This is a genomic window from Halorubrum depositum (genome assembly GCF_007671725.1).
Taxonomy (GTDB): Archaea; Halobacteriota; Halobacteria; order Halobacteriales; family Haloferacaceae; genus Halorubrum; species Halorubrum depositum.
The window spans coordinates 1378216-1474589 of the sequence record NZ_VCNM01000001.1 but is presented as its reverse complement, the minus strand read 5'-3'; the positions used below and the strand labels follow the sequence as shown (position 1 = coordinate 1474589).

Here is a 96374-nt window from a genome sequence, read left to right as displayed (position 1 = left end):
ACTCGTGCGACTAGCATGGCTAAATCGAATCCCAATAGCAATGGCCTCCGGCAGGATCAACCGGAATGTATAACCTCTGAACCTGGTTCCCGGCTCAGAGGGGGTGTTGGCGGGTTTTGACTCGCGATGAGTCAAAACACCATTGCATGGTCTATATGGTGTCCGGGTCAGCCAGCGATCTGGATGACACCGAACTACCATGGCTCACATCAGATTTCCTCTTACGCCGGAGCGCAGGGGGCGAAATCCTCATCTTCGCGGACTTGATTGTACCCTTCGAAGGGTCATAAACCCATCGAAGCGGTCCAAGTCCAGCGAAACCGGGCCGGGTTGAACGGCCCGAGTTCGCGGATGCGTTCTTCGCATTAGTCACGATGCCCGGGTTGTATTTAACCCCGTCGAAGCAACACCGCCACGTCATGCGGTTTCATGCCGGGGAACTGTGAACGGACTCACAGCTACGCGGCGCTGGTAGCAAAAAAGGTCGAACGGCCCCGGCGGCTACTCCTCGTCGATGTACTCAATTCCCTTCTTCGAGACGTTGGCTTTCGTGATGTCGTCGAGGTCGTTGAGCCAGAAGTCGTCGTCCGCCTCGTCGACTTCGGGGGCGCTGTCCTTCCAGGCCCACCCCTCGTACTCGTGGACCTTTTTCGTCCCCTTCTCGCGGAGCCGAAGCGTGGTTCGGTCCGCCTCCTCCTCGGAGGGGGCCGGCTCGAGCGTTCGAGCCGCTTTGAGCGCGGCCTGACGGGGCATGTTTCCGGAGAACTCGCTCGGTTCCGATCCGTCTGCCTCTCGAAGGGCGAAGTTTCGCTTACCGTCTTCACGTACCATGGTTTATGCTCCATGCGAACCCAGCACACAGTGTGTAATAAATATATCGGGTAAATGAAAGCTGATCAGCAAAACGTTTATATAGTAACTCCGTCCCGGCTAGCGGTTTTGGCCGATCGGGATCGTCCGATTCAGAGCGGTCGGACGAGACGCACCGTGAACGGACCGGTCGCGACGGACCGATCGCGGTGCGTCTCGCGCGGGCGACCGCAGAGAGGGAATCACGAGCCGAAGCCGCCGAATCGGAGCCCGAACCGCTCGGAGTGCCCGAGGAGTGCGGATTCGGGTAAACAACACTTATGTGTCTGCTATGGCGAAGTGCGACCAGTACAACCGCGATGGTCCGTAAAAAGAAGCTCAGCCCCAGTGGCGCCAAGGACGACGAGGGGGAGTACCACAACGTCCACGTGAACCTCCACGAGGACGAGCTCGCCGTCGCCGGTATGGAGATCGGCGACGAGGTGTTCGTCAGGGTCCGAGACGGGAAGATAATCATCCAGAAGGCGGACTCCAACCCCGAGCAGCTCGAGCACGACTTCTGAACCGGATCTCTTCTTCGACCTGCCCCCGGGTCACCGACTCACCGCCGCGAGCGACCGCGACGCTGTGACGCGGCGTGCGAGACGCCGCCGACAGCTACCGTCGGTCGGCGGATTGATGCCCGCTCGCGACGAGTCCGAAACGATGGGCGCGTACGACCTGTTGAAGCCGGCGCTGTTCGGCCTGCCGGCGGAGACGGCACACGGCATGACGCACCGACTGTTGCGGACCGCACAGGGAACTCCGGTCGAGAGCGCGCTGCGCGGGCGGTACGTCGTCGACGACCCTCGGCTGCGGGTCGAGGCGTTCGGAAACGCGTTCCCGAACCCGGTCGGCGTGGCCGCCGGCTTCGACAAGAACGCGGAGGTGCCGCGCGCGCTCGCCGCGCTCGGGTTCGGCCACGTTGAGGTCGGCGGAGTGACGGCCGAGCGGCAGCCGGGGAACCCGCGACCGCGGCTGTTCCGTCTCCGCGAGGACGAGGCGTTGATCAACCGGATGGGGTTCAACAACGAGGGCGCGGACGCAGTCGGCGATCGGCTCGACCGCGAGCCCCTGCCCGACGTGCCCGTCGGGATCAACATCGGGAAGTCGAAGTCGACGCCGCTCGCCGACGCGCCGGACGACTACCTGTACACCTACGAGCGCGTCGCGGACGCGGGCGACTACTTCGTCGTCAACGTCTCGAGCCCGAACACGCCCGGGCTCCGGGAGCTGCAGAACCGCGACGCCCTCGAGGAGATACTCGGGGGGCTCGACGACGCGGGCGCGAGCCCCCTCCTCGTGAAGCTCTCGCCGGACCTCCCGGAGCCCGCGGTCGAGGACGCGCTCGGCGTCGTCGACGACCTCGACCTCGACGGCGTCATCGCGACCAACACCACGACCTCCCGCCCGGAGTCGCTGCGGAGCCACAACCGCGCCGAACGGGGCGGCCTCTCCGGGAAGCCGATCGAGGACCTCGCGACCGACCGGATCCGGTTCGTCGCCGAGCGCACCGACGTCCCGGTGATCGGCGTCGGCGGGATCTCGGACGCGGCGGGCGCCTACGAGAAGATACGCGCCGGCGCCTCGCTCGTCCAGCTGTACACGGGGCTCGTGTACGAGGGGCCGAGCCTCGCCCGCGAGATCAACGAGGGACTCCTCGAACTGCTCGACCGGGACGGGTTCGACTCCGTCGACGACGCGGTCGGCGCGGACCTGTAGAACGGAGCGGAGCGTTAGAACGGAGTGGAGCGTCGACGGTCCGCGGTCGGCCTACGCCTCGCTGACGATGACGACGACGTCGTCGGCCTCCAACAGCTCCCCGTCGCCCCGGTACTGCCGCTCCTCTTCGATCGAGAACTCGTCGCCGGTGAGCGTGACGCCGTCGACGTGAAGCTCGTCGCCGTCGATCTCGTACTCCTCCCGCGCGATCGCGGCCTCGATGTCGCCGACCCGGTTCCCGTACTTCGGGCCGACCGTCGCGTAGTCGAGGTCGATCCCGGTGATCACCGTCTCGACCGGCGCGTCGGCGTCGGGGTGGACCGCGAGGTCGGCGACGTGCATCACGCCCGTCACGTCGTCCTCGAAGCCGCGGACGTCCGCGTACACCTCGACGGCGTCGAGCTCGGCGTTCAGGGGGAGCTGGTTCTCGCTCTTGTACTTCCGGAGGGCGCCGACGACGGCCGTAGCGGCGGCGCCGGCCTCGTGGTCCGCCTCCAGCCCGAGCGGCTCGGGCCAGTCGGCGAGGTGTATCGAGTCGCGGGCGCCGTCGGCGACGGCGGCGTCGACCGCGTCGGGGTCGCTCGCCTCCTCGGCGTACATGTCGTGCCAGAGCTCCTCGGTCACGTGCGCGAGCAGGGGCGCGAACAGCTTCAGGAACCGCCGGTGCGCCGTCCGGAGCGTGTACGCCGCGGCGGCGTCCTCGCGCTGCTTGGCGATCTCCAGGTAGTCGTCGCAGAACGTGTTCCAGAAGAAGCTCCGGAGCTCGTCGCGGGCTTTCGAGAACGCCCGGTCCTCGAACAGGTCGGTGAGCCGCTCGACCCGGTCGTCGAGCTCGGCGAGCAGCCAGCGGTCGAGCTCGCGGAGCTCCCCGTCGGCCGGCGCGTCCGGGTACGGCTCCGGCGCCAGCGACTCCACGAGCTTGGAGGCGTTCCACAGCTTGCGGATCAGCTTCTCGCCCGCGCGGAGGTCCTTCTCCTTGAACGGGAAGTCGTCGCCGACGGCGGTGCCGGCGGCCCAGTAGCGCGTGGCGTCGACCGGGAACTCCGCCAGCACCTCCTCGGGCTCGACGACGTTGCCGACGGACTTCGACATCTTCTCGCGGTTCTCGTCGAGGACGTGCCCGTTGATCATGGTCTCCTCGAACGGGACCTCGCCGGTGTGCTCGTAGCACTTGACGAGCGTGTGGAACAGCCAGAAGCTGATGATGTCGTGGCCCTGCGGCCGGAGGTCGAACCGGTACAGCTCCGGGTGCTCCATCGTGAACTCTCCGGCCTCGTCGTCCCAGTCCCAGCCGGCGTTGATCAGCGGCGTCAGGCTGGAGGTGGCCCACGTGTCGAGCACGTCGTCCTCGGGCTCGAACGCGTCGTGCCCGCACGCGGGACACGCGTCGACGGGCGGGTCGTCGGAGAGGGGGTCGACGGGGAGGTCGGCCTTCTCGGCGACCACAGTTTCCCCGCAGTCCCCGCAGTACCACACCGGGAACGGGATGCCCGAGGAGCGCTGGCGGGAGATGAGCCAGTCCCACTGGAGCCCCTCGACCCAGTGCTCGTACCGGGTGAACATCTTCTCCGGGGACCACTCCATCTCCCGGCCGATCTCGAGGTACTCGTCGGTCTTGTCGAGCATCTCGATGTACCACTGCTCGGTGACGAGGAACTCGACGCTCGTCCCGCAGCGCTCGTGGACGTTGACCGTGTGGGTGATGTCGCGGCGGTCGAGGAGGGCGCCCTCGTCGTCGAGGTCCTCGACGATGGCCTCGGCCGCCTCCGAGGAGTGCATCCCTTCGTACCCCTCTGCGACGTCGGTCATGTGGCCGGACTCGTCGATGGCGACCCGGAGGTCCAGGTCGTGGACCTGGTACCACTCGATGTCGTTCTGATCGCCGAACGTACAGCACATCACGATGCCGGAGCCCGTCTCCATGTCGACGCGCTCGTCGGCGACGATCGGCACCTCGTGGCCGAACAGCGGGACCTCGGCAGACTCGCCGACGAGGCCCTGGTTCTCGTCGTCGTCGGGGTGGACGAAGACGGCGACGCAGGCCGGGAGGAGCTCGGGCCGCGTCGTCGAGATGACGAACTCGTCGGCGCCGTCATCCTCGGCGTCGCTCCCGACGACGGGGAACGCGATGTCGTTGAAGTGGCTGTCCTGCTCGTCGTCCTCGGTCTCGACCTGCGAGATGGCGGTCTCGCACTCGGGACACCAGATCGCGGGGGCCTTCTCGCGGTACTCCCGGCCCTGCTCGTACAGGTCGAGGAACGACAGCTGGGAGACGCGCTGGACGCGCGGCTCGATCGTCTGGTAGGTGTGGTCCCAGTCGACGGAGACGCCGAGCGACTGGACGTTCTCGGTGAACTGCTCCTCGTACTGCGCGCACACCTCCCGGCACTTCGCCTGGAACTCGCGGCGCTCGAACTCCTGGTGGCGGACGTCGAGCTCGTCCTCGGTGAGCCGCTCGGAGGCGATCCCGTTGTCGTCGTAGCCGAACGGGAAGAACGTCTCGCCGCCGTTCATCCGCTCGAAGCGCGCGACGAAGTCCTGGAGGGTGAACCCGTACAGGTGGCCCATGTGGAGGCTCCCCGACACCGTCGGCGGGGGCGTGTCGATGGAGAAGACGGTGTTCGGGTCGACCGGGTCGTCGTCGGGGTAGGCGTATGTCTCCTCGTCGACCCATCGCCGCTGCCACCGCGGCTCGACGGTGTCGGGGTCGTACTCACCACTGGGCATTTCACGCGCATCTTCCGGCGGTTCCCCCTTAACGGACTCGGTTGTGCGGGGCGGAACTCCGGGGCAGGACGCTCAGACCCGGTCGTCCGGGTCGTGCTCGGCCGCCATCCGCGACGCCTCCGCGGCGAACCGCTCGACCTCGTCGTCCGGGCTCTCGCCGAGCGCGCTCTCGTCGACGTCGCGGCCGGCGGTGATCCCGTCGCCCGTGACGAGTCGCTGCTCGGCTAGCTCCTTCGTGTGGACGCGCTCGCCGTCCTCCGTGGCGTACGTGAGCCGCACGAGCCCCTTCGAGTCGAACTGTCGGTCGACGAGCCAGACCGTGGTCATAGGCGGGGATCGGTCCCTGCGACGCTTAAAAAGGCCGGTCGGCGCGAGGCGAAGTCGAGGGTACGTCCCGCGCTCGACCGACCGAATGCTGTCGGCGCGTGCCTGCGAGGCCGCACTCGCGGCCGAGCAGCACGCGAGGGACGCGGCGACCGGAGCGAAGCGAGGGAGCCGCGAGGCCGGGGAGGCGTGAGGTGCGGTTGCCGTGCGGGGCGGAGCGGGACTCAAAGGGGTGACCGGGGCTTTGGAGGCGGTTCTCCGGTGGCCTGTCGTCGAACCCGAATCGACCGAAGTCTCACAACGCTCGTCGCCACGGCTTTGTACCGCCTCATCCAACCGAAACCCATGTACGTGAAGTTCGACCGCGACACCTGTGTCGGGATGTACCAGTGCGTCGCCGAGTGGGACGCCTTCGAGAAGAACCTGAACGACGGGAAGGCTGATTTAAAAGGGAGCGAAGAGGAGGAAGAGGACCTGTTCGTCGTCGACGTGCCCGACGGCGAGGAGTTCGACGCGAAGTTCGCGGCGCGGGTCTGCCCGGTCGACGCTATCGAGGTGTACGAGGACGACGGCGAGCAGGTGGTGTGAACGACCCCGGATCGCCGCTCGGTGAAAGCGGTTCCCGAGACGCTCCGCGAGCGGTTATAAGCGCTCGCGGAGCGTCTCGGCGATCGCCTCGCCGACCCCGTCGACGTCGGTGAGGTCGTCGACGGACGCGTCGCGGACGCTCTCGACCGATCCGAACCGCCGGAGGAGCCGACGGCGGGTCTCGGGGCCGACGCCGGGCACGTCGTCGAGGACGGTCCGCACCTCGTCGCGGACGGTCTGGTGGTAGGAGACGGCGAAGCGGTGCGCCTCGTCGCGCACCCGCTGGAGCAGGTGCAGCTCGGGGGCGTCGTCGTCCCACCGGCGGGTGCCGGTCGGGGTGACGACCAGCTCCTCGGCCTTCGCGAGCGCGACGACGGGCACGTCCCAGCCGGTCTCCGCGAGCGCGTCGCGGGCGGCGCCGAGCTGTCCCTCGCCGCCGTCGATGAGCAGGAGGTCGGGGTCGGGCCGGTCGTCGCGGCCCTCGACCGCGCGCTCGGCGCGCCACCGGATCAGCTCGCGCATGTTCGCGTAGTCGTCGTTGCGGTCGGTGAGCTTCTTCCGGCGGTAGTCGGCCGTCTCGGCGCTCCCGTCGACGAAGCAGACGTCGGAGCCGACCACCGCGGTCCCCTGCGCGTGGCTCACGTCGAACCCCTCGATCCGGGCCGGGCGGTCGATCCCGAGCCGGTCGCCCAGCGCGCCGGCGGGGTCGTCGCGGCCGCCGCGCTTGCGGGCGTTCTTGAGCGCGAGCTCGACGAGCTTCGCCTCGCGGCCCGCGCCGGGGACCCGCACCGCGACCCCCTCCCCTTCCAGCCAGTCGACCACGTCCGGGTCCGACGGGCGCTCCGCGAGGAGGACCGCGTCCGGGAACTCCCGCTCGGCGTAGTACTGCGTGAGGAACGCCGACAGCACCGCGGCGGGGGTGTTGGCGTCGGGGTTGGCGGGGGCGTCGCCGGGGGTCGCGTCGGTTTCCTCATCCCCCTCCCCCACCGCCGCCGCGTCCAACCGGTGGCGGCTCCGGTCGACCAGCTGGCCGCGCTCGCTGTGGAGCCGGGCGACGCGGGCGACGTCGCCCTCGACGGCGGCCGCGAGCACGTCGACGGTGCGGTCGTCGGACCGGTCGCTGACGGCCTCGCCGCCCTCGCCGTGGAACGCCTCGACCGCCTCGAGGCGGTCCCGGAGGTTGGCGGCGCGCTCGAACTCGGCGCCCTCGGCGGCGGTCTCCATCCGCCGGCGTAGAGGGTCGGCGAGGACGCCCGTCTCGCCCTCCAAGAAGCGGTGGACCGCGGCCACGTCCTCGGCGTAGCTCTCGGGGTCGATCTCGCCGGTGCAGGGGGCCGAGCAGATCCCCATCTCGTAGTCGAGGCAGGGTCGGTCGCGGTTCGCGTACTTGTGGTCCGAGCAGCCGCGGAGCCGGTACTCGTCGCGGATCGCCTTCACCACGGTCTCGACGCGGCCCTTGTCGGTGAACGGGCCGTACGCGACCGCGCCCTCCTCCGGGTCGCGGGTGACCTCGATCCGGGGGACCGGGTGGTCGGTCAGGGCGATCAGCGGGTACGACTTGTCGTCTTTCAACCGGACGTTGAACCGGGGCTGGAGCCGCTTGATGAGGTTCGCCTCCAGCAGGAGGGCCTGCGTCTCGGTGTCGGTGACCGCGAACTCGATCCGGTCGGCGCGCGCGACCATCCCCCGAATCCGCCCCGAGCGCGGGTCTGCGTACGACCGCACCCGGTCCCGGAGGTCGACCGCCTTGCCGACGTACAGCGTGGTCTCCCCCGCCCGGAACTGGTACACGCCGGGCTCGGTGGGGAGGTCTGCGGCCCGCTCGCGCACGGCGTCGGCGTCCATCGGTCCGAGGTAGCCGCCGGACGCGTTTGAACGCTGCGGGCGGGATCGCGGCGGCGGAAGGTGACGGGAGCGACCGAGTTGATTATCATATCTGAATACCAGGGGGAACGGTTTATAGAGGCGCTTGGGAGAGGGCGACGTAGATATGACGGGAGTCAGAGGGCTGCTCCGGCGCGTGTTCGGGCGGGACCGAGACTCGCGGTCGGTCCCGGACGGCGGAGTCGTCGTCGACGACCCCGCCGGCGACGAGCGGCCGATCGGGGCCGACGACGCCGGTCGGGGCGGCGCTGCCGGGAGCGAGGAGTACGACATCACCGACGAGCGGGGCGTCGACCGCGCCGAGACGCTGGCCAGGGCCGGCTTCGAGCAGGTGTTCGACGCGACGAGCGTGCCGACGTTCATCCTCGACGCCGACGGCAACGTCGCGGAGTGGAACGAGTCCATCGCCTCGCTCACCGGGAGCGAGCGAGAGGACGCGATCGGTCACGGCCACGTCTCGGAGCTGTTCTACCCCGACGGCCGCCGCGCCGACACGCTGGCCGACAAGGTGCTCGACGCGCCCGAGACCGCCGACGAGGCGTACGGCGTCGAGCGCCCCGACGCGGCCCGGAACCGCTACCGCGACACCAGCACGATGGTGGACCGCCACGGCGACGAGAAGCACATCGAGTTCACCGCGACGCCGCTGTACGACGGCGACGCGCTCGTCGGCGTCACCGAGGTCGTCATCGACCGCACGGAGAACGTCAACGAGCGCGACGCGACGAAGAAGCTGGTCTCTGAGATCCGCGAGACCGCCGAGGAGATCGGCGAGGGGAACCTCGACGCTCGCGCCGTCTGCCACGAGGAGTGCGAATCCCTCGACGAGGAGCTGCTGGCCGTCATCGGCGTCGTCAACGGAATGGCGGAGAACCTGCAGAACCTCTCCGAGAGCGTCCACGAGCAGGCGCGCCAGATCGACCGGACGGTTCAGGAGGCGAGCGGGGCCGCCGCCGACATCGCCGAGAACGTCGACGAGCAGAACGAGCTGTTGGAGGAGAGCGTCTCCGAGATGCAGTCCTTTTCGGCCGGCATGGAGGAAGTCGCCGCCACGGCCGACCAGGTCGACTCGGCGGCGGTCGCCGCCAGCGAGGCCGCCGACCAGGGGCTCGACGCCAGCGAGGACGCCCGCGAGGCGACCGAGGACGTCGTCGAGATCGGCGACGAGCTCGTCGAGAGCGTGGGCGCGCTCTCCGAGCGCATGGACGACATCGAGGAGGTCATCGAGGTCATCTCCGACGTCGCCGAGCAGACGAACCTGCTCGCCTTGAACGCCAACATCGAGGCCGCCCGAGCCGGCGAGGGCGGGGACGGCTTCGCGGTCGTCGCCGAGGAGGTGAAGAAGCTCGCCGACGAGACTCGCGGCTACACCGAGGAGATCACGGAGAGCCTCGCCGAGCTCCAGGCGCAGTCCGACGAGACGAGCACCGCCGTCGAGCGCTCGCACGACCGCATCGAGGACGCCGGGACCGAGATCGAGACGGTGCTCGACTCCCTCGAAGAGATCGCCGACGCGGTCGACGAGGCGGCCGCGGGCGTCGCCGAGGTGGCCCGGACGACGGACGACCAGGCCGCGACCGTCGAGGAGCTCACGTCGTCGCTGGAGGCGGTCCGCGAGCGCTCCGACCGCACCGAGGACGCGACCGACCGCATCGTCGAGGCGACTGACGACCAGGAGGTCGCCGTCGACGAGCTGATCGCCCGGGTCGAGCGGCTGGACGCCCGGCAGTAGGCGGAACGAACCCGAAGCGGTCCGGGGTCTATCGGCCGCCTCACGGCCCGCCAGTTCTCCCCGCCGCCGAACGTTTAACCTCGCCGAGGCCCTGCTTTTGGTATGTCCGTCACGCCGCCCGGACCCATCGGCGATCCCGTCTTCGGCAACGGCCGCCAGTACGCCGACGACCCGTTTTCGTTCATGCGCGCCTGCGCCGACAGCTACGGAGACGTCGTCCGGTTCGACCTGGGCCCCCGGGAGACGTACCTGCTGACGAACCCCGCCGACGTCGAGCGCGTCCTCGTCGCCGACGCCGAGCGCTACCGGAAGCCGCAGTTCGGCGACGACGCCATGGACACCCTGCTCGGGAACGGCCTCCTCATGAGCGAGGGCGAGGCGTGGCAGCGCCAGCGGAGGCTGGCGAATCCCTCCTTCCACAACCAACGAATCGGGGCGCTCGCGGGGACGATGGTCGACCACACCGAGTCGCAGCTCGCGGACTGGAGCGACGGCGACGTGGTCGACGTCCAGCTCGAAGTCGCCCGCCTCACCGTCAAGATCATCGTGTCGGCGATGTTCGGCGCCGACATCACCGACGAGGAGGTGAAGACGGTACAGGAGAAGCTGGAGCCGCTCGGCGCCCGGTTCGAGCCCGACCCCCGCCGCTTCCTGATCCCGAACTGGGTGCCGACCCGCGAGAACCGCGAGTTCGACGCCGCCATCGACACCCTCGAGTCCGTGATCGACGGGATCGTGGAGCGCCGGCGCGGGACCGAGCGCGACCCGTCCGTGGACCCCGCCGGCCCCGAGGGCGTCGCGGTGCGCGGCCCCGCCGGCGACGGCGACGGGGACCTCCCGATGGACCTCCTCTCCGTCCTCCTACGCGCCCGCGACCGCGGCGAGCAGACCGACGAGAACCTCCGCGACGAGCTGGTGACGATGTTACTGGCGGGCCACGACACGACGGCGCTCGCGCTGACGTACACGTTCTACCTGCTCTCGAACCACCCCGAGGCCCGCGAGCGGGTGGCCGCGGAGGCCGAAGCGGCGGTCGGTGGCGGTCGCGCATCGGACGACGCGACCGATGGCGGTCGCGCAGCGGACGACGCGACCGCCGCCGCCTCCGGCGGCGCCCCCACCGCCGCCGACGCCCGCGAGATGAAGTACACCGAGCGCGTGCTCAACGAGTCGATGCGACTGTATCCCCCCGTCTACACCCTGTTCCGCGAGCCGAAGCTCGACGTGAAGATCGGAGGGTACCGGATCCCGGAGGGGTCCGCGCTCATGCTGTCGCAGTGGGTAGTCCACCGGTCGCCGCGCTGGTACGACGACCCCGAGACGTTCGACCCGAGCCGGTGGAAACCGGAGCGTCGGAGCCAGCGTCCGCGATTCGCGTACTTCCCGTTCGGCGGCGGGCCGCGCCACTGCATCGGGAAGGCGTTCTCGCTGCTGGAGGCGAAGCTGATCCTGGCGAAGGTCTGCTCGCAGTACGACCTCGAGTACGAGGGTCCCGAGCTCTCGCTGCGCGGTTCGCTGACGATGCACCCGGACCATCCGGTACCGATGCGCATCCGCGAGCGGTAGGGATGACCGACGCCGGGACCCCGGCGTACTGCCGGCGCTGCGGCGAGCCCCTCTCGCGGGGCGTCATCGCGAGCCGGCAGCGCGCCTGTTGTCTCAACGCGACCCCCATCGCCGGTGTCTGCCCGACGCACGGCCCGGTCGGGCCGCACCACGCGGTCGACGAGCCGAGCGGGGGCGACGATGCCGGCAGCAGCGAGGGCGGCGGTAAGCAGTGACCGCTGACGGCGACGTGTTATTTATAAATCGATAGCGGTGGCGCGCGCCTCCGAGCGCCCGACGGGCGCGAGGTGCAGTCGCCGTGCGGGGCGGGGCTCAAAGGGGCAGCCGCGAGGGCGAAGCACGGCGCGGCAAGTACCGCAGCGAGGGAGCGAAAGCGACCGAGCGAGGAACGCAGCAAGCCGCGCGAGCCGTCGCGGCTGGGGCTTTGGGGGCCTTCCCCCGGAACCATCGTTCAGCAGCGTATCGCCGAGCGGGTGGGAATTCGAAACAGTTCACCGACGAGTCACGGGGGCCTATTTATAAATGGATAGTCGCGGCGACCTCGCGGAACTCGGGGTCGTACACCTCCATCGCGTGGACGCGCCACCGGATCGGCTCGATCTCCGCGCTCACGAGGTCGGCCACGACGCCCGGGTCGGGATTGCCGCCGCGCGCCAGGGTGACGTGCGGGACGAAGTCGTCGCCCTCGATCCCCTCGATCGCGCCGTAAGCGGCGCACAGACGGTGATGGAGCCGAACGAGAGCCTCGCTCTCGATCGCGAGGTACACCACCGGCCGCGAGCCGGACGCCGGCGCGTCGAAGACGTCGACGCCGGTCACGGCGACGTCGAACGGGTCGGTTCCCGACAGCAGCGGTCGGAGGTCCTCGCGGAGCGCCGCGAGCGCGTCAGGCTTGGAGAGGGTCGGATCGGCGCCGGAAGCGGCGTTCGGCGGGGCGGAGGGAGCGTCGCCCGCGACGCGATCCGGGACGTCCCCGACGCCGAGGCGCTTGCAGACGAGCGTGTGACGGTCGCGCACGCGGTCGAACCCCGAGAGTTTCGGGTGGAGATCGGCCGCGAGCTCGCCGAGCGCGGGCGGGAGCGGGACGTTCAGGCTGAACACGCCTCAGATCCGGTCGGTGAGCCGTAAGGCGATTAACACGACGATCGCGAGGACGATAAGCGTCGGAAGCGCGTCCAAGAGCGCGAACGTGACCTCCAGCACGGCGCCGAGGATCTCCAGGAGAAGCCACACGATAGCGAGCCCCAGAATCACCTTCAGCAGGTCGTCGACGTCGGCGCGGTCGTCGGAGGTTCGGTCCATGTCGGAGGCGACGGTCCCGACCGGCAAAAAGGCCACCGAGGGCGCGGCGCTCCGGGACGGCCCCCGCCGTGCGGGGTCCGTTGCGCGATCAGGTGCTTCAAAACCCCGCCGCGCCGAACGGAGCCCATGAGCCTGATCGCGTTCGACTTCGACGGTACGCTCTCCGACTCCGAGATGACGGTCCTGCTCGCCGAGCGCGCGGGCGTCGCCGACGAGGTGGCCGAGATCACCGAGCGGGCGATGAACGACGAGCTCAGCTACGCCGAGAGCCTCTACCGACGGGCGGAGCTGCTCGGCGGGCTCGACGACGAGGCGGTCGCGGCCGCGTTCGACGAGGTGACGCTCCGGCCGGGCGCGGGGGAGCTGATCGGGCGCCTGCAGGCGGACGGCCACCACGTCGCGGTGCTCACGGGCGGGTTCGAGCGCGGCGTCGAGCGCGCGCTCGCGAAGGCGGGGGTCGAGGCCGACACGATCGTCGCCAACCGCCTCCCGATGGCCGGCGGGAAGCTCACCGGGGACGCCGAGGGGCCGCTCATCGAGGGGACGAAGGACGACGCGCTGGCCGAGTTGGCCGACGACCTCGGCTTCGCGATGGCGGAGACGGTCGCGATCGGCGACGGCGCCAACGACCTCCCGATGCTGGAGGTCGCCGGGCTCGCGGTCGGGTTCGTGCCGAAGGACGCGGTGCGCCCGGTCTGCGACGCCGTCGTCGCCTCCATGTTCCGGCTCGGGAAGGTGCTGGAGGGGCACGGCGTGCTGTCGGCCGAGGCGTAGCTCCGACGGACGAGATCCCGCCGATGGCGGGGAGTCGATCGCGGGGTCGATCACACTGTTTGGAGTGGCCCTTAATAAGCGACGGAGCGAACGGAGAGGCATGAACGGCGCCGGTGGGGTGATAGGATGCTTCCGACGCTGACGTACCTCCAGTTCCATCTCGTCTTCAGCCTCCCCGTGGTCGCGGCGCTGTGGTACCTCGCGCCGCGGTACGACGTGGTTCGACGCCGCCGGGCGACGGCCGGTATCGCGATCCTCGTCGCCATCGCGTACGCGTACACGACGCCGTGGATCAGCTACATGATCCGGCGGGGCGCGTGGTCGTACGCCGACGGCGCGGTGCTCGTCCGGGCGCTGTCGATCCCGCTCGGCGAGTACCTCTTCTTCACGGTTCAGACGGTGGTCACCGCGTTCGCGCTCCACCTGATCGGGTTCGACCCGACGTTCCGCGACGGGGATTTCGACCGAGGGCCGCGGATCGCGGGCGTGGTCGCCGGCCTCGCGATGGCCGTCGCCGGGCTCTGGCTGGTGACGCTCGACCCCTCGTACCTCTACCTCGGCGGGCTGATCGCGTGGGTCGGCCCCGTCTTCGCGCTCCAGTGGGCGGTCGGCGGCGGGTACCTCGTCCGGACGCCGCGGACGTGGCTCGCGGCGACGCTGATTCCCGCGGCGTACTTCTGGGTCGCCGACCGGATCGCGATCGGGATGGGGACGTGGGGGCTCTCCACCGAGATGACGACCGGGATCGCCGTCCTCGGGCTCCCGATCGAGGAGATGCTCTTCTTCGCCTCCGCGGGAGTGATGACGGTGAACGGACTCGTGCTGTTCGAGTGGGTCCTCGACTGGAACGACCGGCGCGGCCGGCCGATCGAGTCGACGGTGGACGCGTTCGATCCGACGCCCGATCCGCCCGAACCGGACCCCGAGTCCCCCGACCCCGTCGATGACTGAGACCGCGGCCCGGTCGGCGGCGCGGCGCGAGACGACGGCGGTCGAGCGCGACGAGCGCGCCCGGTCGGCGGTCGACCGGTGGTTCGCGCGCTACCCCGCGCTGGCGCTCGCGGCGCTGCTCCCGGTCGGCGCCGTGACCCCCCTGTTTCCGGTGGAGGTCGGCGCCGCGGCGTTCGCGCTGGGGACGCTCGGCGTCGGGATGGCCCACGGTGCGGTCGACCACCTCGTCCCCCTGCGCGCGGCGACGGACGTCTCGCTCCGGCGGTCGATCGCGGTCGTCTCCGTCGTCTACGCGGTCCTCGGCGGTGCGGTGGTCGCGGCGTTCTTCCTCGCGCCGGTCGCGGCGTTCGTCGGGTTCATCCTCCTCACGTGGCTCCACTGGGGGCAGGGCGACGTGGCGGTGCTCGCCGCCGCCGGCGTCGACCACCTCCCTACCTCCGCGGAGCGCTGGCTGAGCCTCGTCGTCCGCGGCGGGCTCCCGATGGGCGTCCCGCTGCTCGCGCACCCGGGCGAGTACCGGCTGGTCGCCGAGTGGGTCGTCGGCCTGTTCGTCGTCGACGCGGCCGCCGCGACGGCCGCGGTCGACCCCGTCTTCGTCCCGGCGACGCGGCTGGCCGTCGGCGGGTTCATGATCGCGGCGACGGCGCTGTCGATCGGACTGGGGTACCGGCGGGTTCGCGCGGGCGCCTCGCGGTGCGACTGGCTCCGCGACGCCGGGGAGGTGGCGGCGCTGTGGGCGTGGTTCCTGCTCGCCGCGCCCGTGTTCGCGGTCGGGGTGTACTTCGCGCTCTGGCACGGGCTCCGCCACGTCGGCCGGCTGGTCCTCGTGGACGAGCGGGCGGCGGGGGCGGTCGGCGACGGCGACGTGATCGGCGCGCTCCGCCGGTTCGCGCGCGACGCCGCGCCGCTCACCCTCGGCGGGTTCCTCGTCGTCGCCGCGGTCGGGCTCTCGGTCCCCGCCGGGGTCGCCGCGCCAGGCGACCTGCTCGCCGTGTCGCTCGTCGCCATCGCGGCCATGACGCTCCCGCACGTCGCCGTCGTCGCGTGGCTCGACCGGAAACAGGGGATCTGGCGGCCGGGAGCGAACGCGTGAGGTGGGGAGAGCGGGAGCGGACGCGTGAGGAGGAAGGGGGAGGGCGGGATCGGAAACGCGCTCACTCGCCCCAACCCGGTGTACTGGGGGCGCCCGCGTCGTCCTCCAGTTCGCGGACCAGCCGGTCGCGGGGGACCGGTTCGAGAGCGACCGGGTCGCCGTCGTCCCCCGCGCGCTCGGTCCACTCGCGGATCGCGCGCCCCGCCCACGAGTCGGCGTCGCGGGCGCGGGCCCGCGCCTCGGCCATGCGGTCGCGGTCGACCGACAGCGACCCCGGCCGCGAGCCGACGGCGGCCCCGACGAACCGGGCGCGGTCGTCGGCGGTGAGCGAGTCGGTCCGGATCTGATCGACCACCCCGTCGAGGTCGTCGGGGTCGGGGTACGCGAAGACGGTCGACCCGAGCGCCTGGGGGCCGAACGCGGGCGCCGGGAGGTCGTCGGGGGGCTCGTCGTCGAGGAGGCGGTCGCCGCCGCCGGCGGCCTCGACGCGCTCGCACTCGGTCTCGGCGTCGAGTTCGAGGTTGTGCCCCGGGTACGTCGCGCAGGTCCGGGGGTACAGGTCCCCGCCGTGGATCCGGCACTGGAGCGTCGTCGGGTCGAGGAAGACGCAGGCGTCGAGCCAGCGGGGCTCGTCGGTCCCGATCGGCGCGACCGGCTTCGGCGGCTTCCGGAGGCCGATCATGAACACGGGGCGGTCGCGGGCGGCGGCGACGTCGACGCCGTCGATCGAGACGGTCGCGTCGCGCTCCGCGGGCTCGAACAGCCGGGGGACGAGCGCGTCGCCGAGCCCGTCGTCGAGGAAGGCGGCGACCTCGTCGCGGGTGAGCGGGGCGAGGTCGTAGACGTCGTCGAGCGGGGGGCGGTCGCCGGCGCGGTCGGAGCCGGCGGCGTCCGGCGCGAGCGGCCGCCAGTCGACGCAGCAGCCGGCGCAGCCCTCGCAGCGGAGTTCCATGTGGTATCAACTGTGTGAATGGTTCGCACGCTTAAAAGGGATCGGCGGTTCACGACTCTTCGTTTATAAACAGACGGCGGTGCGGTGGCGCGCGCCTCCGAGCGGCCGGAGGACGCGAGGAGCGCGCGAGGGAGTCGGACCGGCGCGGTTGCGCCGGTCCGACGAGGCTGGGGAGGCGTGAGGCGCTGTGCGGTTGCAGTCGGGTGGGGACTCAAAGGGGCAGCCGCGAGGACGAAGACGGGCGTTCACGAGAGCAGAGCTCTCGTGAGCCAATCAGAACGCGCAGCGTTCTGATGACGACGCAAGGACCGCAGGAGCGAACGTAGTGAGCGACAGCGAGGCGCTTCGCGCCTCTGGCAGCCGGCGGCGTTGCCGCCGGCGACGAGGACCGCAGCGAGCCCATCGAGTCCTCGCGGCTGGGGCTTTGGAGGCGTTCACCGCGTCACCGACGGTGATAGCTTATAAACAACCGACGAGGTCAAGGCGCGACGCCGACCGTCAACAGCGTCCCCCACGTCCGGTAGCGGTCCACCATCGCCTCGCGGGAGTCCCAGTCGTCGGTGGGGAACTCGGCCGCGTCCGGGATCTCGATCTCCCGGTCGGGCACGTTGTCCTGTTCGGCGACGTACAGCCCCGCCTCCCGGAACGCCTCGCGGTACTCCGCGCGGCTCCACAGGGTCATCTCGACCGAGATGTTGTCCTGCCACGCGTGGGTCGACTCGCTCTCGGCGAAGTAGTTGACGGCGCAGTAGAAGGTGCCGCCGGGCTTCAGCACGCGGCGGATCTCCCGGAGCGTGTTGCGCGGGTCGGCCGCGTAGTAGAACGCCTCCATCGAGAAGACGTGGTCGAGCGAGTCGTCGGCGAAGGGGAGCGCGTCGAAGTCGCCGACGAGGAACCCCACCGCGTCGTCATCGGTGTAGCTCCGGGCGTTGCGGGCCATCTCCGGCGCGCCGTCGAGCCCGTACCCGCGATCGATGCCGCGCTCGCGGAGCGCGCGGAGCGCGTAGCCGGAGCCGGTGCCTAAATCGAGGACGGCGTCGCCCGCCTCGACCGGCATCCGCGCGAGCACGTGTTTCGCGGTGTGCCAGTGTCTGTCCTCCATTCCGCGGTCCTTCCCCGACGTCGCCCACTGGTCGAACTCCTCGCGAACGCTCATAGCGGGACGACGGGCGGGCGGGTGAAAACCGGTTCGGAGGGACCGCGGACCCGTCCGCGCGCAGAGACACCCGACGCGGCGTTAAAAAGCGTCGCTGTTTTATCGGCTCCCGTCCCTTCGGGAAGTATGAAACGCCCACAGAGCCTCCGTCGACCGAAGTTCCGGATCGCGGACTCCGCACAGCAGGCGGTCGGCGGATTCCTCCTCGCGGGGCCGTTCGTCGTCACCGGGGAGGTGTGGGACTTGGCCGCGGGCATGAACGCGCTCCAGGGGTGGCTGACCGCCGGACTCGTCGCGCTGATCGGGTACGCCGCGCTCTACCGGGCCGACACCGGCCGCGATCCCGACGTCGAAAAGGATATCGCGGGGATTCCCGCTCGGTTCGTGTCGCTGATGATCGTCGCGTTCGGCTCCGTGGCCGTCCTCGCGGTACTGTTCGACGCGCCGGACACCTTCCTCATCCAGCGGGGCGTGACGGGGGTCGAGCTCTGGGTGACGACGGGGAAAGCCATCTCCGTCAGCGCGGTGTTCAGCGTCGTCGGCGCCGCCACCGCCGACAGCGTGTTCTGAGCCCGACGGCGGCAGCGGCGTCCGCACTCACCGCCGTCCGAACTCACACGACGACCGAGACGACGGCGAAGAGGATCAGCACGCCGGCGATGTCGCAGACGTTGGTGACGACCGGGATGGTCGTGTCGTCGGGGTTGAGCCCGATCCGGTAGGAGGCCTCCACGGCGGCGACGCTGGCGACGACGACGAGGACGGCGAGGAGCATCCCGGAGACGAGCGAGACGAGGAGCACCCGTCCGAGCCCGAGCGTGCCGCCGAGCGCGACCCCGATCGCCCACGCGGCGACGCCGACGATGCCGAAGACGGTCCCCGCCAGGGCGAACACGGCGCCGGCGTTCGCCCTGAGGTCGGGGTTCGACGGGTCCAGCTCGTACGTCCCGAGGTAGAGCTGCGTGGTGAGCCGCGAGCAGGTGATCGACGCGAGGTTCCCGGCCGTTCCGATTTGGACCGGGACCAGCACGAGCAGCGCCGGGTTGCTGACGAGCACCGCCTCGTACGTCTCGAGGACGGTCCCGGAGACGAGTTGGAGCACCGACAGCGCGGTGAGGAGCGGGATCATCGTCCGGACGATCCGGCGGATCGACCACTCGTCGGTCATCGTCGGGCCCCCGTCGGACGTGGGACCGTTTCCCCCGCCTGACGCCGAGCCGTTTCCCCCGCCTGACGCCGAGCCCTCTCCCGCGTCGGCGTTCGTCACAGCACGACCCCCACGACGTAGATCCCGACGAGGAGGAAGAACACCCCGAACACGTCGCCGAGCGTCGTCACGACGGGACCGATCACGTTGTCCGGGTCGAGCCCCCGGCGGTAGCCGACGAAGATGACGGCGATCAACACCGAGATCATGAGGGCCGCCGAGAGGAATCCTGCCACGACCATGATCCCGATCAGTTGGAGGAGGTTCCCCTCCGTCCCGAGGAGCGTCAGCCAGAGGTAGGTGACCACGGCGATGAAGACGGAGACGCTCATCCCGTTGACGAAGGAGGCGAGGATCGCGTTCCTGATCCGCCGATCGAGTCGAAATCGGGGCTCGATCAGCCCCTGATGGAGCCCGGTCGAGAGGCGAGCGCCCAGCGAGCCGTACACGCCGCCGCGCGTCGCGAGGAACGCCGGGAGTAGGAGGAGGAGGCCGGGAACCTCCGAGATACCGGCGCGCATCGTCTCGGACCCGAGGATGGTGCCGGCGAACAGCCCGGCGACGAGGCTGACGAGGATCACCGGCAGCGCCTGTCGGTAGACGTCGCGCGCGGTGTCGTGGCCGGCCATCGTGTGTGCGAACGCGAGGGGGACTCAAAAAACCGGTCGGCCGGCGATGGTCGCGCCGAGCGGCAGTCGACCGACGTGGCCCGCATCGTTAAGTCGGTCCGGCGGTTTCCGATCGCATGGACTACTCGCTCGCCATCGAGAACGGGCCGGAAACGATCCCGGGCGGTACGGGACTCCTGCTCGTCCACCCCAGCATCGGCGAGACCGACCGGATCGACACGGATTTCCTGAAGACCGACACCGACGCGTTCCTCGTCGTCTCCACGCGCACGACCGCGCGAGAGGTCGAACAGAAGCTCGAGTACTACGACGTCGACGAGACGAAGGCGACGATCCTCGACACCCTCTCGGTCGAGCGCGGCTACTCGCGACGCTCCAGCGACGACGTGTTCTACGTCTCCGCCCCCGACGACCTCGACGGCGTCGTCGACCGGGTCGAGCGGTTCCTCACGGAGAACGAGGGGAAGCGACGGGTGTCGGTCGACTCGCTCACCGAGATGGCGTACTACGCCGACGACGACGCCGTGTTCGAGGCGGCCGCGGACATCCTCGCGCTCCTCGACGAGCACGACGCGGTCGGGATCTTCCACCTCTCCGAGGAGGTCCACGAGGTCGCGACGCTCGACCGGTTCCGGGAGCTGTTCGAGGGCGTCATCGAACTCGACGGCGAGGGGAACGTCAGCTTCGACATATAAGAGCGAACGCGGATCGACTCGTGAAAGCGAACACGGATCAACTCGTGAAAGCGAACACGGATCAACTCGTGAAAGCGAACACGGATCAACTCGTGAAAGCGAACGCGGGTCAGCTCCCGTCGTCGACCATCGAGTCGAACGTCTTCTCCGCCCACTTCACCGCGTAGGGAGCGCCGCGGTCGCGGTAGGCGGCGGTGTCGAGCGCGGCGAACGGCGCGGGGAGGTCGAGCCCGTGACGCACCGCCGAGCAGGCGTACTCCGTGGCGCTCGCGAAGTCGGTCTCGCCGCGGGCGACTTCGCCCGAGAGGTCGCCGAGCCGGCCCTCCAGGCGGTCGCCGGCGTCGAGCCACGCGTCGAACAACCGGGGATGGCGGCCCTCCCACGACGCGAAGACGTCGCGGGTGTACAGCCCGACCCAGGCGTCGAACAGCGCGGCCGCGACCTGGAAGACGTCGCTCGGCCCGTGGCCCGTGGTCGAGGCGCCGGTGTCCGGGTCCGGCCGACGGACCGCGGCGTCGAGGTCGCGGTAGCGCTCGCCGAAGAACGGGAGGAAGCTGTCGGGAAGACAGTTCGGAGGGGCGTCGTCCGCGGGCGTATCCTCTGGGGACGCCTCGTCCGGAAGCGAACCGAAGGACGGCGAGACTCCGACTTGGACCAGCCGGTCGGCGATCAGGAACGCGAGGAAGTCGTCCGGCGTCCCCTCCGCCCGCTTCTTGACGAGCACGGTCTGCGGGTCGGTCTGGGTCGTCCGGACGACGGTGCCGTCGCCGGGTAACCCGACGGTGAACGTCGGGCCGGCGTACCGCTTGAGGAGTTCGGGCACCTCCTCGGGGAGCCACGCCGCCGGGAAGGAGGCGGGCGAGAGCCCGTCGACGAACAGCCCGAGGTCCTCGCCCGCCGCCGGCGGGAGCGTCTCGAAGTCGGCGTCGACGTCGAGGACGGGCGATCTGGGCGCGTGTTCCTCGCGGACCGCGTCGAGATCGTCGTCGAGCGGCCGAGACGAGAACATCAGGCGAGCACGTACGAGAGGATGATGAGTACCGACAAGGCCGCCGACGCGCCGATCGTCCCGAGCACGATCGTGGTGGATTTGCTCATGACGAATCCTGAGGTCTCCGGTCGTTTAAAACTATATTACTTCGGACAGACGGGGACCCCTCGGGTGGACGAGGAGGGTTTCGGATGGGCGAGGAGAGTTTCGGGTGGACGAGGAGGGTTTCGGGTGGGCGGGGAAGGGTTTCGAGTGAACGAGGAGGGTTTCGGGTGGGCGGGGAAGGGTTTCGAGTGAACGAGGAGGGTTTCGGGTGGGCGGGGAAGGGTTCGGATGGACTGGAGGCGTTTCCGACGGATCGCGGGGGAGCGATCGACAGCGGGTTTATACGGGTCCGTCCGGTAGCCGTGGTATGCGGATTCGTGACGCGCTCGAATCGGACGCCGAGGCGCTGGCAACGGTGACCGGTCGGCCCGAAGACGTCGCGAGAAACATGATCCACGACCGGTCGGTCCGGGTTGCGGTTGAGGGTGGCGATGACAGCGACGACGCCGAACGTGACGACGCCGAACGTGACGACGGGGAAGCGGCGGTGCTCGGCTTCGTCGCGTTCGACGTCCGCGGCGACACCGTCCACGTGACCGACTTCGACGGGAGCGGGTCGACGATCGAACGGCTGTTCGAGGAGCCGCGGCGGTTCGCGCGCCGCGAGGAGATGGGCGTCGAGGTCGTCGTCCCGAACGACGAGGCGATCAGCGAGGTCATCGAAGCGTCGGGGTTCGACGCCGCGGGGAGAGGCCCGCGGTTCGAGGGGCGACGGACCACCCGGTACCGGATCGAGTACGAGGAGTTGAACGGACGGAGAGACGAGTGAGCCGTCAGTCGAACCGCTGTTGAACGATCTCGAGCGCCTCCTCTCTGTCGTCCCAGTCGACGAACACCGCGACCGACGTCGCGCTCGTGATGAGGTCGATGATGTTGATCCCGTCCTCGGCCAGCGGTGCGATGATGTCCTGGATGACGCCCGGCTGGTTCGGGAGCTCGCCGCCGGTCACGCGGATGACGGCGATGGGGTCGGCGACGGTCACAGACGAGAGCGCCTCGTCGGAGACGACGGCCTCGTGGAGGAGCGCCTCGGCCGTCTCCGCGACGTCGACGTCGACGTAGAACGTGACCGAGTCCATGCCGGAGGCGACCGCGTCGATGTTGATCTCCTCCTTGCGGAGGGCGTTCGCGAGCTGCGAGAGGATGCCGGACCGGTTCCGGATCGCGCGCCCGGCGATGGTGAGACACGCGAGCGGCTCCTCGCGCATGTCGATCAGGCTCTCGAACTGCCCCTCGATGCGAGTGCCCCCCCTCAGCAGGTCGCCGTGTTGGTAGTGGACGACGCGGACCGCGAGGTCCTCGTCCTTGTACGAGAGCGCCGACGGCGCGACAACCTCCGCGCCGCGGAAGGAGAGGTTCCGCAGCTCGTCGACCGTGATCCGACCCACGTTCCGCGCCCCCTCGACGACGCGGGGGTCGCCGGTCATGACCCCTTCGACGTCGGTGACGATGACGACCTCGTCGGCGTCCATGTAGTTGCCGAGCATCACCGCGGTCGTGTCGGAGCCGCCGCGACCGAGCGTCGTGACGTTGCCGTCGTGGTCCTCCGCCAGGAAGCCGGTGATGATCGGGACGACGCCGTCGAGCCGCTCCGCGATGGCGTGCGCGCGCTTCTTCGTCTCCTCGACGTCGACCTCGCCGAGCTCGTTCGTGACCACCGGCCAGTCGGGGTGACCCGGTTCGAGGAAGAGGGCGTCGATGCCGCGGACCGAGAGGGCCGCCTTCAGCATCCTGACGCTGGTGCGCTCGCCCATCGAGACGATCTCGGCGCGGTCAGCGTCGTCCGTCTCGAACGTTATGTCTTCGAGGAGGTCGTCGGTGGTCGATCCCATCGCGCTCGCGACGACGGCGATCTCGTGGCCGGCCTCAACCGCGTTCGCGACGGAGTCGGCCGCGCGTTCGATGCGGTCCCCGCTACCGAGGCTCGTGCCACCGAACTTGGCGACTACGCGCATACGCACACCTCGTCGCGAGCGTTCAGGTCGTCGGCGCGAGCGTTCCGGTCGGGTTCGTCGGATCGGATCGAACGAGAGACGGCTCGAGATCGCGAAGTGAAAGCGTGATCAGCAGACATGGGCGCCCGTAACGGAGGAAGCCGCATAACTGTGTCCACTTCGACAAGGGTCGCCCGAATGTACAGTTCGACCGGAGCGACGGTTCGAAGGCTGACGGATCAGGGACACCGCTCGTCGGAAACCCGTCGCCGTCACTCGTCCTGAATGCCCCACGCGTCGGGCATCTCGATGACGTAGCGCCCGTCCTCCTGCAGCGAGATGATGTACTCCTGTCGGTCGTACAGCTCCATCAGGTTGAGCTCGTACTTGCCCGGGCTCACGATCCGGATGCTCTCGAACTGCTCGTTGAGCTCGTCTCGGAGTTCGTTGATGTCGGGACGAGGGCCGTCCGGGTCGGCGGACTCCCGAGCGTCCGCGTCGGATTCGGAGTCGACGGGGTGGCTCGCTCGGTCGAGCTCGTCCGGCGAGACGACGTCGGATCGCGCGCTCGCCTGCGCGACATCCTCTTCGCTGCGTTCGCGGACGTGTTCGGTTCCGGCCGTCGAATCGTCGACCGATTCGGTCGGTTCGTCCGGGTCAGCCGGTTCGTCCGGGTCGGTCGGGTCAGCGTCAGAGGTCGGTGAGTCAGCGTCGACACTGGAAGACGTGTCGGGAGCGGTCGAATCGATGTCGTCGCTTCGGGGAGGGCGATCGTCCGGTGTCGGAGAGGACCGCTCCGTCGGATCCGACGTCTGTCGTTCGGGCGGCGCCGACTGTTCGTCAGTTGTCGGGTCTTCGTCCGTCGTCAGTCCGTCGTCCGTCGTCGGTCCGTCGTCCGTCGTCGGTCCGTCGTCTGTCGTCGCGCCCGCGGGCTTGAACTGGAACTTGTTCCCACCGCAGTCCGGGCAGCCCGAGAGCATCTCCTTCGAGCCGTCGGGAAACGTCCGGCCGCAGGTGGTACACTGGTGAGGCATCTATTTACGGGAGACGAGCGTGCTGATGAGGTTCTCGTCTTTGTGCAGCGTCTCGATCCGGTTGGCGGGTCCGATGACGGTGAGCTTCTGCGCGGACTTCCGCCCCATCAGCTTGTCGAGAAAGCTCTGGTCAGACGTCTCCGCCTTCGGGTACGTCTCGATCTCGATCCCGGTGAAGTCGTCCGGGCTGATCTCGGTCATCGTCACCTCGATCAGCTTCGACTCCTCGTCGGGGGAGAGCCCCTCCTCTAAGATCACGATGTTCCCGTCGCGGACGCCGTCGAGGATGAGGCGGATCTTCTCCATGCCGGTGAGCCCCTCCATCCGGGCGCCGCTTATCATGTCGATCCGGACGCCGTCGTCGGGGTCGTCGGGCGACGCGTCGCCGTCGACGTTGGGGGTCGGTCCGGGCATCAGCCGAAGTACTCCGCGATCTTCGTGTACACTTCGTCCATGTTGTCGCCTTCGAGCGCCGAGAGCGGAATCGTCTCGTGTTGCGGGAAGGCGTTGGCGATCTGCTGGACGTCCGCTCCGGGAAGGTCCGTCTTGTTCGCGAGGATCAGCGCCGGGAGGTCCTGCGACTCGATGATCCCGATGAGCATCGTGTTCACCTGCGTGAACGGGTCCGTGGAGGAGTCGAGGACGTAGATGACGCCGTCGACGTCCTCGCGGAGCCAGTGCATCGCCTCCGCGACCCCTTCGGTCGCCTCGCGGGAGCGACGCACCGCGTCGTCCTTCTCCATGTCGTGGTCGAGGAACTCCTTGTAGTCGACCTTCGTCGTCACCCCCGGCGTGTCGACGATGTCGATCGTGACCTTCCGCCCGTTCCGCTCGATCTCGACGTTCTCCTTGCGCCGAGCTCGGCGGGTCTCGTGCGGGATGTGGCTCTCGGGTCCGACGGCGTCACCCGTCCAGTCGCGTGCGATCCGGTTTGCGAGGGTCGTCTTTCCGGCGTTCGGCGGTCCGTAGATCCCGATCCGCTTGGGTTCGTCGGCCGCGAACAGCCCGTCAGTGACCCGTGATATGCTGTCTTTGAGATTCGTGAGCAGTCCCATCCTGACCTCCAATCCTGGTTTCTCCCGAACGAGCCGTGTCGCGTGTTACCGCCCGATCCGGCCGCACCCGGCGTTCGTTCGGGGAATTAAGGTAGAATCCACGCCCCTCTCACTTAAGAACTGCGTCAGACGTTCCGATCGGCCGATATTGCACGCGTGCGGTTTCGAGCCGTTCGATATCTAGTTCGTTTCGAACACCGGAAACGAACTTCCCGAAGCCGACGCGAAGGACTGCAGGATGAAAAGTGGGGTGTAGGAAATCGATGAGAAAGTGGAGTGCAAGGAACCGACACGGAGTGCAGACGTCGATCGGTGACAGGGGCGTAGCGGTGAGCTCTCGGATATCGATCCCTCTCGGCGACCGTCTTCGGTTCTCGGACCCCCCACCCCTTCGTTTCGACTGGAAACGCCCGGTGGGGTGGGTCGGGTGTTGGTTGTGACCCGGGTATCTGACAGAGCCCATTTAATTGCTTACGTATACTCTCTACAAACAACCTAAAAACAACAACAAAAATATCGAGAGCTTTGTCGAGGGTACTGTTGTACGACTTCACAGATAAATCCATCTATATAATACACGGTCTCTCGAACACCCCCACCCACCCCAATCGGGTTCCACACGAAACAAAGGGGTGGGGGGGTCTGGCGAATCGACTACCGTACAACCGGGCGAACGCCGAACCGTCTCCGATTGAGATGCCGACGATCCGCCGACAGATCGACGCCTAACCGACGACTAGACACTCGAGGCCGTTCTCCCCGCCTCGGTTCGACAGTTTCGTTCGCCACCGTCGGTTCCGGTGCATCGAACGACGCGCCAGACCGAGTGGACGCGCCATCTCCCGATACGTTCTGTTTAACGACCCGTACCGCGTTCGATCTGCCGCGGGAGCTTCCGTTTCGACGGATCACCTTATTTCGACGGATCGCTACGTAGCACCGTTTCCGGCCGCCGTCGATTCCGTCTATCGGCGGATGCGTCTGTCAACTGTCCGATTCGACCGGTCCGACCCGTCCGAAACACGTCCGCCGATCCCGTCCCCCCAGCGGTGCGTTTCGAGTCCGGAGAGCAACACTTTTGTACCGCCTCTTCATCTGGTTCGACTGCATCAACTGGACATCGCTGAATACGAACTGTGCCGGATGTCAACGTTTCAGGTCGGAACGCGACGCACCTTGCCCTCTCATGGCGAATTTCCACCTGAAACAGAGGGGTTCACATGGACGAAGGAGAGAACACATCACAGGCGGGCGAATCGGGGAACAGCGGCGGGGAAATCGGTGACTCGTCCACGACGGACGGGGATATCGACGAACCTCCTTCGAGCCTGACTGACCGCGAACCTGACTCCGCCGCCGATGTATCCGATAAATCGCCGGAATCTGACGGTCAGATCGAAGAAACCGACCACCCGGTCGAGGAGGCCGACGGCCGAACCGAGAACTCAACAGAAACCGACGTCGCAACAGCAACTGACGTTGATACCGACACGGACGCTGATACCGACATTTCCGCCGACACCGACGTTCCCGCCGACACCGGGGTCTCCATCGACACCGATGTCGACGTCGGAAGCGGCGGCCGCGACCGTTCCTCTCCCGACGTCGACTTCGACGGGGTCGTCCTCGACGACGGCGACGACAACCAGGGGCTGTTCGACGACCTCCTCTCCGGGGAACCGATATTCGAGAACAAGGAGGTGCTCCGTCCGTCCTACACCCCTCACGAGCTCCCGCACCGGAACGACCAGATCAACCGGATGGCGACGATCCTCGTCTCGGCGCTCCGCGGCGAGACGCCCTCGAACATTCTCATCTACGGAAAGACGGGCACCGGGAAGACGGCGTCAGCGAAGTTCGTCTCCCAGGAGCTCGAGTCGACCTCGCAGAAGTACGACGTCCCCTGCGAGGTCGAGTACATCAACTGCGAGGTGACCGACACGCAGTACCGCGTCCTCGCCCAGCTCGCGAACACCTTCATCGAGAAGAACCAGCGGGTCATCGCCGACCGCCTCGACCGCTACCGAGAGCTCAGATCCGAAGCGAGTGACGACCCCGGGGCACTCACCGGAACCGAGTTCGCGACGCTCGACGACCTCGACTCGCGGATCGACGAGCTCGAGGCCGACGCAGATGAGATGGAGGAGGTCCCGATGACCGGGTGGCCGACCGATCGAGTGTACTCGACGTTCTTCGAGGCGGTCGACTACCACGAGCGCGTGGTCGTGATCATGCTCGACGAGATCGACAAGCTCGTCGAGAAGAGCGGCGACGACACCCTGTACAACCTCTCGCGGATGAACTCGGAGCTCGACCGGTCGCGGATATCCATCATGGGGATCTCCAACGACCTGAAGTTCACCGACTTCCTCGACCCCCGCGTCAAGTCCAGCCTCGGCGAGGAGGAGATCGTGTTCCCGCCGTACGACGCGAACCAGCTCCGGGACATCCTCCAGCACCGCGCGGACATCGCGTTCAAAGAGGAGGCGCTCACCGACGACGTGATCCCCCTCTGCGCGGCGTTCGCCGCCCAGGAGCACGGCGACGCCCGTCGCGCGCTGGACCTCCTCCGGACCGCGGGAGAGCTCGCGGAGCGCTCGCAAGCCGAGATCGTCGCCGAGAAACACGTCCGGCAGGCGCAGGACAAGATCGAACTCGACCGCGTCGTCGAGGTCGTCCGGACGCTCCCGACGCAGAGCAAGATCGTCCTCTTCGCCGTGATCCTCTTAGAGAAGAACGGCGTTCACAACATCAACACCGGCGAGGTGTTCAACATCTACAAGCGCCTGTGCGAGGAGATCGACGCGGACGTGCTCACGCAGCGCCGCGTGACCGACCTCATCAGCGAGCTCGACATGCTCGGGATCGTCAACGCGGTCGTCGTCTCCAAGGGCCGCTACGGCCGCACGAAGGAGATGGGCCTCTCGGTCCCCGTCGAGGAGACCGAGGCGGTGCTGCTGTCCGACTCCCGCCTCGGCGACATCGAGAACGCCCAGCCGTTCGTTCAGGCGCGGTTCGACAACTGACTCGGCTCGATCCCTTCGCGGCTCCCGCTCGATCTCTCTCGTCGAGCCTTTTCAGACGGATTTCGTCGACTCCGACCGGGTGATTTCAAGCGCTTTCGGCCGCTCTCACGCCGCCGCGCTCGCGATCGAACCTCCACCCGAAACGACGGGCTCTCCGACCGATCCGGATCCGCCCGTCGTCTGCCGCCGATCCGCCGACTCCGACTCCGCCGCCACGGTCGTCGCGACCACGTCGCTCAGCTCTGCCTGGCCGCTCGCGATCAGCCGCACGTATCCGAGATACGGGACGCGGACCCGCGCGACGCCTGTCAGCCACTCGGCCTTGACCGGCGCCGCGAGTCCGTTCGCCTGGTCGTACGCGCCGTTGTTGTCGCCGAGCGTGATGAACCCGTCGTGGGGGGCCGGACAGTGTCTGAGCTCGGCGCACCCCGAGGCGCTGTGGTAGTCGTCGTCGGCGCGGTCGTACCAGTTTTCCCCTTCCTCGACGTGAAACATCGCCCGGTGGATGATCGGCGAGGCCGTCCGTCCCGGCGGCCGGTATATCACCACCGACCCGTACGACCCGAACGTCCGGTAGTCGGCGGTCCGTCCGTCCTCGTACGTCACCACGCCGACGTCGTTGTCGGCCGCGTCGGGCGCGAGCCGCCCGGGCTCCGTGACGAAGACGAGGTCGCCGACCTCCATGTTGGGCTCCATGCTTCCGGACTCGACGGCGACCATCGGCGGCCACACGCCGCTGATCCCGAACAGAATCAACCCGATCACCAGCACGATAGCCACGCTGGAGAGCATCTCCCGCACCCACATCAGGGCCCCCTCCCTGTCGTGACGGAACCGATAGGCGAGACTCTCCGACTCCTCCGGGGGCGACTCGTCACCACCCGTCGCCGCCCGCGTTTCCTCGCCGCCAGTGCCCACCGAGAACTCGGATCGCTCGGATCGCTTGACCGACTCCGTGCCCTCGACGGGCTCGGTCGGAGCGGTCGGATCGACCCGATCGGCCCTCTCGATCGGAGCGGTCGACTCGCCCGGATCAGACGCTTCGGGCGGAGTGCCCGAACCGACCGCGCGGTCAGCATCGCCGGCGTCGGCCGGACCGCCAGATTCCGTCTCGTCGCGCACCTCTCGTTCCTCTTCGTCGTCGTCCGACGCCTCGGTTCGCTCGGCCGGATCGCCGTCGGTTTCCGGCCGATCCCCTTCGTCCATTACCTGCGGGTTGTCGGGTTTCGGTGATAAGCTTCCGGGTCGGCGCTTTCGCCGGTCTACGGGACGACCGACCGGATCTCCGGAACCGTTTTGAGTCGCACCCACCTCTCGACTGTCGTGCCGCTGGAGTCGAACGCCCGGATCGTCAAGGAGCTCGCCAGGCGGGGCTACAACGCGGAGCGAGAGGCGGTCACTCTCCTGGCGAGCGCGCCCGACTCCGCAACAGCCCTCGAATCGGCCGTCGACCGCGCGCCCGACGACGCCCTCCGGATCACCGCCGACCACGTCCGCGCGGCGGTCGGATCTGACGACGTCGCCTATTCCGAGATCACGACCGGCTCCGACGCTGACCCCGCCGCCGACTCCGGACCCCCGTCCGGCTCGAACCCCGACTCAGCCCTTGATACGCGGCGATCTCCAGTCGAAACGGAGGGGTCTGGGGATGACGTCCGCGCCGACTCGACCGACGGGCGCTCCGACCGAGACGCGGACCGCAGGGAGCTGGAGGTCGGAAACGACATGACGGGACGGAGCACCGGAACCGGCGAGTACGCCGACTTCGTCCGGACGTTCCGCGACCGCTACGAGCGCCTCTCGAAGGTGCTTCGAGGCCGCGTCAACCACCGTCCCGCGGAGGCGATCGCGGACATGCCCGGCGGCAGCGACGCCGCGATGATCGGGCTCGTCAACGACGTCCGCTCGACGAAGTCGGGCCACTGGCTCGTCGAACTGGAGGACACCACCGGCACGTTCCCCGCGCTGGTGATGAAAGACAAGGGGCTCGCCGACGTCGTCGACGAGATCCTGATGGACGAGTGCGTCGCCGTCGAGGGGACGCTCGCCGACGACTCCGGAATCTTATTCGCCGACTCGCTGCACTTCCCGGACGTCCCCCGAACCCACCGAACCGGCGCGGCCGACCGCCACGTCCAGGCCGCGCTGATCTCCGACGTCCACGTCGGCAGCGACGAGTTCATGGCCGACGCGTGGAGCCGCTTCACCGACTGGCTCCACACGCCCGAGGCGGAGCCGGTCGAGTACATCCTCCTCGCCGGCGACATGGTCGAGGGGGTCGGCGTCTACCCCGATCAGGACGAGGAGCTGGAGATCGTCGACATCTACGACCAGTACGAGGCGTTCTCGGAGCACCTCAAAGAGGTGCCGGCGGACACCGAGATCGTGATGATCCCCGGCAACCACGACGCGGTCCGGCTCGCCGAGCCGCAGCCCGGATTCAACGACGAGATCCGCTCCATCATGGACGTCCACGACGCGCAGATCGTCTCGAACCCGGCCACGGTCAGCGTCGAGGGCGTCGAGGTGCTGATGTACCACGGCGTCTCGCTCGACGAGGTGATCGCGGAGCTCCCCGAGGAGAAGGCGAGCTACGACGAGCCCCACAAGGCGATGTACCAGCTCCTCAAGAAGCGTCACGTCGCCCCGCAGTTCGGCGGTCACACCCGCGTCGCGCCGGAGGAGCGCGACTACCTCGTCATCGAGGACGTCCCGGACGTGTTCCACACCGGCCACGTCCACAAGCTCGGCTGGGGGAAGTACCACAACGTCCTCGCGGTCAACTCGGGCTGCTGGCAGGCTCAGACCGACTTCCAGAAATCCGTCAACATCGATCCCGACGCGGGCTACGCCCCCATCCTCGACCTCGACACGCTGGAGATGACGGTGCGGAAGTTCGCGTAGCCGTCGACGGTCACCCACCCGTTTCACCCCCGCCCACTCGGCCGACAGTTGAAGTCGGATACCGCCACCAATCCCGCCCGTGACGTGACCGTCGCCCGCGGCGCACTGGGCGGGAGCGCGACGCACCGCCGCGGAACCCCTCCGTTTCGACTCCGTCGCCTGTTCGCCATCTGGCGCTTCCGCGGCTACCGGTCGATCTCGACCCGACCGCTCGTCGCGCTGTTGAGCCGCTCGACCAGCTCGTCGACCTCGGCCACCGGAACGCGGAGCTCGAACCGCACGCGCTCGTCGTAGTCGGCGTCGAAATCGACGCCCGAAGACTCGATCACGCCTCGAACCGTGCCGGAGTCGTCGTACGCGGTCTCCACGACCAGCCGCCGGTGCGGCCGCTCCTCGACGACGCCGGCCTCGTCGACACCGTCCTTCACCGCCCGCGAGTAGGCGCGCGCGAGCCCCCCGACGCCGAGGTTCGTCCCGCCGTAGTAGCGGGTCACCACCGCGACGACGTTGCGGATCTCGCGCTGCTGGAGCACGTTGAGCGCCGGCTTCCCGGCCGACCCGGAGGGCTCGCCGTCGTCGGAGGAGTACTCCCGGAGCATGGGGTCGCTTCCGGGCGTCCGCTCGGACGCCGCGCCGGCCGGCACCCGGTACGCCGGCACGTTGTGGCTCGCGTCGTCGTACTCCTCTTCGACCCGCTCGATGAACGCCTCGGCCTCCGCGACCGTGTCGACCGGGGCGACGTGGCCGAGGAACTCCGAGCCGCGGACCTCGAACGTCGCCGTCGCGGGCTCCGCGACCGTCAGGTACGTGGTGTCCGTCACGAGTCGACACGCTCCTCGGTAGCGTCGTCGCTCTCGGCGGGACCGTCGCCGTCGTCGGTCGGGTTTTCCCGGCGATCGAGCACGACGCTCGTCGGCGGCGCGAGCCGGTAGAGCGCGAGGAACGCGGCGACGCCGACGAGCTCCGCCCCCTTCGCGACGATCGCCAGCGGGTCGCCCGCGAGCGCCGACGCGGCCGCGGCGCCGTGCCAGCCGACGTAGCCGAGGAGGAACGCCGCGAGAACGCCGGCGCCGAGCGCGTACAGCCGCCGGTACTCGGGCGCGCGTAGCGTCGCGACGGCGACGGCGACCGTGAACGCCCCCCCGAGGAGGAACACGTAGGGGCGCGGATCGCTCGGAGCGCCCAGCCGCGGCCACGCCCACAGGAGGTGGACGGCGGCGCTCAGCACCGCGGCCTGTACCGCGACCGCCCGAACGACCCGTTTCCTCGGGACGTCGCGGCCGCGGAACTCGCCGCTCGGCGAGTCGACGTCGGCGCCGTCGTTCGCCTCCGGTGCCGTCGACGCGCTCATCGGGTCACTCCCACGGGCGGTTCCCGGGCTCGTCCGGCCACAGCGGGTACCAGTACGACTCGTCGTCCTCTACGCCGAGCTCCCCGTCGAGGACGGACTGGAGCTTGAACTCGACCTGCTGGTTCCGGTCGCTCGTCCCCTTCGGCGAGAAGGGGTAGTACGCGCCGCGCCGGAACGAGTAGATCCAGTAGGCGTCGGTGTCTCCGCGCTCGAAGCCGAAGACGGCCGCGAGCAACCGGGAGCCGAACCCCTCCTCGATGAACTGGTCGGCCGCGAAGTGGACGCTCGTCACGAGGTCCTCCGGGTCGTCGTCCTCGAGCACGAACCACTGGTAGCCGTGGTCGTCCTCGTGGCGGTGGAACCCCGTGCCGGTCTCGATCTCGCCGGCCTCGAGGATGGCCTCGACGGTCTCGACGGCGTCGTCGAAGCGGGTGCTGTCCACCCCGGAAAAGCAGAGCGCGGCCTCCCCGCAGTGGTCGTAGCCGAGGTCGGCCTCCATCGTCATGTACGCGGTCGACATCCCGAAGAGGTCCTCGGGGTCGGCCTCGCGGGTCGCGTCCGTCTCGGCGCTCGTCCCGAGCACGGCGCGGATCGTGTCGAAGATGCCCATTTATGAGTGGAACCTAGGCGACGCGGGGTTTAGGAGGTTTCCGTCGGTGGCGACGATCCCCGGGCCTCACTCACCCTCGTTCTCCGCGACGTAGTCGAGATACGCGAGGACGCCCCGAACGTTCAGGCTCGCGTTGGCGCGGGCGCGCTCGGGGTTCCAGAACTCGACGTCTCGGCTCGCCGCCTCGAAGTGCTCGACGACCGCGTCGTCGTCGTCGAGCTCCTCGCGCTTCTCCCGGATCGCCTCCACCCACTCGACGTACGCCCGTTTTATCTCGCCGGCCAGCTCCGCCTCGTACTCGCGGGGGCCGAAGTGACCGAAACAGAGATAGTCGGGATCAAGTTCCTCGATCGTCCGGACGTCGGCGAGGCACTGGTCGAGGTCGAACTGCGGCGGCGGCGTCGTCGGCTCGATCCCGTCGACCGCGGGGACGTAGATCCCGGCCGCGTCGGCCGCGAAGACGACGTCGGCGTCGGGGTCGTGGTAGATCGCGTGGTGCGGGGCGTGTCCCGGCGCCTCGTGGACGACCAGCTCGCGGTCGCCGAGATCGATCCGGTCGCCCTCCGCGAGCCCCGAGATCCGATCTTCGGGGACCGGCTCGGGCTCGTCGTAGTACTCCCACTGCTCTTCCACCGCGGACTTCGTCCCGGCGACGAGCGCCCCCGGGTCGACGAGGTGTCGAACGCCCTTCTCCGGCACGACGACCTCCGCGTTCGGGTAGCGCTGCGCGAGGTGACCCGCTCCGCCCGCGTGGTCGAGGTGAGCGTGGGTCGGCAGGATCCACGCCAGCTCCTCGCGGTCGATCCCGACCTCGGCTATCGTCTCGTACAGCGCCTCGCGGTTCGCGCCGGTGCCGGTGTCGACCACGACCGGGCGCTCGGCGTCGTACACGTACACGGCCCCGTACTCGTCGGTGTCGAACATCCCGGTGTCGTGGACGTACAGGTCCGGCACTCCGCGAACCGGCTCGTACTCGCCTGCGTGCATGGCCGAACGAGCGGTGCGCGCCCTCTTTTAGGGATCGGTCTCGGCGACGGACGGGTTCGACGCGCTTGAACCCGGACGCGAGTCGCCGTGACCGGTGCTTATGGTCCTCCCGCCCCACCGATCGGTATGCGCGTGCTCGTCACCGGTGCCACCGGATTCGTCGGGACCCGACTCGTCCCGACGCTCCTCGACCGCGGCCACGAGGTCGTCGCCTTGGTCCGCGACGCCGACGACTACGCCGCGCCCGCGGGGGCCCGCGTCGTCGAGGGCGACCTCCTCGAGCCCGACACTCTCCCGCCGGCGTTCGAGGTCGACGGCGACCCGGTCGACACCGCCTACTACCTCGTTCACTCCATGGACGGCGGCCCCGGCTACGAGGAGCGCGACCGCGACTGCGCGACCAACTTCGTCGAGGCCGCGTCGGCCGCCGGCGTCGACCGCGTGATCTACCTCGGCGGCCTCGGCGAGGACCGCGAGGAGCTCTCCGAACACCTCCGATCCCGCCGCGAGGTCGAGCGGATCCTCGCGACGGGCGACCCGGACCTGACCACGCTGCGCGCGGCGATCATCATCGGCGCCGGGAGCGCGAGCTTCGACGTCATCCACGGCCTCGCGAGCCGGCTGCCGGTGATGACGACGCCGAAATGGGTCGACACGCTCTGTCAGCCGATCGCGATCGACGACGTCGTCGGCTACCTCACCGGCGTCCTCGAAGTCCCCGAGACCCGCGACGACACGTTCGAGATCGGCGGGCCCGACGTCTTGACCTACGCCGAGATCCTCCGCCGGACGCGCCGACAGCTCGGGCACAAGCTGTGGATCGTCCGGGTGCCGGTGTTGAGCCCGGAGCTGTCGGCGAAGTGGCTCCGACTGGTGACCGACGTGAACCCCTACCTCGCCCGCTCGCTGGTCGAGGGGCTCCGCAACACCGTGATCGTCGAGGACGACCGGATCCGCGACCTCGTTCCGATCGAACAGACGCCCTTCGAGGTCGCCGTCGCGAGGGCGATCGACCGGCCCCACCGCGGCGACCCGACCGACGAGGTCCCGGCGACCGACGTCGAGGTCGAACTGTGAGCCGGAACTACGGCGAGACGTGGGTGTACGAGAGCCTCGTCGGCGGGATCCCCGGTCTGGGGATCTCCCGCACGCTCGCGGTCGCGATCCAGTTCCTGCTGTTCCAGGTCGGCGTCCTCGCGCTCGGCTGGTACTACGGGCTGTGGGACGCCGTCCTCGCGGGGACGGTCGCCGTCCTCGTCGCGGCGATCGGCAGCGTCGAGATGCACCGGCTCGGCGCCGCGAACCGCCGCCTCTCGACGCCGCCCGAGCACAAGCGGCTGCTGTTCGGGTCGAGCATCGAGATCGTCCTCGGCGTGCTCGCGTTCATCGCGCTGCTCACGTACGTGATCGCGTGGGACGGGACGCTGATCGAGCGCCTGTTCGGTCTCGACCCCCCGGTTCCGGTGGTGTACCTCACCCTGCTGATCCTCTGGGACCTCACCTACCGGATCGGCACGTCGTGGTGGAGCGCGGTCGTCGCGCTCTGGCGGGCGGTGAACGTCGACCTCGCCCCGAGCGAGGCGTCCCGAGTCAGGCGCCTCGACGCGGAGAACGTCGGCTTCTCCGTCCTCCAGTTAGCGCTCGTCCCCTTCCTGCTCGAGGAGCCGATCCTGCTCGGGGCCGTCGTCGGCCACGTCCTCGCGGTCGCGATCGTCTGCTCGGTCGCGATCGCGTTGACCTGACCGACCGGTCTCGTCAGTCGTCGGGCTCGTTGACCGTCGGACTCGTTGAACGTCTCCCACCGGCCATCGGCGTCGCTGCTCGCCGGTCAACGGTCAGGAAGGAAGTCGACGGATCCGCAGAAACGCGGTCCGAATCGCCGTCTCACTCGCCCTGCAGCTCCTGGAACTTGTCGAGGAGTGCCTCCGCGGAGTCGCCGGAGTCGTAGGTGAGCGACCCGGAGTACTCCGGCCGCTCGGCGTCGAAGTCGGCGTCGACTTCGCTGGTCTTCTTTTCGCGACGCTCGTGTTCGGCCTCGTCGTAGGCACCCATTGACATGGTACACCATACCTTAGAAACAATCGTTCATATATGTGTCGGTGAACTATCCGTTCTTCGAAACGACTTCGACGGCGCGGCCGCGAGGCGTCGCCTCCGGGCCACCGGAACCGATTAGACCCGGCGTCCGGTAGCACCGTCGTGGCACAACCGCTCCGATTCAGGCGCGCTCCCGGCCGGTGGAGCGCCGACCGCGTCCGCTCGCAGCTCGAACGGCCGCTCGACGACAACCTCGGGGCCGCGGCGAGCGACCCGTGGTTCAGCCCCCCGCCGGGGTACGACGCGCGGCGGTTCGACATGGACGACGGCTCGTTCGCCCTGTTCTGCTGGACCGAGGACGACGCCGACCCGCCCGCGGGGGCGAGCGGCGGCCCGGTCGGATACTGGATCGGAAACACCGAGACGCCGAGCGAACTGTGGCGCACGGACAAGTACGGCTTCGACGAGGTCCCGTACCCGGTCTCGCGGTGGGTCCAGCGGGAACTGCTCGCGGCGCTACACGACGACGAGCCGTGGCTCGCGGCGTACCCGCACGTCTCGTGGTTCTTCCTCCCCGTCTTCTGCTCGAAGGACGGATCGGAGACGACCCGGGCGTTCTTCCGCGACCACGCGGCGGGGTTCCCGGAGGCGACGCGCGAGGAGGGGACCGGGTTCGTCGAGGAGACGCTCCGACCGGGGATCCTCGACGACTACCGCGAGACGATGGCGGGCAAGCTCGGCACGTCGGCGTCGCTGGACCTCGTGCGGATGAGCGCGACGATGGCGGAGTTCACCGCGGCGCGGATCCTCACCGACTCCGGCTACGACGTGACCCCGGAGATCGAGGTGACGACCGGGCACTCGCTCGACTTCCGCGCGACCGACCCGGACACCGGGCGCGCGTTTCTTGTCGAGGTGACCCGCCCGCAGCCCGCCTCGAACCGGTCCGCGAGCGGTCCCGTCGCGGCGGTCCGCGACACCGCGGAGACGAAGACGAGCGGCCAGCTGGAGGCGCACGGCGGCGGCGTCACCCTGCTCGTCGACTGCACCTCGTTCCCCGCGGACGACTGGGCCGCGGTCCGGGACGCCAAGCCGGACGTCCGGCACCGCCCGGCGGTCGTCCTCCGCGCGCGCCCGGACGGACGCGTCGAGGGATACCGAAAGGGGTCGGTGCCGGTCGACCTGTCGCCGGCTATCGACTGGATCTGAGTCGGATCGTCACGTGGGTGACGGTCGAAAAAGTCGAAAAAAGCGGTCGAACCGCGGTTCCGTTCAGAACGAGACCGGCGAGGGCCCGTCCTCGGCGTCGGTCGTCGGGTCGCGGTCCGAGTAGAACCGCCGACCGACTCCGCGGTGGCAGACGCCGGCGCGGAGGGTGGTGAACACGTCCTCCGCGTCGTCGAACGTCTGGTCCCCGAACCGCTCCAGCACGTCGCCGAGACGCTCGGAGCCCTCCGCGAGCTCTACGGTCGCGTTCCCGTGGGCCGCGATCAGTTCCTCCGAGGTCGTCGGATATTGGTGCCGTTCGAGTCGGTCGTCGACGCCGTTCAAGCGCATCAACAGACGGGAATCGCTGACGGTTCTTAATGATTGTCCATGTACAACCTTAATCGGAGATATCTAATTATATTTCCTTATATTGGTGTGCGTTCACGTGCAACTATCGTCGGCGCTTAGTACGGGGTCGCCGAACGGGACCCATGGACACGGACCGGCTCGTCGCCGACCTCCACGCGCACACCACCGTCTCGGACGGGACCATGACGGTCGCGGAGCTCGCGACGACCGCGGTCGACGCTGGGCTCGACTGGGTCGCCGTCACCGACCACGACCGCGTTCACCCCGACCTCGACGCCCCCGTCGTCGAGCGCGAGGGGGTCCGGCTCGTCCGGGGGATCGAGCTGCGCGTCGACGCCGGCTTCGAGCGGCTCGACCTGCTCGGGTACGCGGTCGAACGCACCGCGGCGCTCGACGACGAGATCGAGCGCCTCCAGGCCGACCGCCAGCAACGGGGCGCCGCGATCCTCGAGGCGGTCGAGGAGCGGCTCGGCGTCGACCTCGGCGTCGAGCCCCGCCCCGGTCTCGGGCGACCCCACATCGCTCGCGCGATCGAGGAATCGGGGGCGCCGTACGACTACGCGGGCGCCTTCGACGAGCTGATCGGGAACGACGGCCCCTGCTACGTCGCCCGCGACGTGACCGAGCTGGACCGGGGGGTCGAGCTCCTCCGAGACGCGTGCGCGTTCGTCGGGCTCGCGCACCCGTTCCGGTACGACGACGTCGACGCCGCGCTCGACGTCGCCCGCGAGCTGGACGCGGTGGAGCGATTCTACCCGTACGGCCGCCCGGTCGGCGACGCTCGCGTCGAGCGGGTCGCCGCCGAGAGCGACCTCCTCCTGACGGGCGGGAGCGACGCCCACGAGCGGACCCTCGCCGAGGCGGGGCTCACCGCCGAGGCGTTCGAGCCCGTCCGCGACCGGCTGCCGGACCCGACGGCGACCCAGTCGTGAGGAGCTCCGGATCCTCCCCGATCGACGAACAGGATTAAGCCCGACGCCGATAGAGTAGCGACCATGCGGTGTCACTACTGCGAGCGGGAGGCCACGTACGAGGCCGAGCAGAGCGGCGTGGTCGTCGGCCTCTGCGAGGAGCACTTCAAGCAACGCGTCGAGGAGCTCGCGGAGTCGGACGAGCTCGCGTCGCTCCGCGACCGGATCGACGTCGAGTCGTCGGAGTAGCGCCCCTCGCACACTCCGACCCGCCGCTTTTCGTCGACCTCGGCCGGCGCTCCCGTTCCTCCCGCGCCGGCTCGCCGCGGACGGATCATAAAAGACCGCCCGGAGCCAACGCTCCGGTATGCACCCCACCGACCGGCCGCGGCGGCTCCGGACCGACGGCGTCCGCCCCCTCGTCAGCGAGCACTCGCTGTCGGCGTCGGACCTCGTCGCGCCCGTCTTCGTCGACGCGACGACCGACGAGCGCGTCCCGATCGAGACGATGCCGGGCCACGAGCGCGTCCCGGTGAGCGAGGCCGTCGCCCGCGTCGAGGAGGTCCGCGAGACCGGCGTCGAGGCCGTGATCCTCTTCGGCGTCCCCGAGTCGAAGGACCCGGCTGGCACGCGCGCGTACGCCGAGGACGGCGTCGTCCAGCGCGCGATCCGCCGCATCGACGCCGAGACCGACGCCTACGTGATCGGCGACGTCTGCCTCTGCGAGTACACCGACCACGGTCACTGCGGCGTGATCGAGGAGTCGGCGGAGACGGACCCGACGCTGACGGTGAAGAACGACGAGACCCTCGATCTGCTCGCGGAGACCGCCGTCTCGCAGGCGGACGCGGGCGCGGACATGGTCGCGCCCTCCGCGATGACGGACGGGCAGGTGCGGGCGATCCGCGAGGCGCTCGACGCCGCCGGCCACGAGGAGGTGGCGCTCATGAGCTACGCCGCGAAGTACGAGTCGTCGTTCTACGGCCCGTTCCGCGACGCGGCCGACGGCGCCCCCGCCTTCGGCGACCGCCGCCACTACCAGATGGACCCCGCGAACCGCCGCGAGGCGCTCCGCGAGGCCCGGATCGACGCCGAGGAGGGCGCCGACGTGCTGATGGTGAAGCCCGGGCTTCCCTACCTCGACGTCGTCGCCGACCTCCGGCGGGAGTTCGACCGGCCGATCGCCGCGTACAACGTCTCCGGCGAGTACGCGATGTTACACGCGGCCGCGGAGAAGGGGTGGCTCGACCTGGAGGCGACCGCCGGCGAGTCGCTGCTGTCGCTCAAGCGCGCGGGCGCGGACCTGATACTCACGTACTTCGCCGAGGACCTCGCCGAGCGCTTATAACCGAACGCGACCGACGTCCGGCCGACCATGCGAGCGTTCTTCGCCGTCGACCTGCCCGACGAGCTCTCGGATCCCCTCGCCGACGCGCAGGCCGCGTTCGAGAGCGCCGAGGGCCTGCGGTTCGTCGACCCGGAGCAGGCGCACGTGACGCTGAAGTTCCTCGGCGAGATCGGCGAGGGAGACGCCGCCGAGACCGACGCGCCCGCCCTCGACGACGTGATCGCGGCCGGGGAGCGCGCGGTCGCGGACGCCGGCGTCGACCCCTTCGAGTGCGCGATCGAGGGGTTCGGCGTCTTCCCGAGCCTCGACTACGTCTCGGTCGTCTGGGCGGGAGTCGGCGCGGGGAGCACGGAGCTGACCGCGCTCCACGAGTCGCTGGAGGCCGAGACGACCGCGCTCGGCGTCGATCCTGAAGACCACGCATTCACCCCGCACGTCACGCTCGCTCGGATGGACGACGCCCGCGGGAAGGAACTGGTGCGGGAGGTCGTCCGCGATCGCGAGCCCGAGGTCGGCCGGTTCGAGGTCGACGACGTCCGGCTCGTGAAGTCGACGCTGACGGACGACGGGCCCGTCTACGAGTCCGTCGCGTCGCTCGAACTCTGACCGCCGTCGGTCTCGCCTTCGCTCCCCGCTCCCGGGTGCTCGACCCGGACCCGCGTCACCCGCGTCGGGGTCGCGCCGGTGACGGTGAGCGTCACGTCGCCGACGGCGACGCGATCGCCCTCGGCGGCGACGCGGCCCATCCGCTGGGTGATCAGCCCCGCGACCGTCTCCACGCTTCCGTCGACCGGGAGCTCCAGCCCGAGCGTCTCGTTGAGGTGCGCGACGGTGGTCCACCCGCGGACGACCGCGGCGTCGGGCGCCACCACGTCGACGTGGTCCGTCTCCCACCGGCCGACCAGCTCGCCGACGACCTCCTCCACCACGTCCTCTAACGTGACGATCCCGACGACCGCGCCGAACTCGTCGACGACGATCGCCATCCGCCGCCCGCTCGACCGCAGCTCGTCGAACAGCTCGTCGACGGGCTGGGTCTCCGGGACGAACGTCGGTTCGCGGAGGGCGCTCGCGAGGGGCTCGCCCCGCTCGTGGGCGCCGATGGCGTCGCGCACGTCGACGGTCCCGACCACGTCGTCGCGGTTCTCGCCGTAGACGGGCATCCGGGTGACGCCCTCGCGACCGGCGGTCGAGAGCACGTCGGCAGGGGTCGCGGTGTCCGGGAGCGCCACCATGTCGGTGCGCGGGACCATCACCGCGGAGACGCGCGTCGACTCCAGGTCGAGGACGCCGCGGATCATCGCGCTCTCCTCGGGGTCGATCGCGCCCGCGGCCTGCCCCGAGAGCACGAGCGTCTCGATCTCCTCGCGGGTGAGGTACGACTCGATGGCGGACTCGCCGCCCGTGAACCGGTTGACGACGCCGGAGAGCGCCTCGAAGACGTAGAGCACGGGTCGGATGATCCGCTGGATCGCGACGACCGGCCGGGAGACGCGGAGCGCGTGCTTCTCGGCGTTCGCCACCGCGTACGACTTCGGCGCGATCTCCCCGAAGACGATGACGAAGACGCTCGTGACGAGCGTCGAACCGGTCGCGGCCTGCCCACCGGAGAAGCCGAACCGGACGAAGACGGCGGTCGCGACCGAGGCGGCCGCGATGTTGGCGACGTTGTTGCTCACGAGGGCCGTGACGAGGAACCGGTGCGAGTCCTCCCGGAGCGCCGAGAGCGCCCGCGCGCCGGGCACGTCGGCGGCGAGAAGCGAGTCGATCCGGTGTGTCGGCACCGAGAAGACGGCCAGCTCCGAGCTGGAGAAGAAGGCGCTGATCCCCGTCAACACGAGGATGGCGGCGACGCCGACGAACGCGATCGTGATGTCCATGTGTGCCCGTGCGGCCGAATATAAAAGGCAGTACCGCCGCGGTCTCGCCCCGGTCCCGGATCGGACCGGTGCCCTCGACCGCGATCGGGTAAGCACGAACGAGGAGGTTCCACCGGAAACAGAGGGGTTAGATACGCACGATTGCGGATCATACCGGACGGCAAAACGGCGCGATGAGGAAAGCGTTAACCTCGCCCCGCCGGAGGATACGGGTATGAAGGTACTCGTGACCGACCCCATCGCGGACGCGGGGTTGGACCGACTCCGAGACGCCGGCCACGAGGTCGAAACGGACTACGAGGTCGAGGGCGAGGCCCTCCTCGACGCCGTGAGCGACGCCAACGCGCTCATCGTCCGCTCCGGGACCGACGTGAACGAGGCCGTCTTCGAGGCCGCCTCCGAGCTCGTCATCGTCGGCCGCGCCGGCATCGGCGTCGACAACATCGACATCGAGGCCGCCACCGACCACGGGGTCATCGTCGCCAACGCGCCCGAGGGCAACGTCCGGGCCGCCGCCGAGCACACGGTCGCGATGACGTTCGCCGTCGCGCGCTCGATCCCGCAGGCGCACGGCCGCCTCCTCGGCGGCGAGTGGGCGAAAGGCGAGTTCCTCGGCACCGAGGTTAACAACAAGACGCTCACCATCGTCGGGCTCGGCCGCGTCGGCCAGGAGGTCGCCAAGCGGCTCGACTCGCTCGGGATGGATCTCGTCGTCTACGACCCGTACATCTCCGAGGAGCGCGCCGACCGGCTCGGCGCCGAGCTCGTCGAGGACCTCCACGAGGCGCTCGCGCGCGGCGACTTCGCCACGGTCCACACCCCGCTCCTCCCCGAGACCGAGGGGATGATCGGCGAGGACGAGCTGGCGCAGCTCGAGGGCGGTTACCTCATCAACTGCGCCCGCGGCGGCATCGTCGACGAGGCCGCGCTCGCCGAGGCGGTCGAGGACGGCGTCCTCGCCGGCGCCGCGCTCGACTCCTTCGCCGAGGAGCCGCTCCCGAAGGACTCGCCGCTGCTCGACGTCGAGGAGATCGTCTTGACGCCGCACCTCGGCGCATCGACCGAGGCGGCCCAAGAGAACGTCGCGGTCGACACCGCGGAGGCCGTGCTCGCCGCGTTCGAGGACGAGCCGGTGCTCACCGCGCTCAACGCGCCCTCCGTCGACGAGACGGCGTTCCCGCGGATCAAGCCGTACATCGCCGTCGCGGAGACCGCCGGGAAGGTCGCCGCCCAACTGCTCGACGGCCGCATCACGAGCGTTGAGGCGACCTACGAGGGCGACATCGCCGCGGAGGACGTCGAGCTCGTCACCGCGAGCGCGCTAAAGGGCGTCTTCGAGCCGCTGGAGTGGCAGGTGAACGCGGTGAACGCGCCGCGGCTCGCCGAGGAGCGCGGCATCGACGTGACCGAGTCGAAGACCCGCCAGACGGAGGACTTCCAGAGCCTGGTGCGCGTCACCGTCCACAACGGCGAGGACTCCATCGCGGTCGAGGGCACCCTGTTCGCCGGCGAGGACCCGCGGATCGTCCGGATCGACGGGTTCCGTGTCGACGCGGTCCCGTACGGCCACATGCTGGTCGCGCGCAACACCGACGAGCCAGGCGTCATCGGGCTCATCGGCACGGTCCTCGGCGACCACGACGTCAACATCGCCGGGATGTACAACGCCCGCGAGACGCAGGGCGGCGAGGCGCTCACCGTCTACAACCTCGACCACGACGTCCCCGACGCCGCGATCGAGACGCTGCTCGGCGACGACCGGATCGTCGAGGTCACCGAGATCACGCTGGACGACGCAGACGAGCGACAGGCGGAGTGAGGGTTCGGTAGCGACTTTTCCCGTCGACGCCGCCGCGATCCGCGGGGAGTCACTCGGCTCGCCTCGCGGCGCCTCCACTGCGAACGGCCGAAGTTCCGAATCGGACATTTACGCGGCGTATCGGGCACTCATCGCGGCCGATACGCCCTCGAACGGGTCCGTTGCGATCCCACATCCGCCGAATGAGCGACAAGTTTATTTCAATCAGTTGGTGACTAGGGCAGTGACAGAGTCGTATCAATCGCTCAATGACCACATCACCAAGTCGTCGACGATTCTCCTCCTCGCGCCGTTAGACGGTTCTCCGGACGACCGCGCCTGTATCGATCTGCTGACTCGGGAACCGCCCGGCGAAACCAACGCGCTGGGCGTTACGCTCTCCGCGTCTCCCGCCGAGCGGCTATCGATCTGGCGGCGCGAGTCCGGCGGCGAGCTCCCGGCGCAGACGGCGATCGTCGCCGGGAGCGGAGAGACGGCGGACACGGGGTCGATCTCCGTACGCGGACTCCCTGAAAACCCGGATATACACGATATCGGCCTCGCCATCGCCAACCAGCTCGGCGCCTGGCGGAACGCCGACGAGACGACGGCCATGTGTCTCCACTCGCTGACGACGCTGTTCGCCGCGTACGACGCCGATCAGGTACTCGGTCTGATCACCGCTCTCAATCACCTCTGCGACGAACACGACGTGATCGCTCACCACCACGTCGACCCGGAGGAGCTCGACGACGAGACGGTGACGACGCTTCGCCCGCTGTACGACGCGGTGCTCGAGTACACCCCGGAAGGCGGCTGGATCCCGACGGAGAGCGAGGTACGGGGATCGACGCTGTCGTTCGGCTCGACGACGCCGGCACCGGGCGGACGGGCGAAGACGGACCCCGACCGCCCCGAGACGGTGCCGATGCGGTACTCCTTCGACACCCTCCTGGATCTGCTGTCGTTCCCGCGTCGGCGGACGCTGCTGTACTACCTGAAGAACCAATCGGCCGACGAGATCCCGCTCGAGGAGCTCGTCGAGGCGGTCCACGACATCGAGCGATCGCTGCCGGTTCGCGATTCGTCCCCGCGCGAGGTGGTTCGGACCGAGCTCCTCCACACCCACCTCCCGAAGCTCCAAGAGGTTGGAATCGTCCGGTACGACGCCGACTCCCAGACGGTTCATTACACCGTGAATCAGGGGCTCGAATCCTATCTCAACTACATCGAGACGGTCGAGTTAGGCTGATCGGGGCCCGCGAACGGCTCGTTCGGCGACCGGACCGGGCGTTTCCGCCGGGAAAACGGCGCTTCAGCCGTGCAGGTGATCGAGCACCGCGTCCACGTCGTTCGGGACGGGCTCGGGGTCGCCGCCGGCCTCGTAGGCCGCTTCGGGGTCCTTCAGGAGGTGCCCCGTCGTCAGGCAGACGACGCGCTCGTCGTCGTCGACGACGCCGGAGCGCCGGAGCTTCTTCAGGCCGGCGAGGCTCGCCGCGGAGGCGGGCTCGACGCCGACGCCCTCGGCGGCGAGGTGGCGCTGCGCCGCGGTGATCTCCGCGTCGCTGACGGCGACGGCGGTGCCGCCGGTGTTGCGGATGCCGGGGATCGCCTTCGGCGCGTTGACCGGGTTGCCGATGCGGATGGCGGTCGCGCGCGTCTCGACCTCCTCCCACCGGCGGATCTCGTCGTTCCCCTCCTCGATCGCCTCGACCATCGGCGCGGCGCCCTCGGCCTGCACCCCGGTGAGTTTGGGCACCTCGCCGACGTCGAGCGCGCCCGCCTGGACGAGCTCGCGGAACCCCTTGTAGAGGGCCGAGGTGTTGCCCGCGTTGCCGACGGGGAGGACGATCCGGTCCGGGAACGTCCCGTAGTCGGCGTAGAACTCCTCTAAGATCTCGAAGCCGATCGTCTTCTGGCCCTCCAAGCGGAACGGGTTCAGGGAGTTGAGCAGGTACGCCTCGCCGCGGGCGGCCAGCTCTTGGACGATGTCGAGACAGGAGTCGAAGTTGCCGTCGACCTCCAGGATGCGGGCGCCGTGGAGGCTCGCCTGCGCGACCTTCCCCGCGGCGACCTTCCCCTCCGGGAGGAGCACGAGCGTCTGCATGTCGCCGCGCCCGCCGTAGGCGGCGAGCGCGGCCGAGGTGTTCCCGGTGGAGGCGCAGGCGAGCGCGCCGACGCCGAGCTCCTTCGCGACGCGGACGCCGACGGTCATCCCGCGGTCCTTGAACGAGCCGGTCGGGTTCATCCCCTCGTGTTTGATCCGGAGCGCGTCGACGCCGACCGACTCCTCGATCCGCGGGACGCGGTGGAGCGGGGTGTCGCCCTCGGGGAGCGTGACGCCCAGGTCGAAGGGGAGCGCCTCGCGGTAGCGCCAGACGCCGCGCTCGGGGCCGTCGGAGGAGGCGCCCGACCCGAACTCGTCGAACGTCGGCGGATCGGCGTAGCGAACCTCCAGGAGCCCGTCGCACGCGTCGCAGGTGTACCGGACGTCCTCGAAGGGGCCGAACGTCTCGTCGCACTCGATGCAGGCGAGCCACGTCCCGTCGGCGGCGCAGTCGGGCGCCGCCGGGGCCGGGGCGTCGATGGCGAGGTCCATTACGTCGCCGTCCGTGCCGCCGCGGCTTAAGACGGGCGGTCCAGACGGACGTTGCCGTCCGCGCGCACCGAGGCGAACCGGTTCGGCGGCGGCCTCTCGCCCTCACCGCGGGGCGGTCGCGCGGCGGCTCGCTCCCGGGGCTCAGTCGACGATGATCTCGGAGCTCTCGTCGGACGCGTCGGGGCCGGAGCCGAGCCGGTCCTGATAGCGCTGGATCCAGTCGGCGAAGCAGTCGGGACAGAGCCGCTGGGTGTCGATGTTCGCCCGGTCGACGCTCAGCCGGACGGTCCGCGCGAGCGCGTCCGTCGTCGGCTCGCCGCAGTCGTCGCACGGCTCGGTCGTCGGCGCGTTGCTCATACCGATCGGTCGCGGGGACGGCTCTTAAAAGTACGTCGGCCCGCGGAGGCCGAGTGCGAGCGTCGAGGTCGCCGGCGTCCGGCTCAGACCGTCCGGAACGCGCGGTCGCCGGCGTCGCCGAGCCCGGGGACGATGAACCCGTCGTCGTCGAGGTAGTCGTCGATCGCGACGGTCAGCAGCTTCGCCTCGGGCACCTGCTCGCTCACGCGGACGAGCCCGTCGGGCGCGGAGACCGCCGAGAGGACGAACAGGTCCTCGAAGTCGTCGGCGTCCCCGAGGACGTGGTCGAGCACCGCGCACATCGTCGAGCCGGTCGCGAGCATCGGGTCGGCGACGATGACGGTATCGTCGGGGCCGATCTCGGGCAGCTTCACGTAGTCGATGGTGATCGGGAACTCCCCGTCGGTCATCCCGGCCTCCTCGTCGCGGCCGGCGGAGATGACGCCCTGTTTCGCCCGGGGGAACGCCTTCAGGAGCCCCTCGACGAACGGGGTCGCGGCCCGGAGGACGTTGATGATGACCACGTCGTCGAGCCCCTTCACGCGCTCGCCGGTGGTCTCCTGCAGCGGGGTCTCCACCGGGACGTACTCCGTCTCCATCGCGCCGTCGATGATCTCGTAGCCGCAGATGCGGCCGAGCTTCACGAGCCCCTTCCGGAAGGCGACCTGCTCGGTCTCGACGTCCCGGAGCCGCGAGAGGGTGTCCTTCGCCAGCGCGTGCGTGATGAGGTACGCGTCGTCGCGGTCTTCGATCGTCATTGTCGGGAGAGGGACCGCAGTCGGCTTAAAACGTGGCGACCCCCGTCCGCCGGCGCGTTCGCGTCCGCCTCGGCGTCCCCCTCGTCGCCTCCCGACCGACTCACCGCAACACCGCGACGTACGTCACCCCGAAGATGACCAGCGCGAGCGCCGCGACGTTCGGCGCGTTCAGCGCGGCCATGCCGAGCCGGTCGAGCCCCCAGACGACGGTCCATCCGAACCACGCGGACAGGACCGCGTTCATCAGGAGGATCAGCCGCGGGTCCCCCTTCGAGTCCTCGACGCCCTCGCGGATCCCCCTCGGCTCCTCGCTCATACGGAACCTCGTGGGAGACCGGCACTTAGCTCTTTGTCCGTGGGGCCCGTACGTCCGCCATGGGCGTCGAGGCACTCGTTCACAACCGACACGGAGACCGGGTGGACCCGGTCCCGTTCCTCGTCACCGCCGGGCTCGCGTTCACGTTCGCGCTCTCGTTCGGCCCGATATACGGCCTCTCGTACGGGCTCACGCTCGCGGCGTCGCTGGCGCTGTCGACGCTGGCGTTCGCGGCCGCGACGGGGATCGCCTACCAGCAGCTCGTCCGGTGTGCGCCGCCGCTCGACGCCGGCCCGCTCCCGCCGGGCCCGCGGTTCGAACGGCTCCTGTACGCCGGGATGGCGCTCGGCGTCCTGATCGTCGCGCTCACCGTTCCGCTGCTCTGACTCCCGCTCCGGCCGCGACGTCCGCCGGGAACGCGGCTGTGCGTACCGTTCACACATCACCGGGAGACTAAGATGGCGAAACTCGTACGATCGTTCATGGGAATCTTCGACACCGTGACGGACGTGATGGCGGGATCGACGCAGCGCGCCCCCGGAAACGCGGGCAACGACGGCTCGGAGGGGTCGTACTGGTGCGACGACTGCGGCGTGCGGGTCCGGGACGTCGACGTCGACGCGGAGGGGCTCGACCGCGACGGCGACGGGACCCCGACCTGTCCCGACTGCGGGGATTCGATGCGGTTCGAGCGCGCGAGCGGGACCGGCTGCGCCTGCTGAGCTCGCCGACTCAGTCCGGCGATTCGACGCTCCTCCTCACGTCCCTCCTCACGGCTCCCGGAGCGCCAGCTCCTCGCCCTGCTCGGTCGCGAAGGGGAACTCGTCGTCGGCTTCGCTCTCGCCCTCCCCGACGGCCGCCCACTCCTCGTCGGTGACGAGCGCGTCGTCGAGGCGCTCGCGGATCGCCGCCTCGTCGATGCCCGTGCCGATGACGACGTACTCCGTCAGGCGGTCGCCGTGTTCGTCGTCCCAGTCGAGGTTCGGTCGGTTCGACCGAAGCATGTCGCGCTCGACCTCGGGGAGGCTCGCGATCCAGGGCCCGAGCGCTTTGACCCGCACCGACGCGCCGGCCTGCCCGACCTGCTGGCGCTGGTCCGTGCCCGCGACCCACAGCGTCCCCTTCGAGCGGACGACCTCGGGGGGGAGGTCGCGGAGGACGCCGGCGATCCGGTCCGGATGGAACGGCCGGCGGCGGCGGTAGGTGAAGGAGCCGACGCCGTACACCTCGTCCGGGTGGCGGTGGGCGTGGTCGCTTCCGTGTTCTCCGCCGTCGTGATCGGCGTGGTCGCCGTGACCCGCCGCCAGCGCCCGCTTCCACCCCGGCAGGTCGCCGAGCTCGCCCGCGTCGAACAGCCCGACGTCGAGGACCCGGTCGGGGTCGACCGCGGAGAACTCCGCGACGACCGTCTCCGCGCCCGGCTGCAGCGCGCCCACGAGCCCGATCGCCTCGTCCGTCTCCGCGTCGGTACAGAGGTCGGCCTTGTTACAGACCACCAGATTCGACACCTCGACCTGCTCGACGAGGAGGTCCGAGAGCGGTCGGTCCGCCTCCTCGTCGTCCGCGGCGACGCGGCGCTCGGGGACGTCGTCGCCGGCGAAGGCGTCGAGGAACCGGCGCGTGTCGATCACGGTCACCAGCGCGTCGACCCGGTAGCGGGCCGCCGCGCGCGACTCGGTCGTGAACAGCCGCGCGACCGGCGCGGGCTCGGAGATGCCCGACGACTCGACGACCAGGTTGTCGAAGGAGCGCTCGTTCGCGAGCCGCACCACGGCGGTCTCCAAGTCGTCCTGGAGCTCGCAGCAGATACAGCCGTTCGACAGCTCCGTGACGCCCTCGACGTCGACCTCGGACTCCTCGGCGATCAGCTCGGCGTCGACGTTGACGTCGCCCATGTCGTTGACCAGCACCGCGATGTCGCGATCGCCGGCGTTCCGCAGGAGGTGGTTCAACAGCGTCGTCTTCCCCGCCCCGAGGCTCCCCGAGAGCACGGTCACCGGGATCCGGTCGTCGTCCATGCGAGGCGGTCGGTGTGCGGGGCCCTTCAACGTCGCGGCGGCGGAAGCGGTCGCGCTCGCCGGATGCGAGAACGGTCGCGCTCGCCGGACGCGGGAACGTCGCGCTCGCCGGGGTCGGGGCCCGTCTCTCCCTTCGTTCGTCGGAAGCCGATACGTTGATACGTCGCGCCCCCGCACCGGCGACCATGTTCCAGTACGTGTCGGCGGCAGGGATCGCGGCGATCGTGGTGACCGTCCTGATGGTCGTCGCGATGCTGTACCTCGTCTGGGGCGCGCTCGGTGGGGAGGCGCACTCGCCGACTCCGGACGTGGACGAACAGCCGGAGCTCGACGACGGGGAGGAGGCGGGCGAGTCCGACGAGCCGCAGACTGAACTGGCCGCCGACGGCAACTCGGCCTGATCGCCCGACGCGCGACCCGCTCCCGATCGCCCGACGCGCGACCCGCTCCCGATCGCCCGACGCGCGACCGCGACAGCTTTTAACACGCCCCGACCGTCACGACCGATAATGACAGTCGCCGATCGGATCGAAACGTTCCGAGCCGCGCTCGAGGAGTGGCTCGCCGGCCTCTACCACGGGATGATCACGCACCCGGCCTACGAGAAGATCGAGAAGGAGGCCGAGGACGTGGAAGACGAGTTCATGCTCGCGTGTTTCCCGGACGCGTTCGGCATCCCCTCGCCGGTCTCGTACTACACCGCCGAGCTGCTCCCGTACCTCGAAGACGAGTTCGAGGCGTGGGAGCGGCGGCTGTGGGACCGCGAGAGCCTCATGGAACGGAAGGGCCAGCAGTACCACTTCTGATGGAGCAGTTCGTCTTCTTCGGCGGGAAGGGCGGCGTCGGCAAGACCACCGTCTCCTGCGCGTACGCCTACCGCTGTGCGAACGCCGGGCTGCGGACCCTCGTCGTCTCGACCGACCCCGCGCACTCGGTGTCCGACGTGTTCGGCCAGCAGTTCGGCGACGACCCCGAGTCGGTCGACGGCGTCGAGGGGCTCGACGCGATGGAGATCGACCCCGACGACGAGATGCAGCGGCACCTCCAGGAGATCCGCGAGGGGCTCTCCGAGCAGGTGTCGGCGGCGATGGTCTCGGAGATCAACCGGCAGCTGGAGATGTCGCACGGGACGCCGGGCGCGTACGAGGCCGCCCTCTTCGACGCGTTCGTGGGCGTGATGCGCGACGAGAGCGAGCCGTACGACCGGGTCGTCTTCGACACCGCGCCGACCGGGTCGACGCTGCGGCTGCTCGGGCTCCCGGAGTTCCTCGGCGACTGGATCGACCGGCTGCTGTACAAGCGCAAGCAGTCGATCGACCTGTTCGAGAAGGCCGCGATCGGCGACATGGAGCCGCGACGCCTGATGGACGGCGACCCCGTCCTCGAACGCCTCCAGCGCCGCAAGGAGTTCTTCGAGTTTGCGGGCGACACGATGCGGTCCGACGCCGCCTTCTTCCTCGTGTTGAACCCCGACCAGCTGTCGGTCAACGAGACGGGCCGAGCGATCGAGGGGTTCACCGAGCGCGACCTGCACGTCCGGGGGCTCGTGGCGAACAAGCTCACTCCGTCTCCGGACGACGACGAGGAGGGACGCGGCGCGAGCTACCTCCGCGAGAAGGTCGCGACCGAGCGCGATCGTCTCGACCAGGTCCGCGAGGAGTTCGACCCGCCGCTGGTCGCCGAGATCGAGTCGCGAACGCGGGAGGTGCGCGGCGACGTGCTCTCGGAGGTCGCGGCCGCGCTCGACGTCGAGACGGGGCCGCCCGTGGGCGCGCGCGAGTAAGAACCGTTCCGGTCGGGGTGTAATCAAAGTACACTCAGGCGAAACGAACCGCTGTGGCCCCCCTTCGTCGGTGTTTCTTCCGCTGAATCGCGTTTCTATCACGTTTGAAGATAATACTTAATACGCTGTTTCCAAACCGCGTTTGTGAGGCAGGGTTACTCATGACAAACGTAATATGGATAATGGTCGCGGTCCTCGGAACGTTCACCGTCGGATACATGGGGTATTCGCGGTACCTCTCGCGGTTCGTCGAGCTCGACGACGAGCGAGAGACGCCGGCGCACAAGTACGAGGACGGACAGGAGTACGTACCGTCGAAGAAACCGGTACTACTGGGGCATCACTTCTCGAGTATCGCGGGCGGCGCGCCGATCGTCGGTCCGATCACGGCGGGGGCGATCTGGGGGTGGGTCCCGGCGATGCTGTGGATCGCGATCGGCAACCCGCTGATGGGCGCGGTCCACGACTTCATCTCGCTGTCGAGCTCGATCCGCCACGAGGGGCGCTCGATCGGATACATCGTGGGGCAGTACGTCGGGGAGCGGGGGAAGAACCTGCTGCTGTGGTTCGCGTTCCTCACCATCATCCTCGTCGTCGCCGTGTTCGCCTTGGTCGTGGGGATCGTGTTCAACGCGTTCCCGCAGGTGACGACCGCGAGCACGATCTACGTCCTGCTCGCGCTCGCGTTCGGGGTGTACCTCTACCAGCTGAACGGGCCGTTCGTCCCGGGGACGGTCCTGTTCGTCGCCGGCGTGTTCGCCGGCGTCTGGGTCGGCATCCAGTACCCGTTCGCGCTGTTCGAGCTCGCCGAGGGGAGCCACCCCGCGGGGACGTTCGTCCTGTTCAGCGGGAGCACGGGGAGCTGGGTCCCCGGCGCGGCGGCGCTGGGCGGTAACGCCGCCGGCTGGGTCCCGATCGTGATGGTGTACGCCGGCATCGCGAGCGCGCTCCCGGTGTGGGTGCTGCTCCAACCGCGCGACTACCTCTCGTCGTTCCTGCTGTACACCGGCGTCGGCGGGGGCGTGCTGGCGGTCATCGTCGGCACGATCCTCGGCACGTCGAGCCAGCCGCTCGTCATCGACTCCTCGATCGGCGTCTTCGAGGGGTTCTGGGGGATCGAGGCGGCGGGCCTGTTCCCGCTGTTCCCGCTGCTTTTCATCACCATCGCGTGCGGGACGATCAGCGGGTTCCACTCGCTCGTCTCGTCGGGGACGACCTCGAAACAGCTCAACAAGGAGAGCGACGCCCGCCTGATCGGCTACGGCGGGATGCTCGGCGAGGGGCTGCTCGGCGCCCTCGCGCTGTCGACGCTCGCGGTCGCCGGCTTCGCCGGTGACGCGGCCGCCGGCGGCATCGGCGGCGCGCTGCCGAACTTCGCGACCGGCGGCGGGATCATCCTCACCAGCTTCGGAATCCCGCAGGCCATCGGCAGCGTCTTCATGGCGCTCGTCCTGGTGAGCTTCCTCCTCACCTCCACGGACACGGCGGTCCGCCTCGGTCGGTACATGATGGAGGAGATCGTCGGCATGGACGACGGCATGACCGTCTCCGGGCTCTCCGGCGGTATCGGAGCGGCCGCCCGCGGGCGGTACACGAACCCGGTCATCCAGATCGGCATCGCGTACGTCCTCGTCATCTCGGGGCAGTGGCAGACGCTGTGGGGGCTGTTCGGCGGCGCGAACCAGCTGCTCGCGGCGCTCGCGCTACTGACCGCGACGGTGTGGCTCGCCAACTGGGACGAGTCGAAGCAGCTCGTCTCCACCGGCGTGCCGATGGCGATCATGGTGACGATCACCGTGCTCGGGCTGACGTGGGTGGCGCTGTACAACAACCTCTACGTCAACCTCATCCAGGGCGGCGCCGGCACGCTCGGCGCGCAGCTCTCGTCCGCGGCGCAGATGATCCTCGGGCTCGCGCTGATCTACATCGCCCTGTCGCTCGTCCGGATCGGGGTCGGGAACCTCCGGTCGGTGCGGAGCGGCGAGGCGCCCGCGGCCGAGCCGAGCGACGACTGAGGGCGACGCCGCTCCGCGGTACCGTTTCGCCTTTCGAAATCTCTTTTTTGCTCCGATTACCGCCAGAACCGCTTCGCGAACTTGGAGAAGATCCCGTCGTCCGGCTTCTCGACCGGTTCCCACAGCCGGAGCGCCTCGGCGCTGCTCGCGGCCTCGCTGGCGACGAGCCGCTCCTCGTCGGGCGCGACGACGACGAGGTTCACCTCGTAGTGGCCGTAGTAGCCGAACTTCAGCAGCGTCCGGTCGCGGAACCCGCCGACGAACTCGGCGACGTCCTTCGCGATCCGGTCGGCGACGAGCACGACCGTGACGTCGGTGCCGTAGTGCTGTTCGTTCCCATCGACGCGCTCGTCGGCGACGCCGTGAGCGAACTCGACGAGCCGCTCCAGTTCCCCGACCGTCGGGGCGGCGACGCGCCGGGCGAACAGGTACTCCATCACGTCGTGGTCCGCGTAGCTCAGCGCGGGGTGGAGGAACTGCTTCTGGTTGCGCATCCGCATCTCGGCGGTCAGCTCGAACCGCTCGCCGTCGACGACGACGTCTTCGTCGAGGTCGTAGCTGTACATCAGCCGGTCTGAGACCCGGTCGAGGTACTCGTCGTCGTAGTCGGGGACCGCCTCGCGGATCTCGGCCGGCAGCTCCTCGGGATCGAGGCGGTCGTCCCCCCCGCCGCCGGCCGCGTCACTCATCGTTCGGATCGTACGCGACCGCGTCGCCGTCGGCGGGCGGCGCGCCGATCGCGAGCACGGTCACGGGGCCGTCGGCGTCGGCCGCGTTGTACGCGCGCTGCGGGCTCTCGGGGTCGACGACGAACAGGTCGTCCGCGGGCACCTCGTAGGTCCCCTCCGGGGTCTCGATCGAGAGCCTCCCGTCGAGGACGTAGAACGCCTCCTGTTGGGTCTCGTGGTAGTGATACGCGAGCGGGAGCTGCTCGCCCGGCTCGGCGCGGAACCGGTTGATCGCCGTGAAGTCCAGCCCGCCCGGCTCGGAGAGCTTCCGGCACTCGCAGGGGCGATCGGGCTTCGGCTCCACGGAGTCCGTGTCGACGACGCGGTATCCCATGTGAACTCATTCCACGGAGCGATTAAAAAGGTCGTCGGGCCGGCGTCGGTCGGTTCCGGAGGAACACTACCGGTCGAGGACGTGGCGTAGCGGTTCCGACGCCGGGTTTTAAGCCGGTCGAACACGATCGTTATCCAGAGAGTCCCATGTCCGACGAGGAGATCCAAGCGGAGGCGTGCGGACGGTGTTCGATGTCGACCGTCGTGGGCGCGGTGAACGGCGGCAAGGAGCCGGAAGAGCGCGCCGACCACGACCCGTTCGTCGGCGAGCGCATCGAGGTCGACGAGTCGTCGTTCCGGAAGATCTCGCCGGGAGGGTTCCTCAGCGACCTCAAAGACCGGGTCGACGCGCTCGGCCGCCGGCTCTCGTACGGGAAGTAGGCCGGGAGAGCGCCGGCCGCGGACCATCGCCGGCGTGCGCGGGCTCACGTCAGGTCGGAGAGACTTATACGCGTTCGTTTCGTATGGGCGTCCACGCGATGGAAGAGAGCATCTCCGGCTTCAAGGTGCGCGGGGACTGGGGCGACGTGGTCGAACACGGCGAGCGAATCGCGTTGGCGCTCCGCGAGACGGGCGCCGACGGCGACGCGTTCTACGAGTTCGACGACTGGCGCCCGAAGTCCCACGAGCGCATCGACGAGGACGTGTCGGCGAAGACCGCCGAGCAGGCGTCCGTCGCCGAGGGCGAGGGCGAACAGGCCGGCAAGACGCCGGGCGACGACCTCCAGACGGCCGGCGAGAAGCTCACCGAGTCCTACGAGAAGGTCGAGGAAAACGACACCGAGAGCGCGATGGAGAGCTGGGGCGAGTCGATCGGCCACGTCGCCCGCGCGGCCGACTCGGCCAGCCGCAAGGCGCTCCGAAAGGTGGAGGACACGGTGTACCGCAAGGTGATGACGCAGATGGCGCCGTACTACTTCGACAACGAGCTCGTCAGCGCCAACATCCAGGAGGTCGGCCGCGGCGAGGACGGCGAGACGTTCGAGTTCGAGGTGAACGTCAACGACGACGAGCTGAAGGCCGAAGTGAGCGGGATCCTCGACGAGTACGAGTCGGAGATCGACCGCTGGCACGTCGAGACCGAGAAGCGCACGGACGACGTCGCCGCCGCGGAGGGCGTCGAACCCCCGGAGACGGAGGGCGGTCCCGACTCGACGATGACGTGACCCCCGCGAGCGACACGCACGGTTTTAATTCGGTGACCCGCGAAGGAGGCCCATGAGCGAGGTACTCCGGGTCGAGGCCGGCGAACTGTCGGCCGACGAGATAATCGACGCGCTCAACGACGGCCGTCGGATCCTCGTCGACGTCGAGCTCGCGGGCGGCCGCCACGAGGTCGTGCTCCGCTACGACGGTGAGACGTACCACTGCGACACGCCGACGAACCTCCACCGGCACGCGGAGGAAGACGAGATGCGCGGCTGTATCGACCGGATGGGGTACGCCGACCCCGACGCCTGAGCGCTCGGCCGGGTCCGCTCGCCGCATCCGCCGCTCGACGCCGACTGCCGCCGATGACGACTTTTAACCCGACCGCAGTCGAACGGCGCCCATGAGCGACCCCGAGATCGAGGACCTCGTCGGCGACGTCTCCCCCTCGTTCGAGCACGTGCTCTCCTGCGTGTTCGGCGTCCGCGACCACGAGAGCCGCACGTACCTGACGCTGCTCGATCACCCGGGGAGCACCGTCGCCGAGCTCGCCGAGACGCTCGACCGAGACCGATCGAACGTGAACCGCTCGCTGTCGACGCTGCGGGACAAGGGGCTCGTCGAGCGTCGCCGCCGGCTGCTCGACTCGGGCGGATACGTCTACCAGTACACCGCGATCCCGGTCCCGGAGGCGAAAGAGCGGCTCCACGACGCGCTCGACGAGTGGGTCGAAGGCGTCCACGCGGCGATCGACGCGTTCGACCCGGACGACCGGGAGTGAGGGCTTACTCGCCGTCGCTGTCAGCCTTTCCTACCTCCTCGCTATCCCCGTCGCCCCCGGCGCTCAGCCCCTCCTCGTCGGAGCGGTCGAGCGCCCGCGGCGCGTCGTGGTGCTCGGAGTAGCCGTCGAACCAGCGGGCGATCCGCTCGATGCGGTCGACGATATGACCGGGCTCACCGGAGCGCGAGAGCTCGTGGCCCTCGCGCGGATAGCGCACGAACCGCGTGTCGACGCCGTTCTTCCGGAGGATACGGTGGTACAGCTCCGCCGTGCAGATCGGCGTTCGCGTGTCGTCCTCGCTGTGGATCAAGAGCGTGGGCGTGTCGACGTCGTCGGCGTGGCCCGTCGGCGACCGCTCCCACAGCCAGCCGGGCTCCTCGGAGGGCACCGTGTCGAAATCGCCCTCGACGAGCTTGTACGCCCGGTCGGTCGAGCCGTAGAAGCCGGTGAGGTCGTAGACGCCGCGCTGGGAGACGGCCGCGCGGAAGTAGTCCGTCTGTCCCACCGTCCACGCCGTCATGAACCCGCCGAAGGAGCCGCCGGTGAGGAAGGCGTTCGTCTCGTCGACGTACGGGCGCTCCGCGACCGTCTCCACGCCGGCCATCACGTCCGAGAGCGTCACCTCGCCCCAGTCGCGCTCGATCGCCTGCATGAACGCCTCGCCGTAGCCGGTCGAGCCGCGCGGATTCGACCAGAAGACGACGTAGCCGCGGGCCGCGAGCGTCTGGAACTCGTGCCACATCGTCCCCGCGGTCGACCACATCGCGTGGGGGCCGCCGTGGACCTCGACCGCGAGGGGGTACTCGTCGTCCGTCTCGCCGTTCGCCCCGTCGACCGCCTCGCCGTCCGGATCGAACCCCGACGGCGTCAACACCCACCCCTGGATCTCCGTCCCGTCCGACTCGAACCGTATCTCCTCCGGCTCGCCGATCTCGCGTCCCGCGAGGTACTCCGCGTTCAGTTCGGTGAGCCGCGCCGTCTCGCCGCGCCACGCGTCGTGCGCGAAGACGTCGCCCGGGTGGTCCGACTCGCTGGCGGCGAACGCGACGGTCACCTCCCCCGGGCCGGCGCCGTCGTCGCCGCCGACGGTCGCGCCGGAGACGGTCCCCGGCCGGACGAGTCGCTCGGGGGCCGCGCTCCCGTCGGCCGGGACGTGCCACAGCGCCGTCCTCCCCTCGTCGGGGGTCGCGAAGTACAGCGTCGCGTCGTCGGGGCCCCACTGCGGCGCGGCCTCGCCGCCGAGCCCGCGGTCGATCTCGCCGGTGAGGTCGGTCACCGCGCCCGTCTCGCGGTCGACGACGCGGAGGTCGACCGGCCGCATCGACACCCGCTCGGGCTCCGCGTGGGTGAAGGCCACTCGCCCGTCCGCGGTCGCCGCGATCGCGGCGCCCCAGCCGGTCGTCGTGTGGACGCGCTCCGTCTCGCCGGTCTCGAAGTCGTGCGCGAGGATCGCGATCTCCGACGAGTCGTCCGGATCGTCGCCGACCTCCTCGGCGAAGTAGAGCGTGTCGGCGTCCCCCCAGTCGGGCGCGGCGAAGTCGGCGTCGCGGTCGGTCACCCGCTCGACGCCCTCGGCGGCGCCGGACGCCGCCGCGCCCTCGACCGCCGCGTCCGCGTCGACGACGTAGACGCCGGAGCGCCGACCGTCGAAGAACCGCTGGCCGGAGCGGTAGACGGTCCGGTCGATCACGCGAGGATTGGGGTGCTCCTCGGGCTCGTACTCCTCCGGGACCGAAAGGTCCCGATCTTCCTCGCGGTCCTCGGCGGTCACCGACTGCGTGAAAGCGATCCGCTCCCCGTCGGGCGACCAGGCGATCTCCGAGACGCCGCCGACGACGTCGGTGACCCGTCGGGCCTCGCCGCCGTCGACCGGGAGCACCCACAGCTGCTGGCGGTCGTCGGCGGCGCCCCGCGTCGAGGTGAACGCGATCCGGTCGCCCGAGGGGCTCCAGCGCGGCTCCGCGTCGGAGCCCTCGGCCAGCGTGAGCCGGCGGGGGTCGCCGCCCGCGACGTCGACGAGGTACACCGTCGACTCGTACGCCTCGTCGTCGGTCGGCTGGCGTCGCAGGAAGGCGACCCGGTCCCCGTCGGGCGAGATCCGCGGGTCGGCGGGCTTCGCGATGTCGTGGTAGTCGGCCGCGGTGACGCGCTCCATGGGAAGGGGTCGACCGCCGCGGGCAAAAGGCGTCGGGAGTCGGAAAGGCGGTCGGTGCGGGTGTCGGGAGGCGGGAGTGGGGGAGCGGCGGGGGCGGCTCCGCCGCCCCCGTCGCGGCCGCCCCTACTCGTCGCCGTTGTCGAACGCCAGCGTCACGCCGTCGCCGTCGACGGTCGCGCCCGCGGCGCACACCGGGTGCTCGAAGTCGGCGCCGAGGAGTTCGCTCGCCGCCGCGCCCGCGTCCGGCGCGTCGGCCTCCACCGCTTCGAGCGCGTACGGCTCCGGGCTGTCGGTCTCGTAGGTGGCGACGATCGTCGGCTCGTCGACGGCCTCGACGAGCAGCGCGTCGCGGCGGACGACGCCGATCGTCGCCGTCTCGCTCCCGACGACGCCGGCGATCCGCGGCGTGTCGTAGTCGTCCTTCTCGAAGTCGAGCGCGAGCAGCGGGGTCGCCAGCGCGTCGCGCGCCGGGTACCCGAGCTCCAGCTTCTCCGCGATCGGGTCGACGTGCGAGCCGTTGCCGACGACCGCCAGCGGCTCGTCCGTCGGCGTCCGAACCGCTCGCGCGCAGTTGTACGAGACGTACGGGTTGTCGGTCTCCGGGGCGTCCGGCGTCGGCCCCACCGTGAGCGTCCCGTCGCGGTCGAGCACGCGCCGATTCGGGAACGAGCGGGAGGAGACGCGGTAGGCACCGATTCCGGGAGCGACGACGACGAATCGTCCGACGTACATACAGCTTCGTGGCTATTCAGTCGAGTAAAACGCATCGATATACGCACGTTCGTCGATCAACGCCGACTCGATCGACGCCGCCGGCGGGGGCGGACCCGGACCGGCCCGTGGACTCGGCGGTGTCCGTCGCTCCGTCTCCGCCTGTGAACGCGTGACAGAGGGCCGGCGACGCGCAACGCTTACAAACACGCATAGGCTATCGGTGAGTGCGCACAGTCCATTGGGGTAGTGGCCAATCCTGTTGCCTTCTGGGGGCAACGACCCTGGTTCGAATCCAGGATGGACTATTCTCGCGGTTCGCCCTCCTTCGACCGTGGCGGCCCGCTCCGTTTCGTTTGCGGGGGTCCGTTTCGCGTGGATCGCCACGTTCCCTTCGATGCGTTCCTTCGCCTGGAATCAAACGCCGCTCACGTACTGCGGTTTCCAGTAGAAACGAAGGGGTATGCGAACCGTTCACCCGTGTTCCCGATCACTTCTCGACGTCGAGCAGCGCGACGCGCTCGCGGACCACGTCGGCCAGGTCGCCGGCGGTCGCCGCGAGCTCGCGGTCGGAGACGTCGAAGAACTCCCTGACTCGGTCCGCGTCGAACCCGTCGTCGTCGGCGCCCGCGTCGGTCGTCAGCTCCGCGACCGCGCGCTCGGCCGCGTCGAGGTCCGCGGCGGGTCGGCCCGCCCCGGGGACGCCGCCGAAGTCGGCGACGAGCACGACCGCGCGCTGATCCCCCTCGGAGACGCCGAGCGTCAGCGCGCGGTCGATCTGCCGGCGGCCGGCCGCGTACAGCATGACCTCGACGCCCGGGTCGCGCGCGACGGCCTCGTCGCGGGCGATCGCCCGGGCGGCGAGGCGGGTCGCGGCGCCGAGGTGGGCGTCGGAGACGACGAGGTCGGCGTCGAACGCCTGCACGACCGTGCCGGTCTCGGCATCGATGGCGTCGAGCCGAGCGAGGAAGGCGTCGAGGTCGTCGATGGCGACCGTTCCGCGGACGAGGCGGTGCGGCGGCGTCGGCGGGTCGGGGGGTGTACCGTCGCTTCCGTCGTCGCCGAGGGCCTCAGCGTCGCTCACTCGAAATCACCCAGGCTCGCCTGCCCGTCGCCGCTCTCGTCGCTCGCGGAGCCGGCGGTCGCCGCCGCCGAGGCCGACTTGTCCGGCCGCACGTCGTCCATCGACGGGTCCTCGCGTCCCGCGTGTTCGAGGATGCGCTCGGCGGTGCGCTCGCGGCCGCGGAGCGCGCCGAGCACGACCGCCTTATCGGCCTCGCGGAGGTCGGTGCGGCCCTCGACGCCGGCCTCGTACAGCCTGCGGGCGCGCTTCCGGCCGACGTTCCGGACGCCGGCCAGGTCGAGCAGCTCCTCGCGGACGCCGTACTCGATCCGCTTGCGGGCCTCGCGGACCGCGACGACGACGTCACCGTCGACGCCCTCCACGTCGCGCGCGAGGGTCTCGGCCGCGCGCAGCAGCCACTCGGCGGTGTCGACCTTCCCGCGGATGTCGCCCGGGCCGACGCCGTACCGCTCGGTGATGCGGTCCTCGTCGACCTCGTTCGCCCAGTCCTCCAGCAGGCGGGCCGTCTTCAGCGACGCGAGCCAGTCCTCGAAGCGCACGTCCTCGTACTCGGAGGGCACGTCGCCGAGGAACTCGGTCTCGCGCTCGTAGCAGAGCTCGGTGTACTCCTCGCGGTCGCCCGACTTCAGGTAGAGCTCGTACATGTCGGGAGTGCGGCTGACGAGGTGGTAGAGGCCGAGCGGGGTGACTTCGGGAGCGGCGTCGGCGTCGTCGCTGGACTCGTCGAAATCGCTCGCGGCGTCGGAGTCGTCGTTCGCCCCGCCCTCCTTGCCGGCCCGCGTGTACGTCCCGAACCCGGGCTCGTCGGTGTCTCCGTCGCCCTCGGCGGTCATGACGAACTCCCCCTCGTCGTCGCCTCCCGCACCGACGCTCCCGGCGCTCCCGGACGCCCCGACCGAGCGGAGCCCGTCGATCATCTCCGCGGCGCTCATCGGGTCGAGGTAGAGCCGCGAGACGGTGTGGCCGATGCCGGTCGCGGTCAGGCCCTCGCTCCCGCCGTCGCGGTCGCGGTCGACGAAGCCGTTGACGGCGAGGTAGTCGAGGACGGTGTCGGTGACCGCCGCGAGCCGTCCCTCGTCGTCGGTCTGCGTCGCGTAGAGGGTGTTGTCGAGGAAGGAGAGCAGCCCGTCGCGGGTGGAGGCGAACCCGGAGGCGACGGTGGCGAGCACGTGGGTTCTGAGGGCCGGCTCGGCGGCGAGCTTCGACCGGACCGGCTCGGGGTCGGCCCAGAGGTACCGCTCGAACAGCTCCTCTTTGGTGTCCGCGTCGTTCGCGAGCAGCACCGCCTCGCCGTACGGGTCGAGCCCGGGCCGCCCGGCGCGGCCGCACATCTGGTGGACCTCCAGCACGTCGAGGGGTTTCATGCCGCCGAACTCCCCGTCGTAGCGGCGCCAGTCGCGGACGATCACCCGGCGGGCGGGGGTGTTGACGCCGGCGGCGAGGGTGGGCGTCGCGGAGATGCATTTGATGAGCCGGTCGCGGAACGCGTCCTCGACGAGCGACCGGTGCTCGCTCGCGAGCCCGGCGTGGTGGAACGCCGACCCCTGCTCGACGGCGTCGGCGAGGTCCTCCGACGTGTCCGTGTCGGAGACGCCCCGGATCTCCTCGGCGAGTTCGCGGAGGCGGTCGCGCTCGTCGTCGGTGAGTCGCGACCCGGTGACGTCGGTGAGCTTCCGGGCCGACGACTCCGCGTTGCGCCGGGAGTTGACGAAGACGAGCGAGGAGCCGCCCTGCCCGTCCTCCTCGGTGTCGAGCGCGTCGGCGACGAGCCGGGCGGTCTGGTCCTCACCGCGCTCGACGGGGACCTCCCGTTTGCTCCCGTCGGCGAAGTCGACCGCGTTGCCGAAGTGGACGCCCATCCGGAGGTCGATGGGTCGCCAGTCGGACTCGACGAGCCCGGCGTCGAGCCAGTCGGCGATGACGTCGGCGTTGCCGACGGTCGCCGAGAGCGCGACCGTCTGGAGCCCGGGGTTCACCTTCCGGAGCTTCGCGAGGGTCACTTCGAGGGTCGGGCCGCGGTTCGGGTCGTCGACGAGGTGGACCTCGTCGCTCACGACGCAGGTGAGGTCGTCGATCCACGGCGCGCCGTTGCGGATCAGCGAGTCGACCTTCTCCGAGGTGGCGACGATGATGTCCCGGGTAGCCAGCCACTCGCCGTCCGACTCGTAGTTGCCGGTGGAGACGCCGACCGTGACGCCGTGGTCCTCCCAGCGCTCGAACTCGGTCTTCTTCTCGCTGGCAAGCGCGCGCAGCGGGACGATGTACAGCGCCTTTCCGCCGCGCTCGATCGCCGACAGCATGGCGAGCTCGGCGATCAGGGTCTTCCCGGAGGCCGTCGGCACCGCGGCGACGAGGCTCTCGCCGTCGACGACGCCGGCCTCGACCGCGGCCGCCTGGGGCGGGTACAGCTCGGCGACGCCCTCCGCTTCGAGCGCCTCGCCGACGCCCGCGGGGAGCCCGGAGAGCGAACTCGGTTGCATTGGTGGAGGGTGGGTCCCGACCCGATTTAAACCGTCGGAACGGGGCGGTGGCGGGGGTCGGCCGCCGGTCGACCGCGCGGGGCGGGCGCTTCGCTACAGCTCCCCTTTCGTGCTCGGCGTGTCGCTGCGGCGCTCGTCGAGCCGCGTCGCGTCGTCGAGCGCCCGCGCGAGCGCCTTGAACAGCGCCTCGACCTCGTGGTGGGCGTTGTCGCCGCGCTCGACCGCGGCGTGGAGCGTCAGGCCGGCGTTGTGCGCCAACGACAGCGCGAAGTGGTCGGCCATGACGCTGGTGAACTCGCCGACCGACTCCTGGGAGAACTCGCCCGAGAACTCGTAGTACGGGCGCCCGGCCACGTCGACGACGACGCTCGCGACCGCCTCGTCGAGCGGGACCCGTCGGTCGGCGTACCGTCGGATGCCGCGCTTCTCGCCGAGCGCCTCGTCGAACGCCTCGCCGAGGCAGATCGCCACGTCCTCGACGGTGTGGTGGTCGTCGATCTCGGTGTCGCCGTCGCAGCGGACCGTCAGGTCGAAGAGACCGTGCTTGGCGAACGACGCCAGCATGTGGTCGAAAAAGCCGATCCCGGTGTCGACCTCGCCGTCGCCGTCGCCGTCGACCGCGAGGGTGAGCTCGATCGTCGTCTCGCTCGTCTCGCGGGTGACCGCGGCCGTCCGGTCGTGCTCGCTCATACCGGCCCGTCGCGGCCGATTCGTAAGTCGGTTGCGGGTGTGGCGGGGTCCGAGCCGGAGGGAGCGCACGTCTCGGCCGGAGCGGTGGAGGCGTTCGCCGCGCCGTCGCCGACAGCGACCTCCCCGTTCGGTCGGCGACGCAACCCTTACGCGTCGTGACCGTCAAAACCGGGTATATGACCGACGAACGCGACGGCGACCGCCACGAGTTCTCCGCGGGGCAGGGCGTCGACGCCGACTACGAGGAGTTCACCCTCGACCCCGAGGAGATCGACGCCGACCCGAACACGGTCGACCCCGTCGACTCCCGCGTGCTGACCGACATCCTCGACCGGCGCAACGTCGAGAGCGACGCGATCGACGTCGAGCGGCTCATCGACGTCGGCCTCTCGTACATGGGGATCAACCGCTTCGAAGAGGCGACGGAGACGTTCGAGCGCGCCGCCCACTTCGCCGAGGAGGACTCGCTGGAGGCCCAGGAGGCGTGGGTGAACAAGGGCGCGGCCCACGCGGAGTTAGAGGAGTACGACGAGGCGATCGGCGCCTACGAGGAGGCGCTGCGGATCGACGACGACTCCGAGCACGCCGCGACCGCCGAGACCAACCTCGCGTACGCGCTGTGGGAGTTCGGCCGCACCGAGCAGGCGCTCGAGCACGCCGAGCGCGCCGTCGAGACCGACCCGCGCTTCGCCGAGGCGTGGTACAACCGGGGGTTCCTGCTGGTCGAGCGCGGGCTCGCCGAGGACGCCGTCACCTGCTTCGACAACGCGATCCGCCTCGGCTACCGGAGCGCGGGCGTCTTAGAGGAGAAGGCGCGCGCCCTCGAAGAGGCCGGCGAGCACGAGCAGGCCGAGGAGGTCGCCGACCGCGCCGACGAGATCCGCCGCGAGGCCGAAGAGCAGATGGTCGAGGAACAGACCGGACAGGCGCCCGGACCGGGCGGGCGGGGCGGGCAGGGCGGTCGCGGTGGCGCCGGCGGTCCGGGGGGACAGGCGGGCGGCCGCGGCGGCCGGGGCGGCCGCGGCGGACAGCCGGGCGAGCGCGGCGAGTCGGCCGACGCCCCGGAGCGCGAGCTCCAGGGCGAGGGGCCCGAGGGCTTCTGAGATGGGCGACCGGGCCCCGAGGATGCTCCTCCGCGAGCGCGAGACCGCGGAGGGGAGGCTCGTCTCGGTCTGCGACGCGGACTGCCTCGGCGAGACGTACGAGGACGGCGCCGTGACGCTCGACGTCACCGAGGAGTTCTACGGCGGCGAGGAGGCCGTCGAGGCGAGCGCCGAGGAGGTCGTCGCCGGGCTCGGCCGCGCGCAGGTCGCGAACATCGTCGGGAGCGAGGCCGTCGGCGTCGCGGTCGAGGCCGGGCTCGTCGACGAGGAGACGGTGCTCGAGGTCGGCGAAACCCGACACGCACAACTGCTCTGGCTGTGACCCGGCCCGTATGAAGCGACTCGGGAGGGAGGAGCTCGCGGCGCTGTTGGAACCGCAGCCGCCGTCGGACGCGTTCTGGACCCGCGCGGTCGCCGCCGAGCGCGCCGTCATCGGCGTCGGACCAGCCGCGGTGGACGGCGAGCGGGAGGGCGAGGACGGGAGGCGGGCGCGTCGGAACCGTCGACGGCGCGGCGAGCCCGGACCGGACGGCCCGCTCTCGCCGGGCGACATCGTCGACGTCGGCGACCACTCGTTCGTCGTCGTCGGGGTCGAGGAGACGGACGCCGGCGGGCGACGGTACCGGATCGACCTCGTCGAGCCGCGGTCGGACGAGTAACCGCGTTTATGTAAAAGCGTCCGGCCGCGCTACAGCCCGGCGACGTCCTCGATCGCGTCCGTGAGCTCCTTCACGCTCTCGACCGTGTGCTCGCCCATGTGACCGATGCGGAACGTCTCCTCGCCGAGCTGCGACCCGTACCCGTTCGAGAACGCCATGTCGTACTCTTCGCTGACTTCCTCGATCGTCGCCGCGACGTCGATCCCCCGGGTGTTCTCGATGCAGGCGACCGTCTGGGACTCGTACCCCTCCTCGGGGAACATCGCGAAGTGCTCGGCGGCCCAGTCGTGGACGTACTCCGTCATCTCGCGGTGACGCTCGTCGCGGGCGCGGTGGCCCTCCTCGAGCATGTGTTTCATCTGCTTGCGGTACGCTAACATGATCGGGATCGCGGGCGTCGAGTGGGTCTGGCCCTTGCGCTCGTAGTAGTCGATCGTGCGCCGGAAGCCGCCGTACCACGAGGAGGTCCCTTTCTCGACCTCGCGCTCGTAGGCGTCGTCGCTGACGACGCACACGGCGAGCCCCGGCGGCATCGCGAACGCCTTCTGGGTGGACGCGAAGATGACGTCGATGTCGTGTTCGTCGATGTCGACGTAGTCCCCGCCGAGCGCGGAGACGGCGTCGACGACGAAGTACGTGTCCGGGTAGTCGGCGACGACGTCGCCGATCTCCTCGATCGGGTTGCGGACGCCCGTGGAGCTCTCGTTCATCACGGTCGCGACCACGTCGTAGTGCTTGTCGGTCGATTCGAGGACCTCGCGGATGTCCTCGGGTTTGACCGCCTCGCCCCACTCGTACTCCAGCCGGTCGACGTCCTTCCCGAGCCGCTCGGCGACGTTGGCGTGGCGCTCGCTGAAGCTCCCGCAGGTCGGCACCAGGATGTTCTCGTCGACGAGGTTCAGCGTCGACGCCTCCCAGAACTCCGTGCCGGAGGCGGTGAGAATGACGACGTCGTTGTCGGTTCCGAGGAACTCCTTCGTGTCCTCGACGATGGTCGTGTACAGGTCGGTCATCCGGTCCATGCGGTGGCCGAACGGCGACTCCGTCATCGCCTCGATGACGTCGTCGCGGACCTCCGTCGGGCCGGGGATGTACAGCGTCTTGTCGTCGTAGTCGTCTCGGTATTCGCGTTTCTTCGTCACGGGATCCACCTGATGGATCGTATCGGGTCGCGAGGCAGTATGTTCCTTGTGGTACGCTCGAAAACGAGGTGTGGCGTCCGCGCGTCGGATCGCGCCCTATCGCCAGTGCCAGAAGTCGTTCCCGTCCTCCTCGACGGGATCGGTGCGCTCGCGGAGGTCGGCGACGTCCGCCTCGGTGGGCTCGTGGTCGTCAGGGAGCGCCTCCATGCACTCGAAACAGAGGAAGAACTCGGTGCCGTCGGTCAGTTCGAGCGTCATCCCCTGCGTCGACTCGAACGCGAAGTTCCACAGGTCGCCGATCCCGCCGGCAATTCTGACGGACCGCTCGCAGACGAAACACGACTCCGAGGCCATACGCGGGGTAGGGGTTCGGGCCGGTAATGGGTGTCGCCGCTATACTTGGTTGACGCGAGCGGCGGCGATAGGGAGATTGACGACGGGTCGACGGGAGACGCCTCCAAAGCCCCAGCCGTGAGGCTGTACGTGAGCGATGAATCCGCAGATAACACCTCCAAAGCCCCAGCCGTGGGGCGGGCGCACGCTCGCTGTCGTTCGAAAGGCGCTCCGCGCCTTTCGTGATGACGAGACGCCTCCGGCGTCTCGAACCACGCTCCTCGATCGCTCACTTCGTTCGCTCCTGCGGTGCTTGCGTCCCCTGCGCCCGCCCCACGGCTGCCCCTTTGAGTCCCGGCCCCGCACAGCACCGCACCGCAGCCTCACGCCTCCCCAACCTCGCCGCGGCCGCCAGCGGCGGCCGCGGGCTCCCTCGCACGCGCTCCTCGCGGCCGCCAAAGGCGGCCGCTCAGAGGCGCGCGCCACCGCAGATTTAGTTATAACTAATCCTCGTCACGCCCCGTCGACGCCGATCACGTGCGCGTCCCCGGGGTCGAAGCCGACGACGACTTCCCCGGAGAGGGGGTCCCGCGTCCGGACGACGAGGTCGCGCCCGCCCCAGTCGAGGGTCACCCGCGTCGTCTCGCCGAGGAACTCCGCGCTGGCGACGGTCGCCCGAATCCGGCTCTCGCCGCCGTCGATCCGCAGGTACTCCGGGCGGACGCAGAAGGCGAGGCGGTCGCCGACGGCGACGCGGGAAGCGTCATCGACCGCGACCCGGAGCGTCTCGCCGCCGGCGTCGACGGCGGCGACCGCGGGGGCACCGTCGGCCGCATCCTCCTCCTCGACGGCCGTGACAGGGCCCGCGAAGACGTTGTTGTCGCCGACGAACTCGGCGACGAACCGGGTCGCCGGCTCGCGGTACACCGTCCGCGGGGGCGCGACCTGCTCGGGCGCCCCGTCGCGCATCACCGCGACCCGGTCGGAGATCGCCAGCGCCTCCTCCTGGTCGTGGGTGACGTAGACGGTCGTGATCCCGAGTTCGGACTGAATCTTCCGGACCTGCACCCGAAGCCGCTCGCGGAGCTGCGCGTCGAGCGCGCTCATCGGCTCGTCTAAGAGGAGGAGGTCGGGGCCGGGCGCGAGCGCCCGCGCCATCGCGACGCGCTGCTGTTGCCCGCCGGAGAGGCTCTCTGGCTCGCGGTCGGCGGTGTCCGGGAGGTCGACCAGTTCGAGCAGCTCCGTCACGCGCTCCTCGCGGGTGATCCCCTCGGGCGGGTCGGCGAAGTTGAGCCCGTAGCCCACGTTCTCGCCGACGGTCATGTGCGGGAACAGCGCGTAGTTCTGGAAGACGACGCCCACGTCGCGGTCCTCCGGCGGCACGCCGGCGACCGACTCGCCGCCGAAGCGGACCGTTCCGGCGGTCGGCTCCTCGAACCCCGCGATCAGCCGGAGCGTCGTCGTCTTCCCGCAGCCCGAGGGGCCGACCAGGGTGAAGAACTCCCCCTCGCGCACCCGGAGGCTCACGTCGTCGACGGCGGCCGCGTCGCCGTAGCGCTTCGTCACGCCGTCGAGATCGACGGCGGGCGGAGCGTCGGGATCGCCCGCCGACGATCCGGCGGACGTCGCCTCGGCCGCGGCGTCGGTGGCCGACCGCTCAAAGTCCACGGTGCTCACCTCCGAGCCGCTCGATGACGACGAAGCTGAGCCCGGTGACGACGAGGAGGACGACGCCCATTGCGGTCGCCGGTCCGAGCCGACGCCCGATGAACCGTTCGATGGCGACCGGCATCGTGTACGCGTCGGCGCCGGTCGCGAGCACCACCGTCGCGGTGAACTCGCCGATCGAGATGGCGAACGCGAACGCCGCGCCCGCGACGACGCCGGGCCACACGAGCGGGAGCTCCACGTCGCGGATCACCCGCGCCCGCGACGCGCCGAGCGCTCGCGCCGACTCGACCAGCGAGCGGTCCAGTCCCTCCAGCCCGGGCGCGACCGTCCGGACGACGAAGGGGTAGCCCGCGACCGCGTGCGCGACCACGATGGCGACCGCGCCCGACGCCGCGATCCGCCACCCCGCGACCTCGACGCCGAAGACGAGCCCGCGGAGGAGTCCGAGACCGACGACGATTCCGGAGACGGCGAGCGGCGCCATCGCGGCCGCGTCGACCAGCTTCCGCCCGCGGTACCGCCGCGTCGTCAGCACGGCGACGACGACCCCCATCGGGAGGGCGATCAGCGTCGACGCCGACGCGAACGCGAGCGAGTTGCGGATCGCGGGCCACGGTCGCACCTGAAACGCCGCCCCCGTCTGCTGGCGGTCGACGAGGAACCGGTAGTGATCCAGCGTGAGCGCGCCGTCGCCGCCCGTGACGCTCGCGAGGACCATCGAGGCGATCGGCGCGAGGAAGAGGACCCCCACGGCGACGCCGTAGGCGGCGAGGCCGACGCGGGGAAGCACCTCCCGCGCGCTCGGCGCCGCGGGGAGCAGGCGCTTGCGCGGGAGCGGGCGGGCGCCGCGCGCGCTGACCGTGTTCCGCGCCTCGTAGCGCAGGTACGCGAGGAGGACCCCGAGCGAGATCAGGAGCTCGACGATCGCCAGCGCGGCCGCCTCGGCGTAGCTCAGGTCGCGGACGAGCCGGTAGACGAACACCTCGATCGTCGCCAGCTCGAACCCGCCGAGCGCGAGGACGATGGGGAAGGTGCCGAACGTGAACACGAAGGTGAGCGCCGCGCCCGTCAGGACGGCGGGGTACACCTGCGGCGCGACCACGTCGTAGAACGCCCGGGTCGGCCCCGCGCCGAGGCTCCGGGCGGTCTCGACCGCGCGCGCGTCGACCGACTCCCACGCCGCGGTCGTCACCCGGGCGACGAGCGGCGCGTTGTAGAAGGCGTGGGCGATCACGATCGCCTGAAGGGTGAACATCAGGTCCACGGGCGGGAGCCCGAGCGCCGACAGGACGGCGTTCAGGGTCCCGTTGGTGCCGAACGTGGCGACGAAGCCGACCGCGACCATGATCGACGGGAGGACGAACGGGACGATCGTCAGCGACCGCAGCGTCCGGCGGCCGGGGAACTCGAAGCGCGCGAGCAGGTAGGCGGCGGGGAGCCCCAGCGCGACGCTGGCGACCGTCGACAGCGCGGCCTGATACGCGGTGAAGCCGACGATCCCGAGCCGGCGGTCGGGCCCGAGATAGGCTTGCGCGACCGCGAGCGGCGACTCCCCCGCGAACAGCCGGGCGAGCTCGCCGAAGTAGAAGGGGTCGCGCAGCAGCGCGGCGAACACCGAGAGCGTGGCCGCCCCGTCGACGACGACCGCCTCGATCAGGACCGTGCCGACCGGGTAGTAGAAGGCGGCGACGAGCGTGAGGCTCGTGGCGACCGCGAGCGCGGTCAGGAGGCGCCCCTCGAGCCGGTCGCGGAGAGCGCGCGTGCGACGGCGATTCGCGCCGCCGTCGCTGCGACGGTCCGTCACGCGGTCGCCCTCAGTTCCCGGCGTACTGCCGCTCCCAGGCGTCGATCCACTCACTGACCGAGCCTTGGAGCTCGTCGTACGTGAACGTCACCGGTTCGGCCGGCTCCTTCGCGAGCTCGGCGTAGTCCTCGGGGAGCGTCGCGGTGTCGGTCGCGGGGAAGGCGACGTTGCGCTGGGCGATCTCCCCTTGCACCTCCGGCTCCAGCATGAACGACATGAACTCGCGGGCGAGCTCGGGCTCGTCGGCGCCGGCGAAGACGGCCATCCCCTCGGGGGTCGCGTACGCCTGGTCGTTCAGGAATCGGATCCGGTGTTCCTCTAAGTTCGCGCCCTCCATGTCCGCGAACACCTGGTCGGTCGAGTAGGAGACGACCATCGGCGCCTCGCCGTTGCTCCAGGCGGTGTACGCGTCGTCCCACGAGCCGAGCACCCGCACGTCGTTGGCCTGGAGGTCCGCCCAGTAGTCGAGGTAGTCGTAGTCGGGGTCGCCGTCGCCGCCCTCGACAGCCTCGCCGTCACCGTCGCTCGCGACGCCGCCGTCGCCGAAGCGGTGGATCGTGTGCAGCAGGAACGAGCGCCCCGTCGAGGAGCCGCCGGGGTTCTGCGCGATGAGCGCGCCCGAGTGCTCGTCGGCGAGCAGCCCGTCGAACGTCTCCGGGGCCTCTATCGACGTGCCGTCGTAGACGAGGCTCACGTAGCCGGTGTCGAAGGGGACCGCGCGGTCGAACGGGTCGAAGAGGAGCCCCTCGCGGACGTCGCCGAACCCGCTCACCTCGCCCCGCTCGGCGAACAGGTCGTCGTCGAGCCGGTCGTCGACGCGCACGAGGTCGTCCGTGGTGAGCCCGACGTAGAGGTCGGCGTCGACCGACACTCCCGAGGCGGCGCGCTCGACGTAGTAGTTCAGCTCGTTGTCGGGCGTCGCCCACTCCAGTTCGGCGTCGAACCGCGACTCGAACTCCTCTTTGAGCCACTCGCCCGGGCTCACCGAGGGGGCGTCGATGAAGCTGGTGTACGTCGCGACCGTCAGCGTGGGGGTCTCCTCGTCGTCTCCCCCGTCGTCCGACCCGTCGTCGCCGTCGGACTCGTTCGCTCCGTCCTCGCCGTCGCTCCCGTCGTCGGAGCCGCCGTCGCTCCCGTCGTCGCCGGTCCGCTGCGCGCTGCAGCCGGCGAGCGCGAGCGCGCCGGCTGCGCCGCCGAGCGCGAGGAACCGTCGACGCGTCCGCCGGTCGGCCCCCGGTCGCGTCCGCGGCGCGCTCGGGCCGTCGTCGAGAGCCGCGTCACCGTCGGTCGCCGCGCCTTCGTCGATGACCGCGTTCGGACCGGTGGCCGAGTCCGTGTCGTCTGTCATTACTGGGTTGTCACACCGAGTAGTTATAAGGGATCCGTGTCGGTGGCGACGGGAAGGACCGAGCGGAGGGGCCGGCGGTATCACGCGCGATACCGCCGTCGACACCGATTTACGAGGGCGCGCGTTCCGGGGAGGTATGACCGAACCGACGACGGGAGACGCGACCGGAACCACGCGCCGTCGACTGCTCGCCGCGGGCGCGAGCGCCGCGGCCGTCGGCCTCGCGGGCTGTCTCGGCACCCGCGACGGGCCGGTGCCGGAGCCGACCGTGACGAGCGACCGGATCGACGACGGCTGGCGGCTCCTCGACGAGTCGGAGAGCACGGTGTTCGAGCAGGCGTACGGCCCGGTGACCGTGCGCGCGCTCGAACGCACGCTGATCTACGAGTACGTCTCGGTCGCCGAGGCGCTCGACGAGACGTTCGACGCCAGCGGGTCGCCGGTGGTGTTCTTCGCGACCCGGATCGACCTCAGACCCGCGCTCGACGGGCTCCCGGCCGGCGTCGGCCGGGACCGGCTGATGACGGAGGTGGAGACGGCCGCGGTCGACGCCTTCCGCGCGCAGCTCCGGAACGCCGGCATCGAGGACCTCGAGGAGGTCGACGAGGGGACCACGACGGTCACCGGCGGCCACACCGCGACCGCGTGGCGCTTCGAGGGCGAGTTCGCGATCGACGGGGAGGTCCCGCTGCCCGACGGGTCGACGACGGCGGTCGACGAGCCCGTGGACGTCACGGCGCGGCTCGCCGTCTGGCACGACGGCACCGACGTGCTCGTGGCCGGCGGCGCGTTCCCGTCCGAGGCGGTCACGGCGGTGCTCGGCGACGCGGTCCCCGGGTCGATCGACGGCGAGACCGTCGTCGAATCGATCGCCGACGCGGAGACCGCCGAGGCGCTCGCGACCGATCCCGCCGCGTTCGACGAGGAGATCTCCGCGCTGATCGTCTCGGTGGAGTGAGGCCGGCAGCGAGCCGTCGCGGCCGCCGCGCCTCGGCGGCCGCTTCCCGCCCGAACCGACCCGTTTAATCCCCGCCCGCGACTCCCGACGGGTATGAGCGGCTTCCCCGAGTTCGAGGTGATCCCGGCGGTCGACGTACAGGACGGCGAGGTCGTCCAGCTGGTCGGCGGCGAGCGCGGCACGGGCAAGCGGTACGGCGACCCGGTCGAGGCCGCCGAGCGCTGGATCGAGGCGGGCGCGCGGACGCTCCACCTCGTCGACCTCGACGGCGCGTTCGAGGGCGAGCGCGTCAACGCCGACGCGATCGAGGCCGTCGTCGAGGCGGTCGGCGGGGACGGCGAGGACGAGGTCGGCCTCCAGCTCGGCGGCGGCATCCGGACCGCCGAGGGAGCGCGCGAGCTCCTCGACCTCGGGCTCGATCGCGTGATCCTCGGGACCGCGGCGGTCGAGACGCCCGAGATCGTCGCCGACATCGACGAAACTCACCACGGGAGCGTCGTCGTCAGCCTCGACGCGAGGGACGGCGAGGTCGTCGTGAGCGGGTGGACGGAGGGGACCGGCCTCGACCCCGCGGAGGCGGCCGCCCGCTACGAGGAACTCGGCGCGGGCGCGATCCTGTTCACGAATGTCGACGTCGAGGGTCAGTTGGCCGGAGTCGACCGCGAGGCGGTCGCGGGCGTGGTCGAGGCCGTCGACGTCCCCGTGATCGCCTCCGGCGGCGTGGCGACCGTCGAAGACGTGGTCGCGCTGAAGGAGGCGGGCGCGGCCGCCGTCGTCGTCGGCACCGCGCTGTACGAGGGCGAGTTCACGCTGCGGGAGGCACAGGAGGCGGCGGACGGGGTTTAGCCATCGAGATTCGTCGGCGCTCGCCGCCCGCTCCCGAATATCTGTGACGCCACTCCGCGGATCGCTTATATATCGCGTCGTCTCCGTCGGGGCGTCGTCGCTCGCTCCGGGTCGCTGTCGGCGGTTTCCCGGTTTCTCGCGGTCCGTCCCGGTCGTGAGCGAATCCTGCCCCGGTGCCGGTCGCTTATGTGTGTACGTCCGAAGATGGGGGTATGAACGAGGACTCCCGCGCGGACCGACGCTCTCCCGTCGGCGAGCCCGTCGTCCGGGCCGACCCCGAGGTGACGGGCGAGCGGGCCGCGGAGGCGGTCGGCTTCGACCCCGACGACCCCGAGAGCGTGGCCGAGGCGGCGGAGACGGTGGCCCGCTTCGCCGCCGGCGACGTCGGCGACGAGGACAACGTCTTAATGCTGCGCGGGGCGGCCGCGTGCGCGGCCCTGGTCCGCGGCGTCGGCTCGTACAAGGCGGCCGCCGAGCGCGCGGGCGACGACGTCTCCGTGGCGTTCATCCGCAAGTGGGCCCGCGTCCACGACCTCCCGCAGGCGATCCGCCGCCAGGTCGCGGGCGGCCGGATCGCGCCCAGCGCGGCCAAACACGTCGCGCGCCTCGGCGGCACCGACCGCTACCTGCTCGCGTGGGCGGCCATCGACGGCGACCTCACGGTCCGCGAGGTGCGCTCTATCGCCTCCGCCGTCAACGACGGCGCCGACGTCGAGAGCGCGGTCCGCGACGCGGGCGTCGAGCTCGGCCACATCGGCCTCCGGCTCCCCCTCGACACGTACGTGGAGCTCCGGCGCCGCGCCTCGAATCGGAACGTCGAGCCCGGCGCGCTCGTCGCCGAGGCGCTCGACGACTACTTCGCCGGCGCGTCGGAGTAGCCCTCGGCGAACCGGCCGACCGCGGCCGCGATCGCCGCCCGTCCCTTCTCGACCTCGTCCCACGCGATCGTCTCGTCGGGGTAGTGCGCCTCCGTGACCGTCCCCGGCCCCAACAGCACGGTCGGGATCCCCGCCGCGACGTAATGCCTGGAGTCGGCGCCGTAGGTCGCCCCGGTCGGCTCCGGGTTCGGGAGGCCGGCGTCGACGAGCCCCGCCCGCGCGGCCTCGACGATCGGCTCGTCGACGGCGACCTCGCTCGCCTCGAACTGCACCGAGAAGCGCTCGAACGTCGGCGGGTGCTCGCGCAGCCACGGGTCCTCGGCGCCGACCGCGTCGAGCCGCTCGCGGAACGCCGCCTCCACCTCGTCGACCGTCTCCCCGGGCGCAACCCCGATCCGGAACTCCGCGGCGAGCGTCGCCGGCACCGTCGACGCCCACGACCCCGCCTCGACGGTCCCGCAGACCACCGGCCACGGCACCGGGAACTCGGCGTATAAGGGGTGGGTCACCGACTCCCCGCGCTCCGTCTCCAGGTCCATGAACGCCCCGCGGATCGCCTCGAACCGCGGGAGGACGTCCTCGCCGCGCCAGCGCGTGGCGGCGTGCGCGCTGCGCCCGGTCAGCTCCAGCCGCGCCATCACCGACCCCTCGGTGGCGACGACGGGGCGCAGCTCGGTCGGCTCCGCGACGATCGCCGCGTCGCGCTCGAAGGGGTACGGGTTCGCGAGCGCCGCGGTCGCCGCGCCGTACCCGCCGTCCTCCTCGCCCGCGACCGCCTCGACGACGACCCGAAGCCCGCTCTCCGGGAGGTCGAGCCCCCCGGCCTCGGCCGCCGCCCGGACGTCGAGCGCCGCGCCCACGCACGCCGCGACCCCCGACTTCATGTCCGCCGCGCCGCGGGCGGTGAGCGTCTCACCGTCGCCCTCGCCGTCGCTCCCGCCCCACTCCGGCTCGAAGGGATCGCTCGACCACTCGGCGGGCTCGGCCGGGACCACGTCGATGTGGCCGTTCAGCACGACCGTGGGCGCGTCGGCGGCGTCCCCCTCGTCCGCCGCCGTCGCACCGCCGAGTTCGAGGACGCCGCCGACGCTCTTCCGCCCCGCCACGTCCGCCTCGTCGAGGTCGTCCGGGAAGGAGGGGTGGCCCGCGAGGAGGTCGGGGTCGGCGTCCCACGCGTGCGTCTCGAAGCCGAGGTCGTCGAGTCGCCCCTCGACGAAGTCGGCCGCGGCCGCCTCCTCGCCGGCGGTGGAGGCGAACCGACAGCAGTCGGCGGCGAACGCGCGCATGTCGAAGTCCATGCTCGCGGCGACGGCGGCGGCCGGGAAACCGTTTCGGATCCGCCGGACGCGAGATCGCCTCGGCCTCGCCGTGGGTGGTTTCTAAACGTTTATCCGTGGTCTGTCCGTACCGATTCGTGTCTGGGCCGGTAGCTCAGTTAGGGAGAGCGTCCGGCTTTTAACCGGACGGTCGGGGGTTCGAATCCCTCCCGGCCCGTGCAACGAGACGGTGAGCAGCGCGAACCGTCGAGTGAACCGGCAGGAGGGATTCGAATCAGGGAACGGAGCCTGCGGAGTGACCGTGGTTCGAATCCAGTCGTACCCTGTGGGTCCGACTGGCTCCACGCTCGCTTCGCTCGCGTGGATCCCTCCCGGCCCGTACTTCTCGCGGCGAGCAGTCCGCGAGCGACAGGTCTCTTCGAATCCCGTCGGACCGCACCGCTCACTTCGCGCCGCTCGATTTCGTCCCGACGAGCATCGACTCCCCTTTCCCCTCCCGAACGGAGAACTCGGTGAGGGAGAACCCGTGTGATTCGAGCGCGGCGCGGACGTCCGCCACCGAGCTCCCCTCTTTCTCGAGTCGCTCCGCGTGGGTCTCGCAGTACACCGATCGGCAGTCCGGGCGCGACAGGGTCGACTCCAATCCGTCGAGGACCGCCCGTTCGGCGCCCTCCACGTCTATCTTGAGTACGGTCGGACGCGGGAGGCCCTCCCGGTCGATGAGTTCGTCGCCGCGGACCTTCGGGACCGTGATGCGATCGTCGCCCGCGGCCCAGTCGGACACCAGCGTGTGGCCGGCCGATCCGACTTTGTCCAGCGTGAGCGCGAGCTCCGCCTCCCCCGTGGAGTCGGCGAGCGCACGCCGGTAGGTCGAGACGTCGGCGCCGTTGAGGGCGGCGTTGTCTTCGAGCCGATCGGCGTTGTCGGGGTGGGGTTCGAACGCCACGACGGGGCCGGTCACCACGTCCGCCGCGATACACGAGTAGAGTCCGAGATTGGCGCCGACGTCGTAGAAGACGTCGTCGTCGCGGAGGTTCGACACGAGGTGGTCGAGGACCGGTCGTTCCTCGATCGTCCGGAAATCCGTCCACTCGTTTCGCGTCGGGATACCGAACCGCGCACTGGCCCGTCCGATTTCGACGTCGTAGCTGTCGCCGGCCATCCGGTATCGGAGGTCGCTCCATCGCCCGTACAGCGGCCTTATTATCGGCGTAAGACCGACCGCCTCGACCAAGCGCCGCCCCCGAGATAACAGACGTGAACCCACTGACCCCATGCCTTGCACGGACCGTTGCCTGTCGTATCAGTATGCATCTCTTAATTTATGATTTCCAGTGCGGCCCGCGCGTAAGTCGCCGCCTACGCGGGCCAAAGGTCGCGCTCACTACACCGGTCGCTCGTGGGCGCGAAAAAACGGGAGAACGCGGGTGGTCGAACGGGGCTTTTCAGTCGTTCCGACGCGTCGCGAGCAGCGCGGCCGCGACGAGCGCGACGAGCGCGACGAGCGGGCCGAAGCCGGGAATCCCGTCGTCGGTGCTGCCGTCGCCGCCGTCGGCGCCGTCAGCGCCGTCGTCGCCGGTGTCGTCGCCGGCCTGTGCGACGGTGATCGTCGCGGACGCGGTGTCCGTCTCGCCGGCGTCGTTCGTGACGGTCAGCTCGACGCTGACGTCGCCGGCCTCGTCGAGGGTCGTCGTGGCGGTCTCGCCGCTGAGACTCTCGCCGTCGACGGACCAGTCGTACGAGTCGATCTCGCCGTACTCGGTCTCGGAGCCGGAGGCGTCGAGGGTGACCTCGGTGCCGGCTTCGACCTCGCTCGGGGCGTCGATCGCGGCGGTCGGTTCGCCGGTCGCGCTCACCGCGAAGTACGAGAAGCCGGGCGTCTCGAACTCGATGACGACGCGCTGGTCGGTCTCGCCGGAGACCTCGGTGTCGAGGGCCTGCCACTCGCCGTCCGCGAAGCGGAAGGCGGTGAGGTCCTCGGGGTCAGCGCCGATCCCCGAGAGCCGTTCGCGCGTGACGCGCTTGCGGACCGTCGCCTCGGAGTTCCGGAGCGCGTCGCCCACGGTGATCTGCGCGACGGTCGCGGCGGAGCCGGGCGCGGGCCCGGTCTCGTCCGGCGCCGCGCTCAGCGTCCGGGCGTTGACGCTGCCGGAGGCGCTGAAGCCGAAGGTGACCGACTCGACCGCGTTGTCTTCGCCGAACGTGGCCGTGGTCGTGCCGGTCTCGTCGTCGGTGACGAGGTCGGCCGTTTCGTCGGCCTCGACGTCGACGTCGGCCGGCGGTTCGGGCGGCTGCACGTCGGACGTGCCGCCGCCGGTGCCGGCACCGCCGCCGCCACCGCCACCGCCAGCTCCGCCGTCGGAACCGTCGCCGCCGTCAGTGCCGTCTCCGCCGTCGGAACCGTCACCGCCGTCGGAACCGTCACCGCCGTCAGTACCGTCGCCGCCGTCGGAGCCGTCTCCGCCATCAGAGCCGTCACCGCCGTCGTCGGGCGGTGCTTCGGCGCCGGAGAGGTCCAGGCGCTCGGAGGCGCCCGACTCCCAGGTGATGGTGTCGGAGGCGCCGCCGGCGGTGATCTCGACTTCGTCGCCGGCCTCCAGCGAGTTGTCCTCGTTGGAGACTTGGAAGTCGTAGTACCCGTCGGCGTCGGTCTCGGTGGACGCGACCGTCTCGCCGTCGTAGACGGCTTCGACCGTCACGCCGGCGACCGCGCTGCCGCCGTCGTCGACCACGTCACCGTAGACGCGGTTCGGCGGCTGTGGCGGGCCGTCGCTCTGCGCCGCGACCGGCGCAGCGACCCCGCCGACGAGCGTCGCGAGCGCGACGGCTACGACCAAGAGCCGTAGTATCGTTGATGTGTTTTCCATGGTATGTAGCATCAGTATGTTATTTGTGCGATAAATTTGGGGAGGTGAGAAATTAAGCTAGATTCCCCTAGGAGCGCGTTATGGATTGGGTTCCACTTGTCAGGGCGTTCCCAACCCCGTCTTCGATCTCACCCTCGATTGCGACCTGCAGGTCGTCACTGCTGTAGTCACCATCGAGAGTGAGCACGACGATCTGATCTCCGGTCTCTCCGTCGGTCACACCATCCGTGTTGATACTGGAGAGCACGTTCGTGTCACCAGCACCGCTCTGGTTGGTCACGTTGAAGTCGCCAGAGTCGATCGTGCTCGCGTTGAGCCCGGACACGCTGTCGTTCAGCGTGACATTCAGGGTGGTGTTACCGTCAACCGTGCCGTTATCGGAGGCACTGACATACTGCGGAGCAGTACCGTCAGAGTTCACGGTCACAATCGTCGAGTTATCGACTGTGTCACCGTCACTGTCGACGACGGAGACGTTGACATCGTGGTCTCCTTCGGGGTACACGTTAGTACCCGCATCGACAGTCACGTCGGTCGTGTAGGTGTCGCCACCGTCTGCGTCGAGCTGGAAGTAGATGGCATTGTTATCGCCGCTATCGACACTCCGGACCTCGGGACCCTGGGAGACAGTCACATCTGTCCCAGCAGGATTAACACCGTTGACGTCGACCGTCACTTCGTCCGGGAAGGTCAGCCAGAACTCGTCAGTGTCACCGTCTTGGCTCACGTTCTCAGCCGTGAACGTGAATTCGTGGTTGTCAATACTATCTTCAGCCAGAACTGGGTTCGTGTTGACGTCTCCGCCGGTGACCGCAATGTCACCGCTGGTCGTCAGACTGATCGAATCAGTGTCGGTCGCCTCGTTACCGACCGAGTCGCTGACGTTCAGTTCGATGTCGTAGTTGTCAGCGGCCAGCCCGCTGACATCGACTGTGTTCTCACCCTCGGTGAGACCATTGTTCAAGCTAGCGACGACCTGTTCGGTGTCGTCGCTACCGTTGAAGATCAGCTCCGCGGATGCGACACCGTTCGTGTCCTCAACGGTGACGTTGACGACTTCGTCTTCGGCGTTGACGTCGTCGATCGAGACGGTGTCGACCTGTTCGGGAACAGTGACACCGTCTTCACCGAAGCTCGAGACGCCGCCATCGTCGAACGCGACGACAGTGAGATTCACTTCTCCGTCAGAAGCGACCGGACCCTCACTACCGACATCGAAGGAGGCGGAGTAGGTGTCGCCACCGTCGGGAGTGAGTTCGACATTATCGGTGCCGCCAAGCGGTGACGCGTCGACGAAGACCCCCTGCAGGTTGTCGTCAACGACGTCGGCGCTCACGGTTACCGTGTCGCCGGTCGTGACGATCTCGTCGTCACCGTCGGTGACATTAACGTTCGTCACCGAGGGCGCCGCGCTCTGGTCAGCGTTCTCGTAGGTCGTCCGGACGTACTGGTCGTTGGACTCGACGAAGACCCAGTAAGACTCGCCGGGCTCCAGCGCGTCGACCGTCTGAACGGAGTACTGGCTGGCCTGGCCGAGCACACCGACTTCGCTGACCTGATCGACAGTGGTCAGTGCGCGGTCTGCCGACTGCGTGCCTTCCTGGAAGTGACCGACGAAGTTCCAGCCGGCCTGCAGGTTCTCCACTGCGGGCGCGGTCGGACCGTCGTCGGTGTTGCTCGCGATGACCGTGTAACCGCGGACGTCGACGGTCGTGTCGGAGTCGGCGTAGAGGACGTACCCCTGGCCGGCTTCGAGCGCGTCGAAGTCGTTCTCGTCGGCGTCGGGATCGAAGCTCTCCCACTCGCCGTCGTCGTACGCCCAGATGGCGTCGACGTTCGAGGTGTCGACCTCATCGAGAGGGACGGCGCCCGTCTCCACCGGAACGGAGACGAAGTTCGCGCCCTCGGTCAGGTCGAGTTCCGCGCTGTCGACGACTTCGACATCTTCCTGATTCGACGTGCCGTTGGCGTCCGTGTACGAATCAGCGTCGATGACCAGTTCGGGGTCGTCCCCGGTCTGGATCTCGCGGTCGAACGTGATGACCGCAGTCCCGGTCGCACTGTCGATGTTGCCACCGATGTCGACCGCGCGGTCATTCTCGAAGGAAACATCTCCTCCGTCGAAGGTCGTCGCTAGCGGTTCGGAGAACTTGAGCTCGACTTGTGACTGGCCGCTGTCGACCCCGATGACGTCGGCGTCGACGAGCGACGGAGCCTCAGAGTCAACGATCGTGGAATCGCTCGCACCACCTTCGTAGACCTGATCTCCGGACGTCGCGCTGTCGACAACGAGCGTGTACTCGCCGTCACGCGACGTCTCGACGGTCAGTTCGTTCTCGTTTTCAGTCGGTTCGAAGTCATCGAGACTGAAGCTCGTATTGGACTGATCGAAGTGCTCGTCGGTCGTCGGGATCCGCACATCGAGGCTGTCGAGGGGCAGGTCCGACTCGACCGTCGCCGTGACGTTGCTGCCGTCGGATGTCAGCGTCGCGGTTTCGATATCCAGGGTGGAGCCGCGAACGTCTGCGGTCTCCGTCGTCGAACCATCGTGTTCGGTGACAGTGGCTACCAGCTTGTAGTCACCTTCGCCGACGTCGTTCACGTTGAACGACGTGCCGTCTCCGTTCACGAATCCGTCTTCACTCGCGTCGGTGTCGACGCTCCAACTGTAGCTGACGTCGGCCGTTCCGGCGTCGTGGATATCGAACGCGTCCTCGACATCGACGTCACCCGAAATGGGATCGCTGCCGACGTACTCGATAGTCGGATCGACGTTGTCGACGGTGAAGTCTTGTTCCGCGCTGTCATAGTTGCCCGAGTCGTCTTCGACGCTCACGCTGAGGACGTGCTGGCCCTCAGGTAGTTCGGTCGTGTCGAGGTCTCTCGGGTCGTCGATTACGTGTTCTCCATCGTCGGTAACGACGACGTAGTGCGGCTCATTGCCGTCAGCGTCCTCAACGCTCACTTCTCCAGTGACGTTGATGAGACCGCTAACCGCCGTGTCGAGGTTCCCCTGGTTGACGGACACCGTGGGACCCAGGGTATCGATAGCGAACGTCTGGTTGCTATCGGAGTCGTTCGGGTTGGCCAGTGCGTTGCCGGCCTCGTCATCAGCAGCGGTGACGTTGACGATCGCAGAGTCGTTCTCAACGTTAGTGTACGCGCCATTGCCAAGCGAGAGATCGGCGATGGCGACGTTCTCGTCAACATCGAAGTCAGCGCCGCCGGACAGGGCTTCAGTGCCGTCGCCCGTGTTCACCGTCGCGTCGATGGTGGTCACGTCGACGTCCTCTTCGGCAAACGTGATCACGACCTGAGAACTGGCCGTGTCCTCTAGGATCGGCGTGTTCGTCACCGAAACGTCAGTTATTTCGGGAGAGGTCGTGTCTACCGTGAACACGTCCTCGTACGTGGTCGTGTTGGCATTGCTGATGTTGTTCGTCGCAGTGACCTCGAACGAATAGCTCCCGTCTGCGTACGACGAGACGTTCTCGTTATTCGCGTCAGGATCGAGCGTGAGTTTCTTCTCAGTCAGCGAGACGTTCTCGTAGACGCTGGAGTCGCTCTCGTCGTAAGACGCAACCGTGTTGCCGTCCTCATCTAGGACGGTCAGCGAAACCGTCGAATTGTCGATGGCGTAGTCGCCACCGTCAACGGTTGCCGTCACGGTTACGTTCTCGTTGTTGGTCGGATCGTCCGGCGTCTCCGGTACCGTATCGAGCGTGAAACTCGGCTCTGCGCTGGTAACATCGACGTTGAAGTTCGTGTTATCCGAGTTGCCTGCTGTGTCCTCGGCCGTAACGTCGACGTTGTAGGTATTGTCAGCGCTGAGTGCCGGGACGTCGCCTGAACCCGGCGTGATAGTGAGCGTCTCGTCGGCAAAGCTCACGCCATCGGTTTCGTCGGAATCAGGGTTGATCTCCCAGGTCACTTCCTCATTACCGTTCGTGACCGTGACGATGAGATTGTCCACGCTCGTGGTCTCGTCACTCACTTCGAGCGTGATCTCCTCGGCGTTTGCCTCGTTAACGTCTGACTCGGGTGTAACGTTCCCGAATTCGGGTGCGGTACCGTCGACAGTCAAGGTGCCTGCCGAATTGAGGAGCGTACTTTGGTCTTCAGCAACGTAAATGTCAGACTCATCTCCGTCTTCAAGCCCGAGCTCACCATCTACGTCTGCCTCGTACTCAAACGAGCCATTTTCATCGATGTTTGGACCAGGAATCTGGAAGGAGGCGTTAACCGTACTTCCATCTTGATTCTTGTCCACCGTCACATAGAGCGATTCGCCGTTGTAGTCACCGGAGTAATCTCCGGATATTGTGACCTCATCTCCCGGCTGAGCGATCGTATCACTCAGCATGCTTCCGTCAGGAGATGCGGCCGCACTCCCCGCAAGCGCCACGGAGCCCCCCACCATGGAGAGCACCATCACGAGCGAGAAGAAGACCGCTTGCGCCTTCTTCCGGTTGTTACCGTCTGTCATGTAGTGTGTGTGTAATCTGTCGTCTGCGTGTCGGTCGTCGCGCGATTCGCCTCGGTCGTTCGGGTCACGACGGATACGTCGCGGGCGTCGGATCCTCGTGTCATGCGTCGAGTCCGTAGTAGTCGACGAGGACCTCCTCGAGCTTCTCGGAGACGTTGGCGCCGTCCGCCACGGCGTCCGAACGTACCTCCCGCCAGACCTCGCGGTCCAACTCGATCGTCGTCCGCGTCAGGTCCGCGGTGTCGTCCCCGCTGTTGTCGTCTGTCATCGCCACTGATGTGCAATCACCCCGCTCTGTACTCCGCCATCGCGTTCGAGTAACCACTTCACGTTGCAGTTGTCACATTTTCTAGCTAACCACTTATATCTACCGTCAGTATATGCTGTCGCTAACTACCGGTAAAATCGCCGGACGCGGCGGCCGTCACCGATCGACGAAGCCGTCGCTCGCTCTGCGTCGAACACGCGAAAAACGCCGTTTTAAGCGGCTGTTAACGCTGTTTCCGGGTGACAACAAGCGGAGAATTCGGTCGCGTCACGCGCGTCGCGCGGACACGCCTCCGATCAAACCGAGATATACTACCGGTATCTATCGGCGCCCCTGTCGACCCGAGCTCGTCGCTCGTCGGGTGGCGTTTTCAGTACTCACGCGACCGCGTCTCACTCGCCGTCCGTTCCCGCGCGAGTCTGACCGACGCTCACTCCTCGGCGTGTTCCGCCAGCTTGCGCTCGATCAGCGCCTCGAAGTCGACGTCGTCGTCCTCGTACTCCGCCCGGTGACTCGCCGCGATCCGTCCCTTCTCCGTGATCTCGTACAGCCCGCTGTTCGGCGCCGGCCCGACGCGGTCCAGCAGCCCGTAATCGGCCAACACCGGGAGGCGGGTGTTGACGTAAGACCGGTTCTTGTCGAGATGGGCGGCGATGTTGATGGCGTTGTTGCGCCTCCCGTTCGAGAGGATCTGCAAGATCTCGAAATCAGTGGGGACAGTCAACCGCATCACCTGATAACCGACGTGGTCCTATATATATCCTTATGAACAGAGAGACACGACGTGTAAACTATACACGCCGGGCGCGTTCTCTCAGTCGGCGCCCTCGACGACCAGCTCTCGCGCGACCCTGAGGTCTTCCAGCGCGCGCTCGTGGTGCGTGATCGCCTGCGAGAGACACCGCTCCATGTGCTGGTCGTCGAGGTCGAACTCGTCGTGGGTGACGTAGAGGAGATAGCGTTCGAGCGACGTGTTCGTGTTCGCCTGCGCGTCCATCAGCGACTTGACGACGGCCCAGTCGAGCTCGGGAGCGTCCTCGTCCGCGCTCATCAGCTCCTCGCCGGTTTGTCCCAGCGTGTTATCCATTGATTCAGATTTGCAACTAAATTCATATATAGCTTTTGAACTGATAGTTTCACCAACTATTCTCGTTAATGTTGGCTTATTTTCTCGTATTTTGCCGCGTGAACCCGGATACGTCCGCTCACGTGTCGATCGTGTCCTCCGAGATCCGCGCCGGACCCGATACCGATCGCGGCTGTGATATACCGATAGTATCTAAATATTAATTAACCTTTTCATGGTGTCATATCCGTCCAGATCCACGACGCCGCGCATGCGCTCCGAAGTCGGGGGGATACTCCGGTGTCGTTAGTGCGGTAGTCGGCGATTAACGAATGTATATACTATCGGTATATACCATCAAAACAACTAATACGCACCGCTCGCTGGCAGTAGGTATGATCGGAGATTGGTTCCGGGACGCTCGGGGAGACGACGACTCCGTGTCCGACGACGACCCGTCGAAGGGACTCCGGGTAGCGCTCTTCGACCGCCGCCGAACGGATCGGGCGAGCGTCAACGGAAAAGTCCGGTACGTGTTCCTCGGAGCGATGGGCGTCATCGGGACCGCGATCGTCGCGAACGTGGTGTTCTGACGGTCGCGGCGGGTCCGCGGAGTCGGACGACCGCCCGGATTCAGTACCCGAGCTGCTCGCGCACGAGGACGACTGTCGTTCGACCCTCCTCGGCTTCCTGTCGGTAGATGAGCTGCTTCGCGATCGACGACTCGACCCCGTACGCCTCCTGTGCGCGCTCGTTCTCCAGCGGGTACGCGACCGACTCCAGCCGGTCGAGCGCGTCGTCCAGGGTGGGAACGATCTTGTTCGCGCCGCTGACGATGACCACGTTGCCGGCGGCGAACGGGTACGCCCCGACTCGGCTGCCGGAGAGGTCGGCGGCGACGAGCTCGCCCGTCTCCGCGATCGCGTTGATCCCGCCGAGGAAGTAGTCCGCCGTCTGGGCCTTCCGGCGCGCGGCCTGTCGCTCGGCGTCGTCGTCGATGCCCCAGATCTCGTCCGGGAGGCTCTCCCACTCGTGGTCGCCCTCGCTCAGGAGGTCGTCGAAGCCGATCTCCTCCAGCGTCGTCGAGTGACCGTTCATCACGGACGCGCCCGCGGGGATCTGCGCTTCGACCGCCTCCAGCGCCTCGTCCGCGGAGTCGACGACGACGACATCAAACCCGTTGGCCTCGAGGTTTGCGACCGCCGCTTCGACGGTCTCGTCGTCGGGAAGTTGGTCGAGCGCGTCGTCGATCGTCGTGTCGTCTGCGTAGTCGGCTTTCTGCTGTGGCATGGTGAAGTGAACGCGAATCGGGACCGCGGTGCGCCTCTCCGTGGGCGAGTCCACGTCGAGAGCGGCCGGGGTCCGTCTCGTGTTCGATCCGAGGAGCGGACGACACTTAACGGCTCGCGAACCCTCGTGTCGGGTGGTGACACCGGTGTTATCGTCGTGTCGGTCGGACGACCGCTCGGCTCGTGACGGGTGAGACGAACGGGTCGGCGTCGCGGGCGACGAGCCGCCGGCTCCGCGGTCAGTCGTCGATAAAAATCGCGCGTCGTCGAGGCCCGAAGGGGCGCGCGACGGTCGGTCGGCGGGTCGGTTCGGCGAAGCGGCTGCGGTCGGTATGGGGGTGGTGTGTCCTATCCGAACTTCACATCGCACCGCCCATGCCGCCCATGCCGCCCATGCCGCCGCCCATGCCGCCGGGCGCGCCGCCGGGGCCGCCCTCGTCGCCGCCGTCGTCGGAGCCGCCGCCCTTGAGGTCGCCGGCCGCGATGACGTCGTCGATGCGGAGGATCATGACGGCCGCCTCGGTGGCGGACTCGATGGCCTGGGTCTTGACGCGGAGCGGCTCCACGACGCCCTCGGCCTCCATGTCGATCACGTCGCCCGTGTAGGCGTCGAGACCGGCGCCGAACTCGCCGCCGTCGTGGCGGGAGCGGAGGTCGACCAGCGAGTCGATGGGGTCGAGACCCGCGTTCTCGGCGAGGGTGCGCGGAACGACTTCCAGCGCGTCGGCGAACGCCTCGACTGCGAGCTGCTCGCGGCCGCCGACGGAGTCGGCGAAGTCGCGGAGCTGCAGCGCGAGCTCGGCCTCGGGGGCGCCGCCGCCGGGCAGGACCTGCCCGTCGAGCAGCGTCGTGCGGACAACGCCGAGCGAGTCCTCGATGGCGCGCTCGACCTCGTCGACGACGTGCTCGGTGCCGCCGCGGAGGATGAGCGTGACGGACTTCGCCTCCTCGACGTCCTCGACGAAGATGCGCTCGTCGCCGCCGATGTCCTTCTGGGCGACGGAGCCGGCGAAGCCGAGGTCGTCCGACTCGATGTCCTCGAGGTTGGAGACGACGCGGCCGCCGGTCGCGCGGGCGAGACGGTTCAGGTCGCCGGACTTCGCGCGGCGGACGGCGAGGATGCCCTCCTGCGCGAGGTAGTGCTGGGCCATGTCGTCGATGCCGTCACCGACGAAGACGACGTCGGCGCCGATGTCGACGAGGTGGTCGACCATCTCGCGGAGCTGCTCTTCTTCCTGGTCGAGGAACTGCTGGAGCTGGTCGGGGTCGGTGACGTTGACCTCGGCGTCGATCTCCGTCTCCTTCACTTCGATGGCGCCGTCGAACAGCGCCACGTCCGCGTCCTCGACGGCGAAGGGCATGTTCTCGTCGACGCGCTCTTTGTCGACGATGACGCCCTCGACGAGCTCGGACTGGTCGATCGAGCTGCCGACGACCTTCTCGACGGAGACGTTCTCCGTGTCGATGCCGTCGTCGTCTTTGACCGCGAGGACGGAGTCGACGACGAGCTCGGCGAGGAGGTCCTTCGCGTTCTCGGCGCCCTTGCCCGTCATCGCCGTCTGGGCGATCTCGACGAGCGTGTCGTAGTCGTCCTCGGAGACCTCGATGGCGTCCTCCTCGAGGATCTCCTTGGCCTTCTCGGCGGCCTGACGGTACCCCTGCGCGAGGGTCGTCGCGTGGATGTCCTGGTCGAGGAGCTCCTCGGCCTGGTCGAGGAGCTCACCGGCGACCACGACCGCGGAGGTGGTGCCGTCGCCGACCTCCTCCTCCTGCGTCTCGCTTACCTCGACGATCATGTTGGCCGCCGGGTGGTCGATGTCCATCTCCTTCAGGATGGTGACGCCGTCGTTCGTGACGACGACGGACCCGCCGGAGTCGACGAGCATCTTGTCCATCCCTTTCGGGCCGAGCGTGGTGCGGACGGACTCCGCGACCGCCTTGCCGGCCGTGATGTTCATGTTCTGAGCGTCCTTTCCGGAAGTTCGCTGCGACTCCTCAGAAAGTACGATCATGGGCTGATTGCCCATCCGCTGGCGCTGTGACATTACAACCTCTGATTGTTTGTGATTCTATATAAACCCTTCGTTCAGGTCGTGCGAAACCGCACCACGGTGGCCGGTATTCGCCCGGTATGTGGCTCGTTATCACGGGTGTTTATATAGAATAACAGATCGAGAGCCGGAGCGTAGGCATTTATAACAGAAGCGCGGTGGCGTGCCCCGGTGAGCGGCCTGGAGGGCCGCGAACCGCCGGTGCGAGGGAGTCGGTCGCCCGGAGCGAAGCGGAGGGCGGCCGACGAGGCTGGGGAGGCCTGAGGTGCGGTGCCGTGCGGAGCGGGGCGGGACTCAAAGGGGTAGTCGCGATTCCCGCGAGCATCGCGAGCGGGAATCGCGCCTGGGGCTTTGCCGGTCTTCACCGAACCGCCGGTAACAGATGCATATAAACAAATAACGACGCCAACCGCGACACCGAGGAACGCGTTCGATTACCCCGGCGCGTTGAAGCTCACGTCGTCGTCGAGCTCGTTCGACATCCGCTCTAAGTACGAGTACACCGCGCCGTGGGGGGCGCCGTCCAGCAGCATCCCGACGGCCCGACGCACCACTTCCAGCTCCTCGGGCTGGCCGACGGCGCCGACCGTCGATCCGTAGACGACGACGTTCGCGCCCGACAGCTCTTCCAGCAGCTCCCGGGTCCGTCCGTTCTCGCCGATGATACGACCCTTCTTGCGCTGGAGGTCGTTGTCGTTCCGGGTGTGCTCCGAGAGGTCGATCAGATCGAGCGTCCGGAGGTCGTGGTCGAGGATCGACAGCGCCGTCTCCGGGGTAAACCCCCGTCCGATCGCCTTGATCACGTCCGGCGCGACCATCGCGGCCACGGGGTCGTCGCGCTCTTCGATGGCGACGCTGCCCGACTCCGAGTCGACGTCGATCCGCACGTTCGCCCGCTCTTCGATCTCCCGCATCGTCTCGCCGCCGGCGCCGATGACGACGCCGATACGGTCCTGCGGAACCGTCACGTGTTGCATACGTCGGAATACCCGGCGAAGCCTTTTAAGCGTGTCCGCCGGCTCCGGGTGTGTGGTCGCGTGACGGGGGATACTCGGCGGTTCAGCGCCGAAGCGCTGAGATCTACTCGTTTGGCTCGGTGCCAGCTTCCCCGCCCGACTCCGGCTCCCCGCTCGGGTCGGGCTCTGGCTCCCCGCTCGGGTCGGGCTCTGGCTCCCCGCTCGGATCGGGTTCCGGTTCCGTCACGTACGCGCGGAGGTCGTCGGGGTCGACGTCGATCCCCTCCCGGGTGAAGAAGGTCGCCACGTTCTCGCAGTCCCGCTGGAGGAACTCCCCGGCGTTCGGGTGGTGGACCGTCACGGCCTGCCCGAGGTCGATGATCACCAGTTCGCCGTCGTGGATGATCATGTTGTACTCCGAGAGGTCGCCGTGGATCAGGCCGGCGCGGTAGAGCCGGCGCATGTACTCGCGGACGACCTCGTAGGCGGTCTCCGGGTTCTCCACGTCGACCTCGTTCAGCCGCCGGGCGCGGTCCTCGGCGTGGCCGACCAGCTCCATCACGAGGACGTTCCGCTGGACCGCGATCGGCTCGGGGACGCGCACGCCGGCCTTGCGCGCCCGCTTGAGGTTCGCGAACTCCTTGCGGGTCCACGCCAGCACGACCGCCTTCTTGTCGCTCGCGATCCCCTCGAACCGCGGGTCGCCCTCGAGGTAGTCGCGCATCTGCCGGAAGTTCGAGGAGTTGATCCGGTACACCTTCACGGCGACCTCGCGCTCCGGCGTGACGCCATCCGGCCCGCCGCCGGCGGCAGCCGACCCCGGTTCCGGTCGCTCGCCCGCCTGTCCGCCGAGCGCCTCGAAGACGCTCGCCTCCTTCCCCGTCGACACCGGCCCGCCGAAGGCGTCGACGTAGCCGTCCTGCACGAGCTTGTACACCGCTGCCAGCGTCGCGTCGTCGAACACCGACTCCTGGAGCTTGAACTGCTCGGTGTCTTTGATCCGCTTGCGGAACTCGTCGAACTCCCGGTCCTGCCGGCGGGCGATCCGGTCCGCCTCCGTGTCGGAGACGTCCAGCTGTTCCCACTCGTCGCCGGGCTGGTCGTCGGGCTCGAGCAGGACGAACTCCTCGCTCATTCGCGTGGGAGTTCGGCGCCGCGAGGGATAAGCGAGTGGGTCCGGGGGCGCGCCTCTCCCGCGTTTCGGACCGTCATAACACGTCGAGCGCGTCCTCGACTGGCATGTGCCCGTCCCGCACCGCCGTCAGGATCTCCCGGCGCTCTTCGAGTTCGGGATCGACCCCGTCGCCTCCGCCTTCCTCGCCCACCTCGCCGAGCGTCACCTTCTCCGTCTCGCCGACGAACTCGGGGAAGTCGGTGCCGTCGGCGAGCGCCGTCTCCTTCTTCACGCGGTACGACCCCGCGTCGGTGGTGTACAGGTCGCCCGGGTGGAAGAAGTACCAGTCCTCGCGGTCGAACCGCACCGCGATCCGCGCCTTCGCGCCGAAGTTCCGCGCGAAGAAGAGGAGCGCCTCCACCTCCTCGCCGGTGAGGTAGATCGGGTCGCCCGCGCTCGATTTCGCCTCGATGGCGTAGAACGTCTCGCCGTCGCCGGCGAGCACGTCAGGGAGCTCCCGCTCGGTCGCGGCGCCGCTGGCCGGCGCGCGCATCACGGCGAACCCGGCCTCGTCGAGGGCGTTCACCAGCTCGCGCTCGCGGCGGTCGCCCTTCCGGTTAGCGGACACGGTCGTCGTCACCCGGTTCGGTCATGGGCGCCGTAAGCGCGAGGCGGTCAAAAGGGCGGCGGGTCGGCGTCGGGGCGGCGAGAGCGCTGCCGCTACCGCCGCTACCGCGCTACCGACGCAGTCGCACCGCGTGATCCGTGACGACCCGGCCGAGCCGCTCCGTGCGCCGCCGAACGTCGTCGTCGCGGATCCCCGTCTCGTCGACGACGCCCGACGCCCCGCGGATCCCGACCTCGTGGGGGACGGTCCAGGCGTGGACGTTCCGGAACGTCGACCGGAGGTGTTCGAGCGTCCCGCCGTAGGAGCCGCCGCCGGCGGTCGCCAGCAGGCCGACCGCGGTGTTCTCGTACTCCGTGGAGCCGCAGAAGTCGTGGAAGTTCTTGAACGTCGACGAGTAGGAGCCGCGGTAGACGGGGGTCCCGGCGATCACGCCGTCGGCCTCGCGCACCCGCCGCGTCAGCGCCTCGCTGTCGCCCTGCGCGTCCTCGTCCGGGTGGTACAGCGGGAGGTCGACCGCGCCGAGGTCGATCATTCCGGTCTCCGCGCCGGCGTCGGCCGCGGCGTCGAGCGCGACGTTCAGCGCGGCCCGCGTGGTGCTGTCCGCGCTCCGGCTCCCGGAGACGGCGACGATTCGAGTCATGCCCGTCCTTCGACCCGCGCGCGCAAAAGCGCGACGAGTCCCGTCTGGGGCCCGCAAGGTTCGCGACCGGCACCGGACCTTATTGTCCCCGCCGCCGACGGTGTCGACATGGACCAGATCTCCTTCGGCACGGACGGCTGGCGGGCGACGCTCGACACGTTCACCGACGAGCGCGTGCGGATCGTGGGGCAGGCGGTCGCCGATCACCTCGACGCGGCGGGTCACGACGAGCCGGTCGCGGTCGGCTACGACGCCCGCGAGACCTCGGAGGGGTTCGCCGAGAGCCTCGCCGAGGTCCTCGCCGGCAACGGCTTCGACGTCATCCTCCCCGAGCGCGACGTCCCCACCCCGGTGATCGCGTACGCCATCGTCGACCGCGGGCTGGCGGGGGCCTGCATGGTCACCGCCTCGCACAACCCGCCCGAGTACAACGGCGTGAAGTTCATCCCGCACGACGGCGCGCCCGCGCTCCCGGACGTCACGGAGGACGTGGTCGACCGGCTCGCCGAGCCCGACCTCCTCCCCGAGGCCGAGCGCGGCGAGATCTCCCGTGTCGACCTCGTGAGTGCCCACGCGGACGCGGCCCGCGAGCTCGTGGGCGCCGACCTCGACGGGCTCACGGTCGCGTACGACGCGATGCACGGGAGCGGGCGCGGCGTCACCGACGCGCTCCTCGAGTCGGCCGGCGCCGAAGTCGTCCGGCTCCGCTGCGAGCGCGACGTGACGTTCGGCGGCGACTCGCCCGAACCGAGCGCGGAGCACCTCGAAGCCCTGGCCGACCGCGTCACCGACCCCGACAGCGACGTCGACCTCGGGGTTGCCAACGACGGCGACGCCGACCGGATCGCGGTGGTCACCCCCGAGCGCGGCGTGCTCGACGCGAACCTCTTCTACGCCGCCTGCTACGACCGGCTGCTGGAGGACGACGCCGGGCCCGCCGTCAGGACCGTCTCCACGACGTTCCTCGTCGACCGCATCGCCGAGGCGCACGGCGAGGAAGTGTACGAGACCCCGGTCGGCTTCAAGTGGGTCGCCGAGGCGATGGGGGAGCACGACGCGCTGTTCGGCGGCGAGGAGTCCGGCGGCTTCACCCTCCGCGGCCACGTCCGCGAGAAGGACGGCGTGTTGATGTCGCTGCTCGCCGCGGGCACCCACGCCGCGGAGCCGTTCGACGAGCGCGTAGACCGCCTCCTCGACGAGCACGGCCACATCGCGGCCGGCAAGGTGTCGCTCGACTGCCCGGACGATCGCAAGGCGGGCGTCCTCGACGAGCTGGAAGACCACATCCCCGAGTCGGTGTGCGGCCACGGGGTCGCGAAGGTCGTCACGCTCGACGGGTTCAAGCTCCTCTTAGAGAACGGCTCGTGGCTGCTCGTGCGCCCTTCCGGAACGGAGCCGAAGCTCCGGGTGTACGCCGAGGCCGACGGCGAGGAGGCGGTCGACGAGCTGCTCGCCGAGGGCCGCGAGATCGTCGAACCGCTGATCTGAGCGCGTCGCCGAGGGCGCCCGACCCGGCGCGGTCGACTCCCCGCGGGCCGACTCCCCGCGGCGGGCCGACGACTTTCAGTTCCACTTTGGATTCGGCTCGAATATTTATAAATTAACTCCGTACCGTCGTGTGCGGCCGCCCTCCGGCCGCGAGTTCCATGCACGACGAGATACCCGCGCCCCCGACGAGGGAACCGATCGTCGAATCGGAGACCGAGCACAGCGACGACCGGTGGGATCGCGGCGACGATTCGCGGGACCGCGGCGACGATCCCAGAGATTGCGACGGCGACTCGCGCGATCGCGGCGAGGAACCGCCCGCGACCGGGCCGGCGCCGCCCCAGTCCCGGGACGGGGTCGATCCGCCTGACGATCCGGACGCGGACGACGGCGACGAGGAGCCTCTCGCGTACCGGCTCGAGCGGCTCCGCCTGTGGCGGGCGCTGGCGACGCTCGCGGTCGTCGTCGCCCGCCTCATCCGGTCGCTTTGAGCGTTTCCGTGACGGTCCGATCGGGTGCCTTTTTAGGTGATACCGCCCTAGCCGAACGTATATGTTCAAGGCCATCGTGGGCGCGTCGACGTTTCAGGACGCGCTCGATTCGGTGAGCGTGCTGGTCGACGAGTGTAAGATCCGCCTGAACGAGGAGGAGCTCTCGATCCGCGCCGTCGACCCCGCCAACGTGGGTATGGTCGACCTGACGCTCGAAGCCGCGGCGTTCGAGTCGTACGAGGCCGACGGCGGCGTCATCGGCGTCAACCTCGCCCGTTTGGAGGACATCGCCGGCATGGCCAACTCCGGCGACCTGATCCACCTCGAACTCGACGAGGAGACCCGCAAGCTCCACATCGAGATCGACGGCCTCTCGTACACCCTCGCGCTCATCGACCCCGACTCCATCCGCCAGGAGCCGGACATCCCGGACCTCGACCTGGCCGCCGAGATCGTCGTCGAGGGCGCCCAGATCGACCGCGGGATCAAGGCCGCCGACATGGTCTCGGACCACATCCGCCTGCGCGTCGACGAGACCGACGAGGCGTTCTTCATCGAGGCCGAGGGCGACACCGACGACGTCGACCTCGAGCTCACCCGCGAGGACCTCATCGCGCTCACCGCCGGCCCCGCTGACTCCCTGTTCAGCCTCGACTACCTGAAGGACATGAACAAGGCGATCCCCGGCGACGCCGAGGTCACCATCGAGCTCGGCGAGGAGTTCCCCGTCAAGCTCCACTACGGGTTCGCCGAGGGGCTCGGGCACGTTACTTTCATGCTCGCCCCGAGAATACAAAGCGACTGAGGCGGCTGAAACGGTCGAAAGCGACACTTTCTGACGTTCGCCGGACGCGGTTTCTCACTCCTCGTTTACGACCGGTATCGACACCGTCACAGCCGTCCCGCGCGGCTCGCGCTCGGCGTAGTCGACGTCGGCGCCGACCGCTGCGGCCCCCCACGCGACCACCCACAGTCCCAGCCCGGAGCCGTGTTCGAGCGCGGTCTCCCGCCCGGACTCGACGGCCTCGACCTCGTGGTCGGGGATGCCGGGGCCGTCGTCGGCGACGGTGAGGCGGAACCGGGCGGGGCCGTCCGTCTCCCCACCCCCGCCGCCCTCCCGCCCGAGCGTCACCCGGACCCACGGACCGCCGTCAGCGCGCTCGACGCCCTCGCCGTCGTGGTGGACGACGGCGTTCTCGACGGTGTTCTCGACGACCGCGCGGAGCGCGTCGGCCCTCACGCGGGTGGTCCAGCCCCAAGCGCGCTCGCCGCCTCCCGCCTCCGGGTCCCGCTCCGCGTCGAACTCGACGGTCGCGTCGGGCTCGCGTTCGCGCGTCTCGGCGACGACGCCCTCGACGAGCTCGTCGACGGCGACCGCGCTCGCCGCCCCGTCGGCGAGGAGCCGCTCGACGGTGCCGGCCTTCTCCCCGAGCGCGGCCAGCGCGCCCGACCGCCGCTCGATCGCGTCGGCCATCCGGGCCAGCTCGGGGTCCTCGAGGCGGTCGGCGAGCAGCCCGCCGTAGCCGTGGACGACGCCGGCGTCGTTCCGCAGGTTGTGCCGGAGAACGCGGTTCAACACCTCCAGCTGCTGGCGGCGCCGCTCCCGCTCCGTCACGTCGGAGAAGACGACCGTGTAGCCGACGCGCGTCCCGCTGGGGTCGGTCAGCGGCGAGGCCGACACCGCGTACGTGCGGCGCCCTGCGCCGTGGCCGGCGTCGACCTCGACCGTCTCGCGGGCGCCGCCCTCCTCGCCCTCGTCGCCTTCCCCGCCCGTCCCGACCGAGGGGTCGAGGAACGCGTCCAGCGGGCGGTCGCGGGCGGTTTCGGCGTCGGCGCCGAGCAGCGCCTCGGCCGCGGGGTTGAGCCGGACGACGCGCCGGTCGAGCGCGAGCGCGACGATGGGGTCGGCGAGGTCGTCGATCGCGGTGCGCTCCGCGGCGCGGCTGGTCGTCGGGTTACGGTCGAACATTTCCGCGCGGTCGAACGCGTACGCGTCCAGCAGCACGTGCGGGACGAACATCAGGGGGGCGAGCTGGAGCTGCGGCACCGGCCCGAGCTCCAGCGTCCACGCGACGAGCGCAAGTCCCGGCGGCAGCGAGCTCAGCGCGACCGCCGCGCTCTCCCGGCGGTACAGCGGGCCGTAGCTGAGCAGAGTGTCGACGAGGAGGAAGACGGCGCTGGCGACGAGCACGGTCTCGACGGCGACGACGAGGTACGCCCAGAGGCCGAACGCGTACGAGGCCGTGGAGACGCCGAACGCGGGGTCGATCTCGAACCCGGTCCAGAACGCCCCGTGAAGCGGGTTCGTGGCGAGGAGGGCCGTCGAGAGGAGCCCGAAGCCGACGACCGCGGCGAAGAGGCGGCTCCGGACCACGTCGCTCCGGCCGGTGTACTCCAGCGCGAAGCCGAGGAAGGCGATCCCGGTCCAGACGATCCCGAGCCACGTCGTCCCCTCCAGGACCGCCCGGAGCGTCGGGTCCGCGACGAGGAGGCCGAGGCCGTACGAGAGACACCACGTCGCCTGTGCGGCGAACACGCCGAGGAACCAGTCGACCCCCGGGCGACCCCGGTGTTCGCGGATCGCCAGCGCGAGGCCGAGCGCCCCCGCCCCGCCGGCGAGCGAACCGACGGCGGGCCACGCGGGAACGAGGTCGAGCATCTGTCAGTCACGAGGGAGACGCGCGGCGTAAAGCTATCGCGGCGATTCTCCGCTCCCCGCTCACCTCGTCCCCCGCTCACCTCGCCGACCGCCCGAACGCGACCGCCACGGGCACGAGGAGGAGCGCGCCGATCAGGAACGGGGACGCGACGGCGACGGTGTAGAGGACGGCCATCAGGGGCGGGCCGACGGTCCGGCCGAGGCTCGACGCGCCCTGCGTCACTCCGAAGGCGGCCCCCTGTTCCGCGTCGTCGGCCGACGCGGAGACGAGCGTCGCGAGCGAGACGTTCACGAGCGCGTTCCCGAGCGAGAGCGCCGCGAGCGCGACGAGCAGCGCGACGAGCGGGAGCGTGAGCCACGTCGGTCCGCCGAGAGCGACGTCCCCCAGCGACCGGTCGACGAGCCCGGTCGCAGGGATGGCGACGAGCGCGCCGCCGAGGACGACCGACCCGGCCGAGACGAGCGTCCGCGAGGGGACGATCCGCGAGAGCCGCCCGACGAGGACACCCTGGTTCACCGCGCCGAGGACGCCGACGTAGGTGAGCAGGAACGCCGCCGCGGTCGCGTCGTAGCCGAACGCGTCCGCGACGTACGGGATGAACATCACCTGCACGCCCGCGAACGCGACGGCGACGACGAAGTACGCGACCGTCAGCGGCCGGAGCGCGACCGAGGCGAGCGCGTCGCGGAACTGG

99 protein-coding genes, 1 tRNA gene and 1 rRNA gene (1 of these 101 running past the window's edge) are annotated in these 96374 nt (G+C 69.4%); 44 read left to right on the top strand and 57 right to left on the bottom strand.

Annotation, left to right across the window (positions count from 1 at the left end):
- A 16S ribosomal RNA gene (locus FGM06_RS07535) occupies nt 1-67 on the bottom strand; the annotation flags it as partial.
- A gap of 434 nt (nt 68-501) precedes the next feature.
- Nucleotides 502-831 carry a non-histone chromosomal MC1 family protein gene (locus FGM06_RS07530; protein WP_144798483.1) on the bottom strand — a complete coding sequence of 110 codons (330 nt, stop codon included), beginning with the start codon at nt 829-831 and terminating at the stop codon, nt 502-504.
- A 338-nt stretch (nt 832-1169) separates the two neighbouring features.
- Between FGM06_RS07530 and FGM06_RS07525 the strand changes: the two genes are divergently transcribed.
- Both FGM06_RS07525 and FGM06_RS07520 read left to right on the top strand, forming a co-directional pair.
- Nucleotides 1170-1373, top strand: a complete 204-nt coding sequence (locus FGM06_RS07525; RefSeq protein ID WP_092564125.1) for a hypothetical protein — start codon at nt 1170-1172, stop codon at nt 1371-1373.
- Between the two features lie 142 nt (nt 1374-1515).
- On the top strand, nt 1516-2571 hold the full coding sequence (locus tag FGM06_RS07520) for a quinone-dependent dihydroorotate dehydrogenase (RefSeq protein WP_144798551.1): 1056 nt from the start codon (nt 1516-1518) through the stop codon (nt 2569-2571).
- 51 nt (nt 2572-2622) lie between these two features.
- On the opposite strand, the gene FGM06_RS07515 is transcribed toward FGM06_RS07520, so the two are convergent.
- Nucleotides 2623-5298, bottom strand: a complete 2676-nt coding sequence (locus FGM06_RS07515; protein WP_144798482.1) for a valine--tRNA ligase — start codon at nt 5296-5298, stop codon at nt 2623-2625.
- A 72-nt stretch (nt 5299-5370) separates the two neighbouring features.
- Nucleotides 5371-5625 carry a hypothetical protein gene (locus tag FGM06_RS07510; RefSeq protein WP_144798481.1) on the bottom strand — a complete coding sequence of 85 codons (255 nt, stop codon included), beginning with the start codon at nt 5623-5625 and terminating at the stop codon, nt 5371-5373.
- Between the two features lie 342 nt (nt 5626-5967).
- On the opposite strand from FGM06_RS07510, the gene FGM06_RS07505 reads away from it, so the two are divergent.
- Nucleotides 5968-6210, top strand: a complete 243-nt coding sequence (locus FGM06_RS07505; protein WP_144798480.1) for a ferredoxin — start codon at nt 5968-5970, stop codon at nt 6208-6210.
- Nucleotides 6211-6264: 54 nt separating this feature from the next.
- On the opposite strand, the gene FGM06_RS07500 is transcribed toward FGM06_RS07505, so the two are convergent.
- Complete coding sequence (locus FGM06_RS07500) at nt 6265-8055, bottom strand: excinuclease ABC subunit C (protein WP_144798479.1); 1791 nt, start codon at nt 8053-8055, stop codon at nt 6265-6267.
- Between the two features lie 145 nt (nt 8056-8200).
- On the opposite strand from FGM06_RS07500, the gene FGM06_RS07495 reads away from it, so the two are divergent.
- The 3 genes from FGM06_RS07495 to FGM06_RS07485 all read left to right on the top strand — a co-directional run bounded on the left by FGM06_RS07495 (nt 8201) and on the right by FGM06_RS07485 (nt 11607).
- A complete protein-coding gene (locus tag FGM06_RS07495) occupies nt 8201-9826 on the top strand; it encodes a methyl-accepting chemotaxis protein (protein ID WP_144798478.1) in 1626 nt (541 codons plus the stop codon).
- A gap of 102 nt (nt 9827-9928) precedes the next feature.
- On the top strand, nt 9929-11392 hold the full coding sequence (locus FGM06_RS07490) for a cytochrome P450 (RefSeq protein ID WP_144798477.1): 1464 nt from the start codon (nt 9929-9931) through the stop codon (nt 11390-11392).
- A gap of 2 nt (nt 11393-11394) precedes the next feature.
- A complete protein-coding gene (locus FGM06_RS07485; RefSeq protein ID WP_144798476.1) occupies nt 11395-11607 on the top strand; it encodes a hypothetical protein in 213 nt (70 codons plus the stop codon).
- Between the two features lie 301 nt (nt 11608-11908).
- On the opposite strand, the gene FGM06_RS07480 is transcribed toward FGM06_RS07485, so the two are convergent.
- Together FGM06_RS07480 and FGM06_RS07475 are read right to left on the bottom strand one after the other, a co-directional pair.
- Complete coding sequence (locus FGM06_RS07480; protein ID WP_144798475.1) at nt 11909-12493, bottom strand: 2'-5' RNA ligase family protein; 585 nt, start codon at nt 12491-12493, stop codon at nt 11909-11911.
- Between the two features lie 3 nt (nt 12494-12496).
- Nucleotides 12497-12694 carry a DUF7554 family protein gene (locus FGM06_RS07475; RefSeq protein WP_144798474.1) on the bottom strand — a complete coding sequence of 66 codons (198 nt, stop codon included), beginning with the start codon at nt 12692-12694 and terminating at the stop codon, nt 12497-12499.
- A gap of 126 nt (nt 12695-12820) precedes the next feature.
- Between FGM06_RS07475 and serB the strand changes: the two genes are divergently transcribed.
- The 3 genes from serB (at nt 12821) to FGM06_RS07460 (ending at nt 15512) form a co-directional block, all read left to right on the top strand.
- Nucleotides 12821-13468, top strand: coding sequence for a phosphoserine phosphatase SerB (gene serB / locus FGM06_RS07470; protein ID WP_144798473.1), 648 nt, complete (start codon nt 12821-12823; stop codon nt 13466-13468).
- 126 nt (nt 13469-13594) lie between these two features.
- On the top strand, nt 13595-14419 hold the full coding sequence (locus FGM06_RS07465; RefSeq protein ID WP_144798472.1) for a lycopene cyclase domain-containing protein: 825 nt from the start codon (nt 13595-13597) through the stop codon (nt 14417-14419).
- Nucleotides 14412-15512 (top strand): Brp/Blh family beta-carotene 15,15'-dioxygenase, encoded by a 1101-nt coding sequence (locus tag FGM06_RS07460; RefSeq protein WP_144798471.1) that lies wholly within the window; start codon nt 14412-14414, stop codon nt 15510-15512. Before FGM06_RS07465 ends, FGM06_RS07460 begins: the two co-directional genes overlap by 8 nt.
- Nucleotides 15513-15573: 61 nt before the next feature.
- Here FGM06_RS07460 and FGM06_RS07455 read toward each other — a convergent pair whose 3' ends face one another.
- Nucleotides 15574-16464, bottom strand: coding sequence for a YkgJ family cysteine cluster protein (locus FGM06_RS07455; RefSeq protein WP_144798470.1), 891 nt, complete (start codon nt 16462-16464; stop codon nt 15574-15576).
- 478 nt (nt 16465-16942) lie between these two features.
- Nucleotides 16943-17620, bottom strand: a complete 678-nt coding sequence (locus tag FGM06_RS07450; RefSeq protein ID WP_144798469.1) for a class I SAM-dependent methyltransferase — start codon at nt 17618-17620, stop codon at nt 16943-16945.
- A gap of 126 nt (nt 17621-17746) precedes the next feature.
- Here FGM06_RS07450 and FGM06_RS07445 point away from each other — a divergent pair, with 126 nt between their 5' ends.
- Nucleotides 17747-18190: a DUF2391 domain-containing protein gene (locus tag FGM06_RS07445; protein WP_144798468.1), complete on the top strand. Its 444-nt coding sequence runs from the start codon at nt 17747-17749 to the stop codon at nt 18188-18190.
- Between the two features lie 43 nt (nt 18191-18233).
- Here the strand turns inward: FGM06_RS07445 and FGM06_RS07440 are convergent, their stop codons facing one another.
- Complete coding sequence (locus FGM06_RS07440; protein WP_144798467.1) at nt 18234-18788, bottom strand: magnesium transporter; 555 nt, start codon at nt 18786-18788, stop codon at nt 18234-18236.
- Nucleotides 18789-18883: 95 nt separating this feature from the next.
- On the bottom strand, nt 18884-19456 hold the full coding sequence (locus FGM06_RS07435; protein ID WP_144798466.1) for a magnesium transporter: 573 nt from the start codon (nt 19454-19456) through the stop codon (nt 18884-18886).
- Between the two features lie 116 nt (nt 19457-19572).
- Between FGM06_RS07435 and FGM06_RS07430 the strand changes: the two genes are divergently transcribed.
- The gene (locus FGM06_RS07430) at nt 19573-20151 is read left to right on the top strand and encodes a DUF7090 family protein (RefSeq protein ID WP_144798465.1); all 579 of its coding nucleotides are present in this window, start codon (nt 19573-19575) and stop codon (nt 20149-20151) included.
- A gap of 109 nt (nt 20152-20260) precedes the next feature.
- Here the strand turns inward: FGM06_RS07430 and FGM06_RS07425 are convergent, their stop codons facing one another.
- Nucleotides 20261-21160 (bottom strand): DUF7089 family protein, encoded by a 900-nt coding sequence (locus FGM06_RS07425; RefSeq protein ID WP_144798464.1) that lies wholly within the window; start codon nt 21158-21160, stop codon nt 20261-20263.
- The gene (locus FGM06_RS16475) at nt 21160-21249 is read right to left on the bottom strand and encodes a hypothetical protein (RefSeq protein ID WP_449405045.1); all 90 of its coding nucleotides are present in this window, start codon (nt 21247-21249) and stop codon (nt 21160-21162) included. The genes FGM06_RS07425 and FGM06_RS16475 overlap by 1 nt, the downstream gene beginning before the upstream one ends.
- A 305-nt stretch (nt 21250-21554) precedes the next feature.
- On the opposite strand from FGM06_RS16475, the gene FGM06_RS07420 reads away from it, so the two are divergent.
- Nucleotides 21555-22016, top strand: coding sequence for a hypothetical protein (locus tag FGM06_RS07420; RefSeq protein ID WP_144798463.1), 462 nt, complete (start codon nt 21555-21557; stop codon nt 22014-22016).
- Between the two features lie 4 nt (nt 22017-22020).
- Here FGM06_RS07420 and FGM06_RS07415 read toward each other — a convergent pair whose 3' ends face one another.
- The 4 genes from FGM06_RS07415 to FGM06_RS07400 form a co-directional block, all read right to left on the bottom strand.
- Nucleotides 22021-23202, bottom strand: coding sequence for an aspartate kinase (locus tag FGM06_RS07415; RefSeq protein WP_144798462.1), 1182 nt, complete (start codon nt 23200-23202; stop codon nt 22021-22023).
- A gap of 251 nt (nt 23203-23453) precedes the next feature.
- Nucleotides 23454-24215: a Zn-ribbon domain-containing protein gene (locus tag FGM06_RS07410; RefSeq protein ID WP_144798461.1), complete on the bottom strand. Its 762-nt coding sequence runs from the start codon at nt 24213-24215 to the stop codon at nt 23454-23456.
- The gene (locus FGM06_RS07405; RefSeq protein WP_144798460.1) at nt 24216-24629 is read right to left on the bottom strand and encodes a DUF2073 domain-containing protein; all 414 of its coding nucleotides are present in this window, start codon (nt 24627-24629) and stop codon (nt 24216-24218) included.
- Nucleotides 24629-25270: an Era-like GTP-binding protein gene (locus FGM06_RS07400; RefSeq protein ID WP_144798459.1), complete on the bottom strand. Its 642-nt coding sequence runs from the start codon at nt 25268-25270 to the stop codon at nt 24629-24631. Before FGM06_RS07400 ends, FGM06_RS07405 begins: the two co-directional genes overlap by 1 nt.
- A 1220-nt stretch (nt 25271-26490) precedes the next feature.
- Between FGM06_RS07400 and FGM06_RS07395 the strand changes: the two genes are divergently transcribed.
- Entirely contained in the window at nt 26491-28296 is a 1806-nt protein-coding gene (locus tag FGM06_RS07395; protein ID WP_144798458.1) for a Cdc6/Cdc18 family protein, read from the top strand.
- Nucleotides 28297-28401: 105 nt separating this feature from the next.
- Here FGM06_RS07395 and FGM06_RS16250 read toward each other — a convergent pair whose 3' ends face one another.
- A complete protein-coding gene (locus FGM06_RS16250; RefSeq protein ID WP_241662539.1) occupies nt 28402-29502 on the bottom strand; it encodes a S26 family signal peptidase in 1101 nt (366 codons plus the stop codon).
- Nucleotides 29503-29619: 117 nt separating this feature from the next.
- On the opposite strand from FGM06_RS16250, the gene FGM06_RS07385 reads away from it, so the two are divergent.
- On the top strand, nt 29620-31200 hold the full coding sequence (locus FGM06_RS07385) for a DNA-directed DNA polymerase II small subunit (protein WP_144798457.1): 1581 nt from the start codon (nt 29620-29622) through the stop codon (nt 31198-31200).
- A gap of 185 nt (nt 31201-31385) precedes the next feature.
- Here FGM06_RS07385 and FGM06_RS07380 read toward each other — a convergent pair whose 3' ends face one another.
- From FGM06_RS07380 to FGM06_RS07365, 4 genes are all read right to left on the bottom strand, one after another.
- Nucleotides 31386-32021, bottom strand: coding sequence for an IMPACT family protein (locus FGM06_RS07380; RefSeq protein WP_144798456.1), 636 nt, complete (start codon nt 32019-32021; stop codon nt 31386-31388).
- Nucleotides 32018-32551 carry a hypothetical protein gene (locus FGM06_RS07375; protein WP_144798455.1) on the bottom strand — a complete coding sequence of 178 codons (534 nt, stop codon included), beginning with the start codon at nt 32549-32551 and terminating at the stop codon, nt 32018-32020. Before FGM06_RS07375 ends, FGM06_RS07380 begins: the two co-directional genes overlap by 4 nt.
- Before the next feature lie 4 nt (nt 32552-32555).
- Nucleotides 32556-33161: a PspA-associated protein PspAB gene (gene pspAB / locus FGM06_RS07370; protein WP_144798454.1), complete on the bottom strand. Its 606-nt coding sequence runs from the start codon at nt 33159-33161 to the stop codon at nt 32556-32558.
- Between the two features lie 66 nt (nt 33162-33227).
- On the bottom strand, nt 33228-34148 hold the full coding sequence (locus FGM06_RS07365) for an MBL fold metallo-hydrolase (RefSeq protein ID WP_144798453.1): 921 nt from the start codon (nt 34146-34148) through the stop codon (nt 33228-33230).
- A 126-nt stretch (nt 34149-34274) separates the two neighbouring features.
- Between FGM06_RS07365 and FGM06_RS07360 the strand changes: the two genes are divergently transcribed.
- Nucleotides 34275-35225: an NAD(P)H-binding protein gene (locus tag FGM06_RS07360; protein WP_144798452.1), complete on the top strand. Its 951-nt coding sequence runs from the start codon at nt 34275-34277 to the stop codon at nt 35223-35225.
- Nucleotides 35222-35890, top strand: a complete 669-nt coding sequence (locus FGM06_RS07355) for a DUF7530 family protein (RefSeq protein WP_144798451.1) — start codon at nt 35222-35224, stop codon at nt 35888-35890. The genes FGM06_RS07360 and FGM06_RS07355 overlap by 4 nt, the downstream gene beginning before the upstream one ends.
- Before the next feature lie 142 nt (nt 35891-36032).
- Here FGM06_RS07355 and FGM06_RS16025 read toward each other — a convergent pair whose 3' ends face one another.
- Nucleotides 36033-36200, bottom strand: a complete 168-nt coding sequence (locus FGM06_RS16025; RefSeq protein WP_170938337.1) for a DUF5786 family protein — start codon at nt 36198-36200, stop codon at nt 36033-36035.
- 147 nt (nt 36201-36347) lie between these two features.
- Here FGM06_RS16025 and FGM06_RS07350 point away from each other — a divergent pair, with 147 nt between their 5' ends.
- Nucleotides 36348-37394, top strand: coding sequence for a DUF5784 family protein (locus FGM06_RS07350; protein WP_144798450.1), 1047 nt, complete (start codon nt 36348-36350; stop codon nt 37392-37394).
- A gap of 63 nt (nt 37395-37457) precedes the next feature.
- Here FGM06_RS07350 and FGM06_RS07345 read toward each other — a convergent pair whose 3' ends face one another.
- Nucleotides 37458-37742 carry a DUF5789 family protein gene (locus tag FGM06_RS07345; RefSeq protein ID WP_144798449.1) on the bottom strand — a complete coding sequence of 95 codons (285 nt, stop codon included), beginning with the start codon at nt 37740-37742 and terminating at the stop codon, nt 37458-37460.
- 143 nt (nt 37743-37885) lie between these two features.
- Between FGM06_RS07345 and FGM06_RS07340 the strand changes: the two genes are divergently transcribed.
- The 4 genes from FGM06_RS07340 to thpR all read left to right on the top strand — a co-directional run bounded on the left by FGM06_RS07340 (nt 37886) and on the right by thpR (nt 40628).
- Nucleotides 37886-38695 (top strand): PHP domain-containing protein, encoded by an 810-nt coding sequence (locus tag FGM06_RS07340; RefSeq protein WP_144798448.1) that lies wholly within the window; start codon nt 37886-37888, stop codon nt 38693-38695.
- A gap of 63 nt (nt 38696-38758) precedes the next feature.
- On the top strand, nt 38759-38923 hold the full coding sequence (locus tag FGM06_RS16020; protein WP_186310984.1) for a DUF6757 family protein: 165 nt from the start codon (nt 38759-38761) through the stop codon (nt 38921-38923).
- Nucleotides 38924-39041: 118 nt separating this feature from the next.
- A complete protein-coding gene (hemB, locus tag FGM06_RS07335; RefSeq protein WP_144798447.1) occupies nt 39042-40022 on the top strand; it encodes a porphobilinogen synthase in 981 nt (326 codons plus the stop codon).
- Nucleotides 40023-40049: 27 nt separating this feature from the next.
- Nucleotides 40050-40628 (top strand): RNA 2',3'-cyclic phosphodiesterase, encoded by a 579-nt coding sequence (gene thpR, locus FGM06_RS07330; protein WP_144798446.1) that lies wholly within the window; start codon nt 40050-40052, stop codon nt 40626-40628.
- On the opposite strand, the gene FGM06_RS07325 is transcribed toward thpR, so the two are convergent.
- Nucleotides 40598-41902, bottom strand: a complete 1305-nt coding sequence (locus FGM06_RS07325; protein ID WP_144798445.1) for a hemolysin family protein — start codon at nt 41900-41902, stop codon at nt 40598-40600. The genes thpR and FGM06_RS07325 overlap by 31 nt on opposite strands.
- Nucleotides 41903-42116: 214 nt before the next feature.
- Here FGM06_RS07325 and serA point away from each other — a divergent pair, with 214 nt between their 5' ends.
- Both serA and FGM06_RS07315 read left to right on the top strand, forming a co-directional pair.
- Nucleotides 42117-43721 carry a phosphoglycerate dehydrogenase gene (gene serA / locus FGM06_RS07320; protein WP_144798444.1) on the top strand — a complete coding sequence of 535 codons (1605 nt, stop codon included), beginning with the start codon at nt 42117-42119 and terminating at the stop codon, nt 43719-43721.
- Between the two features lie 223 nt (nt 43722-43944).
- Nucleotides 43945-44952 (top strand): DUF7504 family protein, encoded by a 1008-nt coding sequence (locus tag FGM06_RS07315; RefSeq protein ID WP_144798443.1) that lies wholly within the window; start codon nt 43945-43947, stop codon nt 44950-44952.
- 63 nt (nt 44953-45015) lie between these two features.
- Here the strand turns inward: FGM06_RS07315 and thrC are convergent, their stop codons facing one another.
- The 4 genes from thrC to FGM06_RS07295 all read right to left on the bottom strand — a co-directional run bounded on the left by thrC (nt 45016) and on the right by FGM06_RS07295 (nt 47730).
- Nucleotides 45016-46299: a threonine synthase gene (gene thrC / locus FGM06_RS07310; protein WP_144798442.1), complete on the bottom strand. Its 1284-nt coding sequence runs from the start codon at nt 46297-46299 to the stop codon at nt 45016-45018.
- 141 nt (nt 46300-46440) lie between these two features.
- Complete coding sequence (locus FGM06_RS07305) at nt 46441-46656, bottom strand: DUF7569 family protein (protein ID WP_144798441.1); 216 nt, start codon at nt 46654-46656, stop codon at nt 46441-46443.
- 83 nt (nt 46657-46739) lie between these two features.
- Nucleotides 46740-47414: a uracil phosphoribosyltransferase gene (gene upp / locus FGM06_RS07300; protein WP_144798440.1), complete on the bottom strand. Its 675-nt coding sequence runs from the start codon at nt 47412-47414 to the stop codon at nt 46740-46742.
- Nucleotides 47415-47514: 100 nt separating this feature from the next.
- Entirely contained in the window at nt 47515-47730 is a 216-nt protein-coding gene (locus tag FGM06_RS07295; RefSeq protein ID WP_144798439.1) for a hypothetical protein, read from the bottom strand.
- Nucleotides 47731-47789: 59 nt separating this feature from the next.
- On the opposite strand from FGM06_RS07295, the gene FGM06_RS07290 reads away from it, so the two are divergent.
- Both FGM06_RS07290 and FGM06_RS07285 read left to right on the top strand, forming a co-directional pair.
- Complete coding sequence (locus FGM06_RS07290) at nt 47790-48116, top strand: hypothetical protein (protein ID WP_144798438.1); 327 nt, start codon at nt 47790-47792, stop codon at nt 48114-48116.
- 96 nt (nt 48117-48212) lie between these two features.
- A complete protein-coding gene (locus FGM06_RS07285) occupies nt 48213-48452 on the top strand; it encodes a hypothetical protein (protein ID WP_144798550.1) in 240 nt (79 codons plus the stop codon).
- A gap of 48 nt (nt 48453-48500) precedes the next feature.
- On the opposite strand, the gene FGM06_RS07280 is transcribed toward FGM06_RS07285, so the two are convergent.
- Entirely contained in the window at nt 48501-49748 is a 1248-nt protein-coding gene (locus FGM06_RS07280) for a CobW family GTP-binding protein (RefSeq protein WP_144798437.1), read from the bottom strand.
- Nucleotides 49749-49933: 185 nt separating this feature from the next.
- Between FGM06_RS07280 and FGM06_RS07275 the strand changes: the two genes are divergently transcribed.
- From FGM06_RS07275 to FGM06_RS07260, 4 genes are all read left to right on the top strand, one after another.
- Nucleotides 49934-50149 carry a hypothetical protein gene (locus FGM06_RS07275; RefSeq protein WP_144798436.1) on the top strand — a complete coding sequence of 72 codons (216 nt, stop codon included), beginning with the start codon at nt 49934-49936 and terminating at the stop codon, nt 50147-50149.
- Between the two features lie 108 nt (nt 50150-50257).
- The gene (locus FGM06_RS07270; protein WP_144798435.1) at nt 50258-50554 is read left to right on the top strand and encodes a hypothetical protein; all 297 of its coding nucleotides are present in this window, start codon (nt 50258-50260) and stop codon (nt 50552-50554) included.
- Entirely contained in the window at nt 50554-51531 is a 978-nt protein-coding gene (locus tag FGM06_RS07265; RefSeq protein ID WP_144798434.1) for an ArsA family ATPase, read from the top strand. The genes FGM06_RS07270 and FGM06_RS07265 overlap by 1 nt, the downstream gene beginning before the upstream one ends.
- A 161-nt stretch (nt 51532-51692) precedes the next feature.
- The gene (locus FGM06_RS07260; RefSeq protein WP_144798433.1) at nt 51693-53546 is read left to right on the top strand and encodes a carbon starvation CstA family protein; all 1854 of its coding nucleotides are present in this window, start codon (nt 51693-51695) and stop codon (nt 53544-53546) included.
- A 56-nt stretch (nt 53547-53602) separates the two neighbouring features.
- On the opposite strand, the gene FGM06_RS07255 is transcribed toward FGM06_RS07260, so the two are convergent.
- Both FGM06_RS07255 and FGM06_RS07250 read right to left on the bottom strand, forming a co-directional pair.
- Nucleotides 53603-54235 carry a hypothetical protein gene (locus FGM06_RS07255; RefSeq protein WP_144798432.1) on the bottom strand — a complete coding sequence of 211 codons (633 nt, stop codon included), beginning with the start codon at nt 54233-54235 and terminating at the stop codon, nt 53603-53605.
- Nucleotides 54228-54608, bottom strand: a complete 381-nt coding sequence (locus tag FGM06_RS07250; protein WP_144798431.1) for a cupin domain-containing protein — start codon at nt 54606-54608, stop codon at nt 54228-54230. Before FGM06_RS07250 ends, FGM06_RS07255 begins: the two co-directional genes overlap by 8 nt.
- Nucleotides 54609-54754: 146 nt before the next feature.
- Between FGM06_RS07250 and FGM06_RS07245 the strand changes: the two genes are divergently transcribed.
- From FGM06_RS07245 to FGM06_RS07230, 4 genes are all read left to right on the top strand, one after another.
- Entirely contained in the window at nt 54755-54988 is a 234-nt protein-coding gene (locus tag FGM06_RS07245; RefSeq protein ID WP_144798430.1) for a hypothetical protein, read from the top strand.
- Between the two features lie 98 nt (nt 54989-55086).
- Entirely contained in the window at nt 55087-55773 is a 687-nt protein-coding gene (locus FGM06_RS07240) for a DUF5828 family protein (protein ID WP_144798429.1), read from the top strand.
- A gap of 52 nt (nt 55774-55825) precedes the next feature.
- The gene (locus tag FGM06_RS07235; RefSeq protein WP_144798428.1) at nt 55826-56068 is read left to right on the top strand and encodes a hypothetical protein; all 243 of its coding nucleotides are present in this window, start codon (nt 55826-55828) and stop codon (nt 56066-56068) included.
- A 91-nt stretch (nt 56069-56159) separates the two neighbouring features.
- Complete coding sequence (locus FGM06_RS07230) at nt 56160-56537, top strand: helix-turn-helix domain-containing protein (protein WP_144798427.1); 378 nt, start codon at nt 56160-56162, stop codon at nt 56535-56537.
- 4 nt (nt 56538-56541) lie between these two features.
- Here the strand turns inward: FGM06_RS07230 and FGM06_RS07225 are convergent, their stop codons facing one another.
- From FGM06_RS07225 to hisB, 5 genes are all read right to left on the bottom strand, one after another.
- Nucleotides 56542-58692 (bottom strand): S9 family peptidase, encoded by a 2151-nt coding sequence (locus tag FGM06_RS07225; protein WP_144798426.1) that lies wholly within the window; start codon nt 58690-58692, stop codon nt 56542-56544.
- 123 nt (nt 58693-58815) lie between these two features.
- Entirely contained in the window at nt 58816-59424 is a 609-nt protein-coding gene (locus FGM06_RS07220) for an IMP cyclohydrolase (RefSeq protein ID WP_144798425.1), read from the bottom strand.
- Nucleotides 59425-59893: 469 nt separating this feature from the next.
- On the bottom strand, nt 59894-60487 hold the full coding sequence (cgi121, locus tag FGM06_RS07210; protein ID WP_144798424.1) for a KEOPS complex subunit Cgi121: 594 nt from the start codon (nt 60485-60487) through the stop codon (nt 59894-59896).
- A complete protein-coding gene (locus tag FGM06_RS07205; protein ID WP_144798423.1) occupies nt 60484-62967 on the bottom strand; it encodes an ATP-dependent DNA helicase in 2484 nt (827 codons plus the stop codon). Before FGM06_RS07205 ends, cgi121 begins: the two co-directional genes overlap by 4 nt.
- A 93-nt stretch (nt 62968-63060) precedes the next feature.
- A complete protein-coding gene (hisB, locus tag FGM06_RS07200; protein WP_144798422.1) occupies nt 63061-63657 on the bottom strand; it encodes an imidazoleglycerol-phosphate dehydratase HisB in 597 nt (198 codons plus the stop codon).
- Between the two features lie 176 nt (nt 63658-63833).
- Here hisB and FGM06_RS07195 point away from each other — a divergent pair, with 176 nt between their 5' ends.
- From FGM06_RS07195 to FGM06_RS07185, 3 genes are read left to right on the top strand one after another with little or no spacing between them, the layout of a single operon-like run.
- Nucleotides 63834-64760: a tetratricopeptide repeat protein gene (locus FGM06_RS07195; RefSeq protein WP_144798421.1), complete on the top strand. Its 927-nt coding sequence runs from the start codon at nt 63834-63836 to the stop codon at nt 64758-64760.
- Between the two features lie 22 nt (nt 64761-64782).
- Nucleotides 64783-65082, top strand: coding sequence for a DUF424 domain-containing protein (locus FGM06_RS07190; RefSeq protein WP_144798549.1), 300 nt, complete (start codon nt 64783-64785; stop codon nt 65080-65082).
- Nucleotides 65083-65092: 10 nt separating this feature from the next.
- Nucleotides 65093-65419, top strand: coding sequence for a hypothetical protein (locus tag FGM06_RS07185; RefSeq protein ID WP_144798420.1), 327 nt, complete (start codon nt 65093-65095; stop codon nt 65417-65419).
- A gap of 29 nt (nt 65420-65448) precedes the next feature.
- Here FGM06_RS07185 and FGM06_RS07180 read toward each other — a convergent pair whose 3' ends face one another.
- From FGM06_RS07180 to FGM06_RS07160, 5 genes are all read right to left on the bottom strand, one after another.
- Nucleotides 65449-66561 (bottom strand): pyridoxal-phosphate-dependent aminotransferase family protein, encoded by a 1113-nt coding sequence (locus FGM06_RS07180; RefSeq protein ID WP_144798419.1) that lies wholly within the window; start codon nt 66559-66561, stop codon nt 65449-65451.
- A 96-nt stretch (nt 66562-66657) separates the two neighbouring features.
- Nucleotides 66658-66915: a DUF7561 family protein gene (locus FGM06_RS07175; protein ID WP_144798418.1), complete on the bottom strand. Its 258-nt coding sequence runs from the start codon at nt 66913-66915 to the stop codon at nt 66658-66660.
- Nucleotides 66916-67407: 492 nt separating this feature from the next.
- Complete coding sequence (locus FGM06_RS07170; RefSeq protein WP_394348613.1) at nt 67408-68562, bottom strand: ABC transporter ATP-binding protein; 1155 nt, start codon at nt 68560-68562, stop codon at nt 67408-67410.
- Complete coding sequence (locus tag FGM06_RS07165) at nt 68552-70369, bottom strand: ABC transporter permease (protein ID WP_144798416.1); 1818 nt, start codon at nt 70367-70369, stop codon at nt 68552-68554. The genes FGM06_RS07170 and FGM06_RS07165 overlap by 11 nt, the downstream gene beginning before the upstream one ends.
- A gap of 10 nt (nt 70370-70379) precedes the next feature.
- Complete coding sequence (locus tag FGM06_RS07160) at nt 70380-71717, bottom strand: thiamine ABC transporter substrate-binding protein (RefSeq protein WP_144798415.1); 1338 nt, start codon at nt 71715-71717, stop codon at nt 70380-70382.
- Nucleotides 71718-71853: 136 nt separating this feature from the next.
- Between FGM06_RS07160 and FGM06_RS07155 the strand changes: the two genes are divergently transcribed.
- The 3 genes from FGM06_RS07155 to FGM06_RS07145 all read left to right on the top strand — a co-directional run bounded on the left by FGM06_RS07155 (nt 71854) and on the right by FGM06_RS07145 (nt 74399).
- Nucleotides 71854-72675 (top strand): hypothetical protein, encoded by an 822-nt coding sequence (locus tag FGM06_RS07155; protein WP_144798414.1) that lies wholly within the window; start codon nt 71854-71856, stop codon nt 72673-72675.
- A 93-nt stretch (nt 72676-72768) separates the two neighbouring features.
- On the top strand, nt 72769-73521 hold the full coding sequence (hisA, locus tag FGM06_RS07150; protein WP_144798413.1) for a 1-(5-phosphoribosyl)-5-[(5-phosphoribosylamino)methylideneamino]imidazole-4-carboxamide isomerase: 753 nt from the start codon (nt 72769-72771) through the stop codon (nt 73519-73521).
- Nucleotides 73522-73733: 212 nt separating this feature from the next.
- On the top strand, nt 73734-74399 hold the full coding sequence (locus FGM06_RS07145; RefSeq protein WP_144798412.1) for a DUF7119 family protein: 666 nt from the start codon (nt 73734-73736) through the stop codon (nt 74397-74399).
- On the opposite strand, the gene FGM06_RS07140 is transcribed toward FGM06_RS07145, so the two are convergent.
- On the bottom strand, nt 74375-75697 hold the full coding sequence (locus FGM06_RS07140) for a M20/M25/M40 family metallo-hydrolase (protein ID WP_144798411.1): 1323 nt from the start codon (nt 75695-75697) through the stop codon (nt 74375-74377). The two genes, FGM06_RS07145 and FGM06_RS07140, sit on opposite strands and share 25 nt — an antisense overlap.
- A 122-nt stretch (nt 75698-75819) precedes the next feature.
- Here FGM06_RS07140 and FGM06_RS07135 point away from each other — a divergent pair.
- A tRNA-Lys gene (locus tag FGM06_RS07135) sits at nt 75820-75893 on the top strand.
- 225 nt (nt 75894-76118) lie between these two features.
- On the opposite strand, the gene FGM06_RS07130 is transcribed toward FGM06_RS07135, so the two are convergent.
- The 6 genes from FGM06_RS07130 to FGM06_RS07110 all read right to left on the bottom strand — a co-directional run bounded on the left by FGM06_RS07130 (nt 76119) and on the right by FGM06_RS07110 (nt 84384).
- Nucleotides 76119-76838 (bottom strand): FkbM family methyltransferase, encoded by a 720-nt coding sequence (locus FGM06_RS07130; RefSeq protein WP_206668672.1) that lies wholly within the window; start codon nt 76836-76838, stop codon nt 76119-76121.
- 283 nt (nt 76839-77121) lie between these two features.
- Complete coding sequence (locus FGM06_RS07125) at nt 77122-78543, bottom strand: PGF-CTERM sorting domain-containing protein (RefSeq protein ID WP_241662538.1); 1422 nt, start codon at nt 78541-78543, stop codon at nt 77122-77124.
- A 67-nt stretch (nt 78544-78610) separates the two neighbouring features.
- Complete coding sequence (locus FGM06_RS07120) at nt 78611-83029, bottom strand: surface glycoprotein (RefSeq protein ID WP_144798409.1); 4419 nt, start codon at nt 83027-83029, stop codon at nt 78611-78613.
- A gap of 100 nt (nt 83030-83129) precedes the next feature.
- Nucleotides 83130-83303, bottom strand: coding sequence for a hypothetical protein (locus tag FGM06_RS16015; protein ID WP_186310987.1), 174 nt, complete (start codon nt 83301-83303; stop codon nt 83130-83132).
- 424 nt (nt 83304-83727) lie between these two features.
- Entirely contained in the window at nt 83728-84027 is a 300-nt protein-coding gene (locus FGM06_RS07115; protein WP_144798408.1) for a helix-turn-helix domain-containing protein, read from the bottom strand.
- Between the two features lie 84 nt (nt 84028-84111).
- Nucleotides 84112-84384 carry a hypothetical protein gene (locus tag FGM06_RS07110; protein WP_144798407.1) on the bottom strand — a complete coding sequence of 91 codons (273 nt, stop codon included), beginning with the start codon at nt 84382-84384 and terminating at the stop codon, nt 84112-84114.
- A 374-nt stretch (nt 84385-84758) separates the two neighbouring features.
- On the opposite strand from FGM06_RS07110, the gene FGM06_RS07105 reads away from it, so the two are divergent.
- Nucleotides 84759-84956 (top strand): hypothetical protein, encoded by a 198-nt coding sequence (locus FGM06_RS07105; RefSeq protein ID WP_144798406.1) that lies wholly within the window; start codon nt 84759-84761, stop codon nt 84954-84956.
- A gap of 40 nt (nt 84957-84996) precedes the next feature.
- Here the strand turns inward: FGM06_RS07105 and FGM06_RS07100 are convergent, their stop codons facing one another.
- The 6 genes from FGM06_RS07100 to FGM06_RS07075 all read right to left on the bottom strand — a co-directional run bounded on the left by FGM06_RS07100 (nt 84997) and on the right by FGM06_RS07075 (nt 91041).
- Nucleotides 84997-85653, bottom strand: coding sequence for a lactate utilization protein (locus FGM06_RS07100; RefSeq protein WP_144798405.1), 657 nt, complete (start codon nt 85651-85653; stop codon nt 84997-84999).
- A 358-nt stretch (nt 85654-86011) separates the two neighbouring features.
- Nucleotides 86012-87664, bottom strand: coding sequence for a thermosome subunit alpha (gene thsA / locus FGM06_RS07095; RefSeq protein ID WP_144798547.1), 1653 nt, complete (start codon nt 87662-87664; stop codon nt 86012-86014).
- 473 nt (nt 87665-88137) lie between these two features.
- Complete coding sequence (locus FGM06_RS07090; RefSeq protein WP_144798404.1) at nt 88138-88680, bottom strand: KH domain-containing protein; 543 nt, start codon at nt 88678-88680, stop codon at nt 88138-88140.
- Nucleotides 88681-88783: 103 nt separating this feature from the next.
- Complete coding sequence (gene rio1, locus FGM06_RS07085; RefSeq protein ID WP_144798403.1) at nt 88784-89794, bottom strand: serine/threonine-protein kinase Rio1; 1011 nt, start codon at nt 89792-89794, stop codon at nt 88784-88786.
- Nucleotides 89795-89867: 73 nt separating this feature from the next.
- Nucleotides 89868-90413, bottom strand: a complete 546-nt coding sequence (gene hjc / locus FGM06_RS07080; RefSeq protein ID WP_144798402.1) for a Holliday junction resolvase Hjc — start codon at nt 90411-90413, stop codon at nt 89868-89870.
- Nucleotides 90414-90510: 97 nt separating this feature from the next.
- A complete protein-coding gene (locus FGM06_RS07075) occupies nt 90511-91041 on the bottom strand; it encodes an NADPH-dependent FMN reductase (RefSeq protein WP_144798401.1) in 531 nt (176 codons plus the stop codon).
- A 108-nt stretch (nt 91042-91149) separates the two neighbouring features.
- Between FGM06_RS07075 and FGM06_RS07070 the strand changes: the two genes are divergently transcribed.
- From FGM06_RS07070 to FGM06_RS07060, 3 genes are all read left to right on the top strand, one after another.
- Nucleotides 91150-92529, top strand: coding sequence for a phosphoglucomutase/phosphomannomutase family protein (locus FGM06_RS07070; RefSeq protein WP_144798400.1), 1380 nt, complete (start codon nt 91150-91152; stop codon nt 92527-92529).
- Nucleotides 92530-92687: 158 nt separating this feature from the next.
- Complete coding sequence (locus FGM06_RS07065) at nt 92688-93020, top strand: hypothetical protein (RefSeq protein WP_144798399.1); 333 nt, start codon at nt 92688-92690, stop codon at nt 93018-93020.
- A gap of 61 nt (nt 93021-93081) precedes the next feature.
- Nucleotides 93082-93825: a DNA polymerase sliding clamp gene (locus tag FGM06_RS07060; RefSeq protein WP_144798398.1), complete on the top strand. Its 744-nt coding sequence runs from the start codon at nt 93082-93084 to the stop codon at nt 93823-93825.
- Between the two features lie 54 nt (nt 93826-93879).
- On the opposite strand, the gene FGM06_RS07055 is transcribed toward FGM06_RS07060, so the two are convergent.
- A complete protein-coding gene (locus FGM06_RS07055; protein ID WP_144798397.1) occupies nt 93880-95679 on the bottom strand; it encodes a histidine kinase N-terminal 7TM domain-containing protein in 1800 nt (599 codons plus the stop codon).
- 76 nt (nt 95680-95755) lie between these two features.
- Nucleotides 95756-96374 carry the final stretch of an MFS transporter gene (locus FGM06_RS07050; RefSeq protein WP_144798396.1) on the bottom strand. It continues 791 nt past the right edge of the window, so 619 of the gene's 1410 nt are visible here — the last part of the coding sequence; its start codon lies off the right edge, out of view; its stop codon occupies nt 95756-95758.

Coding starts and splice junctions, on each gene's coding strand:
- FGM06_RS07530 (WP_144798483.1), bottom strand. CDS start 831: ATGGTACGTGAAGACGGTAAGCGAAACTTCGCCCTTCGAGAGGCAGAC.
- FGM06_RS07525 (WP_092564125.1), top strand. CDS start 1,170: ATGGTCCGTAAAAAGAAGCTCAGCCCCAGTGGCGCCAAGGACGACGAG.
- FGM06_RS07520 (WP_144798551.1), top strand. CDS start 1,516: ATGGGCGCGTACGACCTGTTGAAGCCGGCGCTGTTCGGCCTGCCGGCG.
- FGM06_RS07515 (WP_144798482.1), bottom strand. CDS start 5,298: ATGCCCAGTGGTGAGTACGACCCCGACACCGTCGAGCCGCGGTGGCAG.
- FGM06_RS07510 (WP_144798481.1), bottom strand. CDS start 5,625: ATGACCACGGTCTGGCTCGTCGACCGACAGTTCGACTCGAAGGGGCTC.
- FGM06_RS07505 (WP_144798480.1), top strand. CDS start 5,968: ATGTACGTGAAGTTCGACCGCGACACCTGTGTCGGGATGTACCAGTGC.
- FGM06_RS07500 (WP_144798479.1), bottom strand. CDS start 8,055: ATGGACGCCGACGCCGTGCGCGAGCGGGCCGCAGACCTCCCCACCGAG.
- FGM06_RS07495 (WP_144798478.1), top strand. CDS start 8,201: ATGACGGGAGTCAGAGGGCTGCTCCGGCGCGTGTTCGGGCGGGACCGA.
- FGM06_RS07490 (WP_144798477.1), top strand. CDS start 9,929: ATGTCCGTCACGCCGCCCGGACCCATCGGCGATCCCGTCTTCGGCAAC.
- FGM06_RS07485 (WP_144798476.1), top strand. CDS start 11,395: ATGACCGACGCCGGGACCCCGGCGTACTGCCGGCGCTGCGGCGAGCCC.
- FGM06_RS07475 (WP_144798474.1), bottom strand. CDS start 12,694: ATGGACCGAACCTCCGACGACCGCGCCGACGTCGACGACCTGCTGAAG.
- serB (WP_144798473.1), top strand. CDS start 12,821: ATGAGCCTGATCGCGTTCGACTTCGACGGTACGCTCTCCGACTCCGAG.
- FGM06_RS07465 (WP_144798472.1), top strand. CDS start 13,595: ATGCTTCCGACGCTGACGTACCTCCAGTTCCATCTCGTCTTCAGCCTC.
- FGM06_RS07460 (WP_144798471.1), top strand. CDS start 14,412: ATGACTGAGACCGCGGCCCGGTCGGCGGCGCGGCGCGAGACGACGGCG.
- FGM06_RS07455 (WP_144798470.1), bottom strand. CDS start 16,464: ATGGAACTCCGCTGCGAGGGCTGCGCCGGCTGCTGCGTCGACTGGCGG.
- FGM06_RS07450 (WP_144798469.1), bottom strand. CDS start 17,620: ATGAGCGTTCGCGAGGAGTTCGACCAGTGGGCGACGTCGGGGAAGGAC.
- FGM06_RS07445 (WP_144798468.1), top strand. CDS start 17,747: ATGAAACGCCCACAGAGCCTCCGTCGACCGAAGTTCCGGATCGCGGAC.
- FGM06_RS07440 (WP_144798467.1), bottom strand. CDS start 18,788: ATGACCGACGAGTGGTCGATCCGCCGGATCGTCCGGACGATGATCCCG.
- FGM06_RS07435 (WP_144798466.1), bottom strand. CDS start 19,456: ATGGCCGGCCACGACACCGCGCGCGACGTCTACCGACAGGCGCTGCCG.
- FGM06_RS07430 (WP_144798465.1), top strand. CDS start 19,573: ATGGACTACTCGCTCGCCATCGAGAACGGGCCGGAAACGATCCCGGGC.
- FGM06_RS07425 (WP_144798464.1), bottom strand. CDS start 21,160: ATGTTCTCGTCTCGGCCGCTCGACGACGATCTCGACGCGGTCCGCGAG.
- FGM06_RS16475 (WP_449405045.1), bottom strand. CDS start 21,249: ATGAGCAAATCCACCACGATCGTGCTCGGGACGATCGGCGCGTCGGCG.
- FGM06_RS07420 (WP_144798463.1), top strand. CDS start 21,555: ATGCGGATTCGTGACGCGCTCGAATCGGACGCCGAGGCGCTGGCAACG.
- FGM06_RS07415 (WP_144798462.1), bottom strand. CDS start 23,202: ATGCGCGTAGTCGCCAAGTTCGGTGGCACGAGCCTCGGTAGCGGGGAC.
- FGM06_RS07410 (WP_144798461.1), bottom strand. CDS start 24,215: ATGCCTCACCAGTGTACCACCTGCGGCCGGACGTTTCCCGACGGCTCG.
- FGM06_RS07405 (WP_144798460.1), bottom strand. CDS start 24,629: ATGCCCGGACCGACCCCCAACGTCGACGGCGACGCGTCGCCCGACGAC.
- FGM06_RS07400 (WP_144798459.1), bottom strand. CDS start 25,270: ATGGGACTGCTCACGAATCTCAAAGACAGCATATCACGGGTCACTGAC.
- FGM06_RS07395 (WP_144798458.1), top strand. CDS start 26,491: ATGGACGAAGGAGAGAACACATCACAGGCGGGCGAATCGGGGAACAGC.
- FGM06_RS16250 (WP_241662539.1), bottom strand. CDS start 29,502: ATGGACGAAGGGGATCGGCCGGAAACCGACGGCGATCCGGCCGAGCGA.
- FGM06_RS07375 (WP_144798455.1), bottom strand. CDS start 32,551: ATGAGCGCGTCGACGGCACCGGAGGCGAACGACGGCGCCGACGTCGAC.
- pspAB (WP_144798454.1), bottom strand. CDS start 33,161: ATGGGCATCTTCGACACGATCCGCGCCGTGCTCGGGACGAGCGCCGAG.
- FGM06_RS07365 (WP_144798453.1), bottom strand. CDS start 34,148: ATGCACGCAGGCGAGTACGAGCCGGTTCGCGGAGTGCCGGACCTGTAC.
- FGM06_RS07360 (WP_144798452.1), top strand. CDS start 34,275: ATGCGCGTGCTCGTCACCGGTGCCACCGGATTCGTCGGGACCCGACTC.
- FGM06_RS16025 (WP_170938337.1), bottom strand. CDS start 36,200: ATGGGTGCCTACGACGAGGCCGAACACGAGCGTCGCGAAAAGAAGACC.
- FGM06_RS07345 (WP_144798449.1), bottom strand. CDS start 37,742: ATGCGCTTGAACGGCGTCGACGACCGACTCGAACGGCACCAATATCCG.
- FGM06_RS07340 (WP_144798448.1), top strand. CDS start 37,886: ATGGACACGGACCGGCTCGTCGCCGACCTCCACGCGCACACCACCGTC.
- FGM06_RS16020 (WP_186310984.1), top strand. CDS start 38,759: ATGCGGTGTCACTACTGCGAGCGGGAGGCCACGTACGAGGCCGAGCAG.
- hemB (WP_144798447.1), top strand. CDS start 39,042: ATGCACCCCACCGACCGGCCGCGGCGGCTCCGGACCGACGGCGTCCGC.
- thpR (WP_144798446.1), top strand. CDS start 40,050: ATGCGAGCGTTCTTCGCCGTCGACCTGCCCGACGAGCTCTCGGATCCC.
- FGM06_RS07325 (WP_144798445.1), bottom strand. CDS start 41,902: ATGGACATCACGATCGCGTTCGTCGGCGTCGCCGCCATCCTCGTGTTG.
- serA (WP_144798444.1), top strand. CDS start 42,117: ATGAAGGTACTCGTGACCGACCCCATCGCGGACGCGGGGTTGGACCGA.
- thrC (WP_144798442.1), bottom strand. CDS start 46,299: ATGGACCTCGCCATCGACGCCCCGGCCCCGGCGGCGCCCGACTGCGCC.
- FGM06_RS07305 (WP_144798441.1), bottom strand. CDS start 46,656: ATGAGCAACGCGCCGACGACCGAGCCGTGCGACGACTGCGGCGAGCCG.
- upp (WP_144798440.1), bottom strand. CDS start 47,414: ATGACGATCGAAGACCGCGACGACGCGTACCTCATCACGCACGCGCTG.
- FGM06_RS07295 (WP_144798439.1), bottom strand. CDS start 47,730: ATGAGCGAGGAGCCGAGGGGGATCCGCGAGGGCGTCGAGGACTCGAAG.
- FGM06_RS07290 (WP_144798438.1), top strand. CDS start 47,790: ATGGGCGTCGAGGCACTCGTTCACAACCGACACGGAGACCGGGTGGAC.
- FGM06_RS07285 (WP_144798550.1), top strand. CDS start 48,213: ATGGGAATCTTCGACACCGTGACGGACGTGATGGCGGGATCGACGCAG.
- FGM06_RS07280 (WP_144798437.1), bottom strand. CDS start 49,748: ATGGACGACGACCGGATCCCGGTGACCGTGCTCTCGGGGAGCCTCGGG.
- FGM06_RS07275 (WP_144798436.1), top strand. CDS start 49,934: ATGTTCCAGTACGTGTCGGCGGCAGGGATCGCGGCGATCGTGGTGACC.
- FGM06_RS07270 (WP_144798435.1), top strand. CDS start 50,258: ATGACAGTCGCCGATCGGATCGAAACGTTCCGAGCCGCGCTCGAGGAG.
- FGM06_RS07265 (WP_144798434.1), top strand. CDS start 50,554: ATGGAGCAGTTCGTCTTCTTCGGCGGGAAGGGCGGCGTCGGCAAGACC.
- FGM06_RS07260 (WP_144798433.1), top strand. CDS start 51,693: ATGACAAACGTAATATGGATAATGGTCGCGGTCCTCGGAACGTTCACC.
- FGM06_RS07255 (WP_144798432.1), bottom strand. CDS start 54,235: ATGAGTGACGCGGCCGGCGGCGGGGGGGACGACCGCCTCGATCCCGAG.
- FGM06_RS07250 (WP_144798431.1), bottom strand. CDS start 54,608: ATGGGATACCGCGTCGTCGACACGGACTCCGTGGAGCCGAAGCCCGAT.
- FGM06_RS07245 (WP_144798430.1), top strand. CDS start 54,755: ATGTCCGACGAGGAGATCCAAGCGGAGGCGTGCGGACGGTGTTCGATG.
- FGM06_RS07240 (WP_144798429.1), top strand. CDS start 55,087: ATGGAAGAGAGCATCTCCGGCTTCAAGGTGCGCGGGGACTGGGGCGAC.
- FGM06_RS07235 (WP_144798428.1), top strand. CDS start 55,826: ATGAGCGAGGTACTCCGGGTCGAGGCCGGCGAACTGTCGGCCGACGAG.
- FGM06_RS07230 (WP_144798427.1), top strand. CDS start 56,160: ATGAGCGACCCCGAGATCGAGGACCTCGTCGGCGACGTCTCCCCCTCG.
- FGM06_RS07225 (WP_144798426.1), bottom strand. CDS start 58,692: ATGGAGCGCGTCACCGCGGCCGACTACCACGACATCGCGAAGCCCGCC.
- FGM06_RS07220 (WP_144798425.1), bottom strand. CDS start 59,424: ATGTACGTCGGACGATTCGTCGTCGTCGCTCCCGGAATCGGTGCCTAC.
- FGM06_RS07205 (WP_144798423.1), bottom strand. CDS start 62,967: ATGCAACCGAGTTCGCTCTCCGGGCTCCCCGCGGGCGTCGGCGAGGCG.
- hisB (WP_144798422.1), bottom strand. CDS start 63,657: ATGAGCGAGCACGACCGGACGGCCGCGGTCACCCGCGAGACGAGCGAG.
- FGM06_RS07195 (WP_144798421.1), top strand. CDS start 63,834: ATGACCGACGAACGCGACGGCGACCGCCACGAGTTCTCCGCGGGGCAG.
- FGM06_RS07190 (WP_144798549.1), top strand. CDS start 64,783: ATGCTCCTCCGCGAGCGCGAGACCGCGGAGGGGAGGCTCGTCTCGGTC.
- FGM06_RS07185 (WP_144798420.1), top strand. CDS start 65,093: ATGAAGCGACTCGGGAGGGAGGAGCTCGCGGCGCTGTTGGAACCGCAG.
- FGM06_RS07175 (WP_144798418.1), bottom strand. CDS start 66,915: ATGGCCTCGGAGTCGTGTTTCGTCTGCGAGCGGTCCGTCAGAATTGCC.
- FGM06_RS07160 (WP_144798415.1), bottom strand. CDS start 71,717: ATGACAGACGACACGGACTCGGCCACCGGTCCGAACGCGGTCATCGAC.
- FGM06_RS07155 (WP_144798414.1), top strand. CDS start 71,854: ATGACCGAACCGACGACGGGAGACGCGACCGGAACCACGCGCCGTCGA.
- hisA (WP_144798413.1), top strand. CDS start 72,769: ATGAGCGGCTTCCCCGAGTTCGAGGTGATCCCGGCGGTCGACGTACAG.
- FGM06_RS07145 (WP_144798412.1), top strand. CDS start 73,734: ATGAACGAGGACTCCCGCGCGGACCGACGCTCTCCCGTCGGCGAGCCC.
- FGM06_RS07140 (WP_144798411.1), bottom strand. CDS start 75,697: ATGGACTTCGACATGCGCGCGTTCGCCGCCGACTGCTGTCGGTTCGCC.
- FGM06_RS07130 (WP_206668672.1), bottom strand. CDS start 76,838: ATGGCCGGCGACAGCTACGACGTCGAAATCGGACGGGCCAGTGCGCGG.
- FGM06_RS07125 (WP_241662538.1), bottom strand. CDS start 78,543: ATGGAAAACACATCAACGATACTACGGCTCTTGGTCGTAGCCGTCGCG.
- FGM06_RS07120 (WP_144798409.1), bottom strand. CDS start 83,029: ATGACAGACGGTAACAACCGGAAGAAGGCGCAAGCGGTCTTCTTCTCG.
- FGM06_RS07115 (WP_144798408.1), bottom strand. CDS start 84,027: ATGCGGTTGACTGTCCCCACTGATTTCGAGATCTTGCAGATCCTCTCG.
- FGM06_RS07110 (WP_144798407.1), bottom strand. CDS start 84,384: ATGGATAACACGCTGGGACAAACCGGCGAGGAGCTGATGAGCGCGGAC.
- FGM06_RS07105 (WP_144798406.1), top strand. CDS start 84,759: ATGATCGGAGATTGGTTCCGGGACGCTCGGGGAGACGACGACTCCGTG.
- FGM06_RS07100 (WP_144798405.1), bottom strand. CDS start 85,653: ATGCCACAGCAGAAAGCCGACTACGCAGACGACACGACGATCGACGAC.
- thsA (WP_144798547.1), bottom strand. CDS start 87,664: ATGATCGTACTTTCTGAGGAGTCGCAGCGAACTTCCGGAAAGGACGCT.
- FGM06_RS07090 (WP_144798404.1), bottom strand. CDS start 88,680: ATGCAACACGTGACGGTTCCGCAGGACCGTATCGGCGTCGTCATCGGC.
- rio1 (WP_144798403.1), bottom strand. CDS start 89,794: ATGAGCGAGGAGTTCGTCCTGCTCGAGCCCGACGACCAGCCCGGCGAC.
- FGM06_RS07075 (WP_144798401.1), bottom strand. CDS start 91,041: ATGACTCGAATCGTCGCCGTCTCCGGGAGCCGGAGCGCGGACAGCACC.
- FGM06_RS07070 (WP_144798400.1), top strand. CDS start 91,150: ATGGACCAGATCTCCTTCGGCACGGACGGCTGGCGGGCGACGCTCGAC.
- FGM06_RS07065 (WP_144798399.1), top strand. CDS start 92,688: ATGCACGACGAGATACCCGCGCCCCCGACGAGGGAACCGATCGTCGAA.
- FGM06_RS07060 (WP_144798398.1), top strand. CDS start 93,082: ATGTTCAAGGCCATCGTGGGCGCGTCGACGTTTCAGGACGCGCTCGAT.
- FGM06_RS07055 (WP_144798397.1), bottom strand. CDS start 95,679: ATGCTCGACCTCGTTCCCGCGTGGCCCGCCGTCGGTTCGCTCGCCGGC.